96 protein-coding genes, 5 tRNA genes and 1 other RNA gene (2 of these 102 cut by a window edge) are annotated in these 115,343 nt (G+C 65.2%); 48 read left to right on the forward strand and 54 right to left on the reverse strand.

Features of this window, described 5'->3' with window-relative positions; all coding sequences use genetic code 11:
- From ccoN (ACSMEV_RS16545) to ACSMEV_RS16620, 16 genes are all read left to right on the forward strand, one after another.
- On the forward strand, positions 1-815 hold the 3' portion of the coding sequence (gene ccoN / locus ACSMEV_RS16545) for a cytochrome-c oxidase, cbb3-type subunit I (RefSeq protein ID WP_459206119.1). Its footprint begins 610 nt before the window's first position; only the last 815 of its 1,425 coding nucleotides appear in the window; its start codon lies off the left edge, out of view; the stop codon is at positions 813-815.
- A 13-nt stretch (positions 816-828) separates the two neighbouring features.
- A complete protein-coding gene (gene ccoO / locus ACSMEV_RS16550) occupies positions 829-1,437 on the forward strand; it encodes a cytochrome-c oxidase, cbb3-type subunit II (protein WP_459206120.1) in 609 nt (202 codons plus the stop codon).
- A 5-nt stretch (positions 1,438-1,442) separates the two neighbouring features.
- Positions 1,443-1,634, forward strand: coding sequence for a cbb3-type cytochrome oxidase subunit 3 (locus tag ACSMEV_RS16555; RefSeq protein ID WP_459206121.1), 192 nt, complete (start codon positions 1,443-1,445; stop codon positions 1,632-1,634).
- Complete coding sequence (gene ccoP, locus ACSMEV_RS16560; RefSeq protein WP_459206122.1) at positions 1,631-2,569, forward strand: cytochrome-c oxidase, cbb3-type subunit III; 939 nt, start codon at positions 1,631-1,633, stop codon at positions 2,567-2,569. The genes ACSMEV_RS16555 and ccoP (ACSMEV_RS16560) overlap by 4 nt, the downstream gene beginning before the upstream one ends.
- Before the next feature lie 396 nt (positions 2,570-2,965).
- Entirely contained in the window at positions 2,966-4,411 is a 1,446-nt protein-coding gene (gene ccoN / locus ACSMEV_RS16565; protein ID WP_459206123.1) for a cytochrome-c oxidase, cbb3-type subunit I, read from the forward strand.
- On the forward strand, positions 4,408-5,016 hold the full coding sequence (gene ccoO, locus ACSMEV_RS16570) for a cytochrome-c oxidase, cbb3-type subunit II (RefSeq protein WP_459206124.1): 609 nt from the start codon (positions 4,408-4,410) through the stop codon (positions 5,014-5,016). Before ccoN (ACSMEV_RS16565) ends, ccoO (ACSMEV_RS16570) begins: the two co-directional genes overlap by 4 nt.
- Positions 5,016-5,219, forward strand: a complete 204-nt coding sequence (locus tag ACSMEV_RS16575) for a cbb3-type cytochrome oxidase subunit 3 (protein WP_459206125.1) — start codon at positions 5,016-5,018, stop codon at positions 5,217-5,219. Before ccoO (ACSMEV_RS16570) ends, ACSMEV_RS16575 begins: the two co-directional genes overlap by 1 nt.
- Positions 5,216-6,187, forward strand: coding sequence for a cytochrome-c oxidase, cbb3-type subunit III (gene ccoP / locus ACSMEV_RS16580; RefSeq protein WP_459206126.1), 972 nt, complete (start codon positions 5,216-5,218; stop codon positions 6,185-6,187). Before ACSMEV_RS16575 ends, ccoP (ACSMEV_RS16580) begins: the two co-directional genes overlap by 4 nt.
- A 246-nt stretch (positions 6,188-6,433) precedes the next feature.
- On the forward strand, positions 6,434-7,846 hold the full coding sequence (gene ccoG, locus ACSMEV_RS16585) for a cytochrome c oxidase accessory protein CcoG (protein ID WP_459206127.1): 1,413 nt from the start codon (positions 6,434-6,436) through the stop codon (positions 7,844-7,846).
- An 11-nt stretch (positions 7,847-7,857) separates the two neighbouring features.
- Positions 7,858-8,385, forward strand: coding sequence for a FixH family protein (locus tag ACSMEV_RS16590; RefSeq protein WP_459206128.1), 528 nt, complete (start codon positions 7,858-7,860; stop codon positions 8,383-8,385).
- Positions 8,382-10,835, forward strand: a complete 2,454-nt coding sequence (locus tag ACSMEV_RS16595; protein ID WP_459206129.1) for a heavy metal translocating P-type ATPase — start codon at positions 8,382-8,384, stop codon at positions 10,833-10,835. Before ACSMEV_RS16590 ends, ACSMEV_RS16595 begins: the two co-directional genes overlap by 4 nt.
- Positions 10,836-10,875: 40 nt before the next feature.
- Positions 10,876-11,085 (forward strand): cbb3-type cytochrome oxidase assembly protein CcoS, encoded by a 210-nt coding sequence (ccoS, locus tag ACSMEV_RS16600; RefSeq protein ID WP_459206130.1) that lies wholly within the window; start codon positions 10,876-10,878, stop codon positions 11,083-11,085.
- Positions 11,078-11,761, forward strand: a complete 684-nt coding sequence (locus ACSMEV_RS16605) for a sulfite exporter TauE/SafE family protein (protein ID WP_459206131.1) — start codon at positions 11,078-11,080, stop codon at positions 11,759-11,761. The genes ccoS and ACSMEV_RS16605 overlap by 8 nt, the downstream gene beginning before the upstream one ends.
- A gap of 105 nt (positions 11,762-11,866) precedes the next feature.
- A complete protein-coding gene (gene hemN / locus ACSMEV_RS16610) occupies positions 11,867-13,249 on the forward strand; it encodes an oxygen-independent coproporphyrinogen III oxidase (RefSeq protein ID WP_459206132.1) in 1,383 nt (460 codons plus the stop codon).
- Between the two features lie 280 nt (positions 13,250-13,529).
- A complete protein-coding gene (fnrA, locus tag ACSMEV_RS16615) occupies positions 13,530-14,264 on the forward strand; it encodes a Crp/Fnr family transcriptional regulator FnrA (protein WP_296268653.1) in 735 nt (244 codons plus the stop codon).
- Between the two features lie 54 nt (positions 14,265-14,318).
- Entirely contained in the window at positions 14,319-14,867 is a 549-nt protein-coding gene (locus ACSMEV_RS16620; protein WP_296268654.1) for an adenine phosphoribosyltransferase, read from the forward strand.
- Between the two features lie 45 nt (positions 14,868-14,912).
- On the opposite strand, the gene recR is transcribed toward ACSMEV_RS16620, so the two are convergent.
- The 3 genes from recR to dnaX all read right to left on the reverse strand — a co-directional run bounded on the left by recR (position 14,913) and on the right by dnaX (position 18,068).
- Entirely contained in the window at positions 14,913-15,515 is a 603-nt protein-coding gene (recR, locus tag ACSMEV_RS16625; protein ID WP_313740628.1) for a recombination mediator RecR, read from the reverse strand.
- Between the two features lie 90 nt (positions 15,516-15,605).
- Positions 15,606-15,932 carry a YbaB/EbfC family nucleoid-associated protein gene (locus ACSMEV_RS16630; RefSeq protein ID WP_296268656.1) on the reverse strand — a complete coding sequence of 109 codons (327 nt, stop codon included), beginning with the start codon at positions 15,930-15,932 and terminating at the stop codon, positions 15,606-15,608.
- A gap of 63 nt (positions 15,933-15,995) precedes the next feature.
- On the reverse strand, positions 15,996-18,068 hold the full coding sequence (gene dnaX / locus ACSMEV_RS16635) for a DNA polymerase III subunit gamma/tau (RefSeq protein ID WP_459206133.1): 2,073 nt from the start codon (positions 18,066-18,068) through the stop codon (positions 15,996-15,998).
- 356 nt (positions 18,069-18,424) lie between these two features.
- Between dnaX and ACSMEV_RS16640 the strand changes: the two genes are divergently transcribed.
- Positions 18,425-20,551, forward strand: coding sequence for a TonB-dependent siderophore receptor (locus tag ACSMEV_RS16640; RefSeq protein ID WP_459208370.1), 2,127 nt, complete (start codon positions 18,425-18,427; stop codon positions 20,549-20,551).
- A 164-nt stretch (positions 20,552-20,715) separates the two neighbouring features.
- On the opposite strand, the gene ACSMEV_RS16645 is transcribed toward ACSMEV_RS16640, so the two are convergent.
- The gene (locus ACSMEV_RS16645) at positions 20,716-21,207 is read right to left on the reverse strand and encodes a DUF2938 domain-containing protein (RefSeq protein ID WP_459206134.1); all 492 of its coding nucleotides are present in this window, start codon (positions 21,205-21,207) and stop codon (positions 20,716-20,718) included.
- 84 nt (positions 21,208-21,291) lie between these two features.
- Here ACSMEV_RS16645 and ACSMEV_RS16650 point away from each other — a divergent pair, with 84 nt between their 5' ends.
- Positions 21,292-21,717 (forward strand): helix-turn-helix domain-containing protein, encoded by a 426-nt coding sequence (locus ACSMEV_RS16650; RefSeq protein ID WP_459206135.1) that lies wholly within the window; start codon positions 21,292-21,294, stop codon positions 21,715-21,717.
- 79 nt (positions 21,718-21,796) lie between these two features.
- Here the strand turns inward: ACSMEV_RS16650 and ffs are convergent.
- From ffs to ACSMEV_RS16675, 5 genes are all read right to left on the reverse strand, one after another.
- Positions 21,797-21,893: signal recognition particle sRNA small type (ffs, locus tag ACSMEV_RS16655), an RNA gene on the reverse strand.
- 111 nt (positions 21,894-22,004) lie between these two features.
- Complete coding sequence (gene ligA, locus ACSMEV_RS16660; protein WP_459206136.1) at positions 22,005-24,344, reverse strand: NAD-dependent DNA ligase LigA; 2,340 nt, start codon at positions 24,342-24,344, stop codon at positions 22,005-22,007.
- 262 nt (positions 24,345-24,606) lie between these two features.
- Positions 24,607-25,476 carry a cell division protein ZipA gene (gene zipA / locus ACSMEV_RS16665; RefSeq protein WP_459206137.1) on the reverse strand — a complete coding sequence of 290 codons (870 nt, stop codon included), beginning with the start codon at positions 25,474-25,476 and terminating at the stop codon, positions 24,607-24,609.
- Between the two features lie 206 nt (positions 25,477-25,682).
- On the reverse strand, positions 25,683-29,171 hold the full coding sequence (smc, locus tag ACSMEV_RS16670) for a chromosome segregation protein SMC (protein WP_459206138.1): 3,489 nt from the start codon (positions 29,169-29,171) through the stop codon (positions 25,683-25,685).
- Positions 29,162-29,833 carry a GntR family transcriptional regulator gene (locus ACSMEV_RS16675; protein WP_459206139.1) on the reverse strand — a complete coding sequence of 224 codons (672 nt, stop codon included), beginning with the start codon at positions 29,831-29,833 and terminating at the stop codon, positions 29,162-29,164. Before ACSMEV_RS16675 ends, smc begins: the two co-directional genes overlap by 10 nt.
- Before the next feature lie 344 nt (positions 29,834-30,177).
- Here ACSMEV_RS16675 and xdhA point away from each other — a divergent pair, with 344 nt between their 5' ends.
- From xdhA to guaD, 4 genes are all read left to right on the forward strand, one after another.
- Complete coding sequence (gene xdhA, locus ACSMEV_RS16680) at positions 30,178-31,629, forward strand: xanthine dehydrogenase small subunit (RefSeq protein ID WP_459206140.1); 1,452 nt, start codon at positions 30,178-30,180, stop codon at positions 31,627-31,629.
- Positions 31,622-33,979 (forward strand): xanthine dehydrogenase molybdopterin binding subunit, encoded by a 2,358-nt coding sequence (xdhB, locus tag ACSMEV_RS16685; RefSeq protein ID WP_459206141.1) that lies wholly within the window; start codon positions 31,622-31,624, stop codon positions 33,977-33,979. Before xdhA ends, xdhB begins: the two co-directional genes overlap by 8 nt.
- Before the next feature lie 141 nt (positions 33,980-34,120).
- Positions 34,121-34,966 (forward strand): xanthine dehydrogenase accessory protein XdhC, encoded by an 846-nt coding sequence (xdhC, locus tag ACSMEV_RS16690; protein WP_459206142.1) that lies wholly within the window; start codon positions 34,121-34,123, stop codon positions 34,964-34,966.
- A gap of 10 nt (positions 34,967-34,976) precedes the next feature.
- On the forward strand, positions 34,977-36,284 hold the full coding sequence (gene guaD / locus ACSMEV_RS16695; RefSeq protein ID WP_459206143.1) for a guanine deaminase: 1,308 nt from the start codon (positions 34,977-34,979) through the stop codon (positions 36,282-36,284).
- A gap of 286 nt (positions 36,285-36,570) precedes the next feature.
- Here guaD and ACSMEV_RS16700 read toward each other — a convergent pair whose 3' ends face one another.
- Entirely contained in the window at positions 36,571-37,326 is a 756-nt protein-coding gene (locus ACSMEV_RS16700; protein WP_414707866.1) for a GntR family transcriptional regulator, read from the reverse strand.
- Positions 37,327-37,676: 350 nt separating this feature from the next.
- Here ACSMEV_RS16700 and ACSMEV_RS16705 point away from each other — a divergent pair, with 350 nt between their 5' ends.
- Positions 37,677-39,026, forward strand: a complete 1,350-nt coding sequence (locus tag ACSMEV_RS16705) for an NCS2 family permease (RefSeq protein WP_459206144.1) — start codon at positions 37,677-37,679, stop codon at positions 39,024-39,026.
- A gap of 13 nt (positions 39,027-39,039) precedes the next feature.
- Here the strand turns inward: ACSMEV_RS16705 and ACSMEV_RS16710 are convergent, their stop codons facing one another.
- Both ACSMEV_RS16710 and ACSMEV_RS16715 read right to left on the reverse strand, forming a co-directional pair.
- A complete protein-coding gene (locus ACSMEV_RS16710) occupies positions 39,040-39,843 on the reverse strand; it encodes an MOSC domain-containing protein (RefSeq protein ID WP_459206145.1) in 804 nt (267 codons plus the stop codon).
- Positions 39,844-39,906: 63 nt separating this feature from the next.
- Positions 39,907-40,842 carry a chemotaxis protein CheV gene (locus ACSMEV_RS16715; RefSeq protein WP_296268671.1) on the reverse strand — a complete coding sequence of 312 codons (936 nt, stop codon included), beginning with the start codon at positions 40,840-40,842 and terminating at the stop codon, positions 39,907-39,909.
- 324 nt (positions 40,843-41,166) lie between these two features.
- Here ACSMEV_RS16715 and ACSMEV_RS16720 point away from each other — a divergent pair, with 324 nt between their 5' ends.
- From ACSMEV_RS16720 to ACSMEV_RS16730, 3 genes are all read left to right on the forward strand, one after another.
- Positions 41,167-41,637, forward strand: coding sequence for a histidine kinase (locus tag ACSMEV_RS16720; protein WP_459206146.1), 471 nt, complete (start codon positions 41,167-41,169; stop codon positions 41,635-41,637).
- Between the two features lie 380 nt (positions 41,638-42,017).
- Positions 42,018-42,914 carry a sensor histidine kinase gene (locus ACSMEV_RS16725; RefSeq protein WP_459208371.1) on the forward strand — a complete coding sequence of 299 codons (897 nt, stop codon included), beginning with the start codon at positions 42,018-42,020 and terminating at the stop codon, positions 42,912-42,914.
- A complete protein-coding gene (locus ACSMEV_RS16730; RefSeq protein ID WP_459206147.1) occupies positions 42,904-43,551 on the forward strand; it encodes a response regulator in 648 nt (215 codons plus the stop codon). The genes ACSMEV_RS16725 and ACSMEV_RS16730 overlap by 11 nt, the downstream gene beginning before the upstream one ends.
- Here ACSMEV_RS16730 and yegS read toward each other — a convergent pair.
- The 3 genes from yegS to moaB all read right to left on the reverse strand — a co-directional run bounded on the left by yegS (position 43,535) and on the right by moaB (position 46,325).
- Positions 43,535-44,422, reverse strand: a complete 888-nt coding sequence (gene yegS, locus ACSMEV_RS16735; RefSeq protein ID WP_296268675.1) for a lipid kinase YegS — start codon at positions 44,420-44,422, stop codon at positions 43,535-43,537. The two genes, ACSMEV_RS16730 and yegS, sit on opposite strands and share 17 nt — an antisense overlap.
- Before the next feature lie 153 nt (positions 44,423-44,575).
- On the reverse strand, positions 44,576-45,781 hold the full coding sequence (locus ACSMEV_RS16740) for a molybdopterin molybdotransferase MoeA (RefSeq protein ID WP_459208372.1): 1,206 nt from the start codon (positions 45,779-45,781) through the stop codon (positions 44,576-44,578).
- A 4-nt stretch (positions 45,782-45,785) separates the two neighbouring features.
- The gene (gene moaB / locus ACSMEV_RS16745; protein WP_459206148.1) at positions 45,786-46,325 is read right to left on the reverse strand and encodes a molybdenum cofactor biosynthesis protein B; all 540 of its coding nucleotides are present in this window, start codon (positions 46,323-46,325) and stop codon (positions 45,786-45,788) included.
- Between the two features lie 173 nt (positions 46,326-46,498).
- Between moaB and ACSMEV_RS16750 the strand changes: the two genes are divergently transcribed.
- Both ACSMEV_RS16750 and ACSMEV_RS16755 read left to right on the forward strand, forming a co-directional pair.
- Entirely contained in the window at positions 46,499-46,720 is a 222-nt protein-coding gene (locus tag ACSMEV_RS16750) for a YgdI/YgdR family lipoprotein (protein WP_296268677.1), read from the forward strand.
- 80 nt (positions 46,721-46,800) lie between these two features.
- Positions 46,801-46,877 (forward strand) — tRNA-Pro (locus tag ACSMEV_RS16755).
- A gap of 42 nt (positions 46,878-46,919) precedes the next feature.
- Here ACSMEV_RS16755 and ACSMEV_RS16760 read toward each other — a convergent pair.
- Complete coding sequence (locus tag ACSMEV_RS16760; RefSeq protein ID WP_459206149.1) at positions 46,920-48,683, reverse strand: ABC transporter transmembrane domain-containing protein; 1,764 nt, start codon at positions 48,681-48,683, stop codon at positions 46,920-46,922.
- Between the two features lie 261 nt (positions 48,684-48,944).
- Here ACSMEV_RS16760 and ACSMEV_RS16765 point away from each other — a divergent pair, with 261 nt between their 5' ends.
- Positions 48,945-49,124: a PA1571 family protein gene (locus tag ACSMEV_RS16765; protein ID WP_413046958.1), complete on the forward strand. Its 180-nt coding sequence runs from the start codon at positions 48,945-48,947 to the stop codon at positions 49,122-49,124.
- Between the two features lie 66 nt (positions 49,125-49,190).
- On the opposite strand, the gene pdxB is transcribed toward ACSMEV_RS16765, so the two are convergent.
- Genes pdxB through rlmM form a run of 3 tightly spaced genes read right to left on the reverse strand, consistent with a single transcriptional unit; the run spans position 49,191 to position 51,735 of the window.
- On the reverse strand, positions 49,191-50,333 hold the full coding sequence (gene pdxB / locus ACSMEV_RS16770; RefSeq protein ID WP_459206150.1) for a 4-phosphoerythronate dehydrogenase PdxB: 1,143 nt from the start codon (positions 50,331-50,333) through the stop codon (positions 49,191-49,193).
- 60 nt (positions 50,334-50,393) lie between these two features.
- Positions 50,394-50,636, reverse strand: a complete 243-nt coding sequence (gene tusA / locus ACSMEV_RS16775) for a sulfurtransferase TusA (RefSeq protein WP_296268681.1) — start codon at positions 50,634-50,636, stop codon at positions 50,394-50,396.
- Positions 50,637-50,670: 34 nt separating this feature from the next.
- Positions 50,671-51,735, reverse strand: a complete 1,065-nt coding sequence (rlmM, locus tag ACSMEV_RS16780) for a 23S rRNA (cytidine(2498)-2'-O)-methyltransferase RlmM (RefSeq protein ID WP_459206151.1) — start codon at positions 51,733-51,735, stop codon at positions 50,671-50,673.
- Between the two features lie 243 nt (positions 51,736-51,978).
- Here rlmM and acnA point away from each other — a divergent pair, with 243 nt between their 5' ends.
- Entirely contained in the window at positions 51,979-54,717 is a 2,739-nt protein-coding gene (gene acnA, locus ACSMEV_RS16785) for an aconitate hydratase AcnA (RefSeq protein ID WP_459206152.1), read from the forward strand.
- A 145-nt stretch (positions 54,718-54,862) separates the two neighbouring features.
- Here acnA and ACSMEV_RS16790 read toward each other — a convergent pair whose 3' ends face one another.
- The 3 genes from ACSMEV_RS16790 to ACSMEV_RS16800 form a co-directional block, all read right to left on the reverse strand.
- Positions 54,863-55,267: a type II toxin-antitoxin system HicB family antitoxin gene (locus ACSMEV_RS16790; RefSeq protein WP_314489858.1), complete on the reverse strand. Its 405-nt coding sequence runs from the start codon at positions 55,265-55,267 to the stop codon at positions 54,863-54,865.
- A gap of 68 nt (positions 55,268-55,335) precedes the next feature.
- Complete coding sequence (locus ACSMEV_RS16795) at positions 55,336-55,518, reverse strand: type II toxin-antitoxin system HicA family toxin (RefSeq protein ID WP_459206153.1); 183 nt, start codon at positions 55,516-55,518, stop codon at positions 55,336-55,338.
- A gap of 272 nt (positions 55,519-55,790) precedes the next feature.
- Positions 55,791-60,656 (reverse strand): NAD-glutamate dehydrogenase, encoded by a 4,866-nt coding sequence (locus ACSMEV_RS16800; protein WP_459206154.1) that lies wholly within the window; start codon positions 60,654-60,656, stop codon positions 55,791-55,793.
- Between the two features lie 327 nt (positions 60,657-60,983).
- Between ACSMEV_RS16800 and ACSMEV_RS16805 the strand changes: the two genes are divergently transcribed.
- Complete coding sequence (locus ACSMEV_RS16805) at positions 60,984-61,337, forward strand: hypothetical protein (RefSeq protein WP_459206155.1); 354 nt, start codon at positions 60,984-60,986, stop codon at positions 61,335-61,337.
- Positions 61,338-61,360: 23 nt separating this feature from the next.
- Here ACSMEV_RS16805 and ACSMEV_RS16810 read toward each other — a convergent pair whose 3' ends face one another.
- Complete coding sequence (locus ACSMEV_RS16810) at positions 61,361-62,683, reverse strand: T6SS phospholipase effector Tle1-like catalytic domain-containing protein (RefSeq protein ID WP_459206156.1); 1,323 nt, start codon at positions 62,681-62,683, stop codon at positions 61,361-61,363.
- Between the two features lie 228 nt (positions 62,684-62,911).
- Between ACSMEV_RS16810 and ACSMEV_RS16815 the strand changes: the two genes are divergently transcribed.
- The 7 genes from ACSMEV_RS16815 to ACSMEV_RS16845 all read left to right on the forward strand — a co-directional run bounded on the left by ACSMEV_RS16815 (position 62,912) and on the right by ACSMEV_RS16845 (position 70,505).
- Positions 62,912-63,871: an AAA family ATPase gene (locus ACSMEV_RS16815; protein ID WP_459206157.1), complete on the forward strand. Its 960-nt coding sequence runs from the start codon at positions 62,912-62,914 to the stop codon at positions 63,869-63,871.
- A 4-nt stretch (positions 63,872-63,875) separates the two neighbouring features.
- Positions 63,876-64,817 (forward strand): DUF58 domain-containing protein, encoded by a 942-nt coding sequence (locus ACSMEV_RS16820; protein ID WP_459206158.1) that lies wholly within the window; start codon positions 63,876-63,878, stop codon positions 64,815-64,817.
- A complete protein-coding gene (locus tag ACSMEV_RS16825; RefSeq protein ID WP_459206159.1) occupies positions 64,814-65,311 on the forward strand; it encodes a DUF4381 domain-containing protein in 498 nt (165 codons plus the stop codon). The genes ACSMEV_RS16820 and ACSMEV_RS16825 overlap by 4 nt, the downstream gene beginning before the upstream one ends.
- The gene (locus ACSMEV_RS16830; protein WP_459206160.1) at positions 65,304-66,380 is read left to right on the forward strand and encodes a vWA domain-containing protein; all 1,077 of its coding nucleotides are present in this window, start codon (positions 65,304-65,306) and stop codon (positions 66,378-66,380) included. The genes ACSMEV_RS16825 and ACSMEV_RS16830 overlap by 8 nt, the downstream gene beginning before the upstream one ends.
- A complete protein-coding gene (locus ACSMEV_RS16835) occupies positions 66,377-68,098 on the forward strand; it encodes a vWA domain-containing protein (RefSeq protein WP_459206161.1) in 1,722 nt (573 codons plus the stop codon). The genes ACSMEV_RS16830 and ACSMEV_RS16835 overlap by 4 nt, the downstream gene beginning before the upstream one ends.
- Positions 68,095-69,717, forward strand: coding sequence for a BatD family protein (locus tag ACSMEV_RS16840; protein ID WP_459206162.1), 1,623 nt, complete (start codon positions 68,095-68,097; stop codon positions 69,715-69,717). Before ACSMEV_RS16835 ends, ACSMEV_RS16840 begins: the two co-directional genes overlap by 4 nt.
- Positions 69,718-70,247: 530 nt before the next feature.
- On the forward strand, positions 70,248-70,505 hold the full coding sequence (locus ACSMEV_RS16845; protein ID WP_459206163.1) for a hypothetical protein: 258 nt from the start codon (positions 70,248-70,250) through the stop codon (positions 70,503-70,505).
- A gap of 215 nt (positions 70,506-70,720) precedes the next feature.
- Here the strand turns inward: ACSMEV_RS16845 and ACSMEV_RS16850 are convergent, their stop codons facing one another.
- Complete coding sequence (locus ACSMEV_RS16850) at positions 70,721-71,242, reverse strand: GNAT family N-acetyltransferase (protein WP_459206164.1); 522 nt, start codon at positions 71,240-71,242, stop codon at positions 70,721-70,723.
- A 148-nt stretch (positions 71,243-71,390) separates the two neighbouring features.
- Positions 71,391-71,942, reverse strand: coding sequence for a helix-turn-helix domain-containing protein (locus tag ACSMEV_RS16855; RefSeq protein WP_459206165.1), 552 nt, complete (start codon positions 71,940-71,942; stop codon positions 71,391-71,393).
- Positions 71,943-72,202: 260 nt separating this feature from the next.
- On the opposite strand from ACSMEV_RS16855, the gene ACSMEV_RS16860 reads away from it, so the two are divergent.
- Complete coding sequence (locus ACSMEV_RS16860) at positions 72,203-73,441, forward strand: exonuclease SbcCD subunit D C-terminal domain-containing protein (RefSeq protein WP_459206166.1); 1,239 nt, start codon at positions 72,203-72,205, stop codon at positions 73,439-73,441.
- Positions 73,438-77,082, forward strand: coding sequence for an AAA family ATPase (locus ACSMEV_RS16865; protein ID WP_459206167.1), 3,645 nt, complete (start codon positions 73,438-73,440; stop codon positions 77,080-77,082). The genes ACSMEV_RS16860 and ACSMEV_RS16865 overlap by 4 nt, the downstream gene beginning before the upstream one ends.
- Before the next feature lie 500 nt (positions 77,083-77,582).
- Here the strand turns inward: ACSMEV_RS16865 and ACSMEV_RS16870 are convergent, their stop codons facing one another.
- The 6 genes from ACSMEV_RS16870 to ACSMEV_RS16895 all read right to left on the reverse strand — a co-directional run bounded on the left by ACSMEV_RS16870 (position 77,583) and on the right by ACSMEV_RS16895 (position 83,899).
- Entirely contained in the window at positions 77,583-78,713 is a 1,131-nt protein-coding gene (locus tag ACSMEV_RS16870) for a lactonase family protein (RefSeq protein WP_459206168.1), read from the reverse strand.
- The gene (locus ACSMEV_RS16875) at positions 78,679-78,966 is read right to left on the reverse strand and encodes a DUF5629 family protein (RefSeq protein WP_459206169.1); all 288 of its coding nucleotides are present in this window, start codon (positions 78,964-78,966) and stop codon (positions 78,679-78,681) included. The genes ACSMEV_RS16870 and ACSMEV_RS16875 overlap by 35 nt, the downstream gene beginning before the upstream one ends.
- Positions 78,967-79,142: 176 nt before the next feature.
- Positions 79,143-81,530, reverse strand: coding sequence for an efflux RND transporter permease subunit (locus ACSMEV_RS16880; RefSeq protein WP_459206170.1), 2,388 nt, complete (start codon positions 81,528-81,530; stop codon positions 79,143-79,145).
- A complete protein-coding gene (locus ACSMEV_RS16885; RefSeq protein WP_459206171.1) occupies positions 81,527-82,549 on the reverse strand; it encodes a WD40/YVTN/BNR-like repeat-containing protein in 1,023 nt (340 codons plus the stop codon). Before ACSMEV_RS16885 ends, ACSMEV_RS16880 begins: the two co-directional genes overlap by 4 nt.
- Before the next feature lie 257 nt (positions 82,550-82,806).
- A complete protein-coding gene (locus ACSMEV_RS16890; RefSeq protein WP_459206172.1) occupies positions 82,807-83,238 on the reverse strand; it encodes a GFA family protein in 432 nt (143 codons plus the stop codon).
- A 151-nt stretch (positions 83,239-83,389) separates the two neighbouring features.
- Entirely contained in the window at positions 83,390-83,899 is a 510-nt protein-coding gene (locus ACSMEV_RS16895) for a cysteine hydrolase family protein (protein WP_459206173.1), read from the reverse strand.
- Positions 83,900-83,998: 99 nt separating this feature from the next.
- Between ACSMEV_RS16895 and ACSMEV_RS16900 the strand changes: the two genes are divergently transcribed.
- Positions 83,999-84,934 carry a GlxA family transcriptional regulator gene (locus tag ACSMEV_RS16900; protein WP_459206174.1) on the forward strand — a complete coding sequence of 312 codons (936 nt, stop codon included), beginning with the start codon at positions 83,999-84,001 and terminating at the stop codon, positions 84,932-84,934.
- A gap of 78 nt (positions 84,935-85,012) precedes the next feature.
- Here the strand turns inward: ACSMEV_RS16900 and pepN are convergent, their stop codons facing one another.
- From pepN to ACSMEV_RS16930, 6 genes are all read right to left on the reverse strand, one after another.
- Positions 85,013-87,670: an aminopeptidase N gene (gene pepN, locus ACSMEV_RS16905; RefSeq protein WP_459206175.1), complete on the reverse strand. Its 2,658-nt coding sequence runs from the start codon at positions 87,668-87,670 to the stop codon at positions 85,013-85,015.
- Positions 87,671-87,684: 14 nt separating this feature from the next.
- The gene (locus ACSMEV_RS16910) at positions 87,685-88,515 is read right to left on the reverse strand and encodes a DUF2797 domain-containing protein (protein WP_459206176.1); all 831 of its coding nucleotides are present in this window, start codon (positions 88,513-88,515) and stop codon (positions 87,685-87,687) included.
- Entirely contained in the window at positions 88,512-88,772 is a 261-nt protein-coding gene (locus tag ACSMEV_RS16915) for a YeaC family protein (protein WP_459206177.1), read from the reverse strand. The genes ACSMEV_RS16910 and ACSMEV_RS16915 overlap by 4 nt, the downstream gene beginning before the upstream one ends.
- 160 nt (positions 88,773-88,932) lie before the next feature.
- Positions 88,933-89,820 carry a rhomboid family intramembrane serine protease gene (locus tag ACSMEV_RS16920; RefSeq protein WP_459206178.1) on the reverse strand — a complete coding sequence of 296 codons (888 nt, stop codon included), beginning with the start codon at positions 89,818-89,820 and terminating at the stop codon, positions 88,933-88,935.
- On the reverse strand, positions 89,817-90,791 hold the full coding sequence (locus ACSMEV_RS16925) for a metallophosphoesterase (protein WP_459208373.1): 975 nt from the start codon (positions 90,789-90,791) through the stop codon (positions 89,817-89,819). Before ACSMEV_RS16925 ends, ACSMEV_RS16920 begins: the two co-directional genes overlap by 4 nt.
- Entirely contained in the window at positions 90,788-91,678 is an 891-nt protein-coding gene (locus ACSMEV_RS16930) for an NAD(+) kinase (RefSeq protein WP_459206179.1), read from the reverse strand. Before ACSMEV_RS16930 ends, ACSMEV_RS16925 begins: the two co-directional genes overlap by 4 nt.
- Before the next feature lie 62 nt (positions 91,679-91,740).
- On the opposite strand from ACSMEV_RS16930, the gene ACSMEV_RS16935 reads away from it, so the two are divergent.
- Entirely contained in the window at positions 91,741-92,763 is a 1,023-nt protein-coding gene (locus ACSMEV_RS16935) for a DUF1853 family protein (RefSeq protein WP_459206180.1), read from the forward strand.
- 181 nt (positions 92,764-92,944) lie between these two features.
- Positions 92,945-93,490, forward strand: coding sequence for a cytochrome b (locus ACSMEV_RS16940; RefSeq protein ID WP_459206181.1), 546 nt, complete (start codon positions 92,945-92,947; stop codon positions 93,488-93,490).
- On the opposite strand, the gene ACSMEV_RS16945 is transcribed toward ACSMEV_RS16940, so the two are convergent.
- Entirely contained in the window at positions 93,481-94,377 is an 897-nt protein-coding gene (locus ACSMEV_RS16945) for a 1-aminocyclopropane-1-carboxylate deaminase/D-cysteine desulfhydrase (RefSeq protein WP_459206182.1), read from the reverse strand. The two genes, ACSMEV_RS16940 and ACSMEV_RS16945, sit on opposite strands and share 10 nt — an antisense overlap.
- Positions 94,378-94,505: 128 nt before the next feature.
- On the reverse strand, positions 94,506-96,680 hold the full coding sequence (locus ACSMEV_RS16950) for a TonB-dependent siderophore receptor (RefSeq protein WP_459206183.1): 2,175 nt from the start codon (positions 96,678-96,680) through the stop codon (positions 94,506-94,508).
- A 183-nt stretch (positions 96,681-96,863) separates the two neighbouring features.
- Here ACSMEV_RS16950 and ACSMEV_RS16955 point away from each other — a divergent pair, with 183 nt between their 5' ends.
- From ACSMEV_RS16955 to ACSMEV_RS16965, 3 genes are all read left to right on the forward strand, one after another.
- Complete coding sequence (locus tag ACSMEV_RS16955) at positions 96,864-97,556, forward strand: response regulator transcription factor (RefSeq protein WP_459206184.1); 693 nt, start codon at positions 96,864-96,866, stop codon at positions 97,554-97,556.
- Complete coding sequence (locus ACSMEV_RS16960; protein ID WP_459206185.1) at positions 97,556-98,902, forward strand: HAMP domain-containing sensor histidine kinase; 1,347 nt, start codon at positions 97,556-97,558, stop codon at positions 98,900-98,902. Before ACSMEV_RS16955 ends, ACSMEV_RS16960 begins: the two co-directional genes overlap by 1 nt.
- Before the next feature lie 81 nt (positions 98,903-98,983).
- Entirely contained in the window at positions 98,984-99,874 is an 891-nt protein-coding gene (locus tag ACSMEV_RS16965) for an alpha/beta hydrolase (protein ID WP_459206186.1), read from the forward strand.
- A gap of 238 nt (positions 99,875-100,112) precedes the next feature.
- Here ACSMEV_RS16965 and ACSMEV_RS16970 read toward each other — a convergent pair whose 3' ends face one another.
- The gene (locus ACSMEV_RS16970) at positions 100,113-102,149 is read right to left on the reverse strand and encodes an oxidoreductase (RefSeq protein ID WP_459206187.1); all 2,037 of its coding nucleotides are present in this window, start codon (positions 102,147-102,149) and stop codon (positions 100,113-100,115) included.
- Between the two features lie 273 nt (positions 102,150-102,422).
- Between ACSMEV_RS16970 and ACSMEV_RS16975 the strand changes: the two genes are divergently transcribed.
- Positions 102,423-103,541, forward strand: a complete 1,119-nt coding sequence (locus ACSMEV_RS16975; RefSeq protein ID WP_459206188.1) for a nitrilase-related carbon-nitrogen hydrolase — start codon at positions 102,423-102,425, stop codon at positions 103,539-103,541.
- Positions 103,538-104,587 (forward strand): AraC family transcriptional regulator, encoded by a 1,050-nt coding sequence (locus ACSMEV_RS16980; protein ID WP_459208374.1) that lies wholly within the window; start codon positions 103,538-103,540, stop codon positions 104,585-104,587. Before ACSMEV_RS16975 ends, ACSMEV_RS16980 begins: the two co-directional genes overlap by 4 nt.
- A 184-nt stretch (positions 104,588-104,771) precedes the next feature.
- Here the strand turns inward: ACSMEV_RS16980 and ACSMEV_RS16985 are convergent, their stop codons facing one another.
- From ACSMEV_RS16985 to truA, 14 genes are all read right to left on the reverse strand, one after another.
- A complete protein-coding gene (locus ACSMEV_RS16985; RefSeq protein WP_459206189.1) occupies positions 104,772-105,743 on the reverse strand; it encodes a DUF2242 domain-containing protein in 972 nt (323 codons plus the stop codon).
- Between the two features lie 185 nt (positions 105,744-105,928).
- Positions 105,929-106,005: transfer RNA gene (locus ACSMEV_RS16990), tRNA-Asp, on the reverse strand.
- A gap of 131 nt (positions 106,006-106,136) precedes the next feature.
- Positions 106,137-106,213 (reverse strand) — tRNA-Asp (locus ACSMEV_RS16995).
- Between the two features lie 96 nt (positions 106,214-106,309).
- Positions 106,310-106,386, reverse strand: a tRNA-Asp gene (locus ACSMEV_RS17000).
- Between the two features lie 77 nt (positions 106,387-106,463).
- A tRNA-Val gene (locus ACSMEV_RS17005) sits at positions 106,464-106,539 on the reverse strand.
- A gap of 186 nt (positions 106,540-106,725) precedes the next feature.
- Positions 106,726-107,496 (reverse strand): SDR family oxidoreductase, encoded by a 771-nt coding sequence (locus ACSMEV_RS17010; protein ID WP_459206190.1) that lies wholly within the window; start codon positions 107,494-107,496, stop codon positions 106,726-106,728.
- On the reverse strand, positions 107,496-108,707 hold the full coding sequence (locus tag ACSMEV_RS17015) for an O-succinylhomoserine sulfhydrylase (protein WP_459206191.1): 1,212 nt from the start codon (positions 108,705-108,707) through the stop codon (positions 107,496-107,498). The genes ACSMEV_RS17010 and ACSMEV_RS17015 overlap by 1 nt, the downstream gene beginning before the upstream one ends.
- Before the next feature lie 15 nt (positions 108,708-108,722).
- Positions 108,723-110,228 carry an amidophosphoribosyltransferase gene (purF, locus tag ACSMEV_RS17020; protein ID WP_313741175.1) on the reverse strand — a complete coding sequence of 502 codons (1,506 nt, stop codon included), beginning with the start codon at positions 110,226-110,228 and terminating at the stop codon, positions 108,723-108,725.
- Positions 110,229-110,269: 41 nt separating this feature from the next.
- A complete protein-coding gene (locus ACSMEV_RS17025) occupies positions 110,270-110,824 on the reverse strand; it encodes a CvpA family protein (RefSeq protein ID WP_459206192.1) in 555 nt (184 codons plus the stop codon).
- Positions 110,825-110,960: 136 nt separating this feature from the next.
- Positions 110,961-111,608: an SPOR domain-containing protein gene (locus ACSMEV_RS17030; protein WP_459206193.1), complete on the reverse strand. Its 648-nt coding sequence runs from the start codon at positions 111,606-111,608 to the stop codon at positions 110,961-110,963.
- Positions 111,609-112,898: a bifunctional tetrahydrofolate synthase/dihydrofolate synthase gene (gene folC / locus ACSMEV_RS17035; protein WP_459206194.1), complete on the reverse strand. Its 1,290-nt coding sequence runs from the start codon at positions 112,896-112,898 to the stop codon at positions 111,609-111,611.
- Positions 112,898-113,791: an acetyl-CoA carboxylase, carboxyltransferase subunit beta gene (accD, locus tag ACSMEV_RS17040; protein WP_313741179.1), complete on the reverse strand. Its 894-nt coding sequence runs from the start codon at positions 113,789-113,791 to the stop codon at positions 112,898-112,900. Before accD ends, folC begins: the two co-directional genes overlap by 1 nt.
- 224 nt (positions 113,792-114,015) lie before the next feature.
- Positions 114,016-114,636 (reverse strand): phosphoribosylanthranilate isomerase, encoded by a 621-nt coding sequence (locus ACSMEV_RS17045; protein ID WP_314494593.1) that lies wholly within the window; start codon positions 114,634-114,636, stop codon positions 114,016-114,018.
- Between the two features lie 57 nt (positions 114,637-114,693).
- On the reverse strand, positions 114,694-115,343 hold the 3' portion of the coding sequence (gene truA, locus ACSMEV_RS17050; RefSeq protein WP_459208375.1) for a tRNA pseudouridine(38-40) synthase TruA. It continues 160 nt past the right edge of the window; only the last 650 of its 810 coding nucleotides appear in the window; the start codon falls outside the window, past its right edge; the stop codon is at positions 114,694-114,696.

The following is a 115,343-nucleotide window of genomic DNA, read 5'->3' on the forward strand; positions in this document are numbered from 1 at the left end:
GGTACGGCCACAACGCCGTGGGCTTCTTCCTCACCGCAGGCTTCCTGGGAATGATGTACTACTACGTGCCCAAGCAGGCCGAACGCCCGGTGTACTCCTATCGCCTGTCGATCGTGCACTTCTGGGCGCTGATTACCCTGTACATCTGGGCCGGCCCCCACCATCTGCACTACACCGCCCTGCCCGACTGGGCGCAATCGCTGGGCATGGTGATGTCGCTGATCCTGCTGGCGCCGAGCTGGGGCGGCATGATCAACGGCATGATGACCCTCTCCGGGGCCTGGCACAAACTGCGCAGTGACCCGATTCTGCGCTTTCTCGTGGTGTCGCTGGCCTTCTATGGCATGTCCACCTTCGAGGGGCCGATGATGGCGATCAAGACTGTCAACGCCCTATCCCACTACACCGACTGGACCATCGGCCACGTACACGCCGGCGCTCTGGGCTGGGTGGCGATGATCTCCATCGGCGCCATGTACCACACCATTCCCAAGGTGTTCGGCAAAGAGCGCATGTACAGCCTCGGCCTGATCAACGCGCACTTCTGGCTGGCGACCATCGGCACCGTGCTGTACATCGCCTCGATGTGGGTCAACGGCATCGCCCAGGGCCTGATGTGGCGCGCGGTCAACAGCGACGGCACGCTGACCTACTCGTTCGTCGAAACCCTGGTGGCCAGCCACCCGGGCTTCATCGTGCGCTTCGTCGGCGGGGCGATCTTCCTCACCGGCATGCTGCTGATGGCCTGGAACACCTGGCGCACCGTGCGCGCACCGGCCAGCGCCGCCGTTCCCGCGCACGCCCAGTTGGCTTGAGGAGAAGCGCCTGATGAAACACGAAGTCATTGAAAAGAACGTCGGCCTGCTGGCCCTGCTGATGGTGCTCGCCGTCAGCGTCGGCGGCCTGACGCAGATCGTGCCACTGTTCTTCCAGGACGTGACCAACACCCCGGTCGAAGGCATGAAACCCTACACCGCGCTGCAACTCGAAGGCCGCGACATCTACATCCGCGAAGGCTGCGTGGGCTGCCACTCGCAGATGATCCGCCCGTTCCGCGCCGAGACCGAACGCTACGGCCACTACTCGGTGGCCGGTGAAAGCGTGTGGGACCACCCCTTCCTCTGGGGTTCCAAGCGCACCGGCCCCGACCTGGCCCGGGTCGGCGGCCGCTACTCGGACGACTGGCACCGCGCCCACCTGTACAACCCGCGCAACGTGGTGCCCGAGTCGAAGATGCCGGCCTACCCCTGGCTGGTCGCAGAAACCGTCGACAACAGCCACACCGACACCAAGATGCGCGCTCTGCGCGGTCTCGGCGTGCCCTACACCGACGAAGACATCGCCGGCGCCCGCGACGCGGTCAAGGGCAAGACCGAGATGGACGCCCTGGTGGCGTACCTGCAAGTGCTCGGCACCGCCATCAAGAACAAGAGGTAGAGGCGATGGGAATGGACATCGGCACCCTGCGCGGCATCGGCACGCTGGTCGTGATGGTCGCCTTCATCGGCCTGTCGCTGTGGGTGTTCAGCCGCCGCCGCGACCGTGATTTCGCCGAAGCGCGCCTGCTGCCCTTCGACGACGAACCTCTGCCCCCTAACGGGCAAGCGCCTGCCATGAGGAGTAACGGGCAATGAGCACTTTCTGGAGTACCTACATCAGCGTGCTGACCCTCGGCAGCCTGATCGGCCTGACCTGGCTGCTGCTTTCGACCCGCAAGGGCCAGAGCGACACCACCGACCAGACCATGGGGCACAGCTTCGATGGCATCGAGGAGTACGACAACCCGCTGCCCAAATGGTGGTTCTGGCTGTTCGTCGGCACCCTGGTGTTCGCCGTCGGCTACCTGATCCTCTACCCGGGCCTGGGCAACTGGAAAGGCGTGCTGCCCGGCTACGAAGACGGCTGGACCGGCGTCAACGAGTGGCAGAAGGAAATGGACCAGGCCGACGCCACCTTCGGCCCGCTGTTCGCCAAGTACGCGGCCATGCCCCTCGAAGAGGTGGCCAAGGACCCGCAGGCGCTGCGCATGGGCGGCCGGCTGTTCGCCTCCAACTGTTCGGTGTGCCACGGCTCGGACGCCAAAGGCGCCTACGGCTTTCCCAACCTCACCGACCAGAATTGGCGCTGGGGTGGCGATGCGCAGACCATCAAGCAGTCGATCATGGACGGGCGCCATGGCGTGATGCCGGCCTGGGCGGAGGTGATCGGCGAGCAAGGTGTGGCGGATGTGTCCGCCTACATCATCACCGGCCTGAACCATCGCCCTCTGCCCGACACCGCCACGGCCGACGCCAGCAAAGGCCAGGCGATCTTCGCCGCCAACTGCGCGGCCTGCCACGGACCGGAGGGCAAAGGCATGCCGCTGCTGGGCGCGCCGGATCTGACCACGGCCCAGGCGTTCATCTATGGTTCGAGCTTTGCGCAGTTGCAGCAGACCATTCGCTATGGCCGCCAGGGGCAGATGCCGGCCCAGCGCGACATCCAGGGCAACGACAAAGTGCACCTGCTGGCCGCCTATGTGTACAGCCTGTCGCAACCGGAAGCCTCCGAAACCACCACTGCTCGTTGACGCTCTCCCTTCGCGGGGCCGTTCCAGGCCCCGCACTCGTCCGACCCGCCTTACCCCCTCTCGCTTCGATCCATCTCCCGCCGACCTCCAATCCTGCGATCACTCGGGCCACGACTGCGACGTTGTGCTCGGTCCGCTCGACCTTTGACATCTCGATCAAACGCCGCAGCAACCCTCGAAAAACATTGACCGAACGATCAGAAAAATCGGAGAAACGGTACACATAACAATCATTTGTTTGTGTACACTCAGCTCACCTTCCCCGGTCGCTGTCGCGCCCACCGGAGGGCCGTGACACGGATCGGCGCCAGTGCGCGTGCGTTGCCAGAGCCCAAGGGCTCACCTCCACGGCGCCGATTGACGACCCACACAACAACAAGACCGTGGAACCCTGCAATGAACACTGTTCTCCGTCCGACCGCGTACAACTACCGGGTCGTCCGCCAGTTCGCCATCATGACGGTGGTCTGGGGGATACTGGGCATGGGGCTTGGCGTCTTCATCGCCTCGCAACTGGTCTGGCCCCAGCTCAACTTCGACCTGCCCTGGGCCAGCTTCGGCCGGCTGCGCCCGCTGCACACCAATCTGGTGATCTTCGCCTTCGGCGGCTGTGCGCTGTTCGGCACCAGCTATTACGTGGTGCAACGCACCTGCCAGACGCGGCTGGTGTCGGACCGCCTGGCCGCCTTCACCTTCTGGGGCTGGCAAGCGGTGATCGTCTCGGCGCTGGTGACACTGCCCATGGGCTATACCACCAGCAAAGAGTACGCCGAGCTGGAATGGCCGGTGGCGATCCTGCTGGCGATCGTCTGGGTCAGCTATGCGGGGGTGTTCTTCGGCACGCTGCTCAAGCGCAACACCAAGCACATCTACGTCGGCAACTGGTTCTACGGCGCGTTCATCCTGGTCACGGCGATGCTGCACATCGTCAACCACGCCTCTCTGCCGGTGAGCCTGTTCAAGTCCTACTCGGCCTACGCCGGGGCCACCGACGCCATGATCCAGTGGTGGTACGGCCATAACGCCGTGGGTTTCATCCTCACCACCGGTTTCCTGGGGATGATGTACTACTTCGTGCCCAAGCAGGCCGAGCGGCCCATCTACTCCTATCGTCTGTCGATCGTGCACTTCTGGGCGCTGATCACCCTGTACATCTGGGCCGGCCCCCACCACCTGCACTACACCGCCCTGCCCGACTGGGCGCAGTCGCTGGGCATGGTGATGTCGATCATCCTCCTGGCACCGAGCTGGGGCGGCATGATCAACGGCATGATGACCCTCTCCGGGGCCTGGCATAAGTTGCGCACCGACCCGGTCCTGCGCTTTCTCGTGATGTCGCTGGCCTTCTATGGCATGTCCACCTTCGAAGGGCCGATGATGGCGATCAAGACCGTCAACGCGCTGTCGCACTACACCGACTGGACCATCGGCCACGTGCACGCCGGCGCCCTGGGCTGGGTGGCGATGATCTCCATCGGCTCGGTCTACCATATGCTGCCGCGCCTCTACGGCCGCGAGCGGATGCACAGTGTGGGCCTGATCAATGCGCATTTCTGGTTGGCGACCATCGGCACCGTGCTGTACATCGCCTCGATGTGGGTCAACGGCATTACCCAGGGCCTGATGTGGCGCGCGGTGAACGACGACGGCACGCTCACCTACTCCTTCGTCGAAGCGCTGCAGGCCAGCCACGCCGGCTACATCGTCCGCGCGCTGGGGGGAGCGATCTTCGCTTCGGGCATGCTGCTGATGGCTTGGAACACCTGGCGTACCGTGCGTGCAGGCGACACGGTCCAGGCCGAAGCCGCCGCACGCATCGTCACCGTGGGGGCGCACCGATGAAACATGAAGTGGTTGAAAAGAACGTCGGCCTGCTGGCGCTGTTCATGGTCATCGCCGTGAGCATCGGCGGGCTGACGCAGATCGTGCCGCTGTTCTTCCAGGACGTCACCAACCTGCCGGTCGAGGGTATGAAGCCGCGCACCGCGCTGGAGGTGGAGGGCCGCGACATCTACATTCGCGAAGGCTGCGTGGGCTGCCATTCGCAGATGATCCGCCCGTTCCGCGCCGAGACCGAGCGCTACGGCCACTACTCGGTGGCTGGTGAAAGCGTATGGGACCACCCCTTCCTGTGGGGCTCCAAACGCACCGGGCCGGACCTGGCCCGGGTCGGTGCGCGCTACTCGGACGACTGGCACCGCGCGCATCTGTACAACCCGCGCAACGTGGTGCCCGAGTCGAAGATGCCGGCCTACCCCTGGCTTGCGGAAAACACCCTCGACGGTCGCGACACGGCGAAGAAGCTCGAGGTGCTGCGCACCCTCGGCGTGCCGTACAGCGACGAAGACATCGCCGGCGCCCGCGACGCGGTCAAGGGCAAGACCGAGATGGACGCACTGGTGGCCTACCTGCAAGGCCTGGGCACCCTGATCAAGAGCAAACGCTGATGGATACCGGAATGATTCGTGGCCTGGGCACTCTGGTGGTGCTGGTGGCCTTCGTCGGGCTGGCCCTGTGGGTATTCAGTCCGCGGCGCAAACAGGATTTCGACGAAGCGACGCAACTGCCGTTCGCCGACGAACCGCCACGCGACGTCGAGCCCACCCAAGAGAAGGCGCCGAGCCAGGCGCCCGGGAGCAAGCAGCCATGACCACCTTGTGGAGCCTCTACGTCAGCGTACTCACCTTGGGCACCCTGGTCGGCCTGACCTGGCTGCTGCTCTCGACCCGCAAGGGCCAGCGCGAGGACACCACCGAAGACACCGTGGGCCACGCCTTCGACGGTATCGAGGAATACGACAACCCACTGCCCAGATGGTGGTTCTGGCTGTTCGTCGCCACCCTGGTGTTCGCCGTGGGCTACCTGGTGCTGTATCCGGGGCTGGGCAACTGGCGCGGCATCCTGCCTGGCTACGCCTACCTGGATAACGACAAACGCACCGAGTTCGCCACTGGCGACAGCGGCTGGAGCGGTGTGCACGAGTGGGAGAAGGAGATGGCCCGCGCCAATGCCCGCTTCGGCCCGCTGTACGCCAAGTACGCGGCCATGCCGGTCGAAGCCGTGGCGCAAGACCCCAAGGCTTTGCAGATGGGCGCGCGGTTGTTCGCCTCCAACTGCTCGGTGTGCCATGGCTCCGACGCCAAGGGCGCCTTCGGCTTCCCCAACCTGACCGACGACGTGTGGCGCTGGGGCGGCGAGCCCGACACCATCAAGGCCAGCATCCTGAACGGCCGCCACGGGGTGATGCCCGGCTGGGCCGCGGTGATCGGCGACCAGGGCGTGGCGGACGTGTCCGCTTTCGTCCTCACCGGGCTCAATGGACGGCGCCTGCCCGAAGGCGCCAACGCCGATGCCGGCAACGGGCAGAAGCTGTTCTCCGCCAATTGCGTGGCCTGCCACGGTGCCGAGGGCAAAGGCACGCCGATGCTGGGCGCGCCGGACCTGACCCGGCCTGCGGCGTTCATCTACGGCTCGAGCTTCGCCCAGTTGCAGCAGACCATCCGTTACGGACGCCAAGGGCAGATGCCGGCCCAGGCGCAGTTGCAGGGCAACGACAAGGTGCATGTGCTGGCGGCGTATGTGTACAGCCTGTCGCACCCTTCCAAGGAGGGCGAATAAGAGGCTCACGGAGCACGGGTCGAACGCTGCCGGGAAGACGTCATCAGCAGGTGATCTGACCTGGGTCAATTGACATTCGGCCATATCACGTTAAATGGCCATCCCCAATGCGGCCTAAGGTCGCAGTGCCGTCCCGGGCGGCTGGCACGGGCGTATCATCCGGCTCGGGGCCAGCCCCCCAGCGATACCGACCGCGGCCGGCATGGATCCGCCGCGGCACTTTCTCCACCGCCGTGGGACATGATGATGAGCAAACAGATTCCAGTACAGGACGTTACCCCACCTGCCCAGGGGATGGTTTCCGTCGACCTCTACGCCGCGCGCAAGAACATCTACACCAAGGCCTTCACCGGCCTGTTCCGCCGCGTGCGCATGGTTGCCGGCGCCGCGCTGTTCCTGCTGTATTTCGGCACCGTGTGGCTCAATTGGGGCGGCCATCAAGCGGTGTGGTGGAACCTGCCGGAGCGCAAGTTCTACATTTTCGGCACCACCATCTGGCCGCAGGACTTCATCCTGCTCTCGGGCATCCTCATCGTCGCCGCCTTCGGCCTGTTCTTCATCACCGTGTACGCCGGCCGGGTCTGGTGCGGCTACACCTGCCCGCAAAGCGTGTGGACCTGGATCTTCATGTGGTGCGAGAAGGTCACCGAAGGCGACCGCAACCAGCGCATCAAGCTCGACAAGGCGCCGCCAAGCGCCAACAAGTTCGCACGCAAGGTCGCCAAGCATAGCCTGTGGCTGCTGATCGGCTTCCTCACCGGGCTGACCTTCGTCGGCTACTTCTCGCCGATCCGCGACCTGGTGTTCGAGCTGTTCACCGGTCAAGCCGACGGCTGGGCGTACTTCTGGGTCGGCTTCTTCACCCTGGCCACCTACGGCAACGCCGGCTGGCTGCGCGAACAGGTGTGCGTGCACATGTGCCCCTACTCGCGCTTCCAGAGCGTGATGTTCGACAAGGACACCCTGATCGTGTCCTACGACCCGCGTCGGGGCGAGGCCCGCGGCGCGCGCAAGAAGGACGCCGACTACAAGGCCAAGGGCCTGGGCGACTGCATCGACTGCACCCTGTGCGTGCAGGTCTGCCCCACCGGCATCGACATCCGCGACGGCCTGCAGATCGACTGCATCGGCTGCGCCGCCTGCATCGACGCCTGCGACACGGTGATGGACAAGATGCAGTACCCGCGCGGGCTGATCAGCTACACCACCGAACACAACCTGTCCGGGCAGAAGACCCGCATGGTGCGCCCGCGGCTGATCGGCTATGCGCTGGTACTGCTGGCAATGCTCGCAGCGCTTGCCACCGCCTTCGCCTTGCGCCCGCTGGTGGGCCTGGACGTCAGCAAGGACCGCGTGCTGTACCGCGAGAACGCCGAAGGCCGAATCGAAAACGTCTACAGCCTCAAGGTGATGAACAAGGACCAGCGCGACCACGTCTACGTGCTCGATGCCAGCGGCCTGCCCGACCTGCGCCTGGACGGCCGGCGCGAGATCGCCGTAGCGGCCGGCGACATCGTCAGCCTGCCGGTGCAGCTGTCGGTCGCTCCCGAAGCGCTGCCCTCGACCACCAACCCAATCACCTTCACCTTGCGCAGCGCCGATGACGACGATGCCCAGGTGCAGGCCCAGAGCCGCTTCATCGGCCCCGCCATCCGCTAAGGGAAACCGCCATGCCCGTTACTGCCAGCAGCCCCTGGTACAAACACCTCTGGCCCTGGATCCTGATCGGCATCCTGACCTGCTCGGTGTGCCTGAGCCTGACCATGGTCGCCATCGCGGTGCGCAACCCCGACAACCTGGTCAACGACAACTACTACGAGGCCGGCAAGGGCATCAACCGCTCGCTCGACCGCGAACTGCTGGCGCAATCGCTGGGGTTGAAGGCGAGCCTGTACCTGGACGAGCTGACGGGCGAGGTGGAACTGCGCCTCGAAGGCCGCAGCGAGCCGGCCAGCCTGGCGCTGAACCTGATCTCGCCCACCCAACCCAGCCGCGACCGCAAGGTGCTGCTCAACCGCGCAGGGCCGGGCCGCTACCTGGGCCAACTGGACGACAAGGTCGAGGGCCGGCGCTTCGTCGAGCTGCTGGGCGAAGAACAAGGCCGGGTATGGCGGCTGTTCGAGGAAGAGAACGTGACGCACGGCGCACGTCTGGAGCTGGGCGACGAGGCGCTGCTCGGAGCCGAGCGCCAGCCATGAGCCCACCCCGCCCTTGCTACCACTGCGCCCTGCCGGTGCCGGCCGGCACCGCTTTCGAGGCCGTGGTGCTGGGCGAGGCGCGTGCGTTCTGCTGCCCAGGCTGCCAGGCCGTGGCCGAATCGATCGTCGCCGGGGGGCTGGAGCACTATTACCGGCACCGCAGCGAAACCAGCGCCAACCCCGCAGACCTGCCCCAGCAGCTGCAGGACGAACTGCGCCTGTTCGACCGCAGCGACGTACAGCGCGAGTTCGTGCGCGAGGACGGCAACTGCAGCGAAACCACCTTGCTGGTCGAGGGAATCAGCTGCGCAGCCTGTGGTTGGCTGATCGAAAAGCATCTGCGTCATCTGCCAGGCGTCGAGAGCGCCCAGCTGAACCTCTCCAGCCACCGCCTGACGCTGCGCTGGGCAGCCCAGACCCTGCCCCTGTCACGCCTGCTGGCCGAGCTGCGGCGCATCGGCTATGCCGCCCATCCCTATCGACCCGACCAGGCCAGCGAACGCCTGGCGGCGGAAAACCGCAGCGCCCTGCGCCGCTTGGGCGTGGCCGGGCTGCTGTGGTTCCAGGCGATGATGGCGACCATGGCCACCTGGCCGGAATTCAACGCCGACCTGTCGCCCGAATTGCATACCATCCTGCGCTGGGTAGCGCTGTTTTTGACCATTCCCATCGTCTTCTACAGCTGCGCGCCCTTGTTCAAAGGCGCCGCCCGCGACCTGCGCACGCGCCATCTGAGCATGGACGTGTCGGTGTCGCTGGCCATCGGCCTGGCCTTCGTCGCGGGCATCTGGACGGCCGTCACCGGGCATGGCGAGCTGTATTTCGATACGGTCGGCATGTTCGCCCTGCTCCTGCTCACCGGCCGCTACCTGGAGCGCCGCGCCCGGCAACGCACCGCAGCGGCCACGGCGCAACTGGTCAATCTGCTGCCGGCTTCGTGCCTGCGCCTGGATGCAAACGGGCAGGCCGAACGGATTCTGCTCGGCGAGCTGCAGGTCGGCGATCGCGTGCAGGTGCCGCCAGGCGCGGTGATTCCAGCCGACGGACATATCGTCGAAGGCCGCTCGAGCGTCGACGAGTCGCTGCTCACCGGCGAATATCTGCCCCTGGCGCGCAGGCCGGGTGATCGGGTGACGGGCGGCACGCTGAACGTCGAAAGCCCTTTGACCGTAGCGGTCGAAACCCTCGGCCCGGCCAGTCGGCTGTCGGCCATCGTGCGTCTGCTGGAGCGCGCGCAAACGGAAAAGCCGCGCCTGGGGCGCATCGCCGATCGCGCGGCCCAGGTGTTTCTGCTCTGCTCGCTGGTCGCCGCCGTGGCAGTCGGCGCCCTGTGGTGGCAACTGGACCCGACCCGCGCCTTCTGGATCGTCCTGGCGATGCTGGTGGCCACCTGCCCGTGCGCGTTGTCGCTGGCCACGCCCACGGCGCTCACCGCGGCGACCGGCACACTGCACAAGCTTGGCGTACTGGTGACCCGAGGCCATGTGCTGGAAGGCTTGAACCAGATCGACACAGTGGTGTTCGACAAGACCGGCACGCTGACCGAGGGCCGCCTGACCTTGCGCGCCATCCGTCCACTGGCAGACCTCGACGCCGACCATTGCCTGGCCCTGGCCGCCGCTCTGGAAACCCGTTCCGAGCACCCCATCGCCCGAGCTTTCGGCCGCGCCGCACAGCCTGCCGATGCGGTACGCGCAACGCCAGGACTGGGATTGCAGGGCCAGGTGCAGGCGCGGCGGTTGCGCATCGGCCAGGCCGCGTTCGTCTGCGCCCTGAGTGGTGCCGACGTGCCGGCGGCGCCTGCCCCCAGGGGGCAGTGGTTGCTGCTGGGCGATCAGACCGGGCCGCTGGCCTGGTTCGGCCTGGACGATCACCTGCGTGCCGACGCCGCCGCACTGGTCGCCGCCTGCAAGGCCCGTGGCTGGCGCACGCTGCTGCTGTCGGGCGACAGCTCGCCGATGGTGCTGGAAGTGGCCGAGCAGCTCGGGCTCGACCAGGCCCAGGGCGGCCTGCGTCCGGACGACAAGCTGGCACGGGTCAAAGCCCTGCAAGCCAAGGGACACAAGGTGCTGATGCTGGGCGACGGGGTCAACGACGTGCCGGTGCTGGCCACCGCCGACGTGAGCGTCGCCATGGGCAGCGCCACGGACCTGGCGAAGACCAGCGCCGACGCCGTGTTGCTGAGCAATCGCCTGCAAGCGCTGGTGGACACCTTCGACCTGGCGCGACGCACACGTCGCAATATCCTGCAAAATCTGCTGTGGGCGACGCTGTACAACGGCCTGATGCTACCCTTCGCAGCGTTGGGCTGGATCACGCCGGTATGGGCGGCCGTCGGCATGTCGGTCAGTTCGCTGATCGTAGTGCTCAACGCCTTGCGCCTGACCCGGCTGCCCCCCTCGCCTACAGGCGGTGAATCCAGGCCATGCCTGGCCGGAGCCCAGCCTTGAAGCGTGCCGCCGCCCTCCTTCCACGCCGAGCGCCCTGACCATGCCTGCCTTGTACATCATGATTCCCGCCGCCTTGCTGATCGTCGGCGTGGCCGTCTACATCTTCTTCTGGGCGGTGGACAGCGGCCAGTACGACGACCTCGACAGCCCGGCGCACAGCATCCTGTTCGACGACCAGGACCCGGCGCACCAAGCCGCGATCGAACCTGACGCCAGCGAGCGACGCGACCCGGGCAAAGCCGATGGCTGACCTGCTGCCGCTGCTGGGCTCTGCGCTGGTGCTCGGCCTGCTCGGGGGCGGCCATTGCCTGGGCATGTGCGGTGGCCTGATGGGCGCCTTGACCCTGGCCATCCCCGCCGAACAACGCAACCGCCGCTTGCGCCTGTTGGTCGCCTACAACCTGGGCCGGGTGATGAGCTATGCCATTGCCGGCCTGGTGCTGGGCTTGGCCGGCTGGGCCGTGGCGAGCACGCCGCTGGCCTTGGGCATTCGGGTGCTGGCAGCGGCGCTGCTGATCGCCATGGGCCTGTACCTGGCCGGCTGGTGGAGTGGGCTGACCCGCGTGGAAGGGTTGGGGCGCGGCCTCTGGCGGCGCCTGCAACCCCTGGCCACGCGCCTGCTGCCAGTGTCGAGCCTGCCGCGCGCCCTGCTGCTGGGCGCACTGTGGGGCTGGTTGCCGTGCGGGCTGGTATACAGCACCCTGCTCTGGGCCGCGAGTCAGGGCGATGCTGGCCACAGCGCGGTGCTGATGCTGGCCTTCGGCGTCGGCACCTGGCCCGTACTGCTGGCCACAGGGCTTGCCGCCGAGCGCGTCACGGCGCTGCTGCGGCGACGCAACGTGCGCCGCGCGGGCGGGCTACTGGTTGTGCTGTTCGGCCTGTGGACGTTGCCGGGGCCGCACCAGCATTTGCTCATGGGCCACTGAGCGGCGCGCCCGTGCGACCGATTTGGCCGTTGATGCAAATCAACATGGCCGCCTGAGCGCCCCCCTAGACTGCGGCCCATGCTGCTTTGTCCAGGGACTGCCCACATGCTCGACGATCTGCGTTGGGACACCGATCTGATCCGCCGCTACGACCTCAGCGGCCCGCGTTACACCTCCTACCCCACCGCCCTGCAACTGCACAGCGAAGTAGGCTCGTTCGACCTGCTGCACGCGCTGCGCGAAAGCCGCCGCGCGGTGCGCCCATTGTCGCTCTACGTGCACGTGCCGTTCTGCGCCAACATCTGCTACTACTGCGCCTGCAACAAGGTCATCACCAAGGACCGTGCCCGCGCCCAGCCTTACCTGCAGCGCCTGGAACAGGAGATCCAGCTGATCGCCTGCCACCTCGACGGCCGACAGACCGTCGAGCAGCTGCATCTGGGCGGCGGCACGCCTACCTTTCTCAGCCATGTGGAGCTACGCCAGTTGATGGGCGCCCTGCGCCGGCACTTCACCCTGCTCGACGACGACTCCGGCGACTACGGCATCGAACTCGACCCTCGCGAAGCCGACTGGTCGACCATGGGCCTGCTCCGTGAGCTGGGTTTCAACCGCGTGAGCCTGGGCGTGCAAGACCTGGACCCTGCCGTGCAGCGGGCCATCAACCGCCTGCAAAGCCTGGAGCAGACCCGCACCCTGATCGAAGCCGCGCGCACCTTGCAGTTTCGCTCGGTCAACCTCGACCTGATCTACGGCCTACCCAAGCAGACCGCCGAAGGCTTCGCCCGCACCGTGGAGGAGATCATCCACCTGCAGCCCGACCGCCTCTCGGTCTTCAACTACGCACACTTGCCGGAGCGTTTCATGCCGCAACGGCGCATCGACGGCAGCGACCTGCCCGCCCCTGCGGCCAAGCTGGAGATGCTGCGCAACACCATCGAGCAGTTGACCACCGCCGGTTACCGCTACATCGGCATGGACCATTTCGCCCTGCCCGACGACGAACTGGCCATCGCCCAAGAGGAAGGCACCCTGCAACGCAATTTCCAGGGTTACACCACCCACGGCCATTGCGACCTCGTGGGCCTCGGCGTTTCGGCGATCAGCCAGATCGGCGACCTCTACAGCCAGAACAGCAGTGATCTGGCCACCTACCAGCAGAGCTTGTCGGGCGCCCAGCTCGCGACCCAGCGGGGCCTGGTATGCAACCGCGACGATCGCATTCGGCGCGCAGTGATCCAGCGACTGATCTGCCATTTCGAATTGGCTTTCGAGCCGATCGAACAGGCGTTCGCCATCGATTTCCGTGGCTACTTCAGTGCCGAGTGGCAAGCACTGCAAGGCTTGCAGCGCGATGGCCTGATCACCCTCGACTGTCAAGGCATTCGCGTACTGCCGGCAGGCCGCTTGCTGGTGCGTTCGGTGTGCATGGTGTTCGACGCCTACTTGGCCCAACACGCGCAACAACGGTTTTCGCGCGTCATTTGACCTATCCTGCAAGCACCAAGGCTTGTACGAAAAGTCTCAAGTCCTAAGGAGGAAATGGTCTTTTTCGGTCTAGTTTCATCGCCGTCGAAGCATCCATTCGTATCGGGTCTAGCGGGCATGGACAGCCCGCCATGGGGCTTGCAGAGAGAAATACCATCCATCCAGGCACCTACCGGTGCCGCCCAAGCCGCGGTGCGCGACCAATGCACCGGCTGGCTACCGCACACCCCGTAAGGTACCCTTACGGCTTATGTGTGCTTTTCCACAAGGATCGAAAGAAATGTCCGAGCCAGTCAAACTGCGCCCCCACACCCAGGCCCACTGCAAGGATTGCAGCCTGGCGCCGCTGTGCCTGCCCCTGTCCCTGAATCTGGAAGACATGGACGCACTGGACGACATCGTCAAACGGGGTCGTCCGCTGAAAAAAGGCGAGTTCCTGTTCCGCCAGGGGGACAATTTCGGCTCGGTGTATGCCGTGCGCTCGGGCGCTTTGAAAACCTTCAGCCTGAGCGACAGCGGCGAGGAACAGATCACCGGCTTCCACCTGCCCAGCGAACTGGTCGGGCTGTCGGGCATGGACACCGAGGCCTATCCGGTATCGGCGCAAGCCCAGGAAACTACGTCCGTGTGCGAGATCCCCTTCGAGCGCCTGGACGAGCTGTCGGTGCAACTGCCGCAGCTGCGTCGCCAGTTGATGCGCGTGATGAGCCGGGAAATCCGCGATGACCAGCAGATGATGCTGTTGCTGTCGAAAAAGACCGCCGACGAGCGCATCGCCACCTTCCTGGTTAACCTCTCGGCGCGCTTCCGCGCCAGGGGCTATTCGGCCAACCAGTTCCGCCTGAGCATGTCGCGCAACGAGATCGGCAACTACCTGGGCCTGGCCGTGGAAACCGTCTCGCGGGTCTTCACCCGCTTCCAGCAAAACGGCTTGCTCAAGGCCGAGGGCAAGGAAGTGCACATCCTCGACCCGATCCAGTTGTGCGCGCTGGCCGGCGGCTCGATGGACGCCTGACGGCAGGATGAATTGGGTATACTGGCGGCCAGATTTCCCCAGGATACCCGCAACATGCACAGCGACACCTTCGACCTCAAAGCCCTGATCCGCCCGGTTCCCGACTTCCCCAAACCGGGCGTGATCTTCCGCGACATCACCCCGCTGTTCCAGTCGCCCCGTGGCTTGCGCTACGTGGCCGACCAGTTCATCGAGCGCTATGTCGAAGCGCCGTTCAGCCACATCGGCGCCATGGACGCGCGGGGCTTTCTGATCGGCTCGATCATCGCCCACCAGTTGAACAAACCGCTGATCCTGTTCCGCAAGCAAGGCAAGCTGCCCGCCGACGTGCTCTCCGAGCCCTACAAGACCGAATACGGCGAAGCCTTCCTGGAAGTGCACGCCGACAGCCTGTGCGAAGGCGACGCCGTGGTGATCTTCGACGACCTGATCGCCACCGGTGGCACCCTGCTCGCTGCCACCCAGCTGATCCGGCGCACCGGCGCCCAGGTGTTCGAAGCGGCGGCGATCATCGACCTGCCCGAGCTGCAGGGTTCGCAGCGCCTGCAGGACATGGGCGTACCCACCTTCTGCCTGACCGAGTTCTCGCTCGCCGAGTACTGAGTTCCCCTGCCCGATCAGGTGCCGGCAAGCCGGCGCCTGCTCCGATCAATACGCCACGGGTCGGCGCCCGGCGAAAGCGTGCGCCAGCGTGCCGCCATCGACCAGCTCCAGCTCGCCGCCCAAGGGCACACCGTGGGCGATGCGGGTAGCAGCGATGTTCTTTTCGGCCAGCAACTGCGCGATATAGTGCGCGGTGGCCTCGCCCTCGACCGTGGGGTTGGTCGCCAAGATCACCTCGGTGAAGGTGCCCTTGGTTTCGATCAGCGCCATCAACTGCGGAATGCCGATCGCGTCCGGCCCCAGGCCGTCGAGCGGCGACAGGTGGCCTTTGAGCACGAAGTAACGGCCACGGTAGCCGGCCTGGTCGACGGCGAACATGTCCATCGGCCCTTCCACCACGCACAACTGGGCGTCGTCACGGCGCGGATCGGCGCACTGCGGGCACAGCTCCTGCTCGGTCAGGGTGCGGCATTGCCGGCAGTGGCCGACGCCTTCCATGGCCTGTGACAGCGCCTGGGCAAGGCGCGTGCCGCCGCTGCGGTCGCGTTCGAGCAGTTGCAGGGCCATGCGCTGCGCGGTTTTCTGACCCACGCCCGGCAGGATGCGCAGGGCGTCGATCAATTGGCGGATCAAGGGGCTGAAGCTCATGGGGCAGACCTGCTCTCAACGGGTGGCGTAACGAACGAGGGAGCCGCAACCCTGCGGCTGCCGCTCCCCCTTCAGACAACTAAAAAACGTTTAGAACGGCATCTTGAAGCCTGGCGGCAGTTGCATGCCGGCGGTCATGCTGCCCATCTGTTCCTTGCTGTTCTGCTCGATCTTGCGCACGGCATCGTTGACGGCAGCGGCGATCAGGTCTTCGAGCACTTCCTTGTCTTCCTGCATCAGGCTGTCGTCGAGGCTGATGCGCTTGACGTCGTGACGGCCGGTCATCACGACACTAACCAGACCGGCGCCGGATTGCCCGGTGACTTCCGCCTTGGCCAGTTCTTCCTGCGCCTTGGCCATTTTTTCCTGCATTTGCTGGGCCTGCTTCATCAGGCCAGCCATGCCACCTTTCATCATGGGGTATACCTCGAGTGGGTCGTAGGCTGTCGCCCGGCCTGCGCCGGACGCATGGTTATTCGTTCAATCGCCCTGCTTCGCCAGGGCCTGCACGGGCTCAATAGTATCCTGCCGCACCGAGGCGCCAAACCGCTGGATCATCTGCTGGATGAGCGGGTCCTGCTCGATCGACACCTCGGCTTCGTGCTGGCGTTCGGCACGCTTGCGTGCAGCGGCCTGGGCCGGGGTCTCCTGCTCCGGGCGCACTAGCTCGATGGTCAAGCCGATGCTGCGGCCCAAGTGCTGATTGAGCGCTTCGTTCAGACGCCGCTGCTGGGTGGTGTTGAACAGCGCGCCTTGCGCAGGGTCCAGGTGCAGCAGCCAATGGTCGCCCTCGGTGGAGATCAGCGTGCAGTTGGCGGCAATGTTGCCCGTCATACCCGAGACCGGCAGCGCCGGGAATAATTCCAGCCATTGCAGAGCCAAGCCCGTAGCCGGCTTGGCGGCAGGCAACGGCTCGGCCGGTGGCTGGGCCTCGGCTTCCTGCACGTGCTCGGCCAGTTCGTCCAGGTAGCTGAACGAGACCGGGTCGGGCGGCGGCGATTCGTAGTCGTCGTCGAGCGGCGCATCGTCGTCGCGCTCCATGCCCGCCGAGGCGTAGGCCGAAGGGTCGAACGGCGGCTCGTCGTCGCGCGGGTCGGACGTGTGGCGAGGCTGTGGTGGCGCCTGCTCACGCGCTGGCTGGGCCGTTTGCGCCACAGGCTCCCAGGGCAGGTCGGTGGGGGCCGGGGCCTGGAGGGGCGTAGGCTCGGCTTTGGCCGCCGAGGGTGCCTTGGGCTGCGGTTGTGCAGTGGGCTGCGCTGGCGCGGCGGCCTTGGGTGGCGCAGCGACAGACGCCGCAGGCTGGGCCGCCGCCGGCGCCATCGCCAATGCCGCTCGATCCGATGGCGGCGGCGCTTCGGCTACAGGCTCGGCGACTGCGGAACGCGCCGCTGCCACCGCTTTGGAGGAATCAGCTGTGGCTTGGCTGATCCCCACCGGCTTTAGCGTAGCCCTCGGCGCGTCGTCGGCATCGGCAGGCCGGAACGCCAGCATGCGCAGCAGCACCATCTCGAAGCCGCCCCGCGGCTCAGGCGCCAAGGGCAGGTCGCGCCGGCCGATCAAGCCCATCTGGTAATAGAACTGCACGTCTTCGGCCGGCAACGCCTGGGCCAGGTTCAACACCTGCTCGCGGTCGCCATGGCCGTTGTCGACCGCTTCGGGCAACGCCTGGGCGATGGCCACGCGGTGCAGCACGTTAAGCATTTCGGCCAGCACGCCGCTCCAATCCGGCCCCTGCTCGGCCAGCTCGCGCACCGCTTCGAGCAAGGCCCGCGCGTCGCCGTCGAGCAGGGCTTGCAGCACGCTGTAGACCTGGCCCTGGTCGAGGGTGCCGAGCATGGCGCGCACGTCCGCCGCCAGCACCTTGCCCTCACCGAAGACGATGGCCTGGTCGGTCAGGCTCATGGCGTCGCGCATCGAGCCGTCGGCGGCACGGCCGAGCAACCACAGGGCATCTTCTTCGAACGGCACGCTTTCGGCCGCCAGCACATGGGCCAGGTGCTCGACCACCCGTTCGGGGGTCATGTTCTTCAACGAGAACTGCAGGCAGCGCGAGAGGATGGTCGCCGGCAGCTTTTGCGGATCGGTGGTCGCGAGGATGAACTTGACGTAGGGCGGCGGCTCTTCGAGGGTCTTCAACAAGGCGTTGAACGAGTGGCTCGACAGCATGTGCACTTCGTCGATCAGGTAGACCTTGAAGCGCCCACGGCTCGGCGCGTACTGCACGTTGTCGAGCAGTTCGCGGGTGTCTTCGACCTTGGTGCGGCTGGCGGCGTCGATCTCGATCAGGTCGACGAAGCGCCCCTCGTCGATCTCGCGGCACACCGAGCACTGCCCGCAAGGGGTGGAGGTGATGCCGGTTTCGCAATTCAGGCACTTGGCGATGATGCGCGCGATGGTGGTCTTGCCCACCCCGCGGGTGCCGGTGAACAGGTAGGCATGGTGCAGGCGCTGGTTGTCCAGCGCGTTGATCAAGGCCTTGAGCACATGGGCCTGGCCGACCATTTCGCGGAACGAGCGCGGACGCCATTTACGTGCAAGAACCTGATAACTCATGAAAAACGTCACGACCTGGGGAGCAAAGAGCGCTAATGCTAGCCGAGCGGGGGAAGAATTGCACCTTACCTGCGGGATGGGACCTGTATTGGCCTTGAAGAGGATCAGGACCCTGGGCATCTGCACTCACGACCGTCCATCGGCAACACGATTGGGAATGGTAAATATTTCTATTTACATAATTTTCACAAACACATAGCCTTCGCTCCGCACTGCCCACCCAGTGCCCTACAAAGATAGGGAATTTTCCCACAAGCCAATACTGCAACACCGTACCCATTTGGGTAGGGTCCGACTGGGCTGTGCCCGAGGGTTTTCCGAGCATGAACCGCTTTCCGCTGCGCCGCCTGGCGCTAATGATCTCGCTGGCCAGCGCCAGCACGCTGGTATACGCCGCCGATGTGGTCGAACTGGGTGCGAGCACCGTTACGGCCGATGCCGACAGCCTTCAAGGGCAGACGACTACCGAGGGGACGCGCTCGTATACCACCGGCGCGATGGGTACGTCCGCTGGCCTGCCGCTGTCGATTCGCCAGACGCCGCAGTCGGTGAGCGTGATTACGCGGCAGCGGATCGAGGACCAAGGGCTGACCGATCTCAACGATGTGGTGAAGTTCGCGCCCGGTATCACCTTGCGCAAGTTCGGCTCCGACCGTCAGGAGTTCCGCGCCCGTGGTTTCCGCATCGACAACCTGATGTTCGATGGCCTGCCGACATCGGTAGGCACCTTCACCCTCGACACCATGGCCTCGCCGGACCTGGCGATCTATGACCATATCGAAGTGGTCCGCGGCGCCACCGGTCTGATGACGGGCGCTGGCGACCCCTCGGCCACGTTGAACCTGGTACGCAAGCGCCCCACCGCTACGCCGCAAGTCAGTGTGACTACCAGCGCGGGCAGCTGGGATCGCTACCGCACCGAGGTCGATGCCTCCAACAAGCTCAACGACAGTGGCACCGTGCGCGGCCGTGTGGTGGCGGCCTACGAGGACAACCAAAGCTTCATCGATGTCCGCGAGAACAAGCGCCAGACCTTCTACGGCATCCTGGAGGCCGACCTGAACGATGCTACGACCGTCACCGTTGGCGCCTCCAAGCAACGCGAGGACAAAACCTCCGACTGGGGCAGCCTGCCAAGCGGTCCGAACGGCGAAAACCTCGGCCTGTCCCGCTCGACCTACCTGGCCGGCAAATGGGCTTATTGGGACCAGGACAACTACACGTTGTTCGGCGACATCACCCACACCTTCAACAACGGCTGGAAAGCCAAGTTCGCCGCGCAGAAGATGTGGAACGAGTCAGACACGTTCTCCAACTACCTGGGTTCGACCAACCCCACCTACGCCTACACCTCGGTGGACGACCTGGGCACAGCCTCAGGCCAATACCTCACTGACGACGATCTGCTGAACCTCGACGCTTCGTTGAGCGGCGCGTTCCAGGCCTTTGGCCGCGAACACCAGTTCCAGACCGGCGTCAGCAAGCGTCATGAGGACTACCACATTCGCGGCGGCTATTGGGAGCTGACGCCAGTCGATATCTATAATTTCAACCCAGACAGCGTGGTCAAACCTTCCATCGAAGACCGTGGCGCTTACGCCAACAAGACGGTTACGACGGAAAAAGCAGGGTATGCCGTCGTTCGCCTCAACCCGATCGATCCGCTGCATGTGATCCTGGGCGGCCGTGTGAGCTGGTTCGACTTCGAGAACGAAACCTACGGCAGCAGCTATAAAGCCACGCGTGAATTCACCCCGTATGCGGGTGTGATCTACGATCTGAACGACACCTATTCGGCCTACGCCAGCTATACCGAAATCTACAAACCTCAAGATACGCTGGACTCTTCCGGCAGCGTGCTGGAGCCTACGACCGGCGAAAGCTATGAAATCGGCCTGAAGGGTGAATACTTCGACGGCGGCCTGAACGCTTCCGTCGCGTTGTTCGACATGACTCAGCAGAACCGTCCTTACCTGTTGTCTGCCGACGTCTCGGGCTGCGCCCCACCGCGCTCGTGCTATGACGCTGCGGGTGAAGTGCGTAGCCGCGGTATCGATACAGAAATCAGCGGCGCCTTGACCCCGGATTGGAATTTCTCGGCCTCTTACGTCTACGTGTTGAGCGAGTACAGCAAAGACGATACTTATCAAGGCAAGCGCTTCGCGCCCGAGCAACCCAAACATTTGTTCAAGGCCGCCACCACCTACAACCTGACCGGCGACTTGAGCAAGTTTCGTATCGGTGCGGACGTATTCGCCCAAAGCGAAACCTATTACCGCGTCGGCACCGGCCACTCGACCCAGGACAGTTACGCCATTCTGGGCTTGATGGCCGGCTACCGCTTCGACGAGCACTGGGACGGCCGCGTCAACTTCAACAACGTCACCGACGAGAAGTACTGGCAGGGCATCCCGAACGGGACCGGCAATGGTACTTACGGCGACCCGCGCAACGTGATGTTCAGCTTGAAGTGGACGCTCTGACGCTTACGCCTCACCGCTATACGCTTTAAACACAACGCCAGCCTAACGCTGGCGTTGTGCATTCAAGTTGCACCTCGCCGCTTGGAACGCATCACCGCTTTGTGCAGCGAAGACGGCTCTTGGTAGGCGTAGCTGCTGATTCGGCAGACCGGAGTAGTGCCTGCTCAACTGCCCAACCCCATCACCCATGCAGTTCCATACAATCCCAGTCCAAACACCCCATGGGTCGCCAAGCTGCGCACACATGCCCGGACCGGTGTTGGTGTGCGCCGAGCGAAGACCCCAGCCCCCATCGCCGGCTGCATCACCAGCAAGGGCAATAGCACAGTCGCCAGACCGAAACCCAGCGCCGGCCCGACCGTGGGCGAGGCCAGCCACGGCACGCCCAGCCAACCCAAAAGCACAGCAGCGAAACAGACGCCAATACTGTAATGCGCCACCCAGCCCAACGGCCGCTCGCAGAGCACGGGACTTGCCTTGGCAATCGCCCCATGGCGCCACTGCCCCCGCGTCAAATGCCCAAGCCAGCGCCCCACCAGCGCATAGTCCAAGGTCCGCACGCCGAGGCACCTGAGCAGCAGCGCCCAGGCATCCATGACCAAGGTGGCACCGACGCCGAGCGCCAGGCTCGTGCCGATGAAGGTTGCGATTTCCATACTTCGATTCTCCGCAGATTGACGTGATCCAGCCTGCGGGGCAGCCTACAAGTTGAAGTCGACTTCAAGTCAAGGAGCCAGCCCATGGACATTTCCGACGTCGCCCGCCGCACTGGCGTACCTGCCTCGACCCTGCGTTACTACGCCAATAAAGGGCTGATCACCCCACTCTCCGGCCACGGCCAACGCCGCCAGTTCGCGCCCGACGTGGTTCAGCGCCTGGCGCTGATAGCGCTGGGCCAGGCGGCGGGTTTTTCCCTGGACGAGGTCATGGCGATGCTGACCGAAGGAGAAGTGGATCGCGCGCGCCTTTCCGAACAGGCCGACCTGCTCGATACGCGGATAAAGCGCTTGCAAGCGATGAGCAAGGGCCTGCGACATGCCGCGCAGTGCCCGCAGACGGATCATCTGGCATGTCCGACCTTTCAGCGGCTGGTCAAGGTGGCGGCCGAACAATCGCACAAAGGCAAGCGGCGCGCAGATGCCATTCAAGCGCTTGAGGCGCGCTGAGGGGCAGATGTGGGATTCGATACAGGAAAGGACGCTACGGTAGGGTCGACAAGATTTTCGACCCCTGAAATGGAGGCAGCCCCACCAGCCACACCCCGGCACACAATGTTCCCGCTGTGGCTGCTTCCTTCCGGATCTGACCAGGTTGACGGGTAATCGTTGCGGGGGGACCGGTAGGGCCACCACTAACGCGGTTCGCCATGTGACGAACTGCGCCATTGTACCCTTCCACAGGGAACTTACAACCTCTGCCTCAAGAAAAAACCATCATTTCTCAATGACTTGCCTCAAAGGGCGATCCCCTGGCCGTCGAGGAAGGCCACGAACTGCTCCTCGTCCAGCACCTTGAGCCCCAGTTCGTTGGCCTTGGTCAACTTGGAACCGGCACCGGGGCCGGCCACCACGCAGTGGGTCTTGCTCGACACGGAGCCTGCCACCTTGGCGCCCAGGCTTTCCAGATGGTCCTTGGCGATGTCGCGGCTCATGCGCTCCAGGCTGCCGGTCAAGACCCAGGTCTGCCCGGCCAGGGGCAGACCTTCGGCGGTCTTCTTCTCGCTATTCCAGTGCATGCCGAACTCGAGCAGTTGCGCTTCGAGGGCACGCGCCAGCTGCTGGTTGGCCGGGTCCTTGAAGAATTCCCGTACGGCGTCGGCAGGCTTGGCCGACAGCGCCTGGCGCAAGTCGATGCCGTCGGCGGCGATGATCGCGTCGAGGCTGCCAAGTTTGGCCACCAGCTTTTCGGCGCCGGTCGGGCCTACCGATGGGATGTCGAGCTTGGCGATCAGCCCGGCCAGGGTGGTGCTGGCAGCGAACTCCGGAGCCAGTTCGCCCTCGTCCTGCAACTGCATGCCGCTGGCGAGCAACTGGCCGATGACCTCACGGTTGTGCTCGGCTTCGAAGAAGTTGTGGATCTCATGGGCGACTTCCAGGCCGATGTCCGGCAGGTAGGTCAGCACTTGCGGCAAGGCCGCCTGCACACGGGCCAAGCTGCCCAAGGAACGGGCCAAGACCTTGGCGGTTTCCTCGCCGACGTCGGGAATGCCCAGGGCGTAGATGAAGCGCGCCAGGGTCGGGCGCTGGCTGGCCTTGATCGCGTCCAGAAGCTTGTTGCTTGATACCTCGGCAAACCCTTCCAGGCCGACGATCTGCTCGTACTGCAACGCGTACAGATCGGCCGGCGAGCGGATCAGGCCTTCGTCGACCAGTTGCTCGACGCTCTTCTCGCCGATGCCGTCGATGTCCATGGCGCGCCGCGACACGTAGTGGATGATGGCCTGTTTGAGTTGTGCGGCGCAGCTCAGGCGGCCGACACAACGGTACACCGCGCCTTCGCTGACCACCGCCCTGCCCTTGCTGCGTTTGACCAGTTGCGTGCGCTCGACCGGCGAGCCACAGACCGGGCACTCGCTGGGGATCTGCACGGCGCGGGCATCTTCGGGGCGGCGTTCGAGCACCACTTGCATTACCTGCGGAATGACGTCGCCGGCGCGACGAATGATCACCGTGTCGCCGATGTGCACGTCCAACCGGGCGATTTCGTCCATGTTATGCAAGGTCGCGTTGGACACCGTCACGCCGGCCACTTTCGCCGGACGCAGGCGCGCGACCGGGGTCACGGCACCGGTGCGGCCCACCTGGAACTCGACGTCGAGCACTTCGGTGAGCTCTTCCATGGCCGGGAACTTGTGGGCGATGGCCCAACGCGGCTCGCGGGCGCGGAAGCCCAGCTCGCGCTGCGAGGCCAGGCTGTTGACCTTGAACACCACCCCGTCGATTTCATACGGCAGCGCCGTACGCCGTTCGCCGATGTCATGGTAATAGGCCAGGCACTCTTCGGTCCCGGCTGCATGCCTGAGCTCGCGGCTGATCGGCAGGCCCCAGGCCTTGAGCTGCTCCAGGGTCTCGATGTGGCTAGGGGCGATCGGCGCGGAGGTCTGGCCGACGCCGTAGCAGCAGAATTCCAACGGACGGCTGGCGGTGATCTTCGAGTCGAGCTGGCGCAGGCTGCCGGCTGCGGCGTTGCGCGGGTTGGCGAAGGTCTTGCCACCGATGTCGGCCTGGGCCGCGTTGAGCCGCTCGAAGCCGGCCTTGCTCATGAACACCTCGCCGCGCACCTCCAGCACATCGGGCCAGCCGGTGCCTTGCAGCTTCAGCGGCACGTTGCGGATGGTCCGCACGTTGCTGCTGATGTCTTCGCCGGTGGTGCCGTCGCCGCGGGTGGCGCCTTGCACGAGCTGGCCGTTGCGGTACAGCAGGCTGACCGCGAGGCCATCGAGCTTGGGCTCGCAGCTGTAGTCCACCCCCGCCTGCTCGCCGGGCAGGTCGAGACCCTCGGTGACGCGGCGGCCGAACTCGCGCAGATCGGCTTCTTCGAAGGCGTTGCCCAGGCTCAGCATAGGCAGTGCGTGGCGCACCTGATCGAACGCCGCCAAGGCCGTGCCACCGACGCGCTGGGTGGGCGAATCAGGGGTCACCAGGTGCGGATGCTCGGCTTCCAGGCTTTTCAGCTCGTTGAACAGGCGGTCGTATTCGGCATCGGGCACGCTCGGCTCGTCGAGCACGTAGTAGCGGTAGTTGTGCTGGTCGAGCTCGGCGCGCAGTGCGTGGATTCGGGTTTCGGCGGTCATGGTCGTGTTCTCTGCAAAGCAAAAGAGCAGCGGCTAGGGCTAATGGCTGTCAGTTAAGCAATCGGGGCCGCTTTGCGGCCCATCGCGGCTAAAGCCGCTCCTACAGGATTACGTCCGTGGGAGCGGCTTTAGCCGCGATGGGCTGCAAGGCAGCCCCAAATAACACTGTTTTAGCTTAACTGTCCGGCGTCATCCGCCAGGGCTGCTCTTTCGTTTCGATCGTCGCGAGCGGATCGCGTGCGCGCCCGCTCGTTGGGCTGCATCAGCGTTTCTGCGTCAGGGCGCGGCGCTCGTACTCGACGATGCGCTGGCGGTAGTGCTCGATGGTTTGCGCGGTGAGCACGCTGCGTTGGTCGTCCTTGAGCTCGCCGTCGAGCTCGTGGGCCAGCTTGCGCGCTGCCGCGACCATCACATCGAATGCCTGCTTGGGATGACGCGGGCCCGGCAGACCGAGGAAGAAGCTCACCGCACGGGTGCTGAAGTGGTCGATGTCGTCCAGATCGAAGATGCCAGGCTTGACCGCATTGGCCATGGAGAACAGCACTTCGCCGTGGCCGGCCATGCTTTCGTGGCGATGGAAGATGTCCATGTCGCCGAAGCGCAGTCCGCTTTCCAGGATGTTCTGCAGCAATGCCGGGCCTTTGAAGCCGCCCGGATCGCGGGAGATCACGCTAATAACCAATACTTCCTCGGCCGCAGGAGCCTCCTTGACCGGCTCGCCGGAAGCCGCGAAACCGCTGTTGCGGCCTGGGTCTTCCTGATAGTCGTCGCTGGCGCTGAACACTTCGGGCTCGCGTGCTTCGGCCACCAGGGGCGTGGCGATCGGTGCCGGTTCCGGGCGCTTGGCACGTTTGGCAGGCTTGACCGGCGGCACATCGCGGTCGCGGTCCGAGGCGCTCATCGAAGGCAGGTCTTCTTCGTCCAGCTCGGGCTCTTTGTGCGTGTCCAGCACACGCGGAGGGCCGAGCACCTCGGCGCTGCCGTCGTCGTCCTGGGCGTTGGAATAGCTGCGGTCCAGGCGGAATTTCAGACGGCCCTTGCCGCCGCGCATGCGCCGCCAGCCGTCGAAGAGAATGCCGGCAATGACAATGATGCCGATAAGGATCAGCCACTCGCGCAGACCGATTTCCATGTAATCCCGTGCCTCTGTAAAAAATTATTCTGAAAAACAAAGGGTTCAAAAGCCCTTTAACACGCAGCGCCAAGCCTATGTTCTGCCAAGGCTTTTACCCGCGTGCAAACGAGTGACGTAAAGCTAGCATGCCGTCACGAAACTTTACACCGTCTGTCGCCGTTGTCAGGAAATAAGCCTACACAGCGTGACTCGTCGTTCCTGCGTCATGTGTCGACCATGGCCATGGCCGCTTCGACATCCACCGCCACCAGCCGCGAGCAACCTGGCTCATGCATGGTGACCCCCATCAACTGATCGGCCATTTCCATGGCGATCTTGTTGTGGGTGATGTAGATGAACTGCACCGTTTCGCTCATTTCCTTGACCAGCCTGGCATAGCGACCCACGTTGGCATCGTCCAGCGGCGCATCGACTTCGTCGAGCATGCAGAACGGCGCCGGATTGAGCTTGAAGATGGCAAATACCAAGGCCAATGCCGTCAACGCTTTCTCGCCGCCGGACAACAAATGGATGGTGCTGTTCTTCTTGCCGGGCGGGCGCGCCATGATCGTCACCCCTGTATCGAGTAAATCTTCGCCCGTCAGTTCCAGATAAGCGCTGCCACCGCCGAAAACTTTTGGAAATAGTGCCTGCAAACCGGCATTTATCTGATCAAAGGTATCCTTGAAGCGATTGCGCGTTTCCTTGTCGATCTTGCGGATGACGTTTTCCAGGGTGTCCAACGCCTCGACCAGGTCGGCGTTCTGCGCATCCAGGTAGCGCTTGCGCTCGGATTGCTGCTCGTACTCTTCGATGGCCGCCAGGTTGATCGCGCCAAGGCGCTGGATACGCGCCTCGACCTGCTCCAGCGCTTGTTCGGTGCTCTGCTCAGTGGCCTCGTCTTCGAGGATGGCGAGCACCCCGTGCAGATCGAAGCCATCGGCCAGCAATTGCTCTTGCAAGGTTTTGCGGCGCACGTCCAGGCCCTGGCTTTCCAAGCGCATCTGCTCCAGTTGCCCGCGCAGCAACTGCGCCTGCTGCTCGGCCTGGGTGCGGCGCTTTTCCACGGCGCGCAGCTCGCGGTCGGCGTCTTCCATGTGCAGGCGCGCCTGGCGCATTTCTTCGTCGACGCCCATGCGCTGCTCCAGCAGCGCTTCGAGGTTCATCGACAGCTCTTCAATGGGCGCAGCGCCCTCCTCCAGGTTCAGGCTCAGTTGCTCCTGGCGCTCGATCAGGCGCTCGGCCTGCTGTTCCAGGCGTTCCAGGGCCTGGCGGGTGGAGTCGTGCTGGGCGCGCAGCGAACCGAGGCGTACCGCCAGTTGATGGGCGTGGTCCTTGTGCTGGCGCGCCTCCTGGCGTACGCGCTCGAGGGTTTCGCGCAGGCTGTCGCGGCGGCTGAGCAGCTGCTCGCGCTGGCCGGTGTCGTCGGCCATCAGGTCGAGGGCTTCCTGCAACAGCAAGCGCGACTCGCCCAGTGACTCCATGTCCAGCGCACGCTGCTCGTCGATTTCGGCCAGTTCTTCGATCAGCCGCTGTCGGCGCAGGGCCAGTTGCTCGGCGCGTGCGCGACCCGCCGACAAGCGCGCTTTGAGCTCGCCCAACTGGCGGTTTTCCTCCTGGCTGCGGCGGCGCAACTGCTCGCGCTGCGCTTCGGCGGCGCGTTGCTGCTCGTGCAAGGCCACCAGCTGTTGCTCACTGTGTTCGAGCAGCGCCTGATGCTCGCTCTGCTGTTCGGCCAGCCGCTCGATTTCCTGGCCGCGCGCCAGCACCCCGCCTTGGGCTTCGCTGCCGCGGCTGACGCGCAGGTAATGACGGCCGACCCAATAGCCGTCGCGGCTGATCAGGCTCTGGCCCTCGGCCAGTTGCGCACGCAAGGCCAAGGCCTGCTCGAGCGTTTCCACCGGGGTCACGTTGGCCAGCCACGGCGCAAGGTCGGCGCGGCCTTCGACTTTGCCCAACAGGCTGCTGGCAGCGGCAACGCCGCCCGGATGTGGTAACAACAAGCGCAACTCGCCCTGCTCCAGGGCACCCAGTTCGAGGCCAGCGAAGTCGTCCACCAGCACCGCCTGCAAATCCGCGCCGAGCACGGTTTCCACCGCCAGCTCCCAACCCGGCTCGACGCGCAGGCCATCGGCCAGCCGCGGGCGCTGCTCCAGGCCTTGGCTGCGCAACCAGTCGGCAGCGCCGGCACCTGGCTCCAGCGCCGCCTGCTGCAAGGCTTCGAGCGAAGCCAGGCGTCCGCCCAAGCGCTGCAACTCGGCTTGACGCGTCTGCTGGTCCTGGTTGGCTCGCTGCAACTGGCCGCGCACGACTTCCAGGCTTTCGACGGCCTGCTCTTCCTCGACCTGCAACTCTTCAAGGAGCATCTCGCTGCTGGCCACCTGCTCGGCGACCTCCAGCAGGGCGGCATCCTGCGGATCGGCACCGAGCTGGTCGCGCTCTTCGGCCAGCTTGCGCTGACGTTCGAGCAAGCGCTCCAACCCGGATTCCAACTGTTGCAGGCGCGATTGCTGCACTTCGGCCTGGCGCCGCGGTTCGGCCGAGCGGGTGTTGAAGCTGTCCCATTGCTCCTGCCAACTCTGCATGCCCAACTCGGCTTCTTCGAGCACGGCGGCGGCCTCTTCGGCGGCGGCCAGGGTCGACTCCTGCTCGGGCTCGAGCATTTCCAGCTCTTCACCCAAGGTGGCCAGCAAGGTGCGATCGTGGCCCAGGTGCGATTCGGTTTCCAGGCGGCTGCGCTCGGCTTCTTGCAGGTCGGCCTGCAATTGGCGCAAGCGCTGCTGGCCGTGCTGGATGCTCTGCTCGACCCGGGCGATGTCGCCGGCCACCGAATAGAAGCGCGCCTGCACCTGATTGAAGCGCTCGGACAGTTCATGGTGCCCGTCGCGCAGGCGTTCGATGCTGGCATCGGCGTTGCGCTGTTCGGCCACCAGCGCCTCGAAGGCCACCTCCTGGTCGCCGATGGCGCCCTCGCGCTGCCCTACACGCAGATCCAGGTCGCGCCAGCGCAGCGCGGTCAAGTTCGCTTTGAGCTGACGCTCCTGGGCTTTGTACTCGCGGTACTTCTCTGCGGCCTGGGCCTGGCGATGCAGGCGCTCGAGCTGGCGCTCCAGCTCTTCGCGCAGGTCGGTCAGACGCGCCAGGTTTTCTTGCGTGCGACGAATGCGGTTCTCGGTTTCGCGGCGGCGCTCCTTGTACTTGGAGATGCCGGCGGCTTCCTCGATGAAGTTGCGCAACTCCTCGGGCTTGGCCTCGATCAGCTTGGAGATCATTCCTTGTTCGATGATCGAATAGCTGCGCGGGCCCAGCCCCGTGCCGAGGAAGATGTCGGTGATGTCGCGGCGCCGGCATTTGGTGCCGTTGAGGTAATAGGTGTTCTGCGCGTCGCGGGTGACCTTGCGGCGGATGGAGATTTCCGCATAGGCGGCGTATTCGCCCACCAGGGTGTTGTCGCTGTTGTCGAACACCAGCTCGATGCTGGCCTGGCTCACCGGTTTGCGGCTGGTGGAGCCGTTGAAGATGACGTCGGTCATCGACTCGCCGCGCAGGTTCTTGGCCGAGCTTTCGCCCATGACCCAACGCACCGCGTCGATGATGTTGGACTTGCCGCACCCATTGGGCCCGACCACCGCCGCCATGTTGCTGGGGAAGTTCACGGTAGTGGGGTCGACGAAGGATTTGAAGCCGGCCAGGCGAATACACTTCAGGCGCATCGATCACCCTTCGTCAAGGCGGCCAGCACCAGCTCGCAGCTGCGCTGGCAGTAGGCCTGCAAGACTTCGCGGATGCGCGCCAGGTCGCGGGCGACCACGGCTTCGAGCAGGCGGGCAAACAGCTCCAGGTAGTCGATCATGCTTGCCTTGCGTTGCTCCAGGGCCAGGTAATAGGCGCGGCTCATGGCCGGCTGCAGGTTTTCGACGGTTTCCTGCAGGTAGGGGTTGTCGGCGAAGGGGTAAGCGGCGCGCATCACCGCGAAACTGTCGGCGACGAAGGCTTTGATGTCCTGATGGTCATGGGCGTGCTGCAAACGCTGCTGGATCGACAGAAAAGGCTGCAGGTCGGCCTGGTGCTGCCACTTCTGCGCCACCTGGTTGCCGAGCAGGATGTACAGCTCGCCCATCAATGCGCACAGGCTGCGCACGCTGCGCTCGTCCAGGCGCGTCACCTGTGCGCCACGACGCGGCAGGATGATCACCAGGTGCCGCCGCTCGAGAATGAGCAAGGCTTCGCGCACCGAACCGCGGCTGACGTTCAGGGCCTGGGTGACCTTCTGCTCCTGAATGCGCTCGCCTGGGGCGAGTTCGCCGCGGATGATCCGCTCGGCCAGGTGGTGGGCGATCTGCTCGGAGAGGCTGTCCGGCGCCTTGAACGTCATGGTGGTCCTTGGAAAACGGGAGGGCCTGAGGAAAGTGGTTGCGCAGCGGGCTCGCTGGATGCGATCTGGCCAGGCTCCAAGCCCTCGTGCAGTGCCCCGGCTGGGCAAAGGCGCGATTGTAGCGCACTTGCCCAGGCCTGGCGCAGCGCCATGACGGGCTTTTGTATAGGTTTCAGCTTGGCCCGCAGCCTGCATGGGCACTACGCTTCAAACCAACGCCATTAGGGCAGTCGGACAACCGAGCGGCGATTTTCCTGACTTTAAGGTCAGATAATTATTGACCCCATGGTCAGCCATGCTTAGAGTCCGCCCGACAACAATAAAACTTTCATGAGGCCATCCCCGTGATCCAGTTCCTCGTCAACCAGACGCTGCGCAGCGAGCACAGCCTGGACCCGAACGTGACGGTGCTGCAGTACCTGCGCGAGCACCTGGGCAAACCCGGTACCAAGGAGGGCTGCGCCAGCGGCGATTGCGGCGCCTGTACCGTGGTGGTCGGCGAACTGGTCGACGAGGGCGACGGCCCTGCCCTACGCTATCGCAGCCTCAACAGCTGCCTGACGTTCGTCTCTTCCTTGCACGGCAAGCAGTTGATCAGCGTGGAGGATTTGAAGCACGGCGGGCAACTGCACAGCGTGCAGCAGGCCATGGCCGACTGCCACGGCTCGCAATGCGGCTTCTGCACGCCAGGTTTCGTCATGTCGCTGTTCGCCTTGCAGAAGAACAGCCAGGGCCACGACCTGCACCAGACCCACGAAGCCCTGGCCGGCAACCTATGCCGCTGCACCGGCTACCGCCCCATCCTCGACGCCGCCAAACGGAGCTGCGAACACCCCTGCCGCGATCAGTTCGACGAACAGCAGGCACGCACCATCGCCCAGTTGCAGGCCATTGCCCCGCAACAAACCGGCGAACTCAACAGTGGCGACAAGCGCTGCCTGGTGCCGCTGACCGTGGCCGACCTGGCCGAACTGTACGGCTCGCACCCCGAGGCGCGGCTGCTGGCCGGCGGTACGGACCTGGCCCTGGAAGTCACCCAGCAGCACAAGACCTTGCCGGTGATGATCTACGTCGGTGCGGTGGCCGAACTCAAACGCATCGAGCGCACCGACAGCCACCTGGAGATCGGCGCCGCCACCGCGCTGACCGACTGCTACCACGCCCTCGACGCCGACTACCCCGACTTCGGCGCGCTGCTGCAACGCTTCGCTTCCTTGCAGATCCGCAACCAGGGCACCCTGGGCGGCAACATCGGCAATGCCTCGCCCATCGGCGATTCGCCACCGCTGCTGATCGCTCTGGGCGCCGAGCTGGTGCTGCGCCAAGGCGCCCGCCAGCGCACCCTGGCGCTGGAAGACTATTTCATCGATTACCGCGTCACTGCCCGTGAGGACGGCGAGTTCATCGAGAAGATCCGCGTACCGCGCGCCCAGAGCGACTGGTCGTTCCGTGCCTACAAAGTGTCCAAACGCCTGGACGACGACATCTCGGCCGTGTGCGCCGCGTTCAACTTGCGCATCGAAGACGGCAACGTGCGCGAAGCCCGCGCCGCCTTCGGCGGCATGGCGGCCATCCCCAAACGCGCCCGCGCCTGTGAGGACGCCCTGTGCGGCCAGCCGTGGAACCAGGCCACCGTCGAGCGCGCCTGCCAGGCCTTGGTCCAGGACTTCACGCCGCTGTCGGACTTTCGCGCCAGCCAGCAGTACCGCCTGCTGACCGCGCAGAACCTGCTGCGCAAATACTTCATCGAGCTGCAATCGCCGCACATCGAAACCCGGGTGACCGCCTATGTCTAACCACCACGCCGTCAAGAGCCAGGCCGAAATGGCCGCACTGTTCAGCCAGGGCCTCTGCTCTGGGGTCGGGCGCAGCCTCAAGCACGACAGCGCCGACAAACACGTCAGCGGCGAGGCGGTATACATCGACGACCGCCTGGAATTCCCCAACCAACTGCACGTGTATGCACGCACTTCCGATCGCGCCCATGCGCGCATCCTGCGCATCGACACCGCGCCCTGCTACGCCATCGACGGCGTGCGTATCGTCATCACCCACGAGGACATCCCGGGCCTGAAGGACATCGGCCCGGTGGTGGCCGGCGATCCGCTGCTGGCCATCGACCTGGTCGAATACGTCGGCCAGCCGGTGCTCGCCGTCGCCGCCTGCGACCTGGACACGGCACGCCGTGCGGCCATGGCGGCGGTCATCGAATACCAAGACCTGGAGCCGGTGCTGGACGTGGTCGAAGCGCTGCGCAAGCAGCACTTCGTGCTCGACAGCCACCGCCATCAGCGCGGCGACTCCGCAGCAGCCCTGGCCAGCGCCCCGCATCGTTTGCAAGGCACCCTGCACATCGGCGGCCAGGAGCACTTCTACCTGGAAACCCAGGTGTCGTCGGTGATGCCCAGCGAAGACGGCGGGATGATCGTCTACTGCTCCACGCAGAACCCCACCGAGGTGCAGAAGCTGGTGGCCGAAGTGCTGGACGTGCCGATGAACCGCATCGTGCTCGACATGCGCCGCATGGGCGGCGGTTTCGGCGGCAAGGAGACCCAGGCGGCCAGCCCTGCGTGCCTGTGCGCGGTGATCGCCCACCTCACCGGGCAACCGACCAAGATGCGCCTGCCACGGGTCGAAGACATGACCATGACCGGCAAGCGCCACCCCTTCTATGTCGAGTACGACGTGGGCTTCGACGACAGCGGGCGCCTGCATGGCATCGAGCTGGAGCTGGCGGGCAACTGCGGCTACTCACCGGACCTGTCCGGCTCGATCGTCGACCGCGCCATGTTCCACGCCGACAACGCCTACTACCTGGGCGATGCCACGATCAACGGCCATCGCTGCAAGACCAACACCGCCTCCAACACCGCCTACCGCGGCTTCGGCGGGCCTCAGGGCATGGTCGCCATCGAGCAGGTGATGGACCACATCGCCCGCCACCTGCGCCTCGACCCACTGGCCGTGCGCAAGGCCAACTACTATGGCAAGACCGAACGCAACGTCACCCACTACTACCAGACGGTCGAGCACAACCTGCTGGAAGAGCTGACCGCCGAACTCGAGGCCAGCTGCGACTACGCCGAGCGTCGCGAAGCGATTCGCCGCTTCAACGAGACCAGCCCGGTGCTCAAGAAAGGCCTGGCCTTGACCCCGGTGAAGTTCGGCATCTCCTTCACCGCCAGCTTCCTCAACCAGGCCGGCGCACTGATCCACATCTATACCGACGGCAGCATCCACCTCAACCACGGCGGCACGGAGATGGGCCAGGGCTTGAACACCAAGGTCGCGCAGGTGGTGGCCGAAGTGTTCCAGGTCGATTTCAGCCGTATCCAGATCACCGCCACCAACACCGACAAAGTGCCCAACACCTCGCCCACCGCCGCCTCCAGCGGCGCGGACCTGAACGGCAAGGCGGCGCAGAACGCGGCGCAGATCCTCAAGCAGCGCCTGACCGAATTCGCGGCGCGGCACTTCCAGGTCAGCGAGGAGGACGTGGCGTTCAACAACGGCCATGTGCGGGCACGCGACCAACTGCTCAGCCTCGAGCAATTGGTGCAGTTGGCGTACCTGGCGCAGGTGTCGTTGTCGAGCACCGGTTTCTACCGTACGCCGAAGCTCTTCTACGACCGCAGCCAGGCGCGCGGCCGGCCGTTCTACTACTACGCCTTCGGCGCGGCCTGCGTGGAAGTGGTGATCGACACCCTCACTGGCGAGTACAAGATGCTGCGTACCGATATCCTCCACGACGTCGGCGCGTCGCTGAACCCGGCCATCGACATCGGCCAGGTGGAAGGCGGCTTCGTGCAGGGCATGGGCTGGCTGACCACCGAAGAGCTGGTGTGGAACGCCAAGGGCAAGCTGGTCACCAACGGGCCGGCCAGTTACAAGATCCCGGCGGTGGCCGACATGCCGCTGGACCTGCGGGTCAAACTGGTGGAGAACCGCAAGAACCCGGAAGACACGGTGTTCCATTCCAAGGCCGTGGGCGAACCGCCATTCATGCTGGGCATCGCCGCATGGTGCGCGATCAAGGATGCGGTGGCGAGCCTGGCCGACTACCGCGTGCAGCCCGAGATCGATGCCCCGGCCACGCCCGAGCGGGTGCTGTGGGGCTGCGAGCAGATGCGCAAGGCACAGTTGTGAGCAGCGCCGTGGCGACCTGCGAACACCCAGGACTTTGACGAGCCTGTTGGAGCCTCGCTCGAGGCCTGACAGGCAGACGCCGAACGCTGGCCCCCTCCCCGCCCTGCCATACAACGCAACACGTCCAAGAGGTCACGCACCATGTACGAATGGATCGACGCTCTAGCCGACCACCAGCGCCGCGGCGAACCCTGCGTGCTGGTGACCATCATCGAAGAGCGCGGCTCCACCCCGCGCAATGCCGGCTCGAAGATGGTGGTCAGCGCCGGTGCGCTGCACGACACCATCGGCGGTGGGCATCTGGAGTTCAAGGCCCTGCACATCGCTCGGCAGATGCTCGCCGAACGGCGCAGCACCCCGCACCTGGAGCGTTTCAGCCTGGGCGCGAGCCTGGGCCAATGCTGCGGCGGCGCCACGGTGCTGCTGTTCGAGCCGATGCTGGCGGTGCAGGCGCAGATCGCCGTGTTCGGCGCAGGCCATGTCGGCCGGGCTCTGGTACCCTTGCTCGCCGCGCTGCCGTGCCGAGTGCGCTGGATCGACTCGCGCGAGGAGGAATTTCCCGCATCGATCCCCGAAGGCGTGCAGCGCATCGTCAGCGAAGAACCGGTCGACGAAGTGGCGGCCTTGCCGCCAGGTTGCTATTGCATCGTCATGACCCACAACCACGCGCTGGACCTGGAGCTCGCCGCCGCCCTGCTCGCCCGCAATGACTTCACCTGGTTCGGGCTGATCGGCTCGAAGACCAAGCGGGTCAAGTTCGAGCACCGCCTGCGCCAACGCGGCTTCGCCGACCCGCACCTGGCACGCATGCGCTGCCCGATGGGCATCGCCGAGGTCAAGGGCAAGCTGCCGATCGAGATCGCCGTGTCCATCGCCGCGGAAATCATTGCCACCTACAACGCCCGCTTCGGCCAGCACGACGCTGCCGCGAACGCCGGCCCCATTACCCAGTTGCTGCCGCCCACGCGGCGCAGCCATGCCCTTTGAAGAGCCTGCCATGACCGCTACCCGCAAAGCCTACCGCGCCGCCCTGCTGCACAGCCTCGCCGACCCGGCCGAGGTCGGCATCGAGGCTTCCTACGAATACGTCGAAGACGGTTTGCTGGTGATTGACCAGGGCCACATCCAGGCCATGGGCGCGGCCAGCGACCTGCTGCCGACCCTGGACGCCGACATCGAGGTGGTGCATTACCCGGATGCGTTGATCACGCCGGGTTTCATCGACACCCATATACATTTTCCACAGACCGGCATGATCGGTTCCTACGGCGAACAACTGCTGGATTGGCTGAACACCTACACCTTCCCTTGCGAGCGCCAGTTCGCCGATAAGGGCCACGCCGACCAAGTGGCGGACATCTTCCTGGCCGAGCTGCTGCGCAACGGCACCACGACTGCGCTGGTGTTCGGCAGTGTGCACCCTGAGTCGGTCAACGCCCTGTTCGAGCGGGCCGAGCGCCTGGACCTGCGGCTGATCGCCGGCAAAGTGATGATGGACCGCAATGCGCCGGACTACCTTACCGACACGGCCGAGTCCGGCTACCGCGACAGCCAGGCGCTGATCCAGCGCTGGCATGGCAAAGGGCGCCTGCAATACGCCGTTACCCCGCGCTTCGCGCCGACCAGCACACCTGAGCAACTGGCCGCCGCCGGGCGCCTGCTCAAGGAGAACCCTGGCGTGTACCTGCACACGCACCTGTCGGAAAACCTCAAGGAGATCGACTGGGTCAAGGAGCTGTTCCCCGAGCGCAGCGGCTACCTGGACGTATACGACCACTTTGAACTGCTCGGCGAGCGCTCGGTGTTCGCCCACGGTGTGCACCTGTGCGACGCGGAGTGCGAGCGGCTGGCCGAGACCGGCTCGGCCGTGGCGTTCTGCCCGACCTCGAACCTGTTCCTCGGCAGCGGGCTGTTCAACCTGCCGCAAGCCGAACGCTTCAAGGTCAATGTGGGGCTGGGTACGGACGTCGGCGCGGGCACCAGCTTCTCGCTGCTCAACACCTTGAACGAGGCGTACAAGGTCATGCAACTCCAGGGTGCGCGGCTGCACCCGTTCAAATCGCTGTACCTGGCGACCCTGGGCGGCGCCCGGGCGCTGCGCCTGGACGACCGCATCGGCAGCCTGCGCCCCGGCAACGAGGCCGACTTCGTGGTGCTCGACTATAAAGCCACGCCACTGCTCGACTACCGCTTGCAGCAGTCCAGAAGCATCGAGGAAACCTTGTTCGTGCTGACCACGCTGGGTGACGACCGCACCGTGCGTGAGACCTATGCCGCCGGCCGCTGCGTGCACAAGCGGGCGTAGGGCCGCGCCACGGCCTGCTGTTGGAGCGGCTTCAGCCGCGATGGGCCGCAACGCGGCCCTAGTTCAGTCACCGCATCAGCCCTGGGTGGTTCGGATACGCGCCATTGGGCCGGCACTGCCGGCCATCGCGGCTGATCGGAGCGCCGAACCGGCCGCTCCAACACGAACTGGCCCATGAGTTTGATAGGTGTCCAACGTGCGGGGGCAATGCAGCCTCGATTCGACCGCTGCTACTTGTGCGAGAGCGCATTCCCAGGAATACGCGCTTTGAACTGCGCCGACAGGCTCAGCCCTTGCCGCCCGCCTTCTTTTTCTGCAGCAGATGCGAAAACACCGCATGCAGATCGTCCGAAGCGCTGTCTTCGTCGAGATTGAGCTTGGTGTCGATATGGTCCATGTGATGCATCATCAGCGCGACCGCCTGCTGCGCATCGCCCGCCTCGATGGCGTCGATCAGTTGCAAGTGTTCGTCATACGAGCAGTGCGAGCGGTTGCCGCTTTCGTACTGGGCGATGATCAAGGAGGTCTGCGACACCAGGCTGCGCTGGAAACTCACCAGCGGCGCGTTGCCGGCCACTTCGGCCAGCTTTAGGTGGAATTCGCCGGACAGACGAATGCCCGCACCACGGTCGCCGCGCGAAAAACTGTCGCGCTCTTCACGCACCATCTGGCGCAACTCGTTGAGCTGCTCGGCCGTGGCGTGCTGCACCGCAAGCTCGGTGATCGCGCGTTCGACCATGCGCCGCGAGAAGAACACCTGGCGTGCTTCCTCGACCGTAGGGCTGGCCACGACGGCTCCGCGATTGGGCCGCAACAGCACCACGCTTTCATGGGCCAGGCGCGACAGGGCGCGACGGATGATGGTGCGGCTGACCCCGAAGATCTCCCCCAAGGCTTCTTCGCTGAGCTTGGTGCCGGGTGCCAGGCGCTGTTCGAGAATGGCCTCGAAGATATGGGCGTAGACGATGTCGTCCTGGGTGCCGCTGCGCCCGGCCTTGGTGGCGCGCACAGGTTTCTTCAGAGGTTGCAGCTGTTCGTTCATGGGCGCTCGTGCACGTGGGGCGGGCCAAGGGGCCTCGACGGCGGGAGGCGTCGAAGGGGCTGGCGCGACCGAATGAAAATGATGGGCCAAGGTACTGGCGCATTGTACACAGCCTGAGGCGCTTCTGCAGGTTGGCCAAGCGCCATATAGCGCCTGTACTGCAAATTGTGCACTCGAAATCGAAAACATTATTTGCATTATTTGTACACAAACGCATAATCCAGCAGGCAACTTCCTGACTCAACAGTCAACAAACGAGTCGGACGGCTGCCATCCCTCACGGGGCCGCCACGTGCCGAGCGCAGGATTCAAGGCTCCGAACAACAAGAACGATTCGAGGAGTACTCGCTGTGGAAAGCCGCAAATCCGATGCGCCCGTCGTAGACCTTGCCCCATCCGCGAAAGGCGGCCTGCTCGAACGCCTGTTCCGCCTGAGCAGCCACGGCACCACGGTCAGAACCGAGCTGATCGCCGGCATGACCACCTTCATCACCATGGCGTACATCATCTTCGTCAACCCCAACATCATGGCCGACGCCGGCATCGACCATGGCGCCGCCTTCGTCGCGACCTGCATCGCCGCCGCGCTCGGCTGCCTGCTGATGGGCCTGTACGCCAACTGGCCGGTGGGCCTGGCGCCGGGCATGGGCCTGAACGCCTTCTTCACCTATACCGTGGTCGGGACCATGGGCTACAGCTGGGAAACGGCCTTGGGCGCGGTGTTCGTCTCGGGCGTGCTGTTCATGGTCCTGACCTTGTCGCGGGTGCGCGAATGGTTGCTCAACAGCATTCCGTTGAGCCTGCGCCATGCCATGGGTGCGGGCGTCGGTCTATTCCTCGGAGTGATCGGCCTGAAAACCGCCGGCATCGTGGTCGCCAGCCCGGCCACTTTGATCAAGCTCGGCTCGCTGCATGAGCCAGCTCCTTTACTAGCCGCACTGTGTTTCCTGATGATCGCGGTGCTGAGCTACCACCGCGTGTTCGGCGCGATCCTCATCAGCATCGTCAGCGTCACCCTGATCGGCTGGGGCCTGGGCCTGGTGCAATACGGCGGCGTGTTCTCGCTGCCGCCGAGCCTGGCGCCGACCTGGCTGGCCATGGACGTGGCCGGCGTGTTCAACGTCAGCATGATCAGCGTGGTGCTGGCGTTTCTGTTCGTGCACATGTTCGACACGGCCGGCACGCTGATGGGCGTGGCGCAGCGGGCCAACCTGGTTCGCGCCGACGGCCGCATCGAAAACCTGTCGCGCGCGCTGAAGGCCGACAGTGCCTCCAGCGTGTTCGGCGCCGCCGTGGGCGTGCCGCCGGTGACCAGCTACGTGGAAAGCGCCGCAGGCGTGGCCGCTGGGGGTCGCACCGGTTTGACCGCCGTGGTGGTGGGCCTGCTGTTCGTGGCGGCGATGTTCTTCGCGCCTTTGGCCGGCATGATTCCGGCCTATGCCACCGCCGGCGCGCTGATCTACGTGGCGATGCTGATGATGGGCAGCATGGCGCACATCGAGTGGGACGACGCGACCGACTCAATCCCGGCCATCGTCACCCTGATCATGATGCCGCTCACCTTTTCGGTGGCCGACGGCATCGCACTGGGCTTCATCAGCTACGTGGTGCTCAAGGCCTGTACCGGCAAGCACCGGCAGATTTCGCTCAGTTTGTGGGTGTTGTGCGTGATCTTCCTGGCCAAATTCGCGTTTCTCTAGACGCTGCGTCGCATCAGCCGAGCACTTCGACCGGCATGCCCCGCGCCACCACACCCTCGCCATCGGCGGCCAGATTCTGTCCGAACAGCACATTGCCCTCGTGACTGCGGAAGGTCTTCAGCGTCGTCAGCGGTTCTTTGTCGGGGCTGCGCGCGCCGCTGGCCGGGTCGAGGGTGACGAGGATGCAGCGCACGCTGGGCTTGAGCACGCGCAGGGTGGTGTCGCCGATGCGGATGCGTGTCCAGGTGTCTTCGGCGAAGGCCTCGGCGCCCTCCACCACCAGGTTCGGTCGAAAGCGCAGCATTGCCATCGGCCGGCTGATGCGTCGGTTCAGCTCGTCCAGGGAGGCCTGCCCGATCAGCAGCAGCGGAAAACCATCGGGAAAGGCGGCGCGATCGTCGACCGAGCCGTAGCCGCTGGGCAGGAAGCGCGCGCGCTGCGCCGGGCAATGGACCAGGCGCAGCGCTTTGCCCAGCAGGGCACTGAGCCAGGCGGCGGCGGCCTCGCCCGCGTCGGGCACCTGCAACAGGTCGCGCCAGATGGTCACACCGCGCAGGGGCGCTTCGTCGCCCGGTACCGCCACGTGCAATGCGCCCATGCCCGGCGCCTGCAAGATCAAGCTGCCGTCATGCTGGTGCAAGGCGCCGATCTGGGTCATCTGCGGCCAGGCGCGCTGGGTGAGGAACTGGCCGTTGTCTTCGCGCACCACCATCCAACGGCGGTCGCCGGTCAAACCCAAGGCACCCACCGAAGACGCCTCGAGCGTCTCGGCCTGGCCGGACTTCAACGGATACCGATAGATCGCACTCAGAAACATGAAAGGCGCCCCGCCTGGCTGAAGAACCGCAAGCCTATACCCAGGCCGCGCGCCGCGCAGCCATCAGGCCTCGGTGCTGTCCAGTGCCAGGCGCTGGCGCACCACTTCGACCAGGCGATCGGGTTGGAACTTGGAGAGGAAGTTGTCGCAACCGACCTTCTTCACCATCGACTCGTTGAAGCTGCCCGACAGCGAGGTGTGCAGCACCACGTACAGGCCGCGCAAGCGTGGATCGTTGCGAATCTCGGTGGTCAGGCGGTAGCCGTCCATCTCGGGCATCTCGGCGTCGGTGAAGACCATCAGCAACTTCTCGCAGACGTTTTCCCCGGCGTCGGCCCAGGCCTTGAGCATGCGCAGCGCCTTCAGGCCATCGCTGGCCACGTGCAGCTTGGCGCCCAGTTGCGACAGGGTGTCACGCAGTTGCGCCAGCGCCACGCTGGAGTCGTCCACCAGAAGGATCTCGCGACCGCGGGCAGCGGCCAGCAACGGGTCTTCGAGCTTGTCGCGCGAGACCTTGGCGTTGTACGGCACGATCTCGGCCAGCACCTTCTCCACGTCGATGATCTCCACCAACTGTTCGTCGACCTTGGTGATCGCCGTCAGGTAGTGCTGGCGACCGGCGCTAGTGGGCGGCGGCAGGATCGATTCCCAGTTCATGTTGACGATGCGCTCGACCCCACCGACCAGAAACGCCTGCACCGAGCGGTTGTACTCGGTGACGATGATGGTGCTGTCCGGCCCCGGTTGCAGGGGGCGCATACCGATCGCTTGGGACAGGTCGATCACCGGCAGGGTCTGGCCGCGCAGGTTGACCACACCGCAAACGAACGCATGGCGCTGCGGCATCAGGGTCAGCTTGGGCAATTGCAGCACTTCCTGGACCTTGAACACGTTGATCGCGAACAACTGCCGCCCGACCAGGCGGAACATGAGAATTTCCAGGCGGTTCTCACCGACCAGCTGCGTTCGTTGATCTACCGTGTCGAGAATGCCAGCCATTGAACTGCCCCTGATGTGAAAAGTGTCATCGGCCCTGTATCGGCGCGAATCGGCACAACTTGATAAGGAATGGCCTACGCCTTTCAGATAATTGATGTCACTTTAACACCATGGTTAACTGCCGCCATCCTTCTCCAGCCTAAGGCCCGCGCCCGTTGCAGCATGTCGCATCGGGGAAACCCCTAGCCGCCCTCAGGCCAAACCTGATATTCGCGCTATCGACTAGCCATTAATGTGACGCCCTCCGCACTGCATGGAAGGAGTCAGGCCTTTGTCGCCGACAGTATTCAGGAGGCCAGCTGCGTCAGCAGTGGGCCACAGCGCTTGACCATCGACACTGGCGGCGGGACTGCCAGCAGCCTGCAACTTTTTGTGCATGACGCCGAGCAATTGCTGGTCATGGCCGACGACTGCCTGGCGCATCTGCGACTGATCGCCAACGATGCCGACGCCTGCCGCTGCCTGCTCCATGCCCTGGGTACGCTAGGCAAGCGCGCAGCCGCAGCCGGTGCCGAAGAGGTAGGCGCCTACGCCGAGCGTCTACACCAGCTGCTGTCGGCCGCCTGTCGTCAACACCAGTTGGCCGTGCCCGTGGTGCGCTGCGCCCAGGCCTGCCTGACCTTGCTCGCCTGGCAGCTGGAACTGCTCGACCCGATCACCCGGCGCGTCGACCTGGACGAACGCGAACAGCACGGCTTGCTCGATGAGCTGGCCAACGCGCTGCAGGCCACCGAGCCACCGTCACGTGCGACGCTCCAGACGCTCGTAGCACCTGACACGCTCAAGGATCGATGACACCTGCGGGGCGCGGGATCGGGCCGACGCGCCAGAAACACCACGGGCCGGGTAAGTTGCATCACTACGCATAAAAACGATCCAACCTCCGCAACTTCAGAAGTTGTCCAACAGTGAACGCAGATAAACCACAAGTTGCCAAACAGTGCGATCGACCGGGCGAGGATAATGGCACTTTGCCCGGAATTTATCGCGCCAAGCCCTTGAAAACACTGGGACGCACTCGCCTCAGAGGGGTGCCGCCCTGGTCCGTTCAAAGTGTTAAGCTATGCGCACTCAACGACCCTTAATTGTGCAAAGACGTATCGCGAGACCGTCGTGGTACGCGCGAGCTATTGGTTTTCGATTCTTCCAGCAACGATTCAGTGATCCCCCTGACCATGCCTTCATGCGTGAAGCTCCGTCGATGTCTCCCTCTGCGCGCAACGCTTTTGCGCTGGTCGTCCGGTCTGTCGTGCGGCGTCCCGCTGGTCGCGCAACTGTGGTATTGGCAACAGGCCCTGCCGACGCCTGGTCAATGGCTGGCGTTGCACCTGCTGGGCTTGCTGATGGTGCTCTGGCAACTGCGTCAGTACGGTAGGTCGATCACCCTGCAACCCCAGGAGTTGGCGCGGCGCATGCTCAAGGTGCAGGAAAGCGAGCGCGAGCACCTGAGCCGGGAGCTGCACGACGACATCGGCCAATTGCTGACCGCCGCGAAGCTGCAGGTCGAATGGTTGCAACGACGGGTGTCCGGGGATCTCACTCCCCATTGCAACACCGTGCGCAGCACGCTCGAACAGACGCTGACCAACGTGCGCGACCTCACCACCCTGCTCAACCCCCGTCAGCTCTCCAGCCTGGGCCTGGAGGAGAGCCTGCGCGCGCACCTGATGCGCACCCTGCAGCACAGCCCGGTGCGCTGGACCCTGCACTGCCCACAACGCCTGGACGGCGTACCGGCACCGTTGAGCATGGCGGCGTTTCGCATCACCCAGGAAGCCGTGACCAACCTCCTGCGCCATGCCCGGGCCGAGAACCTGCACATCGAAGTGCGGCGCAACCAGACCGGCCTGCTGCTGCGCATCGAGGACGACGGCGCGGGTTTCACCCCAGCGCCCGACCCAGTCCGTGCCGGCCAGCGCGGTCTGGCCGGCATGCACGAGCGCGCCCTGGCCCTGCAGGGCAGCCTGGCGCTGGACAGCGAGCCTGGCCGCGGCACGCGCATCGAGGCCAAGCTGCCCTGGCCCACGCGCACCCACCCCCGTGCCAGGAGCCCGGCTGCCCATGACCTGTAGATTGCTGCTGGTGGACGACCACTCGCTGATCCGCGCCGGCGTGCGTGCGCTGATCGCCGATGTGCCGGGCTATCAGGTGGTGGGAGAAGCCGAAGACGGCGACCGCCTGCCCGAGCTGGTGGCACGTCTGGCGCCTGACATCGTGTTGCTCGACCTGTCGTTGCGCTCGACCAGCGGGCTTGATGCACTGGCTCAATTGCGCGAGGCGGGCGCGTGCTGCCGGGTATTGATCCTGTCCATGCACACCGACCCGGAAACTGTCATGAGCGCCCTGGAAACCGGCGCCCAGGGTTACCTGCTCAAAGACACGACCGCCACCGAACTGGAACAGGCGCTAGACGCCTTGCGCGATGGCGGGCGCTACCTCAGCCCGGCCATCGCCCATGCCGTGATCGACCAGGCATTGCAACGAAGCCAGGCCACCTGCGAGCGACACAGTCTCACGGCACGGCAGTTGGAGATCCTGCGCTTGATCGTGCGCGGCAAGTCCACTCGGGAAATCGCCAATGGCCTGGGCCTGTCGATCAAGACCGTGGAAACCCACCGCTCGCACATCATGAAACGCCTGCAGATCTACGACGTGGCGGGGCTGGTGTTGTACGCCGTGCGCGAGAAGATCATCACCCTCGATGACTGAGCAAGGGCGAATCGGCCGGCAAGTGCACGCGCAGCGCGCCGGGGCAGGCCTCGAAGCGCAGGCTCTCGCCCTGCATCGGCTCGCCGTCGAGATTGATGTTCAAGCCCTTGGCGCTCTTGATCTCGACCCACGGCAGACGGGTGCGCACGAACAAACCATCGCCCCCCCACAGATCGCGCAGCGCGCCGACCACATCCTGCGGCGCGGGTAGCACACCGACATCGAGCAGACCATCGTCGACCAGGGCTTCGGGACACAGTTCATGGCCGCCACCGGCTTGTCGACCGTTGCCGATGCCCAGCGCCAGCAGGTCACCCTGCCAATGGAAGTCCGGACCTACCAGCTCCACCGAAGCGGCTTGCAGTTCGCTGAAGCGGGTCAGGCCGGTGAACAGGTAGGCCGCACCGCCCAGGACTTTCTTCAAGTCTTCGGACGTATTGGCCGTCACTTGGCTGCCGAAGCCGCCGGTCGCCATGTTGAGAAACCACTGGTCGCCGACCTTGCCCAAGTCGATCGGCTGCGCGGGTTGGTCCAGCAGCGCCAGCGCCTGCGCAGGCTCCAGCGGAATGCCAGCGGCCTTGGCAAAATCGTTGGCCGTGCCCAGAGGCAACAGCACGAGGCTGGCCTGAGTACCAGCCCGGCCCATGGCTTCGGCGATATCGCGCAGCGTACCGTCGCCGCCTCCGGCGATCACCGTGCCGTAGCCGGCCTGCAACGCCTCATCGACCAACCGCGCCGCGTCGCCGCCTTCCCAAGTCAGGCGCACGTCCAGCGTCCAGCCGCGCTCGCGGCACTGGCCCACGGCCGTGCGCACGTCTTCGTTCATGGCTTGCTTGCCATGCAAAACCAGCATTGCCTTGCGCTGCTGCATTGCGATTCTCCGACAGATAAGTGCCTGGCAATCTCGACACTCGGGAAGGTCGGAATGCTGCAAGCAGGCGGCTGTAAATATGAAAAAACGGACCGAGGGTGAACCGGTCGGGTACCTGGCACACGATACGCGCCAGGCTGCCCGCCAGTCAGGTCAGTCCAGCAGTTCGCTGAAGGGAATGAACGGCACGCGATCGCCGACCTGCGGCGTCGTGCCTTCGCGCACCTCGACCACGCCATCGGCCCAGGCAGCACTGCGCAATACGCCCGAGCTCTGGTTCTTGTAGATGTGCACCGCACCGTCCTGGATGCGCGCGCGCAGGTACTCGCGGCGGCTGCCGGCCTTAGGCCAGGCGAAGCCTGCCGGGACTTCGAAGCGCAGCGGCGCGACCTTGCCGACCCCCAGTCGACGCAGCAGGTAGGGCCGCGCCAAGAGGCCGAAGGTGACCAAGGTCGATGCCGGATTGCCCGGCAGACCGATCACCGGTACGCCGCGATAATGCCCGAAGGTCAGCGGCTTGCCCGGCTTGATCGCCAGCTTCCACAACGCCAGTTGCCCGGCCTCGCGCAGCGCCATGCCCAAGTAGTCGGCTTCGCCCACCGAGACTCCGCCCGTGGACAGGATCAAGTCCACATCGCCCAACCCCGCCAGGCACTGCCGGGTCAGCTCGAGGTCGTCGGCGAGGATGCCGGCATCGACCACCTCGCAGCCCATGCGCTGCAACCAGCTCACCAGCAGACGCCGATTGCTGTTGTAGATCTGCCCAGGGCCGAGCGGCTGCCCAGGCTCGACCAACTCGTCGCCGGTCGACAGCACGGCTACCCGCGCCCGCCGCACCACCGTCAAATCGCCGTGCCCGAGGGTCGCGGCCAGCCCCAGCTCGATCGGCCCCAGTCGCGTGCCGGCCGCCAGCACCTGTTCGCCGACGCGGGTCTCTTGACCTTGGGGGCGCACGTTCTGTTGGACGCGCAGGGGCTGCAGGAAGCGCACCCTGCCATCGGCCAACACCTCGACGTTCTCTTGCATCTCCACACAGTCGGCCCCGGCCGGCAACGGCGCGCCGGTGAAGATTCGTGCGCAGGTGCCAGGCGCCAAGGCCTCGGGCGCATGGCCGGCGAAGATCCGTTGGCTTACGCGCAGTGGTTCGCCCTGCCAGTCGGCCAGGCGCAAGGCATAGCCATCCATGGCGCTGTTCGGCCAGGGCGGCAGGTCGAGGCCGGCGATCAGGTCCTCGGCCAGCACGCGGCCTTCGGCCTCGGCCAGGAGCACTTGCTCGCGGTCTAAGATCGGCGCACCGTCGGCCAACGCCAATAGTTGCGCCAGGGCCTCTTCCACCGGCATCAGCGGCCGGGGCGCCATGGCCTCAGCCACGGCTTTCACAGGGCGCGGCCTGTTTCAGGTGGGTGACGAAGTTGCAGGGGCGATGGCGGGCGTCGAGCTGCTCGGCGAGGATGCCGTCCCAGCCGGTGCGCACCGCATTGGTCGAACCCGGTAGGCAACACACCAGGGTGCCGTTGGCCAGCCCCGCCAGGGCTCGCGACTGCACGGTGGAGGTGCCGATGTCGGGTACCGAGATCTGCCGGAACAGCTCACCGAAGCCATCGACCTGTTTGTCCAGCAGGCAGGCGACCGCTTCGGGGGTGCTGTCGCGGCCGGTGAAACCGGTGCCGCCGGTGATCAGCACCACTTGCACGATGTCGTCGGCGATCCAGGTCGCGACTTGGGCGCGGATCTTGTACAGATCGTCCTTGAGCAGCACGCGGGCGGCCAGGCGATGCCCGGCGGCGGCGAGACGGTCGACGAACGTCTGGCCGGAGGTGTCGGTATCGAGGGTACGGGTGTCGCTGACCGTCAGCACGGCGATGTTCAACGGCACGAACGGGGTATCTGCCTTGGCTTTCATGGGAGTCCATCACAGGGGAAACGTTGCTGGCCGTTATATCACAGCGTCGCCGACAGACCATGCGCGGGCAGCGACACTGGCGGTCTTGCACCAGCTGTGCTCGACTGTCGAGGAACTTGCGCAGACCTGATGCGTCTGACGCACATCAAGCACCCCCATATTGGAGAAACAAGATGATCAAGCGGACCCTTCCTGCCTTTTTGCTGGCCCTGGGCATGGGCGCACTGGCCGGCTGCGCGTCGCCCAGCGTGATTACCCTCAATGACGGCCGTGAAATCCAATCGGTCGATACTCCGTCGTATGACGAAGATTCCGGCTTTTACGAATTCGAGCAGCTCGACGGCAAGCGCACCCGTCTGAACAAAGACCAGGTCCGCACCGTCAAGGAGCTGTGACCGAGTCGCCTTCTTGCCCAACAGCCGTTGCACAACAAGGGCTTGCAGGCAAAAAGGCGATGCAGTAGCATTTTGCCCATCGGAGTGTAGCGCAGCCAGGTAGCGCGTCTCGTTCGGGACGAGAAGGCCGCAGGTTCGAATCCTGTCTCTCCGACCAGCTCCCGAAAAGACCCGCCTTGTGCGGGTTTTTTCTTGCCTGTCATTCGCTGCGTGAATTGAACTGCAACTCGGCCAGCCGCGCATACAGCGTGCTGCCGTCGAGCAACTGCCGATGCGTGCCGCTAGCCACCACCCTTCCCTTGTCCATCACCACGATGCGATCGGCATGCTGCACCGTCGCCAGACGGTGGGCGATCACCAGTGTGGTGCGCCCGCTCAGCAGCTGCGGCAACGCTTGCTGAATCAGGTGCTCGCTTTGTGCGTCCAGTGCGCTGGTGGCTTCGTCGAGCAGCAGGATCGGCGCATCCACCAGCAGCGCGCGGGCGATCGCCAAGCGTTGCCGCTGACCGCCCGACAAACCGATGCCACCTTCGCCCAGCAGGGTCTGGTAGCCCTGCGGCAGTTGCTCGATGAAATCGTGGGCATGGGCGCTGCGCGCGGCACGCTCGACTTCGGCGAAGCTGGCTCCGGGGCGGCCATAGCGCAGGTTGGCCTCGATGCTGCCGCGAAACAGCGCCGGATGCTGCGCCACCAGGGCGTATTGAGCGCGCAGCACGTCGGGGTCGAGACGGTCGATGGCCTGACCATCGATGAGGATGCGCCCCTGCTGCGGGTCGTAGAAGCGCAGCAGCAAGTCGAACAGGGTCGACTTGCCGGCGCCCGACGGCCCGACCAGGGCCAGGGTCTGGCCGGGCTCGATGCGCAGGTCGAGTTGTTCGATCGCCGGGTGGTCGGGGCGGCTGGGGTAGGCGAAACGCAGCCCTTGCAGCTCGATCAGCCCGCGGCTTCTGCCCAGCGCGGCAGGAGCGCTCGGCGCCACGATGGCGGGATGCGCCGCCAGCAATTCGGCGATCCGCTGCGCCGCCCCCGCCGCGCGCTGCAACTCGCCGAGCACCTCGCTGATGGTGCCCAGCGACGCACCGACGATCAGGCTGTAGAACACGAAGGCCGCCAGTTCGCCGGCCGAGATGCGTCCGGCGATCACGTCCATGCCGCCCACCCAGAGCATGACCCCCACCGCGCCGAGCACCAACACGATCACCAGGGTGATCAGCCAGGCGCGCTGGGCGATGCGTCGGCGCGCCACGTCGAACGCCGCTTCCACGGTCTCGGCGAAGGCGTCGCGGTCATGGCGCTGGTGGTTGTAGGCCTGCACGGTCTTGATCTGGCCCAAGGTCTCGGCCACGTAGCTGCCGACATCGGCGATACGGTCTTGGCTTTGCCGCGACAGGCTGCGCGCCCGTCGGCCCAGCAATAGGATCGGCGCCAGCACGATGGGCAGCGCGACCACCACGATGCTGGTGAGCTTGGCGTTGGTGACGAACAACAGCACCACACCGCCCACCACCATCAGCACGTTGCGCAGGAACATCGACAGGGACGATCCGATCACCGCTTGCAGCAAGGTGGTATCGGCAGTCAGGCGCGACTGGATTTCCGAGCTGCGGTTGTCTTCGAAAAAGCCGGGGTGCAGGGTCAGCAAATGCTCGAACACCGCACGGCGCAGGTCGGCCACGCAGCGCTCGCCGATCCACGACACCAGATAGAAACGGCTGAACGTGCCTGCCGCTAAGGCCAGCACCAGCAGCAGAAACAAACCCAGAGTCTGGTTGAGCTGATGGGTCGAACCCGTCATGAAACCGTGGTCGACCAGCAGACGAATGCCTTGGCCCATCGACAGCGTCACCAAGGCCGTGACCACCAGCGCCAACAAGGCCAGCAACCCACGTTTGCGGTAGGGGCGCAGGAAGTGCCAAGCCAGGCTCAGGGCATGACGGTGCGGCGTGGAGGCGGGCTTGAGCATGGTCGGGTCCGGTGGGCAGGCGAGCCTGGCAGCCTATCATTCACGCCCCAGGGCGTGGGCCGTTTGCGCAGGTTTCACGTGCCGACCGTCAGCACCGTGCACGGCAGCACACGCCTGTAGGTATACCCATTCGATATAAAGGGCCACTGGCATCGCGCCCGATTTTCTGGTGGACTGGTGACCTTGCGACGTCGGTGCCTGACACCAAGGGCCAACGCTCGCCCTCGACCTTGAATGAATATTTCGAACAGGAGACAGGACATGAGCTTGCAGCACACTCAGCATTCGCCGAAAACCCATACCCAGGGTCTCCAGCAGCCATGCGGTTCGATCCTCGATGCCGAAGGGCGCGAAGTGCCAATTACCGAAGACATGATTCAGCAGGCGTGCCAGCGCCTCGAAGAAAGCCGTGCCGACCGGTCCTATCGGGATCGGGGCTAGCTTTCAGGGCCGCTGACCCGGCTCGTTGCGGGTGCGCCCAAACATCGGCCACCCGCAACACTTCTTTCAAACCAGCACGGCCCCCAACGCACTCACCACCTGCGCCAACTGCGGCGCCTCCCCGCGAATCTTCACCTGCAACCCTTCGATCTCGCGCCGCGCCGGGTATCGCTTGCGCAGCGCATCGAACGCGACCCCCTGCTGCTGTGGATCGTCGCTCAAGCTGCGGCGGAAATCGGCATCGTCACGACGCGGGTCGTACACGGCCCGGCACAGCGTGGCCAACGCCCAGTCCGGCTCGCAGCTGGCGTCCAACTCGATCTGCGCCAGTGGCGCCGGCGGCAGCAGGTCGGCCAACCACACCTGCGGCGCCGAGCCTTGCCATTCGCAGAGCGCCTGGTAGATCTGCGCGGTACCGCGCTGGCGGCCGTCGAGGCTGTAGCCGGCAATGTGCGGCGTCGCCAGGGTGCAAACGTCGGCCAGGTCGACGTCCACCTGCGGCTCGCCTTCCCAGACATCGAGCACCGCGTGCAGGTCATCGCGGGCCAGCAGGCATTCGCGCAAGGCCTGGTTGTCCACCACGGCGCCGCGGCTGGCATTGATCAACCAGGCGCCCGGGCGCAGTCGCGCCAGCCGCTCGGTGTCGAACAGGTGCCAGGTCGGCTGCTCGCCGCTACGCTGCAGCGGCGTGTGCACGCTAACCACGTCGCATCGATCGAGCAAGGTGTCGAGGCTGACGAAATCGCCCCCCTCGGCGGCCTGGCGCGGCGGATCGCACACCAGCACCTGCCAGCCCAGGCCACGCAGTACGCGTACCAGACGCCCGCCCACTTCGCCAGCGCCGACCACGCCATACACCCGCTCGGCCAGGCGCACACCGTCGAGTTCGGCCAGGGTCAGCAGGCTGCCCAGCACATAGTCGACCACGCCGCGGGCATTGCAGCCCGGTGCGCTGCGCCAACGGATGCCGGCTTCGTTCAGGTAGTCGAGTTGCAGGTGGTCGGTGCCGATGGTGCAGGTGCCGACGAAGCGCACCCGGCTGCCTTCGAGCAACTGCCGGTCGACCCGGGTCACCGAGCGCACCAGCAGCACATCGGCGTCCTTGACGCAGGCCGCGTCGATGGCCCGGCCGGGGTAACGGCGGATCTCGCCGAACCCGGCGAAGAACGCATCGAGCAAGGGAATGTTTTCGTCGGCAACTATCAGCATGGCGCGCTCCTTATCGGGGAGCGCAGTGTAGGCGCTCTGCGGGAGCGCTTCCAGCGCGGCTCAGTCGGCCTTCTTGCGGATCCAGTACAGGTAGGTGCCGGCCTGCTCCTGCTGCTCGACCAGCTCGTGGCCAAGGAACACACAGAACTTGGGGATGTCGCGACGCGTCGAGGGGTCGGTGGCGATGACCTTGAGCAGGCCGCCCGCGGCCAGGTCGCGCACGTGCTGGTGCAGCATCATTACCGGTTCCGGGCAGTTCAGGCCGGTGGCGTCGAGCACCGCGTCGGGGGTGAAATCGGTCATGTCAGGCTCCAGAAGATTGAATCGGTTCGACCGCTCAACGCGGCGCAAGGTCCAGCCGGCGCAGATGGCAGGTGACTTCTTCGCGGTCGTGGTACAGCTGCTTGCAGGCGATCGACACGCGTACCTTGCGCGCCTTGAACGTCGCCTCCATGCGCTCGAGCAAGCGGCGCACCTCGGGGTAGCGCTGCTTCATCGGCAGCTTGAGGTTGACCACCGCCTCGCGGCACAGCCCCTCGCCCAGCCAGGTTTCGATCAGCGCCGTGCTGCGCGCCGGTTTCTCGACGATGTCGCAGACCATCCAGTCGACCCGCTGCTTGGGCTTCCAGGTGAAACCGTCGGCCATCAGATGCTGCACCAGGCCGGTGTCCATCAGGCTTTCGGCCATCGGGCCGTTGTCGATGGCGGTGACCAGCATGCCGCGCTTGACCAGTTGGTAGGTCCAACCGCCCGGCGAGGCACCCAGATCGACACCGGTCATGTCGTCGCCCAGGCGTGCTTCCCACTGCTCGCGGGGGATGAACTGATGCCAGGCCTCTTCGAGCTTGAGCGTCGAGCGGCTCGGCGCCTCGCGGGGGAATTTCAGACGGGGGATGCCCATCGGCCACAGCGCCGAATCGTCCTGGGCGGCGCTGCCGACGAACACCTGGCGGCCACTGATGAAGGTCAGCAGCAGACGCGGGCGACCGCGGTCCTCGACCAGCCGTCCGGCCTTTTCCAGGGCCTTGCGCAGCGGGCCTTCGAAGCGCTTGCAGAAGGTCGACAGCTCTTTGCCATCGTTGCTGTCGAGCACCTCCAGCCACAGGCTGCCGAACACCGGCAGTGCGCGCAGGTGTTCGAGCAACACGCTGATGCGGTCGGTTTCCGGCAGGTCGAGGAACTGACCGCGCGCCCATTGGCGCGGGAAGATCAGCTGGTCGAAGCGCAGGCCTTGCATCAACCGTTCGCTGCCGCCCTCCTCGGTGCAGACGAATTCCGCGCAGGCGCTCTGCGGCTTGGCCTTGGCGTAGCCCGGCACGCCCAGGCGCGCAGCGTGCTCGCTGATTTCGGCGCAGACCTCGCCCTCGAAGCCGGGCCGGCAATGCATGAACAGGGTACTCATTTCTCACTCCACGACGGTGGCGCGCAACGCGCCAGCCTTGATCCGGCGCCAGGCGGGCGGCGGCAAGGCGGCGAATGATAAAGGAAGATCGAACCAGCGACACGCCTCGCCGGTCCAGAAGAAGGTCAGGCCGGCGATGACCGGCCATACATTCGAGCCAGGCCCGTGCCGTGCGGGCCGTCACATCGAGGTGACATCGGCAACCTTCGCGATTGCCGGGCACCGGCGCAGAAGGAGTTGGCAATGCCCTCGCTTGATAGCCTGAATACCCTCAAGACCCTCGACATCGCAGGCAAGCTCTACCATTACCACAGCCTGCCGGAAGCGGCGAAAACCCTGGGTGACCTGCAAAGGCTGCCCATGTCGCTCAAGGTGCTGCTGGAAAACCTGCTGCGCTGGGAAGATGGCGAGACCGTCACCCGCGACGACCTCGGCGCACTGGCGCAGTGGCTCGAAGCGCGCCGCTCCGACCGCGAAATCCAGTACCGCCCCGCCCGCGTGCTGATGCAGGACTTCACCGGCGTGCCGGCCGTGGTCGACTTGGCCGCCATGCGCGCCGCCGTGGCTAAAGCCGGGGGCGATCCGCAGCGGATCAATCCGTTGTCGCCAGTGGATTTGGTCATCGACCACTCGGTGATGGTCGACCACTACGCCACGCCGCATGCCTTCGAAGAAAACGTCGACATCGAGATGGAACGCAATGGCGAGCGCTACGCCTTCCTACGCTGGGGACAGGACGCTTTCGCCAACTTCAGCGTGGTGCCGCCGGGCACCGGCATCTGCCACCAGGTCAACCTGGAATACCTGGGCCGCACGGTCTGGACCCGTAAAGAAGACGGCCGCACCTACGCCTTCCCCGATACCCTGGTCGGCACCGACTCGCACACCACCATGATCAACGGCCTAGGCGTGTTGGGCTGGGGCGTGGGCGGCATCGAAGCCGAAGCGGCCATGCTCGGCCAGCCGGTGTCGATGCTGATTCCCGAGGTGGTCGGCTTCAAGCTGACCGGCAAGCTGCGCGAGGGCATCACCGCCACCGACCTGGTGCTGACCGTGACGCAGATGCTGCGCAAGCACGGCGTGGTGGGCAAGTTCGTCGAATTCTACGGCGACGGCCTGGCGCAACTGCCCTTGGCCGACCGCGCCACCCTGGCCAACATGGCCCCCGAATACGGCGCCACCTGCGGCTTCTTCCCGGTCGACGACGTCACCCTCGATTACCTGCGCCTGTCCGGCCGCCCCAGCGAAACCGTGGCGCTGGTGGAGCAATACTGCAAAGCCCAGGGCCTGTGGCGCGAACCGGGTCAGGAACCGGTGTTCACCGACAGCCTGGCGCTGGACATGCACGATGTCGGCGCCAGCCTCGCCGGTCCCAAACGCCCGCAGGACCGCGTGCCGCTGGAAGAAGTGAGCAAGACCTTCGACGGTTTCCTCGACCTGCAACCCAAGACGCCGAGCAAGGAAGTCGGCCGTCTGGAAAGCGAGGGCGGCGGCGGTGTGGCGGTCGGCAATGCCGATCAGGCGGGTACTTACGACGACGGCTCGAACTCCTCGCGTCCGCTGCGCGATGGCGCCGTGGTGATCGCCGCCATCACTTCCTGTACCAACACCTCCAACCCCAGTGTGATGATGGCCGCAGGCCTGGTGGCGAAAAAAGCCGTCGAACACGGCCTGACCCGCAAGCCCTGGGTCAAGAGTTCGCTGGCGCCAGGTTCGAAAGTGGTCACCGACTACTTCCAGGCAGCGGGCCTCACGCCTTATCTGGACGAACTGGGCTTCGACCTGGTCGGTTACGGCTGCACCACCTGCATCGGCAACTCCGGCCCGCTCAACGAAGACATCGAAACCGCCATCAGCGACAACGACCTTACCGTCGCCTCGGTGCTGTCGGGCAACCGCAACTTCGAGGGCCGTGTGCACCCCTTGGTGAAAACCAACTGGCTGGCCTCCCCGCCCCTGGTGGTCGCGTATGCCCTGGCCGGCAGCGTGCGCGTGGACCTGTCGCGCGATGCCTTGGGCACCGGCAAGGACGGCAAGCCCGTATACCTCAAGGACATTTGGCCCACCCAGCAGGAAATCGCCGACGCGGTGGCCAAGGTCAGCACCGAAATGTTCCACAAGGAATACGCCGACGTCTTCAAAGGCGATGCGCAGTGGCAGGCCATCGAAGTACCCAAGGCCGCGACCTACGTGTGGGACGACGCCTCGACCTACATCCAGCACCCGCCCTTCTTCGAAGGCATCGGCGGCCCGCTGCCGACGATCGAGGACATCCACGGCGCCAACATTCTCGCCCTGCTGGGCGACTCGGTGACCACCGACCACATCTCCCCGGCCGGCAACATAAAGGTCGATAGCCCGGCCGGCCGCTACCTGCGCGATAAAGGCGTGGAGCCACGCGACTTCAACTCCTACGGCTCGCGCCGTGGCAACCACGAAGTGATGATGCGCGGCACCTTCGCCAACATCCGCATCCGCAACGAAATGCTGGGTGGCGAGGAAGGTGGCAACACGGTGCACGTGCCTAGTGGCGAAAAATTGTCGATCTACGATGCGGCCATGCGCTATCAGGCGGCAGGCACGCCGCTGGTGGTGATCGCTGGCAAGGAATACGGCACCGGTTCCAGCCGCGACTGGGCGGCTAAAGGCACCAACCTACTGGGCGTGAAAGCCGTGCTGGCGCAGAGCTTCGAACGCATCCACCGCTCCAACTTGGTGGGCATGGGCGTGTTGCCGTTGCAGTTCAAGGACGGCGACGACCGCAAGAGCCTGGGCTTGACCGGGCGTGAGCGGATCGATGTGCTCGGCTTGACCGACGCGAAAATCCGCCCGGCGATGCCGCTGACGCTGCGCATCACGCGCGAAGACGGGCAAACGCAGGAGCTGGAGGTGCTGTGCCGGATCGATACGCTCAATGAAGTAAAGTACTTCAAAGCGGGTGGGATCTTGCATTATGTGTTGCGGCAGTTGATCGCCTCGTAAATCGACATCGATGTAGGCATTGCTGTACACGAGCCTCAATCGGCCTTACCCACGAAAAAACGCTTGGTGCCTAGCACCAAGCGTTTTTTTGCGTCCATGGCGCTCTGATCTCGCGGCGCTATTCCGAGCTTTTTATCCGGGCGCCTCAAGCGCCCGCTAACGCCCGAAGTGCTGCCGACGCCAGAAAACCGGATCGGCTTTTCTGCTCGGGATGGTTAGCGACATAAGCATCGATCCGTTGAAGCAGATGCTCAGGCAGCGTTGCGTTGAAGCGAACCGATTTTCCAAGATAGGGCGTGATATCGAAATCGACGACAGCCCACACACCGCCCTCATAATCCGGGTTGTTCAAATGGTTGTCGATGGGCTGGCTATGAGGCAACGGATCACCGTCAGCCAACGCCCCCTCACAATAAAGGGCAAGGGCTTCAAGCACATTGTCCAGTGCCTCTTCAACCGATGCTCCACCGCTGAAACAGCCAGGGGCGTCTGGCACGGTCACGCCGTAATCGGAGTCTGAGTCCTTATGGATAACGACCGGAAATTTCATGGATTCCTCCTGATGGAGAGAGCCGAGAGTACTAAGAACACCCGACCTTACAATGTCTGTTATCGAGCTCATCTGAGGCCGGCAGTTTTAAGAATGTTGTTGAGCGTACCTTTTGGCAGCTGCACCTTTGGGTGCGGCACTACCACCTTTCCTGGCTTGGACGGATGCTTGAAATAATGATGGCTGCCCCTTACACCGATCTCGACCCATCCATCTGCCTCAATAAGTGATATGACCTCTCTACTGCGCATGTGCTCTGCTCACGACTTTTATGTGTATGGTACACACAGCCGTGACAGCCTGCTATTTTGCAAGAGTATCCATAAGTAACGATCCAAAAGCGAAGGTGGTGATGACATTTTTCAGGAAAGGCCAATCATCGAATGCGTGCGGGTGCCTTACTCAAGCTCCAAGCCGACTTGATCCACCGCAGTGAAGCAATCCGTAGATTGCATGGCTTACCCGCCGCGTCCATAAAAAAGCCCCGGCATCACTGCCGGGGCTTTCTCGTTTCAGCCGGGGATCAGGACGGCACCACCACCGCCTGCCCGCTCAAGGCCAGGTCCACCAGCTCGCGGTTGGCGACCGCATACATGGCGTAGTCATGCCCCGATGCGTTGCGCAGGTCGTCGAGCATGGCGCGCCAGCGCTCGGCCATCGCACGGTGCTGGTCGATCCACAGGGCTACGCGGGCATCCATATCCTGCGGGGCGTCGGCCATTTGCAGCACGGAGATGGTGATCGCGCGCTGTTGCAGGTCGATGTCGTCGCGGAAGGCTTCGCGGGCCAGGGCCTGCCAGTTGTTCTCCACCGGCAGGTTGCTGATTTCCTGCAGGTACCAGGTCAGGTCCAGGGCGCTGCCTACGGCGAAGAAGGCCTTGGCCACCTGGGCCGGGTCATGGCCGGTGACGTCCGAGGCTTCGATGATCGGCAGCAGGGTGTACAGGTGCGTGGTGCCGGCCACCATGCGCGCCAGCAGCTCCGGCACGCCAGCGTCGACGAAGCCCTGATAGCGCATCATCCAGCGTTCGCGGGTCGGCCCTTCCAGCAGTTCGTCGAGCTTGAGCCCCAACTGTGCGATCTTCGGCCCGAAGTGCGCGGCGTCACGGCCGGCGTCCTGTTCGTTGCGGCGGCTGCGCAGGAACCAGCGCGTGGCGCGGCGGCCCAGGCGCATCAGCTCGTCCATCAGGGTCAGCTGGATGTCGGCCGGCACCTGATAGTCCAGCGCTTCGATCTGACGGAACCAGTGCGGCAGGTGGAAGATGTCGCGCACGATCACATAGGCACCGGCGACGTTCGCCGCGCTCATGCCGGTGGACTCCTTCAGGCGCTGCACGAAGGTGATGCCCATGTTGTTGACCAGATCGTTGGCGATCTGCGTGCTGACGATCTCGCGCTTCAAGCGGTGGCGGCGCATGGCCTCGGCGAACTTGCTCACCAACGATGGCGGGAAGGCGGTCTCCATGTCGCGGGTCAGGTACTCGTCGTCCGGTACTTCGGACTTGAGCAACTGCTCCTTGAGGTCGATCTTGCTGTAGGAGATCAGCACCGACAGCTCGGCACGGGTCAGGCCCTGGCCTGCGGCCAGGCGTTCGGCCAACTGTTCTTCGGACGGCAGGAACTCGATGGCACGGTCCAGCTTGCCGCGCGCTTCCAGGTCGGCCATCAGGCGCTTGTACTCGGCGATGCGCTCGCGCACACGGCGTGCGGCCAGCGACAGGGCCTGGGTCTGCTTGTAGTTGTTGCCGAGCACCAGTTGGCCGACTTCCTCGGTCATGCTGCCCAGCAGCTGATTGCGCTGCTTCTCGGTCATGTCGCCACCCTGCACCACTTCGTTGAGCAGGATCTTGATGTTGACCTCGTGGTCGGAGCAGTCCACGCCGCCGGCGTTGTCGATGAAGTCGGTGTTGGTGGCGCCGCCGTGCAAGCCGAATTCGACGCGGCCCAGCTGGGTCATGCCGAGGTTGCCGCCCTCGCCCACCACCTTGCAGCGCAATTCGTCGCCGTTGACGCGCAGCGCGTCGTTGGCCTTGTCGCCGACGTCGGCGTGGCTTTCGCTACTGGCCTTGACGTAGGTGCCGATGCCGCCGTTCCACAGCAGGTCGACCGGCGCCTTGAGCAAGGCGTTGAGCAGCTCGGTCGGGGTCAGGCGATCGGCCGTGATGGCGAAGCGCTCTTTCATCTGCGGGCTGATGGCGATGCTCTTGGCGCTGCGCGGGAAGATACCGCCGCCTTCGGACATCAGGCTGGTGTCGTAGTCGGTCCAGGCCGAACGCGGCAGCTCGAACAGACGCTTGCGCTCGGCGAAGCTGCTGGCGGTGTCGGGGTTCGGGTCGATGAAGATGTGCAGGTGGTTGAAAGCTGCGACCAGTTGCAACTTGTCGGACATCAGCAGGCCGTTGCCGAACACGTCGCCGGCCATGTCGCCCACGCCGATCACGGTGATCGGATCTTCCTGCACGTTGATGCCGCGCTCGCGGAAGTGACGCTGCACGCCGACCCAAGCGCCACGGGCGGTGATGCCCATCTTCTTGTGGTCGTAACCGGCCGAACCGCCGGAGGCGAAGGCGTCGCCCAGCCAGAAGTCGTAGTCGATAGCGATGCCGTTAGCGATGTCGGAGAAGGTCGCGGTGCCTTTGTCGGCGGCCACCACCAGGTAGGGGTCGTCCTCGTCGTGGCGTACCACGTTGGCCGGTGGCACCACGCCGCCGTCCTTGAGGTTGTCGGTGATGTCGAGCAGGCCGCTGATGAAGATGCGGTAGCACGCCACGCCCTCGGCGGCGATCTCGTCGCGGCTGCCGCCCAGTGGCAGGCGACGCGGCAGGAAGCCGCCCTTGGCGCCGACCGGCACGATCACCGAGTTCTTCACCTGCTGCGCCTTGACCAAACCCAGCACTTCGGTGCGGTAGTCCTCCTCGCGGTCCGACCAGCGCAGGCCGCCACGGGCGACGTTGCCGAAGCGCAGGTGCACCCCTTCGACGCGCGGCGAATAGACGAAGATTTCGAACTTGGGTACCGGCTTGGGCAACTCGGGGATCAACCGCGGGTTGAACTTGAAGCTGAAGTACGACTTGCTCTGGCCGTTGGCATCGGTCTGGTAGAAGTTGGTGCGCAGGGTGGCCTTGATCAGGTCCAGGTAGCGCCGCAGGATGCGGTCCTCGTTGAGCACCTGGACGTCGTCCAGGGCGGTGAGGATGGCCTGCTCCAGGCGTTGCTGCTTGTCTTCCAGGTCGTCCTGGGTCAGCTTGCGCGCCAGGTAGAAGCGGGTCTTGAACAGACGCGTCAACTCGCGGGCGATGTCGGTGTGGTTGTTCAGCGTGCTGGCGATGTAGCCCAGGTCGAAGCCCAGACGGATCTGCTTGAGGTAGCGGGCATAGGCGCGCAGCAGCGCCACGTCGCGCCACGGCAGGCCGGCGGTCAGCACCAGGCGGTTGAATGCGTCGTTCTCGGCGTCGCCGCCGACGATGTGGATGAAGGCGTCCTGCAGCACGTCGTTGAGCTGCTGGATGTCCAGGTTCAGGCCTTCGCTGTAGGTGAAGGCGAAGTCATGGATCCAGTACTCGCGGCCTTTGGCATGGCGCAGGCGGTAAGGGAACTCACCCAGCACGCGCAGACCGAGGTTTTCCAGGATCGGCAGCACGTCCGACAGGGCCAGCGGGGTGTCGGCGTGGTACAGCTTGCAGTGCAGGATGCGCTCGCCGACCTGGGTCAGCGGCTGGTAGAAGCTCATGGCCAGCGGGCGTTGCTCGCTGAGTGCCACCACGTGCTGCAGGTCGACCACCGCCGAATGCGGCGCGAAGCGCTCGCGGTAACCGGCCGGGAAGCCTTTGGGGAAGTCGGCGAGAATGTTGGTGCCCTGGGCTTCGCCGAAGTTCTCCACCACCAGCGAGGAGTAGTCGTCCTGCCACGAACGGCAGGCCTGGATCACTTCCTTTTCCAGCTGTTGCGGGTCGATGTCGAGACGGTTCTTCGGATCGACGCGCAGAATCAGTTGCACGCGCGCCAGCACCGATTCGGAGAAGAAGGTCCAGAACTCGCAGTCGCTGGCCTTGAGGCGTTCCATCAAGACCTGCTGGATCTTCTGCCGCACTTCGGTGGAGTAGATCTCGCGCGGGATGTAGGCCAGGCAGTAGCAGAAGCGGCCGTACGGGTCTTTGCGCAGGAACACGCGGATCTTGTTGCGCTCCTGGATCTGCACGATCGACATGACGGTGTTGAACAGCTCGTCGATCGGGGTCTGGAACAGGTCATCGCGCGGCAGCACCTCCAGGACCTGGGTCAGTTCCTTGCCCAGGTGCGCCTTGGCGTCGAAACCGGAGCGGCGCTCGATCTCGGCCACCTTGACCCGCAGATAGGGAATGGCGTGCACGTTCTCGCCGTATACCGACGAGGTGTACAGGCCCATGAAGCGGCATTCCTTGATGACCTTGCCGTCGGCGTCGAGCTGGCGGATCGAGACGTAGTCCGGGTAGGCCGGGCGGTGCACGCGGCTGGGCAACGCAGCCTTGGCGAACGACAGCAGCAGCGGCTCGTTGAGGTAGCCCACGGCGTAGTCTTCGATGCGCAGCTCTTCTTCGCTCAGGCCCACGCGCAGGCGACTCGGCAGGCCGAGGAAGGACTGCTGGTCGTAGTTGATGCGCCCGCCTTCGCCGTCGGCCGTAACAGTGAACTCTTCGTAGCCGAGGAAGGTGAAGTGGTTGTCCAGCAGCCACTCGAGGAAAGCGGCGACTTCGGCCTTGTCGTGCTGCACCGGAGCGTAGGGGCTTTGCTCGACCAGCTCGATGACCTCGCGCAGGCGCGCCTTCATCGGCTCGAAATCGGCCACCGCCACACGCACTTCGGCCAGCACCTGCTCGATTTCGCGGCTGAGCAGGGTCAACTCGCTGGCGTTGGCGCAGCGGTCGATCTCCAGGTACATCAGCGATTCGTGCTGCACACCCTCGCCCTGCGAGCCTTTGGGCAGCAGTTCGAGCAGCTCGCCCTTGGGCCCGCGGCGCACGCTGAGCACGGTGGTTTGCAGGGTGTGGATGCTGTAGCCGTGGCGGTTGAGTTCGGTGCGCACCGAGTCGACCAGGAACGGCAGATCGTGGTGCAGCACCTCGACCACGGTGTGGGTCGACTGCCAGCCGTTACGCTCGTAGTCGGGGTTGTAGACCCGCACTTGCGGGTTCTGGGGGTCGAAACGCTCGACGATGCGCCAGGCAGACAGGGTGCAGCCGACCAGGTCGGAGAGCCGACGCTGGGTGAGTTCATCCAGGGAAATGATGCCGAAGAACTGCTCGGCGAACAGCGCCACTTGGGGCAGGTTCTGTTCGCTGGTGTGCTGCGCCAGGGCCGATCGCAGTTGCTGCTGGAAATCGGCCTTGCTGGCTGCGGTGAAAAACGCCATCTGTGGTACTCCGCTTTTGGCTCTTGATCGTAGGGAAGCGTTGCGTACGCGCCCAGGTCGCATCGACCACAGTCGAAAAGACATCTGAGACGCGATAAACCAGGCGTTGAGCGTGCATGGCACGGTCAGCGTGTGATGGGTATCTGCAAAAGCGACTGTGGGCGACACTGTGCCTTTACGGGTAACCATCGGCTGGGCAGCTTAACGACTGGTCGGTCAGGCCGCTTCCGAGGCTGCGACATATTCGGTCAAGGTGGGGCAATATGTCGCAGCGTTAGGCCATTTCCCCCTGGCAAAATTCCCTTTCATCCCATTTCCGAGTTCGCCATGCACCTGAAGACAGCGCAATTTCTCGCCACCCCCTGCGACGATGAAGAAGACGACATGGCGACCCTGTGCTGCTTCGCCGGCAACGGGCAGATGTTCCTGATGACCCGTTACCCCGACGAAGACACCCTCGACCTGACCCTCGACGACGCGCCTTCGACCCTCGACGGCCTGAGCGTGACCTTCAGCGCCACGCGCCTGACGCTCAAAGTCGCGCCGGGCGACCGTGACGCACTCAAGGGCGACGAACAGCTGGAGATCGAGCACGCCACGCCGGCGGCGGATCTGCCCGAAGTGATCCAGACCCTGCGCATCCTGCTCGAAGGCACCGGTGAGCTGGTTGTGGAGGCCTGAGCCTTTCCAGGCGACCCAAGGTGTCAATCCGCAGGATTGGCATGCACCCTGCGCACGCCCTGGGCCGCCGGGCGATTGACGAACACGGGGTCGAGCACGCTGTCGCGCCACCGATCCACAGTGTTCCAATGCGCCGAGGTGTGGATGTAGCGGCGCTGCAGCAAGGCCCGTTGCTCGGCGTCGAGCATGAGCGACGTGCTTCGCCCCAAGGCGTAATCGTGCAGACGCGCGCTGATCGGCATCAGTTCTTCGGGTAGGGCCGCCAGTTGCAGCGAATCCAGCGCGGCGAACGGCACGCCTGCGGCACAGGCGCGTTCGCGCATCATGCTCAGGTACACCCGCGACAACGCCCCACTTACCTCTCGTTCGCGGCAAGGCGCCGCGTAAACGCACTTGGTCGGGGCCTCACAGCGCGCCTTGTGGTCGGTGCTAGGTACCTCCCAGGTGCGCAGTAGCGCGCCGCTCCGCTGTTCCTCGGATAAGGCGTCCAAGACCTGCGCGGCGTTACGGTATGCCGCCGTGCCTTGGGCGTCAGTCGACAGCGCAACTTGGCAGGAGAATGGCTGGCTCATCAAGACAGCCTCTTCTGCCAACGGCAGGTAACCGCCGCCGATGTCGGCATGCACCCCCGGCACGGCCAGGTCATTTCCGCTGGCCACCAACGGGAAGTTGTGCCTGCGTTCGTCCGCGGCGACCAGTTGCCAAACCTGGCGGGCAGTGCCCTCGGCCAGGCCCAGGCGCAACTTGCCCATCCCCTCGGCGACCGGATTGCGGGTCATCGGGTCGAGGATCGCCGCTACCGTATCGAACAGCCCGATGAAGTTGAGCGTCACGCCGCCTTCGAGCGCAGCGGCCCAGGCGGCGTCGCGGTCGGCGGGATCGAGCACACGGTTGGCGAAATGCCGCGCCGCAGCCGCGCCACGGCTGAAGCCGAACACGTCGAATTCGACACCCGCCAGGCGTCGCTGTGGTTGGCTCTGCGGCCAGTCGCGTACGCGCTCGGCCACGCACTGCAACGCCTGCTGCACGCGGGCCTCGACACCCGTAGGGCCGGCACCGCTGGCCTGGTCGAGCATGATGTCGGGCGCGCCGGCCTGGGTACCGACTCCTTCGACGTACAGCGGCAAATAGTGCATAGCGCCCTGGGCATCGGCGCCCTCTGGGTAGAGCCGATGCAGCAGCGCAACGTTGCTCGGCGCGTTGGCATAGCTGCCGGTCGCGCCTGGCGCTGCGCAACCTGCCTCGGGTACGGCGTTGGCTTGGTTGTTGCCGGTGCCGTCGAAGAACAGACCGACGCGCAGGATTGCGGGGGTGTGCGGAGACGTTGTCTTAGCATTGAGAGACATATGGTTACACCTACTGACGGATGGGACGTCAGGAGATGCCAATCGGTCTGAAACCGGCATAGGGAAAGTCGACTCACTATGCAGGTCATTTCCCTACCGAGCGCAAGATCTTGCTGATAAATATGCGTGCTGCCATTGGTCGGCATGCCCGTGGATGGATTAAAGTAGCAACCCCTGCCGGTACGGATGTCCCACTCCCGCCCGGCGCCTCTCCAGGAAGCCCCTCCGATGGAACACCGCGACGCGTTGAATGCGCTACGCACTTTCCTCTCCTCCCAGATCCTGGGCCAGGAACGGCTGATCGATCGCCTGCTGATCGTGCTGCTGGCCGACGGCCACATGCTCGTCGAAGGCGCTCCTGGGCTGGCCAAGACCCGCGCCATCAAAGAGCTGGCCGAAGGGGTCGAGGCGCAGTTTCACCGCATCCAGTTCACCCCTGACCTGCTGCCGGCCGACATTACCGGCACGGAAATCTATCGCCCGGAAACCGGCAGCTTCGTGTTCCAGCAAGGGCCGATCTTCCACAACCTGGTGCTGGCCGACGAAATCAACCGCGCACCGGCCAAGGTGCAGTCGGCGCTGCTCGAAGCGATGGCCGAGCGCCAGGTCAGCGTGGGGCGCAGCACCTATGACCTGTCTCCGCTGTTTCTGGTGATGGCAACGCAGAACCCGATCGAGCAGGAAGGCACCTACCCCCTGCCCGAAGCGCAGCTCGACCGCTTCCTGATGCACGTGAAGATCGGCTTCCCCGACGCCGCTGTAGAGCGCCGCATCCTCCAGCAGGCCCGTGGCGAGGCATTGAGCGGGGAAACCAAGCCGCAACGCCAGGTCAGCCAGCAGGCGATCTTCGCCGCGCGCAAGGACATCCTCGGCCTGTACATGGCCGATGCCGTGGAGGAATACCTGGTGCAACTGGTGATGGCCACGCGCACCCCAGGCAAATTCGACGCCGAACTCGCCGACTGGATCGCCTACGGCGCCAGCCCGCGTGGCTCCATCGCCCTGGACCGCTGCGCGCGCGCCCATGCCTGGCTGGCCGGGCGCGAGTTCGTCAGCCCCGAGGACATCCAGGCGGTGCTCTTCGACGTGCTGCGTCACCGCATCATCCTGTCGTTCGAGGCCGAGGCTGCGGGGGTCGACCAGGACCGCGTGGTACAGCGCATCCTCGACGTCGTCGCCGTCGCCTGACCCCATGCCCACTGCCCATACGGCCGAACCCGGCATCCGCATCGGCCTGAGCGAACTGATCGACATGCGCCACCGTGTGCGCGAGATCCAGCTGTTCTCCCGACCCGGCCAGGGTAGCCCGCTGGTGGGCCTGCATCACTCCAAACTGCGTGGGCGCGGGGTTGATTTCGACCAGGTGCGGGTGTACCAGGCCGGCGACGATGTGCGCAACATCGACTGGCGCGTCACCGCGCGTACCCAAGAGCCGCACACCAAGCTGTTCCACGAGGAGCGCGAGCGGCCGATCTTCATCCTCATCGAGCAGAGCCAGCGCCTGTTCTTCGGTACCGGGCTGATGTTCAAGTCGGTGCTCGCCGCCCAGGCCGCGGCACTGTTCGGCTGGGCCGCGCTGGACCATAACGACCGTATCGGCGGCCTGGTGTTCGGCGCCAGCGAGCCCCACGAGATCAAGCCCCGGCGCAGCAAGCAAAGCCTGTTGCAATTGCTCAACCGCCTGGCGCGGGTCAACCAGGCGCTGCACACCGACACCGCCCCCAGCGACAGCCTGGGCCTGGCCCTGCGCCGTGCCCGCGAGGTGCTACGCCCCGGCAGCCTGGCCATCGTCGTGTGCGACGAGCGCGCCTTGAGCGAGCAGGCCGAACAGCACTTGGCGATGCTGTCGCGGCATTGCGACCTGCTGCTGTTGCCTGTTTCCGACCCGCTCGACCATGCCTTGCCTGCGGCGGGCCTGTTGCGCTTCGCTCAGGGCGATGGGCAACTGGAACTCGACACCCTCGACGCCAGTTTGCGCCAGGCCTACCACCGCGAGGCGCAGGCGCGTATCGAGCGCTGGGAGGTGCTGGCGCAAAAGCTGCGTGTGGTGCTGATTCCGCTGACGACCCGCACGGCGCTGATCGAGCAGTTGCGCGAGCACACGAGCGCGCAACGCGCCGGAAGCGGCCGATGAACGCCCTGGACGACCTGCAACCCCTGATCGCCCCACCCGCCATCGGCTGGTGGCCGCCCGCCCCTGGCTGGTGGCTGCTGCTCGTCGGCCTGCTGCTGCTGGGCTGGGGCATCTGGCGCCTGCGTGGTTGGCGGCCACGACGTCGGCCGCCACAGGTGGCCGCCGAGTCGACCATGGACCCGGTGCGCAGCGCAGCCTTGGCCGAACTGGCGCGTTTGCCACGTCCCTACGACGGCGCACCGGCCGGTGCCTGGCTGCAACAGATCAACGCCCTGCTCAAGCGGCTGTGCCGCAACCACTATCCAGGCGCCAACAGCCATACCCTCAACGGCCGCCAGTGGCTGGCGTTCCTCGACAACCGCTGTCCTGCAGCCGGGCTGACGCGCTGGATGGTGTTGGTCGAAGGTGCCTACAAGCCCGAGTGCAAGCTCGACGACAAAGCCATCGCCGGCCTCAGCCAGGCGGTCGATACCTGGATTCGCAAGCATGTTTGAACTGGCCTGGCCGTGGATGCTGCTGCTCGCGCCGCTGCCGTGGCTGCTGCGCCTGTTGTTGCCCGCCGCCGACAGCGGCGAGTCGGTGCTCAAGGTCGGCTTTTTGCCGGAACTGGAAGCGCTGGCCGGCCGCCGCGCACGCCTGAGCCTGCCGACCTGGCGCCAGCAAGCGCCCTACGTGCTGATCTGGCTGCTGTTGCTGATCGCCGCCGCACGCCCGCAGTGGCTGGGCGAGCCGGTGCCGGTGGCCGCCAGCGGTCGCGACCTGTTGGTGGCGGTGGACGTGTCCGGCTCGATGGATTACCCCGACATGCAGTGGCAAGGCGAAGACGTCAGCCGCCTGGACTTGGTCAAGGCGCTGATGGGCGATTTCCTCCAGGACCGCAAGGGCGACCGCGTAGGGCTGATCCTGTTCGGCAGCGAGGCCTACCTGCAAGCGCCGCTGACCTTCGACCGGCGTACCGTGCGCAGCTTTCTCGACGACGCGCTGATCGGCATCGCCGGCAAGAACACGGCCATCGGCGACGCCATTGGCCTTGCCGTCAAGCGTCTGCGCGAGCGACCGGCCAACAGCCGGGTGCTGATCCTGATCACCGATGGTGCCAACAACGGCGGCCAGATCCACCCGCTGACCGCCGCACGCCTGGCGGCCCAGGAAGGCGTACGCATCTACACCATCGGCATCGGCGCCGACCCTTCGGCCACCGGCACACCAGGGCTGATCGGGCTCAACCCCAGCCTGGACCTGGACGAAGCCTCGCTGCGAGAAATCGCCGGCATCACCCAAGGCAGTTACTTCCGTGCCCACAGCGGCGCGGAACTGGTGAACATCGGCGACACCCTCGACGAACTGGAACCAGTCACCCAGCAGCCGACCCAGGCCCGCGCCGCCCTGGCCTTATACGCCTGGCCGCTGGCCCTGGCGCTGCTGCTCAGCGTGCTGCTGGTGTGTGCGGCGCTGTGGCCCGACAACCGCCTGCAACGCCCATGGCGCAAGCCGCGTTTCCTGCAGCCCCTACCTCAGTTGCGCCAGCAGCTCAAGCGGTTGCGTCTGGGGGGCCGGCGATGAACGAGTTCTGGCCGCACTGGCTGCGCCCGCTATGGCTCTTGGCCCTGCCATTGCTGGTGTGGTTGCTGTTCAAGCTGTGGCATCGCCGTCAGCGCGCCGGGCGCTGGCAGTTGATCGTACCCGCGCAGTTCCATGCCGTGCTGCTGGGCGGCGGCAGCGGCAGCAACCGCAAACTGGCCTGGGTCGCCTTGGGGCTTGCCTGGCTGTTGATCCTCTTGGCCCTGCTCGGGCCGAGCTGGCAACGGGTCGAGCAAAGCCACCAACGGCCTGCCGACCCGCTGGTGATCCTGCTGGAAACGACTCCGGCGATGATGGCTGAAGATGCCGCGCCCAACCGCCTGGAGCAGGCCAGGCGCAAGATCCTCGACCTGCTCGAGCAACGCCGCGACAGCCAGACCGCGCTGATCGTCTATGCCGGCAGTGCCCATACGTTGGTCCCGCTGTCGGACGACTTGGGCACCACACGCAACCTGCTCGAAGCCCTCGACCCCTCGATCATGCCCCAGCCCGGCCAGCGCGCCGACCTGGCCGTACGCAAGGCGTTGGCGCTGCTGGCGCAGAGCGACCTGGGCCAGGGCCGCCTGCTGCTACTCGGTTCGTCCTTGAGCGAGCACGAGCGCAGCGGCATCCGCCGCGCCTTGGGCAGCCACGGGCCGAGCCTGCTGATGCTGGGCATCGGCAGCGCCGAGGGCGCGCCCATACGCCAGGCCAATGGCGAATACCTCAAGGACGAGCGAGGCGGCATTCTCGTGCCGCGCCTGGACGGCGCCAGCCTCAAGCGCTTCGTCAACGCCACCGGCGGGCGCTATCGCCACGCGCGGGTGGACGACCTCGACCTGCGCGGCCTGGGTCTGTTCGACGCCCCGCGCGACTTGCGCAGCGACGGCCAGACCGTGCAGCTCGACAGCTGGTTCGACCAGGGCTATTGGCTGCTGCTGCCGTTGCTGTTGCTGGCCGCCTGCGCCGGCCGCCGCGGCTGGTTGTTCTGCCTACCGCTGCTGCTGGCCCTGCCGCAACCGAGCCAGGCCTTCGAGCTGCGCGACCTGTGGCTGCGCCCCGACCAACAAGGCATGCGTCTGCTGGAACGCCAGCAACCGGCGCAAGCGGCGCAGCGCTTCGACGATGCGCAGTGGCGCGGCATGGCGCTGTACCAGGCCGGTGATTTCGCCGGCGCCGCCCAGGCCTTCGCCGAAAGCGACAGTGCCCAGGCCCACTACAACCGCGGCAACGCCCTGGCCCGCAGTGGCGAGCTGGAGGCGGCGCTGGATGCGTACGACCAAGCCCTCGACCGGCAGAGCGACCTGCAACCGGCCTTGGCCAACCAGGCGCTGGTCCAGCAACTGCTCGACCAGCGCAGCGCTAGCGCTCAGGCGCAACTCAACGCCGGCGCCGACGCCCAGGGCATGCCCGGTAGCGAAAGCGACAGCGACAGCCGTTCGGCCGGCACACCACTGCCCGACAATCCTGGCGACGAAGCACGTGCCGGCCAAGCCCAGGAAGGCGACGCCGACCGCGCCAGCCAGCCCCCTGGCAGCGAGGCCGCTGGACAGGAGGACGACAGCGTCAGCGCCCCCGCCCGCCCCACCGCCAATAGCCTGGACGCCGAGCAGCGCCAGGCCTTGGAGCAGTGGCTGCGCGAAATTCCCGACAACCCCGCGCAGTTGCTACGGCGCAAATTCTGGTATGAACAGCAATTGCATCAGGAAAAGTCTCCATGAGCCGCTTTGGCGCCTTCGTACTGAGCCTGATCTGGGCGCTGCTGGCCCAGGCCGAGCCGACCCTGCAGGCCAGCGTCGACCGCACCCGCGTGCAGGCCGGTGAAACCCTCGAACTGATCCTCGAGAGCCAGGACGTCACCCAATTCGGCAAACCCGACCTGTCGAGCCTGGAGGCCGATTTCGAGGTGCGCGGCACGCGCCAGCTCAACAGCCTGCACACCCTCGACGGCGAGACCCGCGCCAGCACGCGTTGGATCGTCTCGTTGCTGCCGCGGCGCAGCGGCACCTTGACCATACCCGCCCTGCAACTGGGACAGTCGCACAGCCAACCCATCGAGCTGCAGGTCATGCAGGGTGACGCCTCACGCCCCGGCGTCACCGCGCAGGTGTTCATCGAAACCAGCCTGGATGCGCCTGAAGTGTACGTGCAGGCGCAGGCGGTGTTGACCGTGCGCATCTACCATTCGGTGGCGCTGTACGACGACAGCAGCCTGAGCCCGGTGCAAGGCGAAGGCCTCAAGGTCGAGACCCTGGGCGAGTCACGTACCTATGAAAAAGACATCGAAGGCGTGCGCCACGGGGTCATCGAAACCCGTTACGCGCTCTACCCGCAACAAAGCGGCACGCTGCAGGTAGCGGGCCTGACATTCACCGCCACGGCCGCCGCCGACGGCGGCAATGGCGCGGGAAGCGGTGGCGGGCGGCAAGTGCAGGTCACCTCCAACGCCTTGACCTTGACGGCCAAGGCCATTCCCGCCAGCTACCCGAAGAGCCTGCCCTGGCTGCCCGCGCGCAGCTTGAGCCTGGAAGAAAGCTGGAGCCCCGACCCGACGCAGCAACCCACCCGCATCGGCGACTCGCTGACGCGCAGCATCACCCTGCGCGCCCAGGGTCTCTCCAGCACCCAACTGCCGCCCCTGCCGGCCACCGAACTCGACGGTCTGCGCCGCTACCCCGACCAGGCGCTGCTGCGCAACGACACCGACGAGCGCGGCATGATCGGCAACCGCGAAGAGCGCGAGGCCCTGGTGCCGGTGCACAGCGGCCTGCTGATGCTGCCCAGCGTGGAGGTGACCTGGTGGAACACCCGCGAGGACCACCTGGAGCACAGCAGCCTGCCGGCGCGCAGCGTGCTGGTGCAGGACAATCCGGCGTTGGCCGGCGATGCTCAGGGCGGCGACCCGCGTGCCGGCATCGGCTTGCTCTGGCCCTGGCAACTGGCGACCGCGCTGCTGGCCGCCACCAGCGCGCTCGGCCTCACCCTCTGGTGGCGCGCCCGCTCGCGACCGGCGGTGTTGCGCGTAGCGCCTAGTGGCCCCAGCCCACGCACGCTTCTGGACGACCTCAAGCGCGCCTGCCAGGCCAACGATCCGCAGGCCACGCGCCAGGCCCTCGATGCCTGGGCGCGCCAGCAGCCGGAGACGCTGGCGGACATGGCGGCACGCTTCGTACCGCTATCCGAGGCGTTGGACGGGTTGAACGGGGCGTTGTACAGCGAGAGTGGCCAGCATTGGCAAGGTGGCGATTTGTGGCGGGCGATCGGTGACATTCCGCAGGGTGATGCCATCGCCGCGCCCACCGCTGAAAACGGCGGCCTGCCACCCCTCTACCCCAAGTAAACGCGCGTTGCCTTGGTTTCACTGTGGGAGCGGCTTTAGCCGCGATGGCCGGCAACGCCGGCCCAAGGGTCCCAACCTAAACCATCCAAGATTCATGCGTTGCCGGGACTGGGGCCGCATTGCGGCCCATCGCGGCTGATCGGAACGCCGAACCGGCCGCTCCTGCATCAATCCCCTCGCAATGTTGAAATTGAGCCATGCCCCAACGGATCCTGTAGGACCTTTCCGAACTTCATAGCAAATGTTTCAGAATCGGCACGCTGACGAACTATCCTACACGCCGTGCCGAACTATCGCTGTTGTCGGGGAAATCCTTCAGGGATAACGTCCACTCCGTCGTTTCGACGACCGGGCGTGAGAACCCGAGAATCAGCATTTCAGGTCGTCCTTTATGGTGGCCATACGCGGGCAGACTTCGGTCTGGCCGAGTTTCCCTTTGCTGGCTCGGTTTCTCACCCCGCGTGTGGCTGCCACCCAGACCCGTGAGAAGGTCAGGTGGCGGTTAGTTCTTATCAGCAAAGGACCAACCCATGAAAAAGTCCGTCCCCGATCCACCCAAAACACACAGCTTCCGTACCTTCTGCTCAATCAACCCAGACATTCCTTCGGTCGACGCCCTGTCCCACACCCTCCAGCTAATCGCCGGCATCGAAACCACCCTCGACGAATACATCTGCGCCAATGCCGGTGAGCCAGGTGTGCCCATGTTGGTGAATACGGTTCATCAGTTGCAAATGGTGCAGGCGCTGACAACATTCGTGTTGCAGCGTAGCGAACAGGCGATGTAGTGCTGCGGAGGCCCGCGCTTGGTTGTGGGTTGAACGTCGATATCTGGCATATGATTTCGACTCGACCAACCCTTTATTTGCAAGATCAGTTTGAAGCTATCGAAAACATCCGCTTTGGGTCAGTAGCCGCCAATCACCACTGGCAGCTTTCGACCCATAACGGACGTTCGCGAAAGCCAGCGAACAGCCAGAATTCCGCGCACACCAGAGCACATTTATAGGCAACGTTCGTATATCAGATAGCCATTCGCACCACTACTCACGCACAAAAAACCCGCATTCTCGTACATCACCCTTGCAGGATTGTCAGGCCGTACACTTAACCGTAACTGAGTGAACCCCTGACATGCGGCATCGAACATATATGCCTCCAGCAGCTTTGTTCCAACGCTACTGCGACGAAAGTCTGGGGCTACGTGGAGGGTGCAAAGCTCTGCGTAGTTTCCCTCGGGAATCCACAATGAGTAACCTGCGAAAGCATCCACGATGACAGCGATTTTTAGATGGTCGAAGTTCTCTGTCCATCGCGTCAAATGGCGCTCAAGGTCACTACGCCATGAAGCTTCATGCGCAGGCTCCCAAGTAAGGATATAGCTCTCCTCACCGCGATAAATGGCCGGTAGATCGGTCACGCAAGCTTTTCTTAGTTGTAACGCCATTCCATCAATCCTGATTGTTTCTTTCATCCCATCCACGCTTGGTACTGCCGCCAGCGTTGGATCGAAATACCCGATCACCACTGACAGCATTCGACCCGAAGCAGACGTCGACGTGGTACATGAGGGGGTGCGGCGGTCAGGCCTGTCTTGTTTTGCTGCAATAGGACGTCAGTATCTGCCAGAGGCCGACGGCAGCGCTGTGTTGAAAAATCAGATCCCGTCAGGCTCATCGATTGCAAAAGATGCAAGCGCTGGCGAGTTTCGTTTTGCAGCCTGTCGAGCTGAAATCGGCCATTGACTGGCTTTTTTCAGACTGTACAGACGCATCAGGAAAAAACGCGTTCGGGTCCATATGAAAGCGCGTGCCCAAGGCCAGCGCCATTCTGGCGCTGATTGCCCGATCGCCATTGAGCACTTTGGATACCACGAACTTGTCCCCGATCTCAGGCAGATCCGAGCCTGTCAGCCCCAGTGTTTCCATCAGGTCCTCGATCAGTTGCACCGGTGTGGTGGCCTTGATCGCAGCATGGATAGCGCTGAACTGTTCGCCTTTGTGCTCGTAAGTCAGAATGGCGTCTTCCAGCTCGACGAGAATTCGCTTCTCATATTTGTTGAGCGCATGACCGTCGGTCAATTCGTCGAGCAGGACGGTGGCGCAAGCGTAATCTTCGGGCTCTTCGATGCCGTCCACGAATTGCCCGCGCAACTGTTCCAGAATCATCTGAAGACTTTCAAGCGCGGCGCGCACGCTCTGCGAATTTTCAAGGATCGTGATCATGGTTTTTCCCTCTTTTGTTACTGGCGTATATCGATGGGCAGCTTGTACAGACTTCTGCTGATTCATTCGCCCACGGACACTACTGCGCTTTGGGGCCGAGCCTGTACGGGGCGATCGTTGTTTACAACAGGCAAGTCATCGTCCTATCTCAGCCCAGAACCCCGACAACCGCTTTCCATGAGTTACCATAACCACCATTGCTGAACACCCCCTTCCTCCGCCCCGCCACCCTCGGCGCGGCCCGACTCCACAGGTCCCCCATGCGTCTGTTCCACACCTCCGACTGGCACCTGGGCCAAAGCCTGCACGGCCAGGAACGCGACTTCGAACACGCCTGCTTCCTCGACTGGCTGCTCGGCCAACTGCAACTGCGCCAACCCGACGCCCTGCTGATCGCCGGCGACCTGTTCGACACCGTGAACCCCCCGGTCAAAGCCCAGGAACGCCTGTACGACTTCATCGTCCGCGCCCACGAACTGCAGCCCAAGCTCGACATCGTGATGATCGCCGGCAACCACGACTCCGGCTCGCGCATCGAGCTGCCCGCCGCGCTCATGCGCCGCCTGCGCACCCACGCCCTGGGCCGGGTGCACTGGCTCGACGACGGCGAGCTGGACGCCGAACGCCTGCTGATCCCCCTGACCAACGCCCGCGGCAAGGTCTGCGCCTGGTGTCTGGCGCTGCCGTTCCTGCGCCCGGCCGAAGTCACCGGCCCACAGTTGGGCGACGACTATCTGCAGGGCATCGCCAGGGTCCATACGCAACTGATCGCCGCCGCCCAGGCCAAGCGCAAGAAAGACCAGGCCCTGGTCGCCATCAGCCACGCGCACATGGCCGGCGGCTCGGTGTCGGAAGACTCCGAGCGCAGCCTGATCATCGGCAACGCCGAAGCCCTGCCGGCGCGGCTGTTCGACCCGTGCATCGCCTACGTCGCCCTGGGCCACCTGCACAAGCCGCAACAGGTCAACCGCGAGTCGCGCATCCGCTACAGCGGCTCGCCGCTGCCGCTGTCGTTCGCCGAAATCAACTACCCGCACCAGGTGCTGGAAATCGAACTCGAAGGCGACCAGCTGGTGAGCATCGAGCCGCGCCTGGTGCCACGCGCGGTGGCCTTGCAGCGGGTCGGCCCGGCGCCGTTGGCCGAGGTGCTGACGCAACTGGCCGAGCTGCCCGCGCCCGACCTGCTGCAAGACCCCAACCGCCAACCCTGGCTGGAAGTGCGCGTGCGCCTGGACGAGCCGCAGCCCGACCTGCGCCAGCAGATCGATACCGCCTTGGCTGGCAAAGCGGTACGCCTGGTGCGCATTGGCGCCGAATACGCCGGCAAGGCCGACGCCGGCGACGAGGGCCAAAGCTTCGTGGAACTCAGCCAGCTCACCCCGCAGGACCTGTTCAGCCGTGCCTGGACCCAGGCCTACGGCAGCGAGGTTGACGAGCAGACCCTGGCCGACTTCGCCCAATTGCTGCAGGACGTGCAACTGGAGGAGCAGCAGCCATGAAGATCCTCGCCATACGCCTGAAGAACCTGGCCTCGCTGGCCGGCCCCATCGAAGTCGATTTCACCGCCGAACCTCTGGCCAGCGCCGGCCTGTTCGCCATTACCGGGCCCACCGGCGCCGGCAAGAGTACGTTGCTCGACGCCCTGTGCCTGGCGTTGTTCGGCACCGTGCCGCGGCTCAACGACCTGGGCCGCGAAGCCAAGCTGCCCGACGCCGAGGGCGACATCCTTACCAGCGACCCGCGCAACCTGTTGCGCCGGGGCAGCGGCAGCGGCTTTGCCGAAGTCGATTTCGTCGGGGTCGACGGCCACCGCTACCGCGCCCGCTGGGAAGCCAACCGCGCCCGCGACAAAGCCAACGGCAAGCTGCAGAACAGCCGCCAGAGCCTGTACGACCTGGACGGCGAGCAGTTGCTGGGCAGCGGCAAGCACGAATTCCGCGACCTGGTCGAAACCCGCCTGGGCCTGAACTTCGAACAGTTCACCCGCGCGGTGATGCTGGCCCAGAGCGAGTTCAGCGCGTTCCTCAAGGCCAACGACAAAGACCGCAGCGAGCTGCTGGAAAAGCTCACCAACACTTCGATCTACACCCGCCTGGGCCAGCGCGCGTTCGGCAAGAGCAAGGACGCCGAGAAGCAGCATCAGGCCCTGCTCGACCGTGCCGGCCACGTGCAGCCCATGGCCGACGAAGCTCGCGCCGAACTCGACCAGGCCTTGCACGAAGCCCAGCAGCGGCTCAAGGCCGAGCAGGACCAGCAGCGCGAGCTGGAACGGCAGCAGGCCTGGGCACAGGAACAGCAGCAATTGCAGAAACAGCTGAATGCAGCCCAACAGGCGCTGGAGGTGGCCGAGCAGCAGGTTCGAGTACTGGCGAATCAGCGCGCCGATCTCCGTCACTTGGAGCAGCTCGCGCCGCAGCGCCATCAGTTCCAGCGCCAGCAGCAGGTCACGGGCCAATTGCAGCCGCTGGCCGTGGCCATCGCCGAGCATCAGCAACGGCAAACCACGTTGCAGGCGCATCGCGACACGCTGGAGCAGACCTTGGGCAGCGCCGCGCAGCAGTTGGCCGAGCGCCAGCAGCAGCACGACGACGCCGCCCCGCACTTGCGTCAGGCTTTCGCGGCGCAAGACACCCTCACCCGCTTGCAGGCCGAACGCGCCAAGGCCAGCAGCGCGGTCGAACAGGTTGGGCAGGCCAATGCGGCGTTGCAGCAGCAGCGCGAGCAGCTAGAGGCAGCGCAGCAGCGCGACCAGCAGCAACTGGCCCAGCTCGACCAGACGCTGGCCCAGAGCGAAAGCCTGACCAAGCTGGGCGAGGCCTGGCAGGCCTACCGCGGGCAATTGCAGCAGGTCTTGCAGACGGCCAACCGTCTCAACCAAGGCCGCGACGAACTGCCTGCCTTGCAGGCGCAGATCAGCCAAGCCAATGCGCAGGTGCAAGAGCAGCGTCAAACCTTGCAACTGCTCTACCACGAAGCCGGCGCCGAACCGCAGGCGGTCGACGAACAGCTCGACCTGCTGGCCGCCATGCTGCAAGACAACCGCAAGCAACAGCGCGGCATCGACGAAGCCATGCGCTTGCATGCCCAAGTCGAGGACTTGCAGCAGCGTTCGCGCTTGCTCAACGAACGTCAGCACGCCGCGCTCCAGCAACGCCAGCAGTTGATCCAGGACGGCACCGCCGCCAAGACCGAACACGCTGCCGCTGAACAGGCCCTCACCGTCACCCGCCAGTTGCTGGAACGCCAGCGCCTGGCCCGCCATGACAGCGTCGAAGCCCTGCGCGGGCAACTGCGCGACGGCGAGCCGTGCAGTGTGTGCGGCAGCCTCGAACACCCTTTCCACCGCCCCGAAGCGTTGCTCGAAAGCCTCGGCCAGCACGACCAAGCTGAGGAAGCCGCCGCCGCAGCCCGCGTCACCCAGCTCGGCGAACGTCTCAATGCACTGCGCAGCGAGCTAGGTGGCGTCAACGGTCAGCTCAAGGCCTACCAGCAGGATCAGGTGCAGCTCGACGCGCAGTCGCAGCCCTTGCAGCAACAGCTCGGCGCGCTGACGCTCTGGCCCGCCCTGGAAGCGCAGGACGCGGCCAAGCGCGGCGCCTGGTTGGCCAGCCAAGCCAAACGCCTGGAGCAGGAGATCGAGCGCGACGATCGCCGCCAGCAAGCCCTCACCCGCCTGCAACGGGACGCCGTGCGCCTGAACGAACAGCTGCAGGCCGCGCAACAGGCCCAGCAGCAGGCCGAACAGCGCCTGGCCCAGCAGCGCAGCGCACTCGAAGCCGACGAACAGCGCCTGGAGCAGGCTTACGCCGACTTCGCCGAGGTGTTGCCCAGCGAACGTATCCAGGCCCTACGCGAACAGCCCGCCGAAGCTTTCATGGCCCTGGACCGCGAGCTGAGCGAGCGCTTGCAGCAACTCGAACGACGCCAGGAGCAGCAGCAGGAGCACCAGCAGCGCCAGCAGCAGCTCGAACGCCTGCTCGACCAGCAACAGGCCCGCCATGAACAGCACGCCCAGTTGCGTACGCAATTCGACGCTCTGACCACCGAACACGCGGCGGCACAGACTGCGCTGGCCGAACTGATCGGCGAGCACGCCACCGCCGAGGCCTGGCAAGCGCACCTACAGCAGCAGCTTGAGCAGGCCCGTGTCGCCCACGCCGATACCGAACGCCAGCTGCAAGCCAGCCGCACCGAAGCCGTGCAACTGGCCAGCGAACTCAAGGCCCAGCAGGCACGGCAACAAGAGCTGGAGCAGGAACATCAACAACTCGAGCAGGCCATTGCCCAGTGGCGCGCCGCGCACGTCGACCTCGACGACGCCGGCCTCGAACGCCTGCTGGCCATCGATGACGCGCAGCACGGCACCCTGCGCCAATCCGTGCAGGAAGCGGATTCGGCTCTGGAGCACGCCCGCGTGCGCTTGCAGGAACGCGAACAGCGCCTGCAACAGCATCAGCGGCCGGACATCCCGCTCCTGGCGCCCGACGCCTTGCAGCAGGCCATGACCGAGACCCAGGTACGCCTCGCCCAGTGCGACCAGCGCTGCGCCGAACTGCGCGCGCAGCAAGCCGAAGACCAACGCCGCCAACTCGCCAGTGCCGAGCTGCGCGCCGACATCGACCAGGCCGAGCGCCACTGGCAGCGCTGGGCGCGGCTCAGCGCACTGATCGGCTCAGCCTCGGGCGATGTGTTCCGCAAGATCGCCCAGGGTTACAACCTCGACCTGCTGCTGCACCACGCCAATGCGCAACTGCGCCAACTGGCCCGGCGCTACCGCCTCAAGCGCGGCGGCAGCGCCTTGGGCCTGCTGGTGATGGACACCGAGATGGGCGACGAGCTGCGCTCGGTACACTCGCTGTCGGGCGGCGAGACCTTCCTGGTGTCGCTGGCGCTGGCGCTGGGTTTGGCGTCGATGGCTTCCAGCACGTTGCGCATCGAATCGCTGTTCATCGACGAAGGCTTCGGCAGCCTCGACCCCGAGTCGCTGCAACTGGCCATGGACGCGCTGGATGGTTTGCAGGCGCAGGGCCGCAAGGTGGCGGTGATTTCCCATGTGCAGGAGATGCACGAGCGGATTCCCGTGCAGATCCAGGTGCGGCGTCAGGGCAACGGCTTGAGCGATGTGGAGGTGGTCGGCTGAGGCGTCGTGGGTGCCCATCGACCTGGCGAGCGGCGCGTTTCGATCGTTGGGACGGTTGTGTAGATACTCGGTTCCCCTGATGTTGGCGATTGAAAAGCCATCGACGCTGAAGTCGCTAGCTAACTCTCCAACCTTCAGGGGTGCAGTCCCGAATGTAGGCGCTGCTTTAGCTGCGATGGGTCGCAGCGCGACCTCGATCCAGGCATGCATGACTTCTGGATAGTTTGCATTGCAGCCATCGGGGCCGGCGGTGCCGGCCATCGCGGCTGAAGCCGCTCCTACAATTTTGGACTGCCCCCTTGGACTGGTCCCCATTGTAGGAGCGGCTTCAGCCGCGATGGGCTGCGCAGCGGCCCTGATCCAGGCAGTGCGCTGATGCCAGGTCGATGGTGCTGTAGCCATTGGGCCGGCGATCCCCCCATCACGACTGAATAGGAGCGCCGAACCGGCTGCTCCTATAGTCGGACGAGAGCGGGCTCAGGCCGGCTCATGGCTCGCAATCACTCGATGAACTTGAGGTCCGACGGCGCCGCCTGCGGCAGCCGTTGCACCACCTCACCCAGCGTGCCTTCGCGCGGGTCGCGTTGCAGCACCACGATCTCGTCGCTGTGCTGGTTGCCCACCAACAAGAACTTGCCATCGGGCGCCACGGCGAACTCACGCGGGTGCTCGCCTTCGGTGGCGCGGCGTTGCAGCAGAGTCAGGCGGCCGTCTTTCGGGTCCACGCGGTAGGCGACGATCTGGTTGGCCTTGCCACGGTTGCTGACGTACAGGAACCGTCCGTCAGCCGACAGGTGCAGGCCACCGGCCGCCTTGAAGGCCGGGTCTTGCTGCTCGGTCAACGGCAGGCGCTGTTGCACTTGCAGCTCGCCGTCGGGTTTGACGTCCAGCACCGCCACTTCGCCGGACATTTCCAGGGTCAGGTAGGCGTGCTCGCCTTTGGCGTCGAATTGCAGATGCCGCGGTCCGCTGCCGGCGGGCAACTGCAGGCTGGCCATCAGCGCCGGGCTCAGCGGCTGCCGGTCGCTGGCGCCGTCGTAGCGGTAGATGAACACCTTGTCGGCGCCCAGGTCGCTGGCATACAGGTGCTGCCCGTCGGGCGCCAGCACCACCGAATGCACGTGGGCATCGCTCTGACGTTCGGCGTTCACCTTGCTGGGCGCATGGCGCAGGTGCTGGATGGCCTCGCCGAGCGTGCCCTGACGATCGACCGGCAAGGCTACCAGGCTGCCGCCCGGCGCCTTGGCACCGTAGTTGGCGACGAACAGGTAGCGTTGGTCATGGCTGAGGCTGGCGTGGGTCGGGTCCGCGCCTTTGCTGTCGACCTGGCCCAGCGGGCTGATGGCGCCGTCGTCGGCCAGGGTGAAGCTGCTCACCTGCCCATCGCGGCCTTCGTTGACCGCATACAGCAAGCGTTGGTCGGCCGACAGCACCAGCCAAGACGGATCGGCGCTCTTGACCACCTGCAACGGGTTTGGCTCGATGCGCCCCTGGGCGGTGTCGAAGTGGTAGCGGTAGATACCGTGGCTGTCGCCGTCGGTGTAGCTGCCGACCAGCAGGGTCGCAGCCTGGGTCTGCAACGTGAGGCTCAGCAGGCTAGCCGTGAGCAGGTGCTTGTGGATCGTCTTCATCGTCGTCCTCGTCCGTGGCGCGTAGGGCACTCATGCACACCAGTCGGTGTTGCCCTTGGACCCCATCGATGCGCCATTGATCGCCTTCGCGTTGCGCGGCCGCGACCTGCTGCGGGTTGAACTGCCAGCGGCGCAGTTGCCGCCCGTCCATGCACTCGGCCATCAGGCCGTCGTCGTCGAGGTGGAAATCGAAGCAGTGCAGGTCGTCGATCAGCAGCATGTCGCAGGATTCGAGTGCGGCGAGAAGGGTCATGGGGCGTCCAGAGCGAAAAAAGGCGGCCAGTATACCGTGTAGGAACGGGCAGCCGGCGCCGCGCTTTACCGCGACGGGGCTTGAGGCGGCCCCGAAGACCGTCCCATGGCCCTATACCGGCGTGCGGGGCGCAGCATTATCGTCTTTCGCAGTGCAGCGCCACCCGCCCTCGCACCTCAATGCGCCAACAGCGACCCACCCTGCTTGCCCGCCAAGCGCTCGGGCCTGATCAGAAAACGCGCCAGCGCCGGCAACAGCCACAGCGCGCCGATCATGTTCCACAGCAGCATGAAGGTCAGCATCAGGCCCATGTCGGCCTGGAACTTGATGGCCGAGAAGATCCACGTGCACACGCCGATGGCCAGGCACAACCCGGTGAACAGCACTGCCTTGCCGGTCGAGCGCAGCGTCTGGTAATAGGCCTCCTGCAACGGCAACCCCTCACGCAGGAAGCGCTCCAGACGGCTGTAGATGTAGATGCCGTAGTCCACGCCGATGCCCACCCCCAACGCCACCACCGGCAGGGTCGCGACCTTCACGCCGATGCCCATGAAGGCCATCAGCGCGTTGCCCAGCACCGAGGTCAGTACCAGCGGCAGCACGATGCACAGGGTCGCCGCGAACGAGCGGAAGGTGATCAGGCACATCACCGCCACGCACAGGTACACCAGCAGCAGGATGGTCAACTCGGCCGAGGCGATGACCTCGTTGGTCGCCGCCTCGATGCCGGCGTTGCCCGCCGCCAAGAGGAACTGCAAGCCCTCGCGGTCGTGGCCGGCGGCGAAATCGCGGGCCACGGCGGTAACCCGCTCCAGGGTCTCGGCCTTGTGGTCGTTCAGGAACACCAGCAGCGGCGCCAGCGAGCAGTCGGCGTTGTACAGGCCGTCGGCGCGGGCGATGGAGTTGTTCAACACATCGGCATTGCGCGACAGGGTTTCCCATTTCAGGCTGCCCTCGTTCATGCCCTTGATCACCTGTTTGGAGACGGTGACCAGGGAAATCACCGACTGCACGCCGGGGGTGTTCTGCAAGGTCCAGGTCAATTCGTCGATGGGCGCCAGCGTGGCGTGCACCGAGCACTGTTCGGCCGGCGTCTTGACCATCACCACCAGCACGTCGGAGCTGGTCGAGTAGTGCTCGATGATGAAGCGGTTGTCCTGGTTGTAGCGCGAATCGGGGCGCAGTTCCGGGGCACCCTGGTCGAGGTCGCCGATCTTCAGGTGCTGGCTGTACCAGAGCCCGCCGGCGAAGGCCAGCAGCGCCAGGCCGATGGACACCGGCGCCACCCGCGCACTGGCGAAATGCGCCAGCAGGCGCCAGAAGCGGTGTTCGCGGTGGGCATCGGCCTTGCTGCGGGCGATGGCCTTGCGGCTGATGCCCACATAGGAAATCGCCACCGGCAGCAGGATCAGGTTGGTGAACACGATCACCGCCACGCCCAGCGACGCGCCGATGGCCAGCTCGCGGATCACGCCGATGTCGATCACCAGCAGGGTGATGAAGCCTACCGCATCGGCGAGGATGGCGATCATGCCCGGCAGGAACAGTTGGCGGAAGGTGCGCCGGGCGGCGATCAAGGGGCTTTCGGCATCGCTCGACTGCAAGGCGAGGCCGTTGATCTTCTGCACGCCGTGGGAAATGCCGATGGCGAAGATCAGGAACGGCACCAGCATCGAATACGGGTCCAGGCCGAAGCCTACCGCATGCATCAGGCCCAGTTGCCAGACCACCGCGACCAGCGTGGTGCCGAGCACCGCCACGGTGCTGCGGATACAGCGGGTGAAGCCGTACAGCAGCACCAAGGTAATCAACAGCGCCACGCCGAAGAACACCACCACCATCAGCAGGCCGTCGATCAGATCGCCGACCTTCTTGGCGAAGCCGACGATGTGCACCTTGACGTTGGGGTTCTGCGCCTGGAATTTCTCGCGCACCTTTTCTTCGAGCTGGTGGGAGAACTGCCGGTAGTCGAGTTTGAGTTGGCGGCTCTGGTCCAGCGGGTCGGGGTAGCTTTCCAGCAGCGGCACATCGACGATGCTGGAGCGGAAGTCGTTGGCCACCAGGCGCCCCACCTGCCCGGACTTGAGCACGTTGTCGCGCAACGCATCGAGGCTGGCCGGCGAGCCATCGTAAGTGGTGGGGATCACCTCGCCGCCGGCGAAGCCCTCTTCGGTCACCTCGGTCCAGCGCACGCTGGGGCTCCACAGCGATTTCAGGCCGCCACGGTCGACGCCCGGCAGGTAGAACACCTCGTCGTGCACCTGGCGCAGCGTTTCCATGTAGGCCGGGTCGAAGATATCGCCGTTCACCGCCTCGACCGAGATGCGCACGGTGTTGCCCAGGTTGGCCAGGTCGTGGCGGTGTTCGAGCATGCGTTCGATGAAAGGATGCTGCAGCGGGATCATCTTCTCGAAACTGGTGGACGGGCGGATCAGGGTGGCCTGCCAGAACAGCATGGCGCTGACCAGCAGGCACAGCGCGATCACCGCCGGGCGATGGGTGAAGATCAGGCGTTCCAGCCAGGAACCCTGCTCGTCGTCGGGTTTGCGCGAAGTGGGATTCATGGCTGCACCTCCTGATCCGCACCGTCGGCGTCGGTCAAACGCACCCCACCCTGCCCGACCAGCAGCAGGCCACCTACGCGGCCCGCCACGGCAGACAACGCCTGGCGGTCGGGGCGGTTATGCACGCTGAAATGCTGGCCGTCGTCGCGACTACGCAGCACGCTGCCGCCGTTGCCGACCACCACCACGCTACCGTCGTCCAGCAGCGCGCCGCCCGCCAGGCCGAAGGCAAGCGGCCCGCGCGCGGTAGGCAGTTCGACGCTGTGCCAACGGTCGCCGAAATCGTCGGAGCGCAGCAGATTGCCGCGCAGCCCGTAGACCAGCACGGTGCCGGGCGTGGCGGTGCCGAGCACGCCGAACAGCGAGCCGTCGTAGGGGCTTTCCAGCCGCGCCCACTGTTGGCCGCCGTCGCTGGAACGGTACAAGCTGCCCTGCTCGCCGACGATGAACAAGCCGCGGCCCTTGATCGCAGCGATGGCGTTGAGGTGCAGTTGGTCGGGGTTGTCGAGGCGCTCGCTGACGTCCTGCCAATGCTGGCCGCCGTCTTCGGTGTGCAGCAGCGCGCCGTAGGCGCCGACGGCGAAACCTCGCTGGGTATCGAGGAAGTACACGTCGAGCAGCGGCGCCTCACGGGACAGGTCTTCGAACTGCTTGCTCCACGTTGCACCGCCGTCGCGGCTGGCGAGGATCTGCGCATCGTGGCCGACCGCCCAGCCGTGCTGCGCATCGACGAAATACACTGCAGTGAGCAGCTGTCGGCTGGGCACCTGGGCCTGGCCCCAGGTGGCGCCCTGGTCGTCCGACAGCAAAATGTGGCCACGGTCGCCGACCACCACCAGGCGGTCACCGGCATGGGCAGCATCGATCAACAGGCTGTGAACGGCGCGGGCCGAAGGCACGGCCTGCTCGGAGGGCGGCTCAGCGGCGCTGACCGCCGTGGCGAAGGCCATCGCCCACAGCAGCGTTTTCATCAGCGCAGCGGCGGCGCGCCTGCCGCGAACCCTTGCTCGTGCCGTCATGGCCTTCCCCTATTGTTGTTATTGGGTCGGTTCGCGTGTGTTCGGCGTGGCGGCTTGCGCGCCCCTCGGAGAACGACGCCCTGCGATAGCGATGGGCCATCCTAGCGGGGAAGCGGAACGGAATACAACGCGGGCTCGGGTTAATTTGTTACTGCCATAAAGCGCAGTGATGGGCGCGTCGACAACGTTCGAAAGCGCAGGCGGCGACGGTAGCTTCAGTAGGACGAGGCCGCCCATCGAGCACCGACCGCTCGCGCCTAGGCGCGCTCATAGCGCAACCAGCCGGCGACCTGGGACTTGCCGTCGACGCGGTCCTTGGGGTGGTCGATGCCTTCGCTGACCGGCACGCGCTCGAAATCGAACGGGCTCATGCCCTCGAGGCAGGCCACGTTGATGCCGTACTGGTCGGGCGAGGAGCGTCTCTGGTGGAAGGTGTAGATGCCGCAGCGCGAGCAGAACCAGTGTTTGGCTTCGCCGGTGTTGAACTGGTAGAGCGTGAGCGCGGACTCGCCCTGTTCGACCTTGAGGTCGGCCAAGGCAGCCGATACGGCCACCGCGCCGCGCATGCGGCAGAAGGAGCAGTTGCAGCGTCGTACGCTGTTCAGGCCGTCGCTCAGACGCACGCTGAAACGTACGGCGCCGCAGTGGCAGGCGCCAGTATGGACGGGGCGGGTATCGAGGTCGGTCATGGGGCACCAGATGGCGAACAGGTGGTTGAGAGCCTGTCAGCATAGCTGGATAGACAAGTCTGCAGAGTCGCGAAGCACGTCAGGCGTGCCATGGCTGGGCTCGGCTGCCCAGCCGTGGCCGTCTAGCCCAACCTAACGAACCCGGACACCCTTACACCGACGGCCATACCTGTGCCGCGCTCTGCACCTTGAGTTTGGAGCGCAACGCACTGAGCGCAATCTGGTGCACCGCTTCGGTAGGCGCCGCGCAAAGATCGTCGACCACGATCACATCGTAGGCTCGGGCTGCCTCGGACATGGCCGTGAACACCACGCAGTTCTGCGTCATCATCCCGCCGATCAGCAAGGTCTCGACGCCATCGAGGTGACTGGCCAGCGCCGTGTCTTGGAAGCCGTCGGCCACGTGTTTGACGACCACCGGCGCCTCCCCGGCGGCTTCGAGGATGGAAGGCTCGATCTGCGCGCCCGTGCTGCCTGTGGCAAGCAATCCGGTACTGCCCGGCGAAAGGTGCTGCACCAACACGACACGGTCGCCGGCAGCCCGGGCATGGGCGATCGCCTGGCGGACCCTGGCCGCAGTGGCCTGGGCGTCGTGCAGCGGTAACACGCCGCCTGGGAAATAGTCGTTCTGGATGTCGATCACGATCAGCGCGCGGGTCATGGGGCTGTCCTGGGTGGGGGGTGAGATGGCACCCACTCTAGGCGCTTGGCTATCGGGCCACGACTGGCCGGACGGTCATCTTTCAATTAAATTCGGCCAATGAACATCGCCCTCCTCGCCTACGACCATGTCAGCCCCTTCATGCTCTCCACGCCGCTTGCGGTGTTCGAGGCCGCTGGCGCGGCCTATGAAGTCACGGTCTGCGCCCTCGACCGCCAGGTCTTGGGCCAAGGCGGGTTGAGCTTCGACGTGCCTGCCTCGCTGGACGCCACCACCGCTGCGGATGTGGTGATCCTTCCCGGCTGGCGCGATGCGCGCGAGCCGGTGCCACAGGCGATGGTCGAGGTGTTGCGCCAGGCCGCCGGGCGTGGCGCCGTGGTGGTGGGCCTGTGCCTGGGCACCTTCGGCCTGGCGCAAGCGGGTCTGCTAGACGGTCGTCGCGCCACCACCCACTGGGCCGAAGCGGAGCGGTTCGCGGCGTGCTTCCCGGCCGTGGACGTCGACCCCGGCGCGCTGTTCATCGACGAAGGCGCAGTGGTGACCTCGGCCGGCGTCGCGGCCGGACTGGACTGCTGCCTGCACTTGGTGGCGCGCTTTTCAGGGCAGGCCGAAGCCAATCGTGTCGCGCGCCACCTGGTCATCGCGCCGCAACGCTCAGGCGGCCATGCGCAGTTGCCCGAACGCCCCGCGCCCGCCTCGCTCGCCGAGCACCGCGTGGCGGACTTGCTCGAAGCGCTCTGGCAGGACCCCCGCGGCACACCGTCGCTGGACGTGCTGGCAAAGCGTGCGGGCGTGAGTCTACGCAGCCTGACGCGGCATATTCGGACCCGTACCGGAGACAACCTGAGCGGCTGGCTTAGACGCGCACGCATCGCACGTGCACAGGAGCTGTTGGCACGCGGCAGCCCGATCGAGCTGACCGCAGTGCAGTGTGGGTTCGCCGATGGGCAGGCGATGCGCCTGGCGTTCAAACGCGAACACGGGATGTCGCCGCGGCAATGGGCGGCCAAGCAGCGGCTGGACTATCGCCTGTAGCACCCGTAGCCGCCGCGCTTTCCAGGGCGGAAAACGCGGCGGCGGCAGGATCGACGCTTGAGGTCGGCGTCGAGAGGCTTACGCCAAGCTCTTGCTCACCACCTCATACACATCGCTGGACAGCGCCCCGGAGTCCAGAATCCGCTGCAACTCCCCCTTCATCAGCGCCTGACGCGCCGCGTCGTACTTGCGCCAGCGGGTCAGCGGCGCCAGTTGCCGCGAAGCGATCTGCGGGTTGAGGGCGTTCAGTTCGATGACCAGATCGGCCAGGAAGCGGTAGCCCGAGCCGTCGGGGGCGTGGAAGTTGACCAGGTTCTGCCCGGCGAAGGCGCCGATCAGCGCACGGACCTTGTTCGGGTTCTTCAAGGTGAAGGCCGGGTGCTGCATCAGCGCCTTGACCCGCGCCAGGCCGCCCGGCTGGGTGCTGGCCGCCTGTACGCTGAACCACTGGTCCATGACCAGCGGGTTGTCCTTGAAGTGCTCGGCGAAGGCCTGCAACGCCTGCTCGCGCTCGGCGCTGAACGGCGAGTTGACCAGCACGGCCAGGGCGGTCAGGCGCTCGGTCATGTTGTCACAATGCTCGAACTGCTCGAGGGTCGCGGCGAGCACGTCCGGTTTGCCGGTGAGCATCAGGTACGACAACGCGATGTTCTGCAGGCCGCGGCGGGCGAAGTGCTCGGCGGACGCCACGTAAGGCGTGCTGCGCGACACCTCGCGGTTGGCCTGGTAGCGCGCCCACAGTGCGGCATGCAACTGCTCGGCGATCTGCTGGCGGGCGAAATCGCGGGCGGCATGGATGGCATCGACGTCGGCCACTTCGCTGATTTCGGTGAGGTAGGCCTCGCCCGGTAGCGAGAGCATTTCGGCGACCATGGCCGGGTCCAGCGATACATCGCCCAATACCGTGCCCAAGGCCGCGATCAGCCGTGGGTCCAGGTGGAACGCTTCACCGCGCTGATGCTGCTCGATCAGCTCCTGCAACACCTGCACCGCCAACTGCTGGCCCGCCTCCCAGCGGTTGAAGCCGTCGCTGTCGTGCTGCATGAGGAACATCAACTGGTCGCGGTCGTAGGGGAAGCTCAGCTTGACCGGTGCGCTGAAGCCGCGCAGCAGCGACGGCAGCGGCTTGGCGGCCAGGCCTTCGAAGACGAAGGTCTGTTCGGCCTCGGTCACCGACAGCACGCGGGTGGTGCCTTGGGCGGACGCTTCGCCTTGCAGTTGCAGCGGCAGATCGTGGCCGTCGGCATCCAGCAGGCCCATTTCCACGGGGATCACGAACGGCAGTTTTTCGCGGCCGTCCGGGGTGGCCGGGCAGCTCTGGCGGAAGATCAGGCTGTAGCGTTGGGTCTGCTCATCCCAGGCTTCGCTGACGGCCAGGCGTGGCGTGCCGGCCTGCACGTACCAGCGCTTGAACTGGGTCAGGTCGGCACCGGTGGCGTCTTCCATGGCCTGGATGAAATCGTCGCAGGTCACGGCCTGGCCGTCGTGGCGCTCGAAGTAGAGGTCGCTGCCTTTGCGGAAGCCTTCGGCGCCGAGCAGGGTGCGGACCATGCGCACTACTTCCGAACCCTTCTCATAGATGGTCAGGGTGTAGAAGTTGGAGATCTCGATGAAGCTGTCGGGGCGCACCGGGTGGGCCATGGGGCCGGCGTCTTCGGCGAACTGGTGGGTGCGCAGGTAGGCGACGTCCTCGATGCGCTTGACCGTGGCCGAGTTCATGTCGGCGCTGAACTCGGCGTCGCGGAACACCGTGAAGCCTTCCTTGAGCGAGAGCTGGAACCAGTCGCGGCAAGTGACGCGGTTGCCCGACCAGTTGTGGAAGTATTCGTGGGCCACCACCGCTTCGACGCGCTGGTGCGCGGCGTCGGTAGCGGTCTCGGCACGGGCCAGCACGCAACTGGAGTTGAAGATGTTCAGGCCCTTGTTTTCCATGGCGCCCATGTTGAAGTCGTTGACCGCGACGATCATGAAGATGTCCAGGTCGTATTCGCGGCCGTACACCTCTTCGTCCCAGCGCATCGACTTCTTCAGGCTGACCATGGCGTGGTCGCACTTGTCGAGGTTTTCCGGCTCGACGTAGATGCGCAGTGCCACTTCACGCCCGGATTGGCGGGTGAAGCTGTCTTCCACGCACCACAGGTCGCCGGCCACCAGGGCGAACAGGTAGGCCGGTTTCATGAATGGGTCTTCCCAGGTCGCCCAGTGCCGACCGTCTTCGGCCGGGCCGCTGCCGACCGGATTGCCGTTGGACAGCAGCACCGGATAGCGATGCTGCTCGGCGATCACCGTGGTGGTGAACACGCTCATCACGTCGGGGCGGTCGAGGTAGTAGGTGATCTTGCGGAAGCCCTCGGCCTCGCACTGGGTGCAGAACATCTTGCCCGACTTGTACAGGCCTTCGAGGGCGGTGTTGCTTTCCGGGTGGATGCGCACCGAGGTGTCGAGGGTGAAGCGCTCGCCGCTGGGGTGCAGGGTCAGGCTGTCGGCGTCGAGCTGGTAAGCGTCCGGGCTCAGGGCCTGGCCGTCGAGCTGCACGCTGAGCAGTTCCAGGTGCTGGCCGTCGAGCACCAGCGCCGGCAAGCCGTCGCCGTGGGCCGGGTTGCGGCGCATGACCAGTTGCGCATGGACCAGGGTGTGGTCCTCGAACAGCTCGAAGGTCAGGTGCGTCTCGTCGATCAGGTACTCAGGCGCCTGGTAGTCCTTGAGGTAGATCGCTTGCGGTTGTTCGGTGCGCATGGGGCGGTCCTTTTTTACTGAAGCACGGCGAGTTGATAGGCCGTGTACTTGCGAATGTTGATCACGCCGGTGTCGAAGATCAGGTATTGACCCTTGATGCCCAGCAGCGTGCCCTCTACCACCGGGTTCTTGTCCAGGTTGAAGCTGACGATCTTCTGCGGGTAGGCCTGCACCGGATAGCGCACCTGCACCACTTCGGCGGCGGGCAGCGGCTGGATCGCTTGCAGGCCGAAGCGCCCTTGCAGCTCGCGCAGGCCCTCGGCACAGGCGTCGAAAATGCGTTCGCGCACGGCGATCAGGTCCAGAGGCTCGGCCTCGCCCTTGAGCAAGGCGCGCCAGTTGGTGCGGTCGGGCACCTGGCTGCGCAGCAGGTCTTCCACCAGGCCCGATTGCTGGCGCGTGCCCACGCGCAGGATCGGCAGCGCCTGGCTGGCGCCCTGGTCGAGCCAGCGGGTGGGCAGTTGGGTGGCGCGGGTGATGCCCACCTTGACGCCCGAGGAGTTGGCCAGATAAACGATATGGTCGGTCATGCAGAATTGCTCGCCCCAGGACGGATCGCGGCAGGTGCCGGCGTCGTAGTGGCAGCGTTCCGGGGCCATGATGCACAGGTCGCACTGGGCCAGCTTGGTCATGCAGGGGTAGCAGTAGCCCTGGCTGAAGCTGGTCTTGGTGCGCTTGCCACAGTGGCTGCAATGGATGGCGCCCAGGTATTCCAGGCGCAGCGACTGGCCGATCAGCGGGTTGACCGGCACCAGGGTTTCGCCCAGGCGGAAACTGTAGTGCGCGTCCGTAGCGTCGAGACGTACGGCCATTTTGCTCAACGAGCCACGAGCGAGTTCGATCAATGTACCGAGTCCGACTTGAACAGGATGTTGGGGATGGGTGCGGATTTGGAGGCGCATTCCTGCGGCCCCATGTAGCCGGTGCGCTGGTCTTCGGGCAGGTGCTTGGCCTCCCAGGCGATCACCGCCTGCAGCGACAGCTCCTTCTGCTCCTGGGTGAGCTTGCGCCCGTCGGACCAGCGGCCCAGTTCGACCGCGGTCTTCAGGCTTTGGTAGATGTCTGGGGTGATGTTTTCGATCATGTGTTCGAACGTCGACATGGCGTCTCCTGGGGCGAGCCAATGGGCCCGGTCTGGAAGGGAGGTTGCGCGAAGCCCGCGCAAAGCGAAGTAAAGAGGAGAACGGCTGAAATCGCACTCGACGCGTGTAGACATAAGTCTTGCACGCGTGAATTCAAGTGGGCATGGGCACAAGCGGCCGTCAGAAAGCGCCTAGTTTACGCCGCGCCAGAGCCCCACCCAAGAGGCCCGTGCAGCAACCGATGAGCAGCCCGCCCACGTGGGCGGCGTTGGCGATCTGGCCCATGCCGAGCTGGCCGACCACACCGGTCAGGCACACCACGAGCCAGATCAGCATCATCACCAGCACGCCCTTGGGCAGGGCGAACTGTGGAGTGGGCGTCAGGCGCTGGAACAGCCAGATGTGCCCGAGCAAACCGTAAAGCACGCCGGACAAGCCGCCGAACAGGCTCGGCCCGCCGACGAAATGCTGCGCCAGGTTCGACACCAATGAGAACAGCAGGGTCAGCCCCAGCAACGCCCAAGCCCCTTGGCGCAGCTCGATGCGTTTGCCCAGCTCCCAGTACCACAGGCTGTTCATCGCCAGGTGCAACACCCCGAAATGCAGCAGCATCGGCGACAGCAGCCGCCACCACTGGCCATCGGCCAAGCCTTGGGCGAAGGGGGTAAAGTACAGGTAGTCGCCGCGCACCTGCACGTCGAGGAAGGTGAACCAGCCGACCGTGTCCAGGTTGTCGCCAAGCCCGGTTACGGCCGCCACCAACAGGCACAGTACGATGACCAGGGTGGTGACCTTGCAGGCCTTGGCCTGGGCCAGCAACGAAGGCGCGGCGTGCGGTGACGGCTGCGACGGCTCGATCAAAGGTGGTTGCACGATCGGCAGCGCCTCGCCGCGCAGATGCCGCTCGTACAACGCGCGTACCTCGCCAGCCAGGGCCTCGGGCGCCCACAGCACCTGCACGTCGCCCTCCTCGCTGACTCGGTGCGGCAGTTGCAGGCGTTGCAGATCGCGAACGAAGGGGCCGAGGTCGGTGCTCAGCGGCAGGCGCAGCACATCGATGTAGGTCATGGGTGGGCCTGCGAGCGTTCGACGTCGACCCAGACGAACTTGTCGGGATCGATGCGGGTTTCCTGGTCCAGCCGATAGGCCACCAGCTTGCCGTACAGCACCGCGCTGTAGTCCAGGCAGGCCAGGTTGGGCCGAATCGGGCTGGGCGGCCCGCTGCGCCAGTAGTGGCCGACGAACAGCAGCGGCTCGTCTTCCGGGTAGCGCAGCAGGGCCTGTTTCTGTTTCGGGTCGAGCGGCGTGCGGGCGACGTCTTCGGGCAGTGCGTCGGGTTGGAAGACGATGTCGCCGTAGGTCTGCGGGTCGTCTTCCCAGAACTTGGTGCGGAAGAAGGCGCGGGTCAGGCCGTCGCCACCGGTCAGGGTCAGCCCGTCGGGCAGGCGCATGTCGGTACCGCGCAGCAGACGGTTGCACACGCTGGACGCGAAGCTGCCGGACACTGCCGACGCCTGGATGAAATGCGGGTCCACGCAGCCGTCGGGGTATTGTCTGCGCAGTTGCGCGATCAGGTCCGGGTCCCAGCAGGCGTGCACCAGGCGGAAACGCCCGGCGTCGACGAACAGCGGCAGGCGATAGAACCACTGGGTGAAGTCGTGCCAGTCGGCCGGGTGCTGGGCGAACTGGTTGAGGGTGTCTTCGATCAGCCGGGTATGGCGCGGCGTGTGCTCGCGCACGTGGGTCTTGCCGCTGCCGGGCAGTGCCGGGGTGACCCAGCCCAGGGCGTTGTACTCATGATTGCCCATGATGCAGAACGCTTCGCCGGCCTCGACCATGTCGTGCACCAGGTGCAAGGCCTCGCGGATGCGCGGGCCGCGGTCGACGATGTCGCCGAGGAACAGCACCTGGCGCCGCGGGTGGCGCCAGACGCCGCCCTGGCGGCGGTAGCCGAGCGCGTCGAGCAGACGTTCGAGGGTATGGGCACAGCCATGCACGTCGCCGATGATGTCGAAACTGCGCGCCGGATCGAGCATCAGTCGTCCCTGCCCCCCAGGCGGCTGCCCCACCCGAGCTTGGTGCGGCAGACCTCGTAGTAGTTGTGCCCCAGAGGGTGGATCAGGCGCAGCTTCTGCGGTTTCTTGCTCACCGTGACGGTATCGCCCGGCGCGCAGGTGAAGTGGTTCTGCCCGTCGCACGACACTTGCGGGTAGATCTGCAGGTCCTTGGACACCACGATCTTCAGTTCGCTGTTGCCGTCGACCACGATCGGCCGGCCCGACAGCGTATGCGGGTACATCGGCACGATGACGATGGCGTCGAGCTTGGGGTGCATGATCGGCCCGCCGGCCGACAGGGCGTAGGCAGTGGAGCCGGTGGGGGTGGCGACGATCAGGCCGTCGGCCTTCTGGCTACAGACGAACTGGCCGTCGATGTAGATTTCGAACTCGATCATGCGCGTCGACTTGCCGGGGTGCAGCACCACATCGTTGAGCGCATCGCCCTGGCCGATGGCTTCGTTGTGGTGACGCACTTCGGCTTGCAGCAGGAAACGGTTCTCGACCAGATAGTGGCCTTCGAGCACCTCGGCGACCTTGGTTTCCAGCTCGTCGGGGCGGATGTCGGTGAGAAAGCCCAGGTTGCCGCGGTTGATGCCCAGCACCGGGGTATTGTGCCGGGCGAGGGCGCGCGCGGCGCCGAGCAGGCTGCCGTCGCCGCCGACCACGATGACCAGGTCGCACACCTCGCCCAGCAGCTTGCGCGAAGACGTTTGCAAGCCATGCCCCGGCAAGACCTCGGCGATGGTGTCTTCGAGAATCACGTGCAGGTGCCGCTCGGTGAGGAATTTTTTCAGTCGGCGGATCGTGTCGAGCACCTGGGCGCTGTTGAGACGACCGATGATTCCGATATTGCGAAATTGCTCCATGGGGCTCCTGCTAGGCTCTACGGCGGATTGCGAATGGCCTTTGCGGCACTAAGGGGTGAATTATGGGCGAAACCGACGGCCAGCGGCAAACCAGCGAGATTGGCAGCATGAACCCGTTCCGTGCGCTCGCCACCCTGCCCGGCCAGCTACGGCAGGACAGCGTACGCGACCTGGCCTGGACGCTGCTCTCGCCCGCGCTGATGCGCCACTGCGCCGGGGCCCAGCGCCATCCGCTGACGGCCAGCGCCTGGTCCGACGCGCCGCAGGCGCTGGAAGACTGGTTGCGCCAACTGGACCGAGCACCCGAATCGCTGGACGCCTGGCTGGCACAACGCGGCAGCCGGCGCCTTGGCCTGTATTACGAGCGGCTCTGGCACTTCGCCCTGATCGCCGCGCCGGGTATCGAACTGCTGGCCAGCAACCTGCCGATCCGGGCGGGCGGGCGCACCCTGGGCGAGCTCGACGTGCTGCTGCGCGACCGCACCGGGGTGCACCACCTGGAGTTGGCGATCAAACTCTATCTGGGGCCTGAGCGGGATGCTGGCGAGCAGGCCGAGCACTGGTTGGGGCCTGGCTGCCACGACCGCTTGGGCAGCAAGCTTGCCCACTTGGCCAACCACCAACTGCCGATGGCGGCGCATCCCGAGACGCGCACTGCCCTGGCGGCGCTGGGGATCGACACGCCGCAGTCGCATCTGTGGTTGGGCGGCTACCTGTTCTATCCCTGGTCCGAAGGGTGCAGGCCGCCTGCCGGCGCAGCGGTCGACCACCTACGTGGGCATTGGGTACGGCAAAGCGACTGGGCAGGTTTCGTCGCCAGCCGCCCGGCGGGGCACTGGCAGCCACTGCCGCGCGAACGCTGGCTGGCGCCGGCGCGGGTGGAGCAGGCGCGTGTGTGGTCGGCAGCGCAGTTCCAGCAGTGGCAGGCCTTGCTGGAGCCGCAAGCGACGGCGCGGCTGCTGGTCAGACTGGCGCCTGAGACCGACGGCATCTGCACGGAGCGCGAACGGGTGTTTCTGGTGAGCGATCAATGGCCGGCGCCAGCCTCTGTAGAGGCAGTGGGTGCCACCAACGCAGCCTCCTGAGCTGCCTATGGCTGCGTCCCCGCCCGCCGCAATCCACTGGGACGTACGGCCGGAACCCGCTCGGCCACGTGCCGCCAAGCTGCCGACTCGCGTCTAGACTCAGCGACGGCACGCGTGATGCCTTCCTGCTGAGCGCCGACAGAGCGCGACCCGTTCCGTGACCCGATGACGAGACCCACCCATGACCACAACCACCCCACCCACGCATTACGCGCGGCTATCGATCCTGCTGCACTGGCTCACCCTCGTTCTGCTGGCGGCGGTCTACGCCTGCATCGAGTTTCGTGGCCTGTTCCCCCGCGACAGCGCCGAGCGCGACCTGATGAAAGCCCTGCACTTCATGCTCGGCCTGACCGTCTTCGTGCTGGTATGGCTGCGCCTGGCCACGCGCCTGCGCAACCCGACGCCGCCTATCCTGCCCAAGCCGCCCGCTTGGCAAACGGGCCTAGCGCACCTGGTGCACCTGCTGCTGTACGGGCTGCTGATCGGGATGCCGTTGGCCGGCTGGCTGATCCTCAGCGCCGCAGGCAAACCCATTCCGTTCTACGGTCTGGAGTTGCCGGCATTGATCGAGCCCAACCCGGACCTCGCCAAGTTCATCAAGGGCTGGCACGAGCGGGTCGGCACCTGGGGTTATTGGTTGATCGGCCTGCATGCCGTGGCCGGGCTGTACCACCACTGGGTGCGTCGCGACAACACCTTGAGGCGCATGCTGCCTCACCGGTAACCGCGCCGCCCTTGCAAGCCGCCGCCATGCACCAGCAGCAGCCGGCTGCCGCGCGCGATCTGGCCGGCAGCGACCTGCTCGCGCAGCGCCATCAGCAGCTTGCCGCTGTACAGCGCCTCCAGCGGTACGCCGCTGTCACGCTCGCAGGCATCGACGAAGTTCAGCAGCGCTTCGTCCATCTTTGCGAAGCCGCCGCGGCTGGCGTCGTGCAGGCGATAGCCGTGGTCACCGGCCAGGGCCCGCACGCTGGCCGCCACGCCGTGGTCGGCAGGCACCGCCAGCGCCCCGTGCACGGGGTGCGCGCCTGCCTCGGCTTGGACCACGCCGGCCAGGGTAGTGCCGGTGCCCACGGCCAGCCACCAGGCGTCGTAGTCGGCCCAACCCAGCGCAGGCAACTGCGCGCGCGCCTGCTCGACGATGGCCTGACAGCCCAACGCCCCTTCTGCCCCGCCACCGCCTTCGGGAATGCAGTACCAGCCGGGATAACGCGCGTGCCAAGGCGCCCAGAAATCGGACTGGTGCCGCGCGCGGTAGCCACCATAGCCCAACCAGTGCAACTGCATGCCGAAACGCTGGAGGTCTTCGACGGTCGGCGTGTGCTGGGCATGGCCGCGCAGCAGACCGGCGGTGGGCAACCCCAGACGTTGCCCCGCCGCCGCCAGGGCATGCAGATGGTTGGAATGGTTGCCGCCCAGGCCGATCAGGCCGGGCGCGCCTGCGCTGTGAGCCGCGAGCAGGTGGTGGCGCAGCTTGAACCATTTGTTGCCACCGATCAGCGAGTCGATCAGGTCAAGGCGCAGGATCGCGGCCTGTATGCCGGCCCGTTCGAGCCAGGGCAAGTTCAGGGGTTGCAAGGGGGCGATGGGGAATTCGGGGAGGGCCGGCATGCGAGCATCGGGTGTTGGGCGGGGCGACAGTCTAACAGGTGACGTGCGCGCCCCGGACGGGATAGCGATGCCAGCCACCGTGGTGATGGCGCTTCTACCCGTTCAGGTAGAAGCGCAGTGAGAAAGGCTTAGAAATCGTAACGCGCGCCCACCATCATGCTGCGCGACGGCCCATAGAAGTTGAAGGTCGAGGTCGAACCCACCCGCGACAGGTAATCGCGATCGAACAGGTTGTTGACGTTCAAGGTAGCGGTCAGCTTCGAGGTCACGGGGTACGAGACCAGTGCATCCACCGTTGCATAACCCGGCGCGTCGATGCGCACGCCACCGTTTTCGGCGTAGAAGTCGCTCATCGCCGAGATGCCGCCGCCGACCGCCAGCCCCTGCAACGGGCCCTGGTCGAGGGTGTACTTGGTCCACAGCGAGGCCTGCTGGCGCGGCATGATGAAGAAGGTGGTCTGCGCATCGCCCTTGACGGTTTCGGTGTCCATCCAGGTATAGCCGGCCAACAGTTCCCAGTTCGGCGTGAGCTTGCCGCTGACTTCCAGTTCGGCCCCCTTGACCCGCGTCTTGCCGGAAGCCACCGAAGCCGTGGTGGCCACGCCGTTGGCGTCGTACAACGTGCTGGCGCGGTTCTCGTCGGTCAGGCGGAAGGCCGACAGCCGTGTATTCAGGTCGCCGCCGAAGTAGCTGCTCTTGAGGCCGAACTCGTACTGCTCGCCTTCCCGGGGCTTGAGCACACGGCCACCCTGGTCGGTTTCCGACTGCGGCTTGAACACCTGCGAATAACTGGCGTACAGCGCGTGGTTGTCGGTCAGGTCGTAGACCACGCCGCCATAGGGGGTGAAGTGTCCATCCACGCGCTTGTCGTCGGCGACCGTCGCGCCGCTCTTGAGCGTGGTGGTGTAGAAATCGCCGCGGTACCAGCTGAACCGGCCGCCGGCGATCAATGCCAGGCGCTCGACCGGGCGGAAGGTGACTTTCGAGTACAGGCCGTACTCCTCTTCCTGCGTACCCACCTCGGTGCTGTAGTTGGGCGAAGGTTTGGCGAAGCGCTTCGGCGAGTAGGTGTTGACGTTGATGGCGCCCAGGTTGGTGGCGCCGTTGCGGTATTCGCTGTCGTAGTTCTTGTAGTCGCTGCCGACCACGAACTCGCTGATCTGGCCAAGGGTTTCGAACGGCTGGCTGTAGCTGGCGTCGAGCGAGTAGGTGTCCTGGGTGAAGTCGCGGGCGCTGGCGCGTTCGGAGTTGGCGCCGTTGACGGCGTTGGTGGCGGTGAAGGCGTACAGGTAATCGGTGTCGCGGTGCGAGCCGCGCGCAGCGACGCGGCCGTAGCCGCCGTTGTCGAAGCGGTGGGTCAGTTCGGCGACCAGGTCGGTGGTCTTGCCGTCGAAGTAGTTCCAGTCGGCGCCCAGGAAACGCGAATGGCTGAAGTCCGGCACTTCGCCCGACAGCGTGGCCGGGTAGCCATTGTGCGGGGTGATGTTCTTCACTTCGTGGATCAAGCCGAACGACAGCTCGGTGGCTTCGTCGAGGTCGATGTCCAGCGCGCCGTAATAGCTGTCGCTGGTATTGGCGTTGTAGTCCACCTCGCCGTTGGTGTCGTCCCGCGAGGCGACGAAACGCCCGCGCACGCGACCGGCCTGGTCGAGCGGGCCGCTGAGGTCGACTTCCTCATGGTTGGTGTCCCAGGTGCCGTAGCGACCTTCGACATGGCCCTGAAATTCGGCGGTCGGCCGCTTGCGCACCATGTTGACGATGCCGCCCAGCTCGCTGGTGCTGCTGAACAGCCCAGCCGGACCGCGCATGATCTCGACCCGGTCGAACGCCGCCAGCGACGGCACGGTGCCGAAGATGCTGGCCATCGGCGCCGGCAGGCCATCGATGTTGAACTCGCTGTATTCGTAGCCACGGGCGTAGATCGACGAACGACCACTGTCGTTGGTCAAGGTGCGCAGGCCGGCGGTGTATTTGGCCAGGTCGTCGAGGTGCACGAACTGGCGGTCCTTGACGTAGTCCTGGGTGTAGACGGTGATCGACTGCGGGATGTCCTTGAGCGCGGCGGGCGTCTTGGTGCCCACCGTGGCGGCATCGACGCTGTAGCCGCCGGTAGCTTCAGACGGCAGCATGTCGTACAGACGGTTGCCGTCGATGGTCAGTGCCGGGAGGTCCAGCGCGCCCTCCTCGTCCGCCTGCAAGGCCACCGTTTCGGCCAGCGCCGACAGGGAAAAGGGCGCCAGCAGCCCCAGCATGATCCAACTCCGCACCCGTCCAGCGCTCCCCACACGTTCAAAACCGTTCATGTCGCCCCTATATGCGCAAATGGCAGTGATTCTCAAACGAAATAATTTGTTATTTGCGAAGAATATCGAATAGGAATCTGGGGTGCAGCAGGCTTAACTTTATTAACACAGGCAAGCGTTGCCCTCTTCCCACCGGCAATGGGATGATTCGCAACTGATATGAATTCTCATCCAAGGCCCGCCGTGCCCACCTCACTCCTGCTCGCCGAAGACGATCCGCGCCTGCGCCACGATCTGGAACGCCACTTCCTCAACCGCGGCTTCGTCGTGCAGGCCTGCGCCACCGGCACCGAAGCGCTCGATGCCCTGCAACGCGCGGACTTCGGGTTGGTGCTGCTGGACATCCTGCTGCCAGGCATCGACGGTCTGAGCCTGCTTGATGCGCTGCGCAAGCGCCAGGCGGTGCCGGTGATGTTGATGTCGGCGCTGGGCGCCGAGCAGGACCGCATCAGCGGCTTCACCCGCGGCGCCGACGACTACCTGCCCAAGCCTTTCAGCCTGGCCGAACTCGATGCCCGGGTCGATGCGCTGCTGCGCCGCGTGGCGTTCGACCGCCGGCCGGTCTCTTCCGGCGATGCCGGCGAGGTCAGGCTCGACCACGAGCGCCAGGATGCCCTGTACGAGAGTCGCGCGGCCGGCCTCACGGCCTCCGAATTCCGCCTGCTGGCTACCCTGCATGCACACCCCGGCGAAGCCCTGAGCAAACCCTTTCTCTACCAGACCGTGCTGTACCGCGCCTACACCCGACTGGACCGGGGCCTGGACGTGCACGTGTGCAATCTGCGGCGCAAATTGGCCGACATCGGTGCCCAGCATTTGCAGATCCAGGCCGTACGTGGCCAGGGCTATCTGCTGGTCGACACGGAACAGCCCTGATGCGTCGCCATCCCTTGTTGTGGAAGCTGGCCGTGCTGCAGGTCGGCTTCTGTCTGTTGCTGGTCTGGCTGATCTGGACCTGGGGCCTGTCGGTGGAGCGCAGCACCTATTTTCTGTCGGAGGCCGACCAACGTTACCTGGCACGCTACGCGGCGCAGGCCGAGCACACCTGGGACGAAGGCGGGGCTGTGGCCATCGAGGCCTGGCGCAGGCGGCTGGCCGCGCAGGAAGCCACCTGGGTGGCGGTCATCGGCCCGCAGTTGCAGAGCCTGGGCACCACGCCCCTGAGCGCCGAGGAGGCCAGCCACCTGACCTTCATGCGCAAGCTCGACTGGCCGCTGAGCCGCCGCCTGCAAGACCAACTGCCCTACGTCAGCATTGCGTTTCCGCAACACCCCGAACAGGGGCGCCTGGTCATGCAACTGCCCGAGCGTCTGTTGCCCACCGGCCTCACGCCCTGGACCCACATAGTCACCCATGGCCTGGCCCCCGCCCTGCTGGCGCTGCTGTTGGTGCTGGTGCTGTACCGCCACCTGGTGGTGCCGCTGAACCGCCTGCGCGACCGCGCCGACGCCTTGCGCGCCGACGACCTCGACAGCCCCGGCCTGCCCTTGCAGCAGCGCCGCGACGAGCTGGGCGAGCTGGCCCAGGCCTTCGAGCACATGGCCGGGCGCCTGCGCCAAAGCCTGGAGCAACAGCGCCTGCTGCTGCGTACTCTGTCGCACGAGCTGCGCACGCCCCTGGCGCGGTTGCGCATCGCCCACGACAGCGACCTGTCGCCGGCGCAATTGCGCGAGCGCCTGGACCGCGAAGTCGCCGACATGCAAAGGCTGCTGGAAAATACCCTGGACTTGGCCTGGATGGACACCGAACAGCCCAGCCTGCCGACCGAGCCGCTGCTGGTGCTGTCGTTGTGGGAGGCGCTGTGCGAGGACATCTGCTTCGAAAGCGGTTGGCCGCGTATCCGCCTGCCCTGCTCGCTGGGTACCGATTGCCGGGTGCAGGCGCACTTGGACAGCCTGGCGCAGGCCCTGGAAAACCTGCTGCGCAACGCCATTCGCCACTCGCCGGCCGGCGGCGAGGTGCGCCTCGAGGGCTGGCGCGAGGGCGAGTACTGGCATCTGCTTCTGAGCGATCAAGGCCCTGGCGTGCCGGACGGCGAACTGGAACGCATCTTCCAACCCTATCGACGCCTGGCCGGCAGCGGCGCGGGCTTCGGTCTGGGTTTGGCCATCGCCCGCCGCGCCGTGGAGCTGCAAGGCGGCCGGCTGTGGGCCAGCAATGCGCAGCCGGGGCTGTGCCTGCACCTGCTCCTGCCGGTGGCCGGCGACGGTTTAGAAGGTTAAGACGCTTTACCTGTGCCCTCGACGGCCTACCATCTGGCTCTCCCGCTTGGCAGCCCTTGCCAGGCCTCGACGAGACGAACGATGAGCAAGACGACCCTGGCCCTGGCGTTGGCCCTGGCTATCGTGGCACTGGCCGCCCTTGCGCAGCCCGACCCCGTGCAAACCATGGACACTTCGCTGCTCGAGCGCACTGACCTGGCTTACCGCTTCACGCAGCTGGACCTGGATTCGCTCGACGGACAGCGTCATTACCGCCTGTGGGTCGGCCAACCGAACCGCCCTGCGCCTGCGGCAGGCTATCCGGTGCTGTGGATGCTCGACGGCAATGCCGCGCTGGGCGCTTTGGACGGCCGGCAATTGGACGCACTGGCCGCCGGCCAGGCGCCGCTACTGGTGGCGGTGGGCTACCAAAGCGAACAGCGCATCGAGCGCGCCGCGCGCACCTATGACTACACGCCAACGGTGCCAGGCTTGAGGGAACAGCGCGATCCGTTGACCCAACTGCCCAGCGGCGGCGTGGACGCGTTTCTCGATCTGCTGACCGGGCGCATGCGCACACTGGTGGCTTCGCAGGCGCCAATCGACCTGGCGCGCCAGACGCTGTGGGGGCATTCCTATGGAGGACTGGCGGTGCTGCACACGCTATTCACCCGGCCAAGTGCGTTCAGCGAATACGCCGCGGCCAGCCCGTCGCTGTGGTGGCGCGAGGGTGTGCTGGTGCGGGAAGCCGAGGGTCTGGCCGGGCGCCTGGGTAGCGCGCGACCTGAAGTGCTGCTGATGCGCGGCTCCGAGGAGCCGGATAGTCCAGGAGGTCGCGTTCAGGACGATGGGGGGCAGAAATTACGTGATCTGGCAGCGCAGCTGGCGAAGGTCGATGGCGTGAAGGTAGGCGTGCAGGCCTTCGAAGGGCTGGGGCACGGACCGATGCTGGCGGCTTCATTGCGCAGGGTGGTGGAAGGATTGTCGCAGTGAGTCGAGCTTGATCCCGCCACTTGGTCATCCGGTTCCCAGCAGTCGAACGGCTAGGGTTGGGACGCTAGTGCTGGCGCTTATCCAGCCAGGGCACAACGCACTCTCCGGCACACGGTGTCGCCGGCATCACGGCCGGCAACGCAGGTATCCTCATGCCATGGTCCGTTAGTCAGAGTGACAGGGACCGGGGTCGGCAATGCCGATCTGCCTGACCAGCCGCGATACCGGCCGCCAACCGCTACAACTCGGCCGCCAATCGCGATCCCTGGCCGATGGCCCGCTTGGCATCCAGCTCGGCCGCCACATCCGCACCGCCGATCAGGTGCACCGATTGCCCTGCGGCCTGCAAGCCGTCGTACAGCTCGCGTAGCGGCTCCTGACCGGCGCACAGCACCACGTTGTCCACTGGCAGTACTTGCGGTTCGGCGTCGCCGATGCGTACGTGCAGCCCGGCATCGTCCACCCGCAAATACTCGACGCTGTTGAGCATGCGTACTTGGCGATGCTTGAGGCCGGCACGGTGGATCCAGCCGGTGGTCTTGCCCAGCCCGTCGCCCACCTTCGACGTCTTGCGCTGCAACAGGTACACCTCGCGCGCCGGTGGCTGCGGTTGCGCAGCGATACCGGCGACGCCACCGCGGGCCTCGAGCCGGGTATCGATGCCCCACTCCTTCCAGAACGCATCGCGATCCAGGCTGGTGGCCACGCCTTGATGCACCAGGTACTCGCTGACATCGAAGCCGATGCCCCCGGCACCGATCACTGCCACCCGCCGACCGACCGGCTGGCGTTCGAGCAGCACGTCCAGGTAGCTCAGCACCTTGGGGTGTTCGATGCCGGGAATGGCCGGCACCCGGGGGCTGATGCCGGTGGCGAGGAGCACTTCGTCGTAGCCGCCCTCGAGCAAGGCCTGCACATCGACGCGGGTGCCCAGGCGCAAGTCGACGCCGGTGCGTTCGATCCTGTCGGCGAAGTAGCGCAGGGTCTCGTAGAACTCTTCCTTGCCGGGAATGCGCTTGGCGACGTTGAACTGGCCACCGATCTCGCTGCCGGCATCGAACAGCGTCACGCGGTGGCCGCGCTGCGCGGCAACGGTCGCCGCCGCCAACCCGGCCGGGCCTGCGCCCACGACGGCGATGCGCTTGGGTTGGGCGGTCGGCAGGTAGTTGAGTTCGGTCTCGTAGCAGGCACGCGGGTTGACCAGGCAGGTGGTCAGCTTGCCGGCGAAGGTGTGGTCCAGGCAGGCCTGGTTGCAGCCGATGCAGGTGTTGATGGACTGCGCTTGGCCCGCAGCGGCCTTGTTGACGAATTCAGGGTCGGCCAGGAAGGGCCTGGCCATCGACACCATGTCGGCGTCGCCGGCCGCCAGCACTGCTTCGGCCACCTCCGGCATGTTGATGCGGTTGGTGGTGATCAGCGGAATGCCGACTTCGCCGCGCAGCTTGGCGGTGACCTTGCTGAAGGCCGCGCGCGGCACCTTGGTGGCGATGGTGGGGATGCGCGCCTCGTGCCAGCCGATGCCGGTGTTGATCAGAGTGGCACCGGCCTGTTCGATGGCCTTGGCCAGGCGCACGATCTCTTGCCAGTCACTGCCGCCTTCGACCAGATCGAGCATCGACAAGCGGAAGATGAGGATGAAATTCGGCCCTACCGCTTCGCGGATGCGCCTGACGATGTCCACGGCCAGGCGCATGCGGTTGTCGAAACTGCCGCCCCAGCGGTCGGTGCGGGTATTGGTGCAGGCGGCCAGAAACTGGTTGATGAAATAGCCTTCAGAGCCCATCACCTCGACGCCGTCGTAGCCAGCGCGCTGGGCCAGCACCGCGCAACGCACGAAGTCGCCGATCTGCTGCTCGATGCCGGCTTCGTCCAGCGCCTTGGGCGTGAACGGGTTGATCGGCGCCTTGAGGGCGCTAGGGGCGACCTGCTTGGGGCTATAGGCGTAGCGCCCGGCGTGCAGGATCTGCAGGCAGATCTTGCCGCCGGCTTGGTGCACGGCCTCGGTGACCAGGCGATGGCGCTCGGCTTCCTCGTCGGTGCTGAGCTTGGCGGCGCCCGCGTACACCCCACCCTCCTCGTTCGGGGCGATGCCGCCGGTAACCATCAGCCCCACGCCACCGCGCGCGCGCTCGGCGAAGTAGGCCGCCATGCGCTCGAAACCCCCGGGCTTTTCTTCGAGGCCGGTGTGCATCGAGCCCATCAAGGCGCGGTTGCGCAAAGTGGTGAAACCCAGGTCGAGCGGGGCCAGCAGGTGCGGATAAGGCGAGGCCGTCATGGGGAGGTCCTATGGCAGGGTCACGGGAAGCGAGGCCTCGTACTGGAGATGGGCCTCTTCATGGATGGAAGGGACATTAACCAGCTATGATTGCCACCTCAATGATCGCAACTGACAAATGGGTAACCGGTTCTGACACTGCCCGCGCGTGCCGGTCAAAGTAGAGGCGGCCTGTACTCGGTCTTGTCGCGAACGAAAACGGTCGGTGAGCGTTTGCGCTGCGCCGGTTTGCTCGTACCCTTGTCGCTCCAGCCATCGGATAGATACGGTTTCATGCGAAAACTGCTTTGCGGCGCTTTGGCGCTATTGTCGCTCGTAGCACTTGGCGGCTACGGCCTTTGGACCCTGCAACGTCCCGAGGGGCATTACCTGTCGGACCTGCGCGTCGAGCTTGCGCTGAACCACGGCGAACCGGGCGGGCGTGGCAACCTGCTGGGGGTCGAGCCTCTGCTGTTTCCGGGCGACTACCAAAACCTCGCGCGCCTGGAGCGCAAGCTTGCGGCCTACCTGCAACAGGCTCGCGACCAAGGTCTGATCAACGCCCGTACCGTCGTGGTCCTGCCCGAACACATCGGCACCTGGCTGTGGGCACGCGGCGAAAAGAACGCGCTGTACCAGGTGACCCATCGTCGCGAGGCCTGGCAGTGGCTGGAGTTGAGCAACCCACTGCGTTACGGCGTGGCCATGCTGCGAGCCACCGGCGATGACCGACGCGCCGACGCGCACCTGCGCATGAAGGCCGAGCAAATGGCCGCCGATTACCAGCAACTCTTCGGTGGGCTCGCCAAACGTTTCCAGATCACTCTGGTAGCGGGTTCGATCATCCTGCCCGCGCCTTTCATAGCGCAGGGTGTGCTGCACGCAGGCAGTGGGCCGCTGTTCAACGCCAGCGTGGTGTTCGCCACCGACGGCAGCCTACTGGGCCAGCCCCAGCGCCAACGCTATCCCGACAGCGAGCTGCGCCGCTTCGTCGAACCGGGCGCGGCCGCGCCTGTGCAAGTGCTCGATACCCCGGCCGGGCGGCTGGCGGTGCTGGTGGGTAGCGACAGTTGGTACCCGCAGAATTATCAGCAGTTGCACGCGCAATCGGTGGAATTGATCGCCAATCCGGCTTTCGTGACCGGCCAGGCCCCCTGGCAGGCGCCCTGGCGCGGCAACCGCCATCAGCCCGCCGCGCAAGCGCTGCCCTTGCAGCGGGGTGAAGTCAGCGAAGGAGACGCCTGGCAGCGCCTGACCCAGGTCGCTGGCGGTGGCGCAACCAGCATCAGCGTCTTCGCACGCGGGCAGTTTTGGGAGCAGACCGTGGGCGGCCAGGGCTTCGCCAACCGCGCCGGCCAGAGCCTGACTGCCCCGCCTAGCCAAGGCGCGCGCATGCTCAATCTGTGGCTGTGAACGCGCAAGGCCGGGCTGCGCTGCGCCTGGGCGACCTGTCGGTCGGGCTGGTGCAGCCGTTGGCCGATGCGCTGCGCGAGCTTGGCTATGACCCTGAACCCCTGCTGCACCGCTATGACCTGGACGCCTCGCGCCTGGCACAGGTCGGGGCGCGATTGTCGATTCCGCGCTACATGCATTTAGGGCATGCCGCCATTGAGCTGTGCGGCGATCCTGGGTTGGGGCTGCGCATGGGTCGCCATAGCCGCCTGGCCCATGCAGGGCTTGCTGGTATTGCCGCAGGCCAGGCGCCGACCGTCCGCGCTGCGGCCCAGGCATTGCTACGTTTCGAGCCGCTGTACGCGAGCAACTATCGGGGCCGCTGCAGTTTTGAGGAAGACGCCCATGGCGCATGGCTGAACTTCTATTCCATCAGCCCCTACAACGCCTACAACCGCTTTGTGGTGGATTCGTTGCTCAGCGGTTGGCTGATGCAGCTTTCAAGCGTGGCAGGCAGGCCATTATATGCCGAGCGTTTGCACATCGAATTCCCCACGCCTGCCGAAGCCGAGCGCTACCAGGCGCTCTGCGAACACCCTGTGCAATTCGGCAGCGAAACCAATCGCGTAAGGCTGGGGCGCGCCGATCTCGATTTGCATAATCCTCTGCACTGCCCTGGCACCTGGCAGCACCTGTTGCAGTTGTGCGAAGCCGAACTCGATCAACTCACCCGCGTGCGCAGCTTGCGCGAACGAATCACGCATTTGCTGGGCCCGCAATTGAGCGGCGGTTGCGAGCCTAGCCTGGAAGACGTTGCGCAGCGCATGAACCTGCCGAGCTGGACGTTGCGTCGCCAATTGGCCGAAGAAGGCACCGGGTTTCGCGAGTTGCTTAACGGTATGCGTCGCGATCTGGCCGAAACCTATATTCGCGATACGGTATTGAGCTTTGGGGAAGTGGCGTATGTGTTGGGGTTCACCTCCGCGGAAGCCTTCCAGCGCGCGTTCAAGCGCTGGACAGGCGTTACTCCGGGAAGCTATCGACGGCAGCAGCGTCGGTTGGACTAAAGCTCGGTGGCGTCTTCGACACCGTCTAACCCTTCGGCCTCGAAGGCCTGGGCTTCCAGCAATTCTTCCTGATAATCATCCATTGGCCCGGCTCCGTCGTCGTTGAGGTGTGCGTGGCATCACGTTAGTGCCTGTGGATGAACGCGTGATGACACCCAAGAAAACGTAGCAGGCCGTTCGTACGTCACTCCGCGGGTTGTGTAACAAGCGGTGTAACGGCGTTATCGGTTTGATCCGCCGGTGACGCCTCGACAGCCTGGGTTTGCGGTTCGGGCATGACATGGATGGGCTCGCCGGCCGCCGGTGGAGCGATGGGTTGCGAGCCCTGGCTGTCATCGATTGCGCCTGTCGCTTGCGGGCTGTCCGCTTGCGCGGCAGCGGCGGGTACGGGTGCCTGAGTGTCGGGCGTTGCAGGAGCGGAAGGCACGGCCGAGCCGGTGGCCGTCACTGGCGCAGTCGCTGCGGCGGTTTGCGCGCCGGCAGCGAGGGCGTTGTTGGCGACGGGTGCCGAGGCATCAGCGGCGGCCGGTGCCGAGGCAGGCTCTGGCAGGCCGAGGTCGGGCGCGACGGCAGGCGCTTTGGCGGCCTCGGCCGGGGGCGCCACCGCAGGGGCGCGCTGTGCTTTCTTCGGCCTGGGCAAGTAGCTCTCCACCAGTGCGAAGTAACGGTCGTAGAACTGCGCGGCGGTCACCGTCTCGCTGGCAACTTTGACCATCGAGTCGTCACTCGAACCGATAGGCATCGATACCGAGCCGAGAATGCCGACCCCAAGGCTTGCCGAGGTATTGGATTTTTTCAGGCTGTAGCGGTCCTGCAAGGCGTTGGCGAACATGGTCGAACGTTGCTCGTCGCTGCTGTCGGGCGCGCAGGTGACGTTGAAGCTGATCTGCAGGTGGTTCTCGCTATTCTGCTGGAAGCTCTTGTTGCCTGCGACCTGATTGGCATCGCTGCTGGTGATGATGTAACCCTGGCTGAGCAACGCGCGCCGCGCCGCTTCGCACGAGCCTGCTTCGTTTACAGGAAAGCTGCGCGAATAAGTGCCCGAGTTGTCGAAATTCTCGTGCTCGTAAATGGCGGCTTTCTTCGAGGCACAGCCGGATACGCCTGCCAGGCAGAACGTTAGCCCAAGCACAGCGAGGGCGGAGGATCTAGACATTGCCATTACCGGGAAAAATCGAATGGGCCGTATTGTGCATCACATTCCTTGGCGACAGGAACCGCTCATCGGTATCGGCCGAGCCCGAGTCAGCGCTATGAGCGGCCAAACGGCGGACACAAAAAAAGCGACCTTGAGGTCGCTCTCTTTGTGCTTCAAGGCGTTCAAGGACCTTGAGGCGGATATGGCGCAGCGGACGGGACTCGAACCCGCGACCCCCGGCGTGACAGGCCGGTATTCTAACCGACTGAACTACCGCTGCGTATCGCATGGGCTTGCGCCCGGTGAAACCGTTCTGCCACTTAGGCACACAGGCCTTGGCGACAGACATGAGAACCGATTGACTCGGCTCCCATGCTGCGTCGAGTTGTTCTAGGGAACTCGATGCGAAGATGGCGCAGCGGACGGGACTCGAACCCGCGACCCCCGGCGTGACAGGCCGGTATTCTAACCGACTGAACTACCGCTGCGTATCGTACAGGCTTGCGCCCGTTTGAAACTGGGATCTGGCCTCAGGGCTTGCCTGGCGACCTCAGACCGGTGCGAACACCCATCTGGATAAAAAGTGGCGCAGCGGACGGGACTCGAACCCGCGACCCCCGGCGTGACAGGCCGGTATTCTAACCGACTGAACTACCGCTGCGCATATGGACTGACGTCCTGTTCCTCTCTACTGAAGCTGCCCTAAAGCACTTTCAGATTCAGAAACTTCTCAGGAAGTGGTGGGTGATGACGGGATCGAACCGCCGACCCTCTGCTTGTAAGGCAGATGCTCTCCCGGCTGAGCTAATCACCCGTGTGTTACGTTTGCTTCGCTGAGGCCGCGAAATTTACGCAGGTAACGAAGCTAAGTCAATACCCCCATTGGATTTTTTTCAAAATCCTTAGGTGGCGCTGCCTGCCTACGCAGGCTAAGAACCTTGCCTACCCACCTTAAAAACGCAACGGGGCACATGGCGCCGTCGTTGCACGCCGACAACGATCAGCGATAGATCATCTTGCGCGTCATGCCGCCATCGACCACGAACTCCTGCCCGGTCACGAAACCCGACTGGCGCGACAGCAGCCACGCGACTAGCGCCGCCACATCTTCCACCGTCCCTACCCTGCCGCTCGGATGTTGCGCGTGGTCCTCATCGCTGAGCGGTTCGGCGCGACGTTCCGAAGGATCGCGCGCATCGATCCAGCCGGGGCTGACGGCGTTGACGCGAATGTCCGGCCCCAGGCTCACGGCCAGAGCATGGGTCAGCGCCACGAGCCCGCCCTTGCTGGCCGCATAGGCCTCAGTGTCGGGCTCGGACTGTCGCGCGCGGGTGGAGGCGATGTTGACGATCGCACCGCCGTGCGCACGCAAGTAAGGCGCGCAGTGCTTGGCCAGCAACAGAGGACCGGTGAGGTTGATCGCCAGTGTGCGATTCCATTTCGCCAGTGACAGGGTTTCGAGCGGCCCGTTGTCCGGATTGGCCACCGCCGCATTGCAGATCAGGGCATCGAGGCGACCGAACTGGCCGAGCACCTCGGACACCGCTCCCCTCACCTGCGCCTCCTCCGCCACGTCCAGCGTGATGAACCAAGCGTTGTCGCCCAGGGCTTTGGCGACCTTGGAGCCGCGCTTGCGGTCCAGGTCGCCGAGCACCACCTGCCAGCCTTCGCAGATCAGCCACGCAGCGATGCCCAGGCCGATACCACGTGCGGCACCGGTGACCAAAGCGACCCGACCATTGAGGCCGGGCTGCGCTTTTTGCCAGTCCATCACAGTGCGGCCAGCCCCCGCGCCAGATCCGCCTGCAGGTCGACGAGGTCTTCCAGGCCGACGGCGACACGGATCAGGTTGTCGCGAATGCCGGCTGCCTCACGCTCTTGGGGCGACAAGCGACCGTGGGAGGTGGTGGCGGGATGGGCGATGGTGGTCTTGCTATCGCCGAGATTGGTGGTGATCGAGATCACCCGGGTCGCGTCGATGAAGCGCCAGGCTGCCTCTTTGCCGCCCTTGACTTCGAAACTGACCACCGCGCCGAAGCCGCTCATCTGCCGCTTGGCCAGCTCATGCTGCGGATGGCTGGGAAGGCCTGCGTAGTGCACGCGCTCGATGCCATCCTGCTGCTCCAACCACTGCGCCAGCGCCTGGGCGCTCTCGCAATGCGCACGCATGCGCAGCCGCAAGGTTTCCAAGCCTTTGGTAAAGATCCAGGCGTTGAACGGGCTCAAGGTCGGCCCGGCAGTGCGCAGGAAGCCTACGACTTCCTTCATCTGCTCACGGCGCCCCGCGACCGCGCCACCCATGCAACGCCCCTGACCATCGATGAACTTGGTCGCCGAATGGAACACGATGTCGGCACCCAGCTTGAGCGGCTGCTGCAACGCCGGGGTACTGAAGCAGTTGTCCACTACCAGTAGCGCGCCGCCCGCATGGGCGATGTCGGCCAGCGCCGGAATGTCCACCACTTCGGCCAGTGGGTTCGAAGGCGACTCGACCAGCAGCAGGCGCGTGTTGGCCTTGAGTGCGGCCTGCCAGCCGGCGAGGTCGGCCAACGGCACGTAGTCCACCTGCACGCCGAAGCGTTTGAAGTACTTTTCGAACAGGCTGATGGTCGAGCCGAACACGCTTTGCGAGACCAGCACATGGTCGCCGGCGCTGCACTGGGACATGACGATCGCCAGGATCGCCGCCATCCCCGTGGAGGTGCCTACGGCCTGCTCGGCCCCTTCCATGGCTGCCAGGCGTTCTTCGAACGCCCGCACGGTGGGGTTGGTATAGCGCGAGTAGACGTTGCCCGGTGTTTCACCGGCAAAGCGTGCCGCCGCATCGGCTGCGGTGCGGAATACATAGCTCGAGGTCAGGAACAGCGCTTCGCTGTGCTCGCCCTCGGGTGTGCGCTGCTGCCCGGCGCGAACCGCGAGGGTGTCGAAACCGACACCCTCCAGGTCGCTGTCCAGTCGCCCGGCATCCCATTGATCCGTCATGCCGTCGCTCCCAAATCAGTTGTTGTAAAGGTCGATGATGGCGCTGACGGCCTGGTTCTGCACCTTGGCCATGTCGTTGCGCGCCTGCTCGATACGATCCAGATAGGCCTCGTCGACATCGCCGGTCACGTACTTGCCGTCGAATACCGCACAGTCGAAGTGCTCGATCTTGATCTTGCCGCCACCGACGGCTTCGATCAGGTCGGGCAGGTCCTGATAGACCAGCCAGTCTGCGCCGATCAGCTGGGCCACCTGCTCGGTGGTACGGTTGTGCGCGATCAGCTCATGGACACTCGGCATGTCGATGCCGTAGACGTTGGGGTAGCGCACGGCAGGGGCTGCCGAGCAGAAGTACACGTTCTTGGCACCGGCTTCGCGGGCCATCTGGATGATCTGCTTGCAGGTGGTGCCACGTACGATGGAATCGTCCACCAGCATCACGTTCTTGCCACGGAATTCCAGTTCGATGGCGTTGAGCTTCTGGCGCACCGATTTCTTGCGTGCCGCCTGGCCGGGCATGATGAAGGTACGGCCGATGTAGCGGTTCTTGACGAAACCTTCGCGGAACTTCACGCCAAGGTGGTTAGCCAGCTCCAGGGCGGCGGTGCGGCTGGTGTCCGGAATCGGGATGACCACGTCGATGTCGTGCTCGGGGCGCTCGCGACGGATCTTGTCGGCCAGCTTCTCGCCCATGCGCAGGCGCGCCTTGTACACCGAGACGCCATCCATGATCGAGTCGGGGCGGGCCAGGTAGACGTGTTCGAAGATGCATGGCTTGAGCTGGGCGCTGGTCGCGCACTGGTGCGTGTAGAGCTGGCCTTCTTCGGTGATGTACACCGCTTCGCCCGGTGCCAGGTCGCGGATCAATGTGAAACCGAGCACGTCGAGGGCCACGCTTTCGGAGGCGATCATGTACTCCACGCCTTCGTCGGTATGGCGCTGGCCGAACACCACGGGACGAATGCCGTTAGGGTCACGGAAGCCGACGATGCCGTAGCCGGTGATCATGGCCACCACCGCGTAGCCGCCTACGCAGCGGCTGTGCACGTGCGAGACCGCCGCGAACACGTCTTCTTCGGTAGGCTGCAGCTTGCCGCGCACCGCCAGTTCGTGGGCGAACACGTTCAACAGCACTTCGGAGTCCGAACTGGTGTTGACGTGGCGAAGATCGGACTCGTAGATCTCTTTGGCCAATTGCTCGACGTTGGTCAGATTGCCATTGTGCGCCAGGGTGATGCCGTACGGCGAGTTGACGTAGAACGGCTGCGCCTCGGCCGAGGTCGAGCTGCCGGCGGTGGGATAGCGCACGTGGCCGATGCCCATGTGGCCGACAAGGCGCTGCATGTGGCGCTGCTGGAACACATCGCGCACCAGGCCATTGTCCTTGCGCAGGAATAACCGGCCACCATGGCTGGTCACGATACCGGCAGCATCCTGGCCGCGGTGCTGGAGGACCGTAAGCGCGTCATACAGCGCCTGATTGACGTTCGACTTACCGACGATACCGGTGATGCCACACATGCGACGCGACCCCTACTTTGATAAAACTTGATGGAACCTGTTCAGGGCTTGAGCGGCCCGAGCAATTGTTCCTTGAACGGAAGATCAGCCGGAGCGCTGACTCCATTGGACATCCACTGACCGGTGAAGCCCAGAATCAGGTTCTTCGACCAGTCGGCGATCAGCAAGAACTGCGGTATCAGGCGAGACTCCTGCCACCACGAATCCTGCTGCACGGGACCTAGACTAAGCAGGCCCACCGTGACCACTACCAGCAGCGCGCCACGCGCGGCGCCGAATGCCATGCCGAGAAATCTGTCGGTGCCCGACAGGCCGGTGACGCGAATCAGCTCACCGATGAGGAAATTGAGCATCGCCCCCACCAATAAAGTGGCGACGAACAAAAGGGTACACCCTGCGATGACACGCGCCGAAGGCGTTTGAATGTAGCCTTCGAGGTAATGCGACAGCGACCCGCCGAACATCCAGGCTACTGCCCCGGCCACGATCCAGATGAGCAGCGACAGCGCCTCTTTGACGAAGCCACGCTTGAGACTGATCAGTGAGGAAACGGCGATGATCGCGATGATCGCCCAGTCGACCCAGGAAAATGCCACATTGCTGCCTGCAGAGGTTTGAGGCGGCGCATTTTACCAGAGCAGGAAGCTGGGAGTAAGCGGAAAGTCAGTCGACGGCAGGCAGGACCGCCGGTGGCCCAGACAGGCTGGACGACCGGCGGCGTACCGTCGCGAATCAGCCGCGTTCGGGCTGGAAACGTACGATCAAGCCCTTGAGGCTGTGCTGGCGGTTGATCACGTCGCGCAGCCGCTCGGCTTCGGCACGTTCGATCACCGGCCCTACGAACACCCGATTCAGACCATCAGCGCTGCGGATGTAGGCGTTGTAGCCCTGACTGCGCAAAGTGGCCTGCAGCTTGTCGGCCCCCGGACGACTGGACAGGCTCGCCAACTGGATAGACCAACTCGTCGGCAGGCCATTGGCATCGACCTTGGGCGCCACCTCCGCTTTCGCCGCAGGCTGAGCGCTCGCCTGGCGGGCGGGCTCGGGCGTCGGCGCAGCCTTGGCGACGGGCGCCTGCGACTGGACCTGCGGCGAGGGCGTGATCGGCTGACGTGGGGTGGTCACCGGCGCGTTCGACTCATTGACCACGACCGGCGCTTGCATCGTCCTCTCAGGCAATGCCTGCGGCTCGGGCACCGCCACCTGCTCCACCTGCACGTCGGCCACATTCGGCGCAGCCGGCGCCTGGGGCGCCTCGACATGGACCTGGCGCACCTCGTCCTGCCGGGTGAACAGCATCGGCAGGAACACCACCGCCAGCGCCACCAGCACCAGCGCACCGACGATGCGCTGCTTGACCCCTTTATCCAGCACTGTCATCTACTCCTTCTCCGGAACCTGCCGCTCGAGCCATTCGAGCGCCTGGGCAACACAGAAGAACGATCCGAACAGCAGAATCTGGTCGTCCGCGGTTGCCAGCGCGCACTGCTCGTTCAGAGCAGCGTCGACGCTGGGGTAAGACTTCACCGCCGCGCCAAGGTTCGTCAAGGCATCGGCAAGCTCCGCAGCCGGACGGCTGCGCGGCGTGAGCAAGGGCGTCACAGCCCATTCGTCGACCTGGCTCAACAGCGGTTCGACGACCCCGACCAGATCTTTGTCGGCCAACAGGCCAAACACCGCGCGACGCTTGCCGAGCACTGGTCGTTGCGCCAGGCGCGCGGCCAGGTAATGCGCCGCATGCGGGTTGTGACCCACATCGAGCAGCACCTCCACCGACTTGCCCTGATAACGCACGACGCGCCGGTCTAGACGACCCACCACCCCAGTTCCACGCAATGCCTGGGCAATGCGCTCGGGCTGCCACGGCAGACTCATCAGAGCATAGGCTTGCAACGCCAACGCGGCGTTATCCATCGGCAGATCGAGCAGTGGCAGATCGCGTAGCGCCAGAGGCTGGCCTTCTGCATTCAGACCGCGCCAATGCCACTGCTGCCCATCGATGTTCAGGTCGAAGTCGCGACCGCGCAACGACAGTGGGCACGCCAATTCACCGGCCTTGTCCAGCAGCGGCTGGGGCGGATCGAGGTCACCGCACAACGCGGGCTTGCCGCGACGCATGACGCCGGCCTTCTCGAAAGCCACCGAATCGCGACTGTCGCCCAAGTACTCGATGTGGTCGACACCGATACTGGTGACGACCGCCAGATCGGCATCGACCAGGTTGACCGCATCCAGCCGACCGCCGAGCCCGACCTCCAACACCACCGCGTCCAGAGACGAACGGCTGAACAGCCAGAACGCTGCGAGCGTACCCATCTCGAAATAGGTCAGCGTGATGTCGCCCCGCGCCGCTTCGACCGCGGCGAAGGCCTGGCACAACTGCGCGTCGTCGACATCCGACTCGTCGATCCGCACCCGTTCGTTGTAACGCAGCAGGTGCGGCGAGCTATAGACGCCGACACGCAGCCCCTGGGCCTTGAGCAAGGCGGCGATGAACGCGCAGGTCGAGCCTTTGCCGTTGGTGCCGGTGACCGTCACCACACGCGACGCCAAAGGGCCCAGCTGCAAACGCTCCAGCACTTGCCGCGAGCGCTCCAGCCCCATGTCGATGGCCGAAGGGTGCAGCTGTTCGAGGTAGGCGAGCCATTCGCCCAGGGTGTTAGGGTTCATCACGCGACCGCAGCCACTTCCCGTGCTTGCTCGGGCGTTTCCTGGCCGGTCATCTGTGCCAGCAGGCGGGCCAGGCGTGGACGCAGCTCCTGGCGCGAGATGATCAGGTCGATGGCGCCGTGCTCCAGCAGGAATTCGGAACGTTGGAAGCCTTCGGGCAGCTTTTCACGCACGGTCTGCTCGATCACGCGCGGGCCGGCGAAACCGATCAGCGCCTTGGGTTCGCCGACGATGACGTCGCCCAGCATTGCCAGGGAGGCCGAGACGCCGCCGTAGACCGGGTCGGTCAGCACGGAAATGAACGGGATGCCTTCCTCGCGCAGACGCGCCAGGGCGGCCGAGGTCTTGGCCATCTGCATCAAGGAAATCAAGGCTTCCTGCATGCGCGCGCCGCCGGAGGCCGAGAAGCAGACCATCGGGCAGCGGTGCTCAAGGGCATAGTTGGCTGCACGCACGAAGCGCTCACCGACCACTGCGCCCATGGAACCGCCCATGAAGGAGAATTCGAAGGCGCTGACCACGATTGGCAGGCCCATGAGCGTGCCGCTCATGGAGATCAGCGCGTCGTGCTCGCCGGTCTGCTTCTGTGCGGCGGTCAGGCGGTCCTTGTATTTCTTGCCGTCACGGAATTTCAGACGGTCTACCGGCTCCAGCTCCGCACCCAGCTCGGCACGGCCCTCGGCGTCGAGGAAGATATCGATGCGCGCGCGTGCGCCGATGCGCATGTGGTGGTTGCACTTGGGGCAGACGTCGAGGGTCTTTTCCAGCTCCGGACGATACAGCACGGCTTCGCAGGACGGGCACTTGTGCCACAGCCCCTCGGGTACCGAACTCTTCTTGACCTCCGAACGCATGATCGATGGGATCAGTTTGTCTACCAACCAGTTGCTCATGCTTTGTTTCTCCAGTAGTGGATGGCAGCGACCCGCTGTTGCCTGGCCGCGCCGCCCTTGAACTCAAAAATCATCGTGACAAACATGCAGCCGCTCAGGGCCACTGCACTTCAATAGATTGACCGGCACGCGCACGTGCCGTGCCGGGGCGCCGAACATCGTCAGGCCGCCCACGGCCGCGAATGCTATGGACGATGACGCCACGCGCCCCGTCACATTCGCGCTCACGCCCCGCGCACTGCACGCAGGAACGCGTCGATCTTCTGCGCATCCTTGATGCCCTTGGCCTGCTCCACCCCACCGCTGACGTCGACCGCCCAGGGTTTGACCCGGGCGATGGCCTCAGCGACGTTGTCAGGCGACAGGCCGCCCGCCAGGACCACCGGTTTGCTCAACCGGGCCGGAATCAACGACCAGTCGAAGGACTGTCCGGTGCCGCCCGGCACCCCAGCCACGTAGGCATCGAGCAACAAAGCGCTGGCGCCGGCGTACTGCTGGCACGCGGCCTCAAGATCGTCGCCTGGACGTACCCGCAATGCCTTCATCCATGGACGACCATGGCCTTCGCATTGCGCTGGGGTCTCGTCGCCATGGAACTGCAACAGGTCGAGCGGGACCGCATCGAGGATTTCGCCCACCTCACAGCGCGAGGCGTCGACGAACAGACCGACCGTGGTCACGAAGGGCGGCAACGCCTGAACGATGGCCCGCGCCTGTTGAACGTTCACCGCCCGTGGGCTCTTGGCATAGAACACCAGACCGATGGCGTCGGCACCGGCGCGCGCCGCGGCCAGCGCATCTTCCACTCGAGTGATCCCACAGATCTTGCTGCGAACGTTGTTCATATGCTGCGAACCCTTGGCAAATGAGGGGGCGGATATTAACAAAGCGAGACCGCCCCGTCAGTCAACCAAGGTTTCGTAGCCGGTCAAAAAGTGTGGACCGATGTAACGCTGCGGCAATGCGTACTGTTCGGGATACTCCACCTGCACCAGATACAACCCATAGGGATGCGCAGTCACGCCGCCGTGACGCCGATCGCGTCCTTCCAGCACTTCGCGTGCCCATGTCACGGGTCGCTCGCCCGCACCGATGGTCATCAACACGCCGGCGATGTTGCGCACCATGTGGTGCAGGAACGCCGTGGCGCGCACGTCGAGCACGATCATGCGCTCATGGCGGGTGACGCGCAGGTGGTGGATGTGTTTGATCGGGGATTTGGCCTGGCACTGGCTGGCGCGAAAAGCGCTGAAATCGTGAGTGCCCAGCAGGTGCTCGGCCGCTTCGGCCATGCGCTGCACATCCAGCGGGCGATGATTCCAGGTGACCTCTTCGGCCAGGTGCGCCGGGCGGATGGGGTCATTGTAGATGACATACCGATAGCGCCGTGCGGTCGCCTTAAAGCGGGCATGGAAATCGGCAGGCATCGCCTGTGCCCAGCTGACGCTGATGTCATGGGGCAGGTTGAAATTGGTGCCCATGGTCCAGGCGCGCTCGTCGCGCACGGCTCGGGTATCGAAATGCACGACCTGCCCGCAGCCATGCACACCGG

The organism is Pseudomonas sp. MLB6B (assembly GCF_054508135.1).

Bases quoted from the DNA above. Each gene is read 5' to 3' on its own strand.
- ccoO (WP_459206120.1), top strand. From the start codon at position 829: ATGAAACACGAAGTCATTGAAAAGAACGTCGGCCTGCTGGCCCTGCTG.
- ACSMEV_RS16555 (WP_459206121.1), top strand. From the start codon at position 1,443: ATGGGAATGGACATCGGCACCCTGCGCGGCATCGGCACGCTGGTCGTG.
- ccoP (WP_459206122.1), top strand. From the start codon at position 1,631: ATGAGCACTTTCTGGAGTACCTACATCAGCGTGCTGACCCTCGGCAGC.
- ccoN (WP_459206123.1), top strand. From the start codon at position 2,966: ATGAACACTGTTCTCCGTCCGACCGCGTACAACTACCGGGTCGTCCGC.
- ccoO (WP_459206124.1), top strand. From the start codon at position 4,408: ATGAAACATGAAGTGGTTGAAAAGAACGTCGGCCTGCTGGCGCTGTTC.
- ACSMEV_RS16575 (WP_459206125.1), top strand. From the start codon at position 5,016: ATGGATACCGGAATGATTCGTGGCCTGGGCACTCTGGTGGTGCTGGTG.
- ccoP (WP_459206126.1), top strand. From the start codon at position 5,216: ATGACCACCTTGTGGAGCCTCTACGTCAGCGTACTCACCTTGGGCACC.
- ccoG (WP_459206127.1), top strand. From the start codon at position 6,434: ATGAGCAAACAGATTCCAGTACAGGACGTTACCCCACCTGCCCAGGGG.
- ACSMEV_RS16590 (WP_459206128.1), top strand. From the start codon at position 7,858: ATGCCCGTTACTGCCAGCAGCCCCTGGTACAAACACCTCTGGCCCTGG.
- ACSMEV_RS16595 (WP_459206129.1), top strand. From the start codon at position 8,382: ATGAGCCCACCCCGCCCTTGCTACCACTGCGCCCTGCCGGTGCCGGCC.
- ccoS (WP_459206130.1), top strand. From the start codon at position 10,876: ATGCCTGCCTTGTACATCATGATTCCCGCCGCCTTGCTGATCGTCGGC.
- ACSMEV_RS16605 (WP_459206131.1), top strand. From the start codon at position 11,078: ATGGCTGACCTGCTGCCGCTGCTGGGCTCTGCGCTGGTGCTCGGCCTG.
- hemN (WP_459206132.1), top strand. From the start codon at position 11,867: ATGCTCGACGATCTGCGTTGGGACACCGATCTGATCCGCCGCTACGAC.
- fnrA (WP_296268653.1), top strand. From the start codon at position 13,530: ATGTCCGAGCCAGTCAAACTGCGCCCCCACACCCAGGCCCACTGCAAG.
- ACSMEV_RS16620 (WP_296268654.1), top strand. From the start codon at position 14,319: ATGCACAGCGACACCTTCGACCTCAAAGCCCTGATCCGCCCGGTTCCC.
- recR (WP_313740628.1), bottom strand. From the start codon at position 15,515: ATGAGCTTCAGCCCCTTGATCCGCCAATTGATCGACGCCCTGCGCATC.
- ACSMEV_RS16630 (WP_296268656.1), bottom strand. From the start codon at position 15,932: ATGATGAAAGGTGGCATGGCTGGCCTGATGAAGCAGGCCCAGCAAATG.
- dnaX (WP_459206133.1), bottom strand. From the start codon at position 18,068: ATGAGTTATCAGGTTCTTGCACGTAAATGGCGTCCGCGCTCGTTCCGC.
- ACSMEV_RS16640 (WP_459208370.1), top strand. From the start codon at position 18,425: ATGATCTCGCTGGCCAGCGCCAGCACGCTGGTATACGCCGCCGATGTG.
- ACSMEV_RS16645 (WP_459206134.1), bottom strand. From the start codon at position 21,207: ATGGAAATCGCAACCTTCATCGGCACGAGCCTGGCGCTCGGCGTCGGT.
- ACSMEV_RS16650 (WP_459206135.1), top strand. From the start codon at position 21,292: ATGGACATTTCCGACGTCGCCCGCCGCACTGGCGTACCTGCCTCGACC.
- ligA (WP_459206136.1), bottom strand. From the start codon at position 24,344: ATGACCGCCGAAACCCGAATCCACGCACTGCGCGCCGAGCTCGACCAG.
- zipA (WP_459206137.1), bottom strand. From the start codon at position 25,476: ATGGAAATCGGTCTGCGCGAGTGGCTGATCCTTATCGGCATCATTGTC.
- smc (WP_459206138.1), bottom strand. From the start codon at position 29,171: ATGCGCCTGAAGTGTATTCGCCTGGCCGGCTTCAAATCCTTCGTCGAC.
- ACSMEV_RS16675 (WP_459206139.1), bottom strand. From the start codon at position 29,833: ATGACGTTCAAGGCGCCGGACAGCCTCTCCGAGCAGATCGCCCACCAC.
- xdhB (WP_459206141.1), top strand. From the start codon at position 31,622: ATGTCTAACCACCACGCCGTCAAGAGCCAGGCCGAAATGGCCGCACTG.
- xdhC (WP_459206142.1), top strand. From the start codon at position 34,121: ATGTACGAATGGATCGACGCTCTAGCCGACCACCAGCGCCGCGGCGAA.
- guaD (WP_459206143.1), top strand. From the start codon at position 34,977: ATGACCGCTACCCGCAAAGCCTACCGCGCCGCCCTGCTGCACAGCCTC.
- ACSMEV_RS16700 (WP_414707866.1), bottom strand. From the start codon at position 37,326: ATGAACGAACAGCTGCAACCTCTGAAGAAACCTGTGCGCGCCACCAAG.
- ACSMEV_RS16710 (WP_459206145.1), bottom strand. From the start codon at position 39,843: ATGTTTCTGAGTGCGATCTATCGGTATCCGTTGAAGTCCGGCCAGGCC.
- ACSMEV_RS16715 (WP_296268671.1), bottom strand. From the start codon at position 40,842: ATGGCTGGCATTCTCGACACGGTAGATCAACGAACGCAGCTGGTCGGT.
- ACSMEV_RS16725 (WP_459208371.1), top strand. From the start codon at position 42,018: ATGCCTTCATGCGTGAAGCTCCGTCGATGTCTCCCTCTGCGCGCAACG.
- ACSMEV_RS16730 (WP_459206147.1), top strand. From the start codon at position 42,904: ATGACCTGTAGATTGCTGCTGGTGGACGACCACTCGCTGATCCGCGCC.
- yegS (WP_296268675.1), bottom strand. From the start codon at position 44,422: ATGCAGCAGCGCAAGGCAATGCTGGTTTTGCATGGCAAGCAAGCCATG.
- ACSMEV_RS16740 (WP_459208372.1), bottom strand. From the start codon at position 45,781: ATGGCGCCCCGGCCGCTGATGCCGGTGGAAGAGGCCCTGGCGCAACTA.
- moaB (WP_459206148.1), bottom strand. From the start codon at position 46,325: ATGAAAGCCAAGGCAGATACCCCGTTCGTGCCGTTGAACATCGCCGTG.
- ACSMEV_RS16750 (WP_296268677.1), top strand. From the start codon at position 46,499: ATGATCAAGCGGACCCTTCCTGCCTTTTTGCTGGCCCTGGGCATGGGC.
- ACSMEV_RS16760 (WP_459206149.1), bottom strand. From the start codon at position 48,683: ATGCTCAAGCCCGCCTCCACGCCGCACCGTCATGCCCTGAGCCTGGCT.
- ACSMEV_RS16765 (WP_413046958.1), top strand. From the start codon at position 48,945: ATGAGCTTGCAGCACACTCAGCATTCGCCGAAAACCCATACCCAGGGT.
- pdxB (WP_459206150.1), bottom strand. From the start codon at position 50,333: ATGCTGATAGTTGCCGACGAAAACATTCCCTTGCTCGATGCGTTCTTC.
- tusA (WP_296268681.1), bottom strand. From the start codon at position 50,636: ATGACCGATTTCACCCCCGACGCGGTGCTCGACGCCACCGGCCTGAAC.
- rlmM (WP_459206151.1), bottom strand. From the start codon at position 51,735: ATGAGTACCCTGTTCATGCATTGCCGGCCCGGCTTCGAGGGCGAGGTC.
- acnA (WP_459206152.1), top strand. From the start codon at position 51,979: ATGCCCTCGCTTGATAGCCTGAATACCCTCAAGACCCTCGACATCGCA.
- ACSMEV_RS16790 (WP_314489858.1), bottom strand. From the start codon at position 55,267: ATGAAATTTCCGGTCGTTATCCATAAGGACTCAGACTCCGATTACGGC.
- ACSMEV_RS16795 (WP_459206153.1), bottom strand. From the start codon at position 55,518: ATGCGCAGTAGAGAGGTCATATCACTTATTGAGGCAGATGGATGGGTC.
- ACSMEV_RS16800 (WP_459206154.1), bottom strand. From the start codon at position 60,656: ATGGCGTTTTTCACCGCAGCCAGCAAGGCCGATTTCCAGCAGCAACTG.
- ACSMEV_RS16805 (WP_459206155.1), top strand. From the start codon at position 60,984: ATGCACCTGAAGACAGCGCAATTTCTCGCCACCCCCTGCGACGATGAA.
- ACSMEV_RS16810 (WP_459206156.1), bottom strand. From the start codon at position 62,683: ATGTCTCTCAATGCTAAGACAACGTCTCCGCACACCCCCGCAATCCTG.
- ACSMEV_RS16815 (WP_459206157.1), top strand. From the start codon at position 62,912: ATGGAACACCGCGACGCGTTGAATGCGCTACGCACTTTCCTCTCCTCC.
- ACSMEV_RS16820 (WP_459206158.1), top strand. From the start codon at position 63,876: ATGCCCACTGCCCATACGGCCGAACCCGGCATCCGCATCGGCCTGAGC.
- ACSMEV_RS16825 (WP_459206159.1), top strand. From the start codon at position 64,814: ATGAACGCCCTGGACGACCTGCAACCCCTGATCGCCCCACCCGCCATC.
- ACSMEV_RS16830 (WP_459206160.1), top strand. From the start codon at position 65,304: ATGTTTGAACTGGCCTGGCCGTGGATGCTGCTGCTCGCGCCGCTGCCG.
- ACSMEV_RS16835 (WP_459206161.1), top strand. From the start codon at position 66,377: ATGAACGAGTTCTGGCCGCACTGGCTGCGCCCGCTATGGCTCTTGGCC.
- ACSMEV_RS16840 (WP_459206162.1), top strand. From the start codon at position 68,095: ATGAGCCGCTTTGGCGCCTTCGTACTGAGCCTGATCTGGGCGCTGCTG.
- ACSMEV_RS16845 (WP_459206163.1), top strand. From the start codon at position 70,248: ATGAAAAAGTCCGTCCCCGATCCACCCAAAACACACAGCTTCCGTACC.
- ACSMEV_RS16855 (WP_459206165.1), bottom strand. From the start codon at position 71,942: ATGATCACGATCCTTGAAAATTCGCAGAGCGTGCGCGCCGCGCTTGAA.
- ACSMEV_RS16860 (WP_459206166.1), top strand. From the start codon at position 72,203: ATGCGTCTGTTCCACACCTCCGACTGGCACCTGGGCCAAAGCCTGCAC.
- ACSMEV_RS16865 (WP_459206167.1), top strand. From the start codon at position 73,438: ATGAAGATCCTCGCCATACGCCTGAAGAACCTGGCCTCGCTGGCCGGC.
- ACSMEV_RS16870 (WP_459206168.1), bottom strand. From the start codon at position 78,713: ATGAAGACGATCCACAAGCACCTGCTCACGGCTAGCCTGCTGAGCCTC.
- ACSMEV_RS16875 (WP_459206169.1), bottom strand. From the start codon at position 78,966: ATGACCCTTCTCGCCGCACTCGAATCCTGCGACATGCTGCTGATCGAC.
- ACSMEV_RS16880 (WP_459206170.1), bottom strand. From the start codon at position 81,530: ATGAATCCCACTTCGCGCAAACCCGACGACGAGCAGGGTTCCTGGCTG.
- ACSMEV_RS16885 (WP_459206171.1), bottom strand. From the start codon at position 82,549: ATGACGGCACGAGCAAGGGTTCGCGGCAGGCGCGCCGCCGCTGCGCTG.
- ACSMEV_RS16890 (WP_459206172.1), bottom strand. From the start codon at position 83,238: ATGACCGACCTCGATACCCGCCCCGTCCATACTGGCGCCTGCCACTGC.
- ACSMEV_RS16895 (WP_459206173.1), bottom strand. From the start codon at position 83,899: ATGACCCGCGCGCTGATCGTGATCGACATCCAGAACGACTATTTCCCA.
- ACSMEV_RS16900 (WP_459206174.1), top strand. From the start codon at position 83,999: ATGAACATCGCCCTCCTCGCCTACGACCATGTCAGCCCCTTCATGCTC.
- pepN (WP_459206175.1), bottom strand. From the start codon at position 87,670: ATGCGCACCGAACAACCGCAAGCGATCTACCTCAAGGACTACCAGGCG.
- ACSMEV_RS16915 (WP_459206177.1), bottom strand. From the start codon at position 88,772: ATGTCGACGTTCGAACACATGATCGAAAACATCACCCCAGACATCTAC.
- ACSMEV_RS16920 (WP_459206178.1), bottom strand. From the start codon at position 89,820: ATGACCTACATCGATGTGCTGCGCCTGCCGCTGAGCACCGACCTCGGC.
- ACSMEV_RS16930 (WP_459206179.1), bottom strand. From the start codon at position 91,678: ATGGAGCAATTTCGCAATATCGGAATCATCGGTCGTCTCAACAGCGCC.
- ACSMEV_RS16935 (WP_459206180.1), top strand. From the start codon at position 91,741: ATGGGCGAAACCGACGGCCAGCGGCAAACCAGCGAGATTGGCAGCATG.
- ACSMEV_RS16940 (WP_459206181.1), top strand. From the start codon at position 92,945: ATGACCACAACCACCCCACCCACGCATTACGCGCGGCTATCGATCCTG.
- ACSMEV_RS16945 (WP_459206182.1), bottom strand. From the start codon at position 94,377: ATGCCGGCCCTCCCCGAATTCCCCATCGCCCCCTTGCAACCCCTGAAC.
- ACSMEV_RS16950 (WP_459206183.1), bottom strand. From the start codon at position 96,680: ATGAACGGTTTTGAACGTGTGGGGAGCGCTGGACGGGTGCGGAGTTGG.
- ACSMEV_RS16960 (WP_459206185.1), top strand. From the start codon at position 97,556: ATGCGTCGCCATCCCTTGTTGTGGAAGCTGGCCGTGCTGCAGGTCGGC.
- ACSMEV_RS16965 (WP_459206186.1), top strand. From the start codon at position 98,984: ATGAGCAAGACGACCCTGGCCCTGGCGTTGGCCCTGGCTATCGTGGCA.
- ACSMEV_RS16970 (WP_459206187.1), bottom strand. From the start codon at position 102,149: ATGACGGCCTCGCCTTATCCGCACCTGCTGGCCCCGCTCGACCTGGGT.
- ACSMEV_RS16975 (WP_459206188.1), top strand. From the start codon at position 102,423: ATGCGAAAACTGCTTTGCGGCGCTTTGGCGCTATTGTCGCTCGTAGCA.
- ACSMEV_RS16985 (WP_459206189.1), bottom strand. From the start codon at position 105,743: ATGTCTAGATCCTCCGCCCTCGCTGTGCTTGGGCTAACGTTCTGCCTG.
- ACSMEV_RS17010 (WP_459206190.1), bottom strand. From the start codon at position 107,496: ATGGACTGGCAAAAAGCGCAGCCCGGCCTCAATGGTCGGGTCGCTTTG.
- ACSMEV_RS17015 (WP_459206191.1), bottom strand. From the start codon at position 108,707: ATGACGGATCAATGGGATGCCGGGCGACTGGACAGCGACCTGGAGGGT.
- purF (WP_313741175.1), bottom strand. From the start codon at position 110,228: ATGTGTGGCATCACCGGTATCGTCGGTAAGTCGAACGTCAATCAGGCG.
- ACSMEV_RS17030 (WP_459206193.1), bottom strand. From the start codon at position 111,608: ATGACAGTGCTGGATAAAGGGGTCAAGCAGCGCATCGTCGGTGCGCTG.
- folC (WP_459206194.1), bottom strand. From the start codon at position 112,898: ATGAACCCTAACACCCTGGGCGAATGGCTCGCCTACCTCGAACAGCTG.
- accD (WP_313741179.1), bottom strand. From the start codon at position 113,791: ATGAGCAACTGGTTGGTAGACAAACTGATCCCATCGATCATGCGTTCG.
- ACSMEV_RS17045 (WP_314494593.1), bottom strand. From the start codon at position 114,636: ATGAACAACGTTCGCAGCAAGATCTGTGGGATCACTCGAGTGGAAGAT.